We start from the raw sequence: 106,833 nt of genomic DNA on the forward strand, positions 1-106,833 counted from the left end.
GACCGCCCGCTGCACGTCGACTTCCTGCGCATCGGCGAGCATGAGACCGTCACCGTCGCCGTTCCGGTCGTCTTCACCGACGAAGAAGAGAGCCGTGGCATCAAGCAGGGCGGTGTCCTGAACATCACCCGTCACGAGATCGAGATCGTCGTCGACGCCGCCGACATCCCCGCCGAGATCACCATCTCGCTCAAGGGTCTGGAAGTCGGCGACTCGATCCACATCTCGGACGTGAAGCTGCCCAAGGGTGCGACTCCGGCGATCGACGACCGCGACTTCGCGATCGCGACCATCGTTCCGCCGACGGTCCCGACCGCTGCGGACGACGCCGATGCGGCTGCCGAAGGTTCGGAAGAGGCCTGATCCGGCCTCCCTTTCCCCTTCGGGCAAGCGAACGAAAATCAGGGCAGGCGGCGGTGACGCCCCTGCCCTTTTTCATGTCTGTCGCATTTTCTCACCGCTCGATTGGCACGAGAGGATCGCGGGCTGGCGATGGTGAGCGCCCCATCACTTCCCTTTCCTTTGTTCGATGGGGAGCATGAGAAAGGGGCCGCCGGACCCCAAGATCCGACGGCCCCGCTCATCCCCGCTCGGGGAATAGGTCGGAACGGAGGGGAGGTTCCGATCTGGCTTCAGCCCTGACCCTGGCTCAGAAAGCCGGTCAGTTCGGTCTTGGACACGGTCTTGCTCTTGTCCGTATCGGCCTGGGCAAAGGCGGTGCCGACCCACTTCTTGGTCGCGGGCGCATCGGCCTTGGTCGACGGATCTGTCTGCGACTTCAGCGCGACCATCCACTGGGCGAACTCGGCCTTGCTCAACTGGCCGTTCCCGTCCTTGTCATAGGTCGGGAACTGGGTGTCCACGACCTGCGCGATCTGACTGCCGGTCGCCTGGACCTGCCCCTGTGCCGGAGTCGCCGCGGCCGGATCGGTAACGGGCTGCGTGGCCTGTGCCGGGTCCGTCGTGGTTGCGGTCGCATCCTGTGCGGGTGCCGGTGAGGTTTGACCTGGCGCCGTCATGGTCTGTGCAAGCACCGGAGCGGACGCCATCATCACGGCGCCAAGAATAGCATATTTCATCATCTCGTCTCTCCCTTACTCTGGTCGATCGATGATTACGAAGATTGGAAAAGCATCTTCATCGTTAGAGATACGTTCCCAAACTCCATTTTGCCATATGGGAATGACGTCATCGGATTTGAAGGCTCGGCTCGTCCCTGCTAACGGCACGGCACACCGTGATTCCGAGAGGGAGTGCACGGTAAGCCGTGCCGTTTCCACGACCTGAGGTACCCCGATGATTCCGCGCTATTCCCGTGCCCCCATGACCCGGATCTGGGATCCGCAGACCCGTTTCCGCATCTGGTTCGAGATCGAGGCACATGCCACCGACGCACTGGCCGAACTGGGCGTGGTGCCCAAGGAAGCCGCCGCGCGCATCTGGGAAGCCGACAAGGCGGCGGGCGATTTCGACATCGACCGGATCGATTCGATCGAGGCGGAGACCAAGCACGACGTCATCGCCTTCCTCACCCATGTCGCCGAGCGGACCGGGCCGGAGGCACGCTTCCTGCATCAGGGCATGACCTCGTCCGACGTGCTGGACACCTGCCTGGCGGTTCAGCTGGCGCGCGCGTCCGACATTCTGCTCGAAGACCTCGACGCGCTGCTCGCGGTCATCAAGCGTCGCGCTTACGAGCATAAGCTGACCCCGACCATCGGCCGCAGCCATGGCATCCATGCCGAGCCGGTCACCTTCGGCTTGAAGCTCGCCCAGGCCTATGCCGAATTCGATCGCAACCGTGCCCGTCTGGTTGCAGCGCGCGCCGACATCGCCACCTGCGCGATTTCGGGCGCGGTCGGCACCTTTGCGAACATCGACCCGAGCGTCGAAGCCCATGTCGCCGAGAAGATGGGCCTGACCGTCGAGCCCGTCTCGACCCAGGTCATTCCGCGCGATCGCCATGCGATGTTCTTCGCGACGCTGGGCGTCATCGCCAGCTCGATCGAGCGGCTGGCCACCGAAATCCGTCACCTCCAGCGCACTGAGGTTCTGGAAGCCGAGGAATATTTCTCGCCCGGCCAGAAGGGCTCGTCGGCGATGCCGCACAAGCGCAACCCGGTGCTGACCGAGAATCTGACCGGCTTGGCCCGCATGGTGCGCGGCTATGTCACCCCGGCGCTGGAGAATGTCGCTTTGTGGCATGAGCGCGACATCAGCCATAGCTCGGTCGAGCGTTATATCGGCCCGGACGCGACCATCACCCTCGACTTCGCGCTCGCCCGCCTGACCGGCGTCATCGACAAGCTGGTCGTCTATCCGGCGCGGATGGAGAAGAACCTCAACAAGATGGGTGGCCTGGTCCATTCGCAGCGCGTGCTGCTGGCGCTGACCCAGGCGGGCGTGAGCCGCGAGGACAGCTATCGCCTCGTCCAGCGCAACGCGATGAAGGTGTGGGAGTCCGACGGCGAATTGTCGCTGATGGAGCTGCTCAAGGCCGATGCGGACGTCACGGCGGCGCTGTCGCCCGAGGAGATCGAGGCGCGCTTCGACCTCGATTATCATTACAAGAATGTCGACACGATTTTCGCGCGCGTGTTCGGCGAGGCGTAACGGCTTTGGGGGGGAGTGCGCCATGCCCTCCCCCCTTCGTCATCGCAGAAAGCCCCCAGCCCAGGCTGGGGCAACGTTCAGGAGCTTAGGCGACCCAACCCGCCAGCCAGTCGGCCAGCGCCTGCGGCGTCATCGAGCGCGCATCCGCCAGGGCCGTCTCGCGGCCCGCATTGACCAGCTTGTTGGTCTTCGGGTCCACGATCAGCACGGCGGGCACTCCCGCCAGCCGCCCCTTGATCCCGTAGGACGCGGGAATATCCATATTCTGGTCGAACCGACCGACATCGACCGTCACCACCTCGAAATGCTTGGAAACGAAGGAGCGGAATTGCGGCAACTCCATCGTGCCCGCCAGCAAGCGGCAGTCGAGGCACCAGTTCCCACCCAGATCAATCAACACCCGCTTATGCGCCTTCACCGCCCGCGCACGCGCCGCGGCGATCTCCGCCTTGGCATCACCAGCATGGTAAGGCAGCGGCAGAGGCTTGGGCAGCGCTTCGAAGCTGGCGACGCCCACGCGGGGAGCGGTTACCGGCCCGGCGGCGGCCAGAAGCGCGCAGGCTGCAATCAGAGGCAAAGCAGCTTTCAACGGCGACATGACGATCTCCATCCTTGTTCCCCACCATTGGAGCGCGCCCCTCTCCGCAATGCAATATGGGTTTGCTTGGGCGATGGGTAGAACTGCCCCTACGTGCTCTGCTGGGGGATGAGCGAGGGAAGGTTACGCGCCGCTAGGATCCAGCGGTAAAACGCCTCGATCAGGTGGATACGCATCGTTGTCGGTTCGATTGTAACTCTCTTCAGGCCCTTCAGACATTCGGGCGCGTTGACGATCATGATTTGCTCAAGCCCCCGCACGAGATCACCGCCCTGTTCCGCGCGGAACAGTCGTGTGGCAAGCTCGGGCTGTGTTTGGACGAGGCAGGCTGATAGGGAAAATGCCGCCAAAGATGGTCCGAGGCGGTAACGATTGTGCGCGGCCTCGGTCTTGATGAACCGTGCCCGAACCTCCGGATCAAAGGTTTGTGACCGATCGAGGGCGGCGTCAGGCGCATAGGCCCGTAACGTCCTTTCGATCAAAACGCCCCGGTCGATAGCACTATTCGCATAGTCACCGGTATTTGGATCCGCGTCGAGTAAGCGTGGCGGATAGCATCCGGCATTGGCGACAGCGATCATGAATTGGGCGTATCGCGTGCTAGAAAAATTTGGTGGTCCCTCCACCGCTCTACGCAGCCATTTAGGATCACCAATATCCATCGCACAGCGCAGGAACTGGTCGGCGCGTTCATACGCGATACGGGATCCCAACTCACTCCTCGCCGCCCAATGGACATTGATGGGCAGTTTCACGTGCGGGATCTTTAGCGCCTGTACGATGACTTCGTCGGACGAATTGCTCGCCGGAAGCGCGCCCCTGTCCTTCTTCTGCGACGCGGCGCCCCATACCGAAACGGAAGCGCCAAAGATTGCCCCTATGACGATCAGGTATTCATACAAGCGGCGCATAGCAGGGCTCCCCATGATGAAACCCATCCGATCATGGCCTTCATCTGGAAGACGAGTCAACAAACTGGGGAAAATCAGTTCCTCCGGTCATCGCCGCGACACTTTGCAATCGGTGATTGAAAGGGACTACTCCCCCGCGAAGACGCTCTTCAACTTGGCGAAAAACCCCTGACTTTCGGGACATTCGTCGCCTGTCTCGGTCTCGCGGAAAAGTTCGAGCAGTTCGCGCTGGCGGGTGGACAGCCGCGTCGGCGTTTCGACTTCGATCTGGATGACCAGATCGCCGGTGCCGCGTCCCTGCAACACGGGCATGCCCGCGCCGCGCTGGCGGAGTTGTTTGCCCGACTGAATGCCCGCCGGAATCTTGATCTCGTGCGTGCGCCCATCCAGGCCGGGGATCGATAGCGATCCGCCCAGCGCCGCCGTCGTGAAGCTGATCGGCGCGCGCGCGAACAGGGTCGTGCCCTCGCGCTCGAAGATGGCGTGGCGCTTCACATGCAGGAAGATGTAGAGGTCGCCTGCGGGAGCTCCCCGCGCGCCCGCCTCGCCTTCGCCGGTCAGGCGGATGCGGGTGCCTTCGTCGACGCCCGCCGGGATGTTGACGGCCAGCGTCTTGGTCTTCTCGACCCGGCCCTCGCCGCGGCAGTCGGGGCACGGATCGGCGATGATCTGCCCTGCGCCCTGGCAGACCGGGCAGGTCCGCTCGACCACGAAAAAGCCCTGCTGCGCACGCACCTTGCCATGGCCGCCGCATTGCTGGCAGGTCTTGGCGCTGGTCCCCGCCTTGGCGCCGGTGCCGTCGCAGGTGTCGCACGCCGCCGAGACGTCGACGGTGATCTCGGTCGACTTGCCGTGGAACGCCTCTTCGAGCGTGATTTCCATGTCGTAGCGAAGGTCCGCACCGCGCCTGGGGCTCTGTCGCCCGCCGCCGCGCCCGCCGCCCATGAACTCGCCGAAGACACTTTCGAAAATATCGGAGAAGGCGCCGAAATCCTGCCCGCCATGGCCGCCGCCGCCGCCCATGCCCTGCTGGAACGCGGCATGACCATAGCGGTCATAGGCCGCCCGCTTCTGGGGGTCCTTCAGGCAGTCATAGGCTTCGCTGATCGCCTTGAACTTGGCCTCGGAGTCCTTGCAGCCCGCATTGCGGTCCGGATGGTACTGCATCGCCAGCTTGCGGTAGCGCGACTTGATCGTCGCATCGTCCGCGGTGCGCTCGCATTCGAGCAGTTCATAATAGTCGATCGTCGTGCTCATGCCCGGTCTCGCCCCGTCCGCCTGTGCGTGGCCCGCCGACCGACCGTGCCGTCGGGCCGGACGGAGCGGACGCCCAAGCGCTTCGCCATTTCATGCCCCGAAAGGCGGTATTCTCAACAGCAACCGAAGGCCCGGCCCGCCAACCGGCAGACCGGGCCGACAGCCTTACTTGGTCTCGTCGACTTCCGAGAATTCGGCGTCGACCACATCGTCCTGCTTGGCCGCACCGGCATCGGCGGAGGGCGAAGCCTCGGCCTGCTGCTGCTTCTCGTAGATCGCCTGGCCCAGCTTCATCGCGACCTGAGCGAGGGCCTGCGCCTTCTCGTTCATGGTGTCGGGGTTGCCACCCTCGACCGCCGTCTTGGTCTCGGCGATCGCTGCCTCGATTTCCGACTTCAGCGACGCGTCGACCTTGTCGCCATTGTCGGCCAGCTGACGCTCGGTGGTGTGGATGAGCGACTCGGCGTTGTTCTTGGCCTCGGCCTCGGCACGACGCTTCTTGTCCTCTTCCGCGAACTTCTCCGCGTCACGGACCATTTGGTCGATATCGTTGTCCGACAGACCGCCCGAGGCCTGGATGCGGATCTGCTGCTCCTTGCCGGTGCCCTTGTCCTTGGCCGAGACGTTGACGATGCCGTTGGCGTCGATGTCGAACGTGACCTCGATCTGCGGCACGCCGCGCGGTGCAGGCGGGATGCCGACCAGGTCGAACTGACCCAGCAGCTTGTTGTCCTGCGCCATCTCGCGCTCGCCCTGGAAGACCCGGATCGTCACCGCATTCTGGTTGTCGTCGGCGGTCGAATAGACCTGGCTCTTCTTGGTCGGGATCGTCGTGTTGCGGTCGATCATCTTGGTCATGATGCCGCCCAGCGTCTCGATACCCAGCGACAGCGGGGTCACGTCGAGCAGCAGCACGTCCTTGACGTCGCCCTGCAGCACGCCCGCCTGGATCGCCGCACCCATGGCGACGACTTCGTCGGGGTTCACGCCGGTGTGCGGGTCCTTGCCGAAGAAGTTCTTCACGACCTCACGGACGCGCGGCATGCGGGTCATGCCGCCCACCAGCACCACGTCGGCGATCTCGTCGGCCTTCATGCCCGCATCGGCCAGCGCCTTCTTGCAGGGCTCCAGCGTGCGCTGGATCAGGTCTTCGACCAGACGCTCGAGATCGGCGCGAGTGATCGACTTGACGAGGTGCTTCGGGCCGTTCTGGTCGGCGGTGATGAAGGGCAGGTTGACCTCGGTCGACTGGGCCGAGGACAGCTCGATCTTCGCCTTTTCGGCCGCTTCCTTCAGACGCTGGAGCGCCAGCTTGTCCTTGGTGAGGTCGATGCCCTCTTCCTTCTGGAAGCCCGACGCCAGGAAGTCGACGATCTTGTTGTCGAAGTCTTCGCCGCCCAGGAAGGTGTCGCCGTTGGTCGCCTTCACCTCGAACACGCCGTCGCCGATCTCGAGGATCGAGATGTCGAAGGTGCCGCCGCCAAGGTCATAGACCGCGATCGTCTTGCCGTCCTGCTTCTCCAGGCCGTAAGCCAGCGCCGCCGCGGTCGGCTCGTTGATGATGCGCAGCACTTCGAGGCCAGCGATCTGGCCGGCGTCCTTGGTCGCCTGGCGCTGCGCGTCGTTGAAATAGGCGGGAACCGTGATGACCGCCTGGGTCACCGTCTCGCCCAGATAGGATTCGGCGGTTTCCTTCATCTTCTGGAGCGTGAAGGCGCTGATCTGCGACGGGCTGTAATCCTTGCCGCCCGCATTCACCCATGCGTCGCCGTTCGGACCGCGCGCGATGGCGTACGGGACCAACTCGGTGTCCTTGCGGGTGACGGGATCGTCATAGCGGCGGCCGATCAGGCGCTTCACCGCAAAGATGGTGTTGTCGGGATTGGTCACCGCCTGACGCTTGGCCGGCTGGCCGATCAGGCGCTCGCCATCCTTGGCGAAGGCGACGATCGACGGCGTGGTACGCGCGCCTTCCGCATTCTCGATCACCTTGGGCTTGCCGCCCTCCATGACAGCGACGCAGCTGTTGGTGGTGCCGAGGTCGATGCCGATCACTTTTGCCATAAGTCTCTAAATGCCCCTCAAGAACATAGTCTGGAAGTCAAATGCCGGGGTTCGCCGGTCCCGAAAGCGGCGACCGAAAACCCCGTTCACGAGGCGGATATAGGTGGGCGTTCCGTTGCCGCAAGATTGGATGGAACCTAGGGTCGTGTCAGGATTTGCCGAAACGGGAGGGTTTGCCATGCGTCGCGCCATTTTTCTGGGCCTTTTCGCCGTTGCGGCGACGGCGCTGCCGGGTTGCAGCCAGAAGCCGGAGCTTTATGCCGAGGAGGGCTGGGTCCGCCTTGCCGCCGTGCCCGGACGCCCGGCGGCGGCCTATTTCATCGTTCATGGCGGGCCCAAACCCGTCGACCTCATCTCGGTCAGCAGCGATGTCGCCATCACGTCCGAGATGCACGAAGGCGGAATGGCGATGAAGAAGGTCGACACGGTGCCGATCCCGGCGGGCAGCACCATCGCCTTTCAGCCCGGCGGGCGGCATGTGATGCTGTACGACATGAATCCTGGCGTGAAACCGGGACGCATTCTGTCGTTGCTCCTCACCTTCTCGGACGGGACCCGGCTGCGCCAGGGCGCGCGGGTGATCGGCGCGGCCGATCCGGCTCCGCAAGGGTCGTGACGAAACGCCCCCTCACCCCCGCCGAGGAAGCCCTGGCCCGCAACGTCTTCGGCGATGCGATCGATTATGCGCGGGTGCGGCTGTCGCCGACCAAATGGGCGTTCTTCCAGCCGCGCAATACGGTGATGGCTCCGACCGGCTGCATTCATTTCCATCCGAAGGGCGGGCTGTGGCGCGAGGATTTCGGCACCTGCCCGCTCCATGAGCAGGGGCTGTTCGTGCATGAGATGGTGCATATCTGGCAGCATCAGCGCGGCATCTTCCTGCCGCTCAAGCGCCACCCCTTCTGCCGCTACGACTATGCGCTGAAGCCGGGACAGGCCTTTGCCCGCTATGGGATCGAGCAGCAGGCGGAGATCGTGCGCCATGCCTTTTTGCTGAAACGCGGGGCCGTGGTGGCCGGCGCTCCGCCACTGGCGCAATATGCCACGCTGGTCCCGTTTCGGGGTCAGTAGCGCGCATTGGTCGGCGGGGGCGGCAGATGCGCTCCCCCCCCAACGGAAAAGGGCGGACCAATCGGCCCGCCCCCTTCGTCATTCCATCGTTAAAGGCTTAGTCGGGCTTTTTGGCCACGCCGACCAGAGCCGGGCGCAGCAGACGGTCCTTGATCATATAGCCCGCCTGCATTTCCTGCACGATCGTCCCCGGCTCCTGATCGGAGGGGAGTTCGAGCATCGCCTGATGCTTGTTGGGGTCCAGCGCCTGGCCCATCGCCTCGATCTTGGTGATGCCGTGACGGCCCAGCACGCTTTCCATCTCGCGGCCGGTGGCGTCGAGGCCGGTCACCAGCCCCTTCCACTTGTCGTCCTGGCGCAGTTCGGCAGGGATGGTCGCCAGTGCCCGCTGAAGATTGTCGGCCACCGACAGAATATCGCGCGCGAAGGAAGTCGCGGCATAATTCCGCGCGTCGGCCGATTCCTTTTCGGCGCGACGGCGGACATTCTGAATCTCCGCCTGGGCATAAAGATATTGCTGCTTGGCATCGGCAAGCTGGTTTTCCAGCTCGGCCAGACGGTCCTGCCCCGCCACTTCGGGCGCGGCCTCGGCCGTTTCCTCGCGAAGATCGGTCTGGGGTTCGTTCGTCGTATTGTCGCTCATCATAATCCCTGTTCAGCCCATCATCCGGGCAAGCGTTGCCGCCGTGAAATCCACCATGGGCACGACGCGGGCATAGTTCAACCGGGTGGGGCCGATTACGCCGACCACACCAACCACTTGGCCGTCCAGTCCACGAAACGGCCGGGCGATCACCGACGATCCGGACAATGCGAACAACTTGTTCTCCGCGCCGATGAAGATCCGGGTCGAATCCCCCGCCCGCGCCGAATCGAGCAGGCTGGCAATCTCCTGCTTGCCCTCCAGATCGTCGAGCAGGTCGCGGACCCGCTCCAGATCGGCGGCAGCGGCGGCATCTATCAGCCGTCCCTGCCCCCGCACGATCAGGATCGGGCGGCGATCGCCGTCCTCGCTCCACACCGCCAGCCCCTGCTCGACCAGCGCGCGCGCCGCACCGTCCAGCGCCGCGCGTCCCGCCGCCAGTTCGCGCTCCAGCCGCTCGCGCGCCTGGCCCAGCGTCAGCCCGGCCAGCGTGGCGGACAGGTAATTGCCCGCCTCGATCAACGCCGAGGGCGTCATGCCCGGCGGTAGCTCCAGCACCCGATTCTCGACCGCGCCGTCCTCGGCGACCAGCACCGCCAGCGCCTGGGTCGGCGACAACGGCACGAAGCCGATCGAGCGCAGCTTCATCTCGCGCTTTGGCACCATCACCAGCCCCGCACAGGCCGACAGGCCCGACAGCACCGCCGTCGTCGCCGCCAGCGCCTCCTCGACGGGACCGGAGCGCGCGGCGCGCGCCTCGATCGCGGCGCGCTCCTCGATACTCGGCTCCATCGCGTGCATCATGCCGTCGACGAACAGCCGCAGCCCGATATCGGTCGGCATCCGCCCCGCGCTGGTATGCGGCGCGGCCAGCAGCCCGCGCTCCTCCAGTTCCTGGAGCACGTTGCGGATCGAGGCGGGCGACAGGTTGATCCCCGACAGCGCGATGGTCTTCGACCCCACCGGCTGGCCGCTGGTGAGATAGCTGTCGACCACCACGCGAAAGATATCGCGCGCCCGGTCGGTCAGCTCGGTGATCGGTGGGGTGACCATGCCGGAAATGTAGGCATTCCCCGCACGCCGCTCAACCGCGATCGGGAGACCTTCCTTCTTCTCCGCGCTCTCTGCGCCTCTGCGCGCAAAAAAGAGATTGTTCACGCGAAGCCGCGAAGGCGCGAAGATTGCCAGCCCCCTCTTCGCGGCTTCGCGCCTTCGCGCCTTCGCGTGAACCATTTTGTCGCGCAGAGGCGCAGAGGACGCAGAGAGAAGAGGAGTGTCTTCCGATCGCCACCGTCCGCTCTGGCGCTACCGGCGGGGGCCGGTTAGGGCTGGGGTCAAGGAACAAGGAGAAGACTATGCGCCCGTCCGGCCGGATGCCCGACCAGATGCGTCCCATCACGATCGAGCCGAATTTCACCCGCCACGCCGAAGGTTCGGTGCTGATCGGGTTCGGCGATACCAAGGTACTCGTCACCGCCAGCGTCGAGGAGCGCGTGCCCCCCTTCCTGCGCGGCAAGGGCGAAGGCTGGGTCACGGCCGAATATGGCATGCTCCCCCGTGCCACCCATACGCGCGGCAGCCGCGAGGCGGCCAAGGGCAAGCAGTCGGGCCGCACCCAGGAGATCCAGCGGCTGATCGGCCGCTCCCTGCGCGCCGTCTGCGACCTGAAGGCGCTGGGCGAGCGGCAGATCACCATCGACTGCGACGTGATCCAGGCCGATGGCGGCACCCGCACCGCCGCCATCTCGGGCGCATGGGTCGCGCTGCGCATGGCGGTCAACAAGCTGATGGCCGAGGGCAAGCTGACCAGCGATCCGATCCGCAACAAGGTCGCCGCCGTGTCGTGCGGCATCCACAAGGGGACGCCGGTCCTGGACCTCGACTATATCGAGGATTCGAATGCCGATGCCGATGCGAATTTCGTGCTGATCGAAAACGGCCATATCGCCGAGGTCCAGGCGACCGCCGAGCACGCCACCTATGACGAGGAGGCGCTGCTGCGCCTGCTGCGTCTGGCGCGCATGGGCTGCACCGAGATCTTCGCCGCGCAGGACCGGGCGATCCGCGCATGAGCGGCGAAGGAAACGGCCGCCAGGCGATCCGCAAGCTCGAACCCGGCAAGCTGGTCCTCGCCAGCCACAACAAGGGCAAGATCGTCGAATTCCGCGAACTGCTCGCGCCTTACGGCGTCGAGGTGATTGCGGCCGCCGACCTGGACCTGCCCGAGCCCGAGGAAACCGGCACCACCTTCGTCGCCAATGCCGAGCTGAAGGCGCTGGCGGCGGCGGACCTGTCGGGGCTTCCCGCCCTGTCCGATGATAGCGGCCTGTGCGTCGAGGCTCTCGGCGGCGATCCGGGGCTGTTCTCGGCACGCTGGGCGGGGCCGGACAAGGACTTCGCCATGGCGATGCGCGCGGTCGAGGATCGGCTGAACGAAGAGCCGGACATGAGCCGGACCGCGCATTTCGTCTGCGCGCTGGCGGTCGGCTGGCCCGACGGGCATGTCGAGTGGTTCGAGGGCCGCGTCGACGGCACGATCGTCTGGCCACCCCGTGGGGACCAGGGCCATGGCTATGACCCGATCTTCCAGCCGATCGGCTATACCGAGACGTTCGCCGAGATGGACCAGAACGAAAAGAACCGCATCAGCCACCGCGCCGACGCGTTCGGCCAGTTGGTGAAGGCGGTGTTCTGACCCTTCTAACCCTCCCCTGAAAAGGGGAGGTGGCAGGCCGCAGGCCTGACGGAGGGGTGTCGCGCTATCGAGAGAGTGACACCCCTCCACCATGCTGCGCATGGTCCCACTCCCCTTGCAGGGGCGGAAATTTGTTACCCCTTGGCTAGCCGCTTCTGGTTCGCCGTCACCGCCTTGTGAACCGGCGTCATCGCCTGCAGCGGCATCGACGCGCCGATCAGCATCGCGCGGGCCATCGATTCCCACGCGTCGAGCATCCCGCCGCGCGGATCGTGCCGCGACAGCCGGGACAGGGCCGCCTGATCACGGTTCCAGGACTTTGCCGACTGATCGAAGGCCTTCACCTTCTCGCTGACCATCAACGTCATCTCGGTCACCGAGGACGTACCGGTCGCCATCGCGCCCATGCGGGTGGCGATCACGCTCTGCGCGCTTACCATCGCCTCGCCCGCCATCACGGCGAACCGTGCGGGCGCGGTCCAGAAGGCCATCCACGCCATAGGATCATAGGGATTCGCCATCGCGTCTTACCTTCCCGTCACTCTGTCCGACCGGGTCAGAATGCCCGCTCGCCGACGACGTTGCCCGTCGGGCTATAGCGGCAAACGAGGAAGTCGTCGCGTGTGTTGCTGGCCATCGCGCATCCGACTGCCGTGGATCGTGCCCAGACGATCTGAGTATAATGCGCAACATCGCCAAATCGGCCGGTGCGGCTGGCTTGCGGAATGGGCAGGTTCACGAAGTCGCGCTTCTCGGCGACCCAATGCCCCATCATCTCGTCATAGCTGTACGCGCCGCGCGTGCCGGTCCACAGATTTTCCCCTTGCCGGGTCGGCCCCTGCGGTTGTTCGGCATGCTGGAAGCGCCCCGTCCGCGCCATCTCCTGCGCATAGGACAGCGCGCTCGCCGCCAGACCGTCGTCCCAGGTCAACGGCGGCAAGCCGATCTCGGCCCGTGCCGCGCGATGCCCTTGCACCATGGCTTGACGCAACAATCCGGCGCCACGCGCGGCGGGCGTGTCAGATGCGCGCTCCTCGACCACCCGTGCGGGCGGCCGTTCGCTGGAGCCGCCCTGTGCCGAGACCATGGGACCGCATCCCGCCAGCAGTGCGGCAAGGACGGGCAGCGATAAGAGATGGCGAAGTGCGACCATCGCCGCCATATCGGCACGCATCATGTCCTCCGCAATATCGCCGCCATCGCCGACGCCCGCCCCGCTCGCGCTCTATGTCCACTGGCCCTTCTGCGTCTCCAAATGCCCCTATTGCGACTTCAACAGCCATGTGCGCGAATCGGTCGACCAGGCGGCCTGGCAAAAGGCGCTGCTCGCCGATCTGGCGTATGAGGCGGCGGCGTTGCCGGGGCGGCGGCTGACCTCGATCTTCTTCGGTGGCGGCACGCCTTCGCTGATGCCGCCCGCGACGGTCGCCGCGATCCTCGACGCGGCCGAGCGGCATTGGGGCTTTGCCGACGGGATCGAGATCACGCTCGAGGCCAATCCCTCCTCGGTCGAGGCGGCGCGCTTTGCCGACCTTGCCGCCGCCGGGGTCAATCGCGCCTCGCTGGGCGTGCAGGCGCTGGACGATGAGGCGCTGCGCTTTCTCGGCCGCGCGCATGGGGTGGACGAGGCGCTGCGCGCCCTACAGACCGCACAGGGCCTGTTCGGCCGGGTCAGCTTCGACCTGATCTATGCCCGCCCCGGACAGCCGCTTCCCGATTGGGAAGCGGAACTGAACCGCGCGATCGGTTACGGCACCGAGCATCTGTCGCTCTATCAACTGACGATCGAGCCCGGCACGCGCTTCCATACCGAGGCGGCGGCCGGACGGCTGGTCATTCCGGACGGCGACGCGGCCGCCGACCTGTTCGAGACGACCCGTGCGATCACCGCCTCAGCCGGGCTTCCGGCCTATGAGACCTCCAACCACGCCCGGATCGGCGCGGAGAGCCGCCATAACCTCACCTATTGGCGCTATGGCGATTATGCCGGGATCGGCCCCGGCGCGCATGGCCGCCGTCAGGGGGCGGCCACGGTCCGCCGCAAGAAGCCCGAAAACTGGATGGCGGCGGTGGAGCGCAACGGCCACGGCATCGAGGCCGAGGAAACCCTCCCCTCCGTCACCCGCGCGACCGAGGCTTTGGTCATGGGCCTGCGCCTGACCGAGGGGGTGGACCTGTCCCGCGTGACCGCGCTGGCCGGGGGACGCGATATGGTGAACCAGGCCGCCCTTGCCACACTTTCGAGACAGGGCCTGACCCGCGTCGAGGGCGATCGATTGATCGTCACCGAGGAAGGTGCATTGCTGCTGGATGCGATCCTGCGCGAAGTGGTGATGACCGAGGACCAGATCCCCGCATAGGCCGTCGCTATTCGCTACCGGGAGCGGTCTGGCGCACCGCCTCGCGCAGCCATTCCAGATAAGGGGGCGATGCCTCGACGATCGGCACGGCGACGATCTCGGGCACGTCATAGCTGTGCAGCGCTGCGATCGCCTCGCACAGCGCGGGAAAGCATGTCCGCATCGTCTTGATGTGCAGCATGACCTCGGGATCATGCTGCACCGCGCCGTTCCAGCGGTACCAGCTTTCGATCGGCATCGTCTGGACACAGGCCGCCAGCCGCCGTTCGACTAGTGCCTTCGCTATGGCGACAGCCTCGTCGCGAGAGGCCGCCGCGCACATGACGACGATCGCCTCGTCGCTCAATCCGAGAAACCGGTCGGCGCGGGGGATACGGTGACGGCGGCACCGTCGCGAATCTCCTGCACTTCCAGCGCGCGCTCCGCCACGCCGTCACGGCCGAAGCGGAAGGCCCCGTCGATCCCCGCGAAACCATCGTCCGCGCGCAGCCGCGCCTCGGGGAAGGCCGCGTTCATCTTCCAGTCGCGCGCGATGCGGACGGTCAGCAACACCGCGTCATAACCCAGGCTGGACAGGCGATAGGGCGCCGCGCGGAAGCGCGCACGGTATTTGGTCGCATATTGGCGGTAGAGAGCGTTCGACACGCTGGCGAACCAGGCCCCGTTGAGCGAGGTGCGCGTGGCGATGCCCGATTCGGAATTCCACAATTCGGTGCCCAGCAGCCGCGTCGTCGCGCCCGATCCGCGCTTCAGGACCGGTGCCGCCGCAGCCGCAGCCGCGCCGCCATCGGCGATCAGCACCGCGTCATAGGGGGCCTTGGCGCTCAGCCGCTGCGCCGCTCCGGCGATGCCGCCCGCGACCCGGCCATAAGGCTGGAGCGAGACGACCTGCCCCCCCGCCCCTTCGACCGCGCGAAGGAAAGCGGTGGACGCACGCTCGCCATAGAGACCGTTGGGGACCAGACCGGCAAAGGTCGTCACCCCGCGCCCGCGCGCATAGCCGACGACGCGTTCGATCGACTGGGCCGGGGTATAGCCCATCAGATAGGTGCCGTTCCCCGCCACGCCCGTGTCGTTGGAAAAGCTGATCACCGGCACCTTCGCCGCGCGGGCGATCGGTGCGACGGCGCGAACATCCTCCGACAATAACGGCCCCAGGATCAGCTGAGCGCCTTCGGCGATCGCCTTTTGCGCCGCCGCCGCCGCGCCCGGCGTAGTGTCGTAATTGGTGATTCGGATCGTGTCCGCCTGCGCATCGAGCAGCGCCATCATCGTCGCATTGGCGATCGACTGCCCCACGCCGGCGTTGCTGCCCGACAGCGGCACCAGCAACGCGATGCGATGGCGCGCGGCGTCGTGGGGCAGGCCCGGCTCGACCTCGGTCGAGGGGCGCGGGCTGGTGGGCGCGGGCCGCGCCGGTACCTGTTCAACCGGCCCGCGCGGCACGATCGTCTGACACGCCGCCAGGACCAGCGTCATGGCCAGCGCCACCGCCCGGCCCAGCCGCCCTACCCCGATATTGGGGGCTTTCCGAATGACGGCCCCCGGTTGTGCGAACAGCCCTGCCTCTGTCATGACAATCCCCGTGACCCAATCCGAACATACTCTCGAACCCGGGCTGTACATCGTCGCGACCCCGATCGGCAATCTCGGCGATCTGTCTCCGCGTGCCGCCAACATATTGGCATTGGCCGATGTCATCGCCGTGGAGGACAGCCGCGTGACCGCCGGACTGCTCCGGCATATCGGCGTGAAACGGCCCATGCAGCCCTATCACGACCATAATGCCGAACATGTCCGCCCCGGCCTGATCGCGAAAATGGCGACGCAGGCGGTGGCGCTGGTGTCCGATGCCGGGACGCCGCTGATTTCCGATCCGGGCTATAAGCTGGTCCGCGATGCGCGGGCGGCGGGCCATGCGGTGGTGACGATCCCCGGCCCGTGCGCCGCGATCGCCGCGCTGACGCTGGCGGGGTTGCCGACCGACCGCTTCCTGTTCCTGGGCTTCCTGCCGCCGAAGGAAAAGGCGCGCGCCGATGCCATTGCCGAAATCGCGGCGATCCGCGCCACGCTCGTCCTCTACGAATCGGGTCCGCGCCTCGCCGCGACGCTGAGCGCGCTGGCACAAGGCTTGGGCGACCGGGAGGCGGCGGTGACGCGCGAGATCACCAAGAAGTTCGAGGAAGCGGTGACCGGCACCCTCTCCACCCTCGCCGCCCGTTATGCCGAGGGGGGCCCTAAGGGTGAGATCGCGATCGTCGTGGCCCCGCCCGGCGAAGCGCCGCCCGCCACCGAACAGGATGCCGATACCGCACTGGCCGAGGCGCTGACCCGCCTGCCGGTGGGACGCGCCGCCAGCGAGGTGGCCAAGGCGCTGGGGCTGGATCGCAAGGCGCTCTACACTCGCGCGCTGGCGATGAAGGGAATGGTTTCAGGGGATTAGCAGGTCGCGTTAGCAATTCGGCAAGGGTCGGGAGCGCAAGGACGGTCGGGGGGCCTGGACCATGTACACTATCGATTTCCGTCACGAACTGAACCTGCTGGACATTCGCTGGACGGGCCTGTTCACGCCCGACATCGCGCGCCGCTATGCCCGCGAACTGGTGGATGCCTTTCTACGGAGCGGTTTCCGCCCCGGCTATCGCCTGCGGATCGACATGAGCGCGATCACCGTCCAGCCGCGCGAGGCGGTGATGACGGTGCATGAGGAACTGCGCGACTTCCCCCGTGCCAGCCGCATCGCGATGGTCACGGGCAGCGCGATCGGGCGGCAGCAGATCCGCCGATTGATGAGCCAGCCTTATATGCGGGTCTTCGCCGATTCGGAGGAGAGCCTGGCCTGGCTGACCGCACCGGAGGATGTGCTCGCCTGACCTGTCGCGATGGGCTATCCCCCGGCCCCATGTCGCTGGTCCCCTCCCGCCCCCGTCGCGACCGTCGCGCCGCCGAAGAAGCGGGCCGCCGTGGCGAGCGCCTTGCCGCATGGTGGCTCCGTCTGAAAGGGTGGAGCATCCTCGACCGCCGCGTCCGCACGCCCGCGGGCGAGGTCGACCTGATCGCGCGACGCGGGTCGCTGGTCGCCTTCGTCGAGGTGAAGACGCGCAAGACCGCCGCCGAACTCGACTTCGCGATCGACGCGCGGCGGCTGGCGCGGGTGGCGGCGGCGGCGGAAATCCTGATGCCGAGCTATGCCGGGCCGGGCGACGATATCCGAGTCGACGTGATCCTGCTCGCCCCCGGCACCCGGCCGCGTCACATCGAAAATGCCTGGTGTGGGTGACAGGCGGGCGGTCAGCGATTACGTCCCGGTCGCAATAGCCGCCCAAGGAAGGAAAGCCCCATGTCCCAGTCGCTGACCGTCGCCGTCCAGATGGACCCGATGGACCAGATCAACATCGCGGGCGATTCCAGCTTCGCGCTGATGCTGTCGGCCCAGGCCCGCGGCCACCGGCTCTTCCATTATGACGCAGGCGACCTCAACTGGTCCGATGGGCGGCTCTGGACCAGGGCGCACCCCGTCACGGTGCAGCGGGTCGCGGGCGACCATTACCGCTTCGGCGAGCCGGTGAAGCTGGACCTGGGCGAAGAGGCCGATGTCGTACTGATGCGCCAGGACCCGCCCTTCGATCTGGGCTATATCACCGCCACCCATCTTCTGGAGCGGATCGGCGAGAAGACGCTGGTCGTCAACAATCCGCGCAGCGTGCGCAACGCGCCGGAAAAGGTCTTCGTCCTCGATTATCCGCAATTCATGCCGCCGACGCTGGTCACCCGTTCGCTCGACGAAGCACGCGCATTCCTGGCACAGCATGGCGAGATCGTCGTCAAGCCGCTGCACGGCAATGGCGGCAAGGCGATCTTCAAGGTCGGGCGCGATGGCGCGAACCTGTCGGCGCTGATCGAGGTGTTCAACACCGCCTATCGCGAGCCGCATATGGTGCAGGCCTTCCTTCCGGCCGTGGCCAAGGGCGACAAGCGGATCGTCCTGATCGACGGCGAGGTCGCGGGTGCGATCAACCGCCTGCCGGGCGAGGGCGAGATCCGCTCCAACCTGGCGGTCGGCGGATCGGCGGAGAAGACCGAACTGACGGCCCGCGAACGCGAGATCTGCGACGTGCTGGGGCCCGAACTCAAGCGGCGCGGGCTGCTGTTCGTCGGGATCGACGTGATCGGCGGCGAGTGGCTGACCGAGATCAACGTCACCTCACCCACCGGCATCGTCGCGATCGAGAAATTCGACGGCACCGATGTCGCCGCGATGATCTGGAACGCGATTGAGGCCAGGGTCGCCGCCAAGGGGTGACGCCATTCCTCTCCGCCAGGAAGAGGAAGAACCGACACACGGAACCCTTGCCCCTCCCCATGCTTTCCTGCTCCGAGCAACACAGGGGATGAGCATGGGTGCAACGACGTTGGGAGCGCTGGTCGGCTCCGCGATTGATGGAATGTCCGGCGACGATGGCGTCGCCGATGGCGCGATCATCGGAGCGGTCACCGCCAATGTCCTGAAGGTCGTGCTGCCGATCGCCATCACCTATGCGGTGGGCTGGGCCGTGCTTCGCGGCGCGGGCGAGCTCAAGGATCGGGTTTTCGGAGAAGTGCAATGATCGGACGTATCATCGGCGCGCTGGTTGGGCGCGAAGTCAGCCGTCGTGACGGCAATAGCGGCCTGAAGGGCGCGGCGCTGGGCGCGCTGGCGGTGGGCGGCATGCGGCGTCTGGGCCCGCTGGGCCTGGTCCTTGGCGGCGGCTATGCGGCCAAGAAGGCTTATGACCGTCACAAGGCAAGCAAGGTGACGGGCAACCGTTACTGATCGCACCTTTGGACGGCATCGCATACCGCAGCGCGGCAAGCATGTCTTGACGCGCTGCGATTGCGTGCGTCAAAGGCGGACATGCCCAACTCCCCCGCCAACCCCGACGATCCCCACAAGCTGAAGCGCCGCGGCATGTTGTTCGTTCTGTCCTCGCCTTCGGGTGCGGGCAAATCGACGATCGCGCGCAAGCTGCTGGCGGATGATGACGGTCTCCAGATGTCGGTTTCCGCGACGACGCGCGGCGCGCGGCCGGGCGAGGTCGATGGCAAGGACTATCACTTCGTCGATCTCGAGGAATTTCGCCGCATGGTGGCGAACGACGAATTCCTGGAATGGGCGCATGTCTTCAACAATCGCTACGGCACGCCGCGCGCGCAGGTCGAGGCGATGCTGGCGGCGGGCAAGGATGTGCTGTTCGATATCGACTGGCAGGGCGCACAGCAGCTGTTCCAGATCGCGGGCGGCGATGTGGTTCGGGTGTTCATCTTCCCCCCGTCGATGGAGGAACTGCGCCAGCGGCTGGAGCGCCGCGCGACCGATTCGGTCGAGGTGATCGACGCCCGCATGGCCCGCGCCGCGAACGAGGTCAGCCACTGGGACGGTTACGACTATGTCCTGGTGAACGACGATGTGGAGCAGTGCTTCCAGGGGGTGAAGACCATCCTGCAGGCCGAACGCCTGAAGCGCTCGCGCCAGACCGGGCTGATCGGGTTCATCCGGAAACTTACGACGAGGTAACGGCGGCAAGGCGTTCGGGCTGAACGCCGACGGGTCGCGTGCGCTTGGATCGCGCGCCGCAAATCACCCCAGCGCCGTCAGGAACCGCACCACCGCATCATATTCCCGCCGCTTCGCCTCACGCGCTTCGAGGGCGAGATAGTCCTCGCCCCATTGTTCGGCCTGAAAATCCTCGTCGACATGCGCCGCGATCCAAATAGCGTCGGCATCCGCCGCCCCTTCCAGCAGCGCGAGCGCCAGGATCAGCGAGCCGGTGATCGTCACCACCGGTGACAGGGCCGCCAGACGAAACGGCTCCAACGCCGCCACCGCCTGCCCCAGCCGCGCCACCGTCGCGTCGGGCTGGGGCTGGTGCATGATCCCCGTCACCAGCGTGAAGTGCACGTCGTAACGATCACGCGCCCAATCGAGCAGCGGGTTCCACACCGCGTCCTGCCGCGCCACCAGATCGGGCGGCGAATCGGCGCGGTAATAGAGCAGATCGCTTTCGGCATAGCGCGCCAACCCCATGGCGAAGGGCTCCGGGTCGGCGGCGATCCGGTCGATCGCGGCATTGGCCAGCCCGGTCAGCGGCATGGCGCGCGGATCGACGGCCTCCCCGACCGAGCGCCATTCCTCGGCCACCGCCTCGGCCAAGGCGGGCGTCGGCAGCGCCAGCGGGGTGCGCCCCGGCGTTCGCACCGGGCGATCGTCCAGCCGCACGACACGGTCGGAATCGACGGCGACAACGTGCCAGAAGCGCTTCATTCCCCGCCACTCCGCCAGCGATGCGCCAGCCCGGCGGGCACGATCGCGATCATCGCCAGCGCCGCCACGACGATCGCCGCCCCCAGCGCCTTGTGCGGCCAGGCCACCCCGCGCGAAGCCAGCACCACGCCGAACACGGCCCCCGCCACGCCGATCAGCCGGACCAGCACGATAACGAACCAGCGCCGCCGCGCGCGTGCGACATCCTCAGTCATGGCCGCGCCAGCAGGGCTGGCAGATCCGCGACCTGCTCGGCGACGACCTGCGCGCCCGCTTTCACCAGTTCGTGCACGTCATGATACCCCCAGGCGACACCGACCGCATAGGCGCCCGCCGCCTTGCCCATCGCCATGTCGAAGCTCGTATCGCCGATCATCGCCACGTCCTGCGCCGCGACGCCCGTCTCCGCCATCGCGGCCAGCACCATCGAAGGGTCCGGCTTGGATGGGTGGCGGTCGGCGGTCTGGAGCGTGACGAAATGATCGGTCAGCCCATGTTCGGCCAGCACCCGCGCCAGCCCGCGATCGGACTTGCCCGTCGCCACGCCCATCAACCAACCCTGTTCGGCGAGATGATCGAGCAAGGCGGGAATCCCCTCGAACAGGGGTTCGGGCTGCATCGCGCCTGCGGTGCGCAGCCGGAAGAACGCGGCCTTATAGTCGGCGGCAAGCCGGTGATGCGCCTCCTCCGACTGGTCGGGCGCCAACACGCGCATCGCCTCGACCAGGCTCAGGCCGACGATCCGGCGGATCGCGGGCGCCGGGGGTGGGGTCAGGCCGGACAGGGCAAAGGCCTCGACCGCCGCGAGGCAGATATTGGCTTGGCTATCGACAAGGGTGCCGTCGCAATCGAACAGGGCAAGGCGCGGTGGCGTCATCCCCGCTCTCCTATCCGCACAGGCCGCGCGGGGGAAGCATGACGTTTCTCATGAACGACAGCTAACAAGCGCATTCAGCATCGGAACATCGCGAATCGGGCAGAAGAGGATCAACGACGACGGGACCGTCCCGCCGCCGCCGGTTTGAAGATCAAGGGAGATGAAGATGTTCAAGAAGCTCTCGCTCGCTGCCGCCGCCCTTGCTGTCGGCGCGACGGCCATGGTTCCCACCGCCGCTTCGGCGCAGCGCTATTATGACCGCTATGATCGCGGTGCCTATGGCGACGCCTATGCCGATGGTTACAATCGCGGGCCCCGCTACGACCGTGGCTATTATGACCGTCGCGGCTATGATCGCGGCTATTACAATCGTGGTCCGCAGCGGTGCAATAACGGCACCACGGGCACCATCGTCGGTGCGATCGCAGGTGGCCTGCTGGGCCGCACGATCGACACGCGGGGTGATCGTACCCTCGGCACGATCCTGGGCGGCGGCGCCGGTGCGCTGGCCGGTCATGCGATCGAAAAGTCGAATAACCCCGGCTATTGCCGCTAAGCTTCGGGCGAGAGGGGACCTCCCCTCCCCCGATCGAAACGAAACCCCGTCGGCCCTGCGGCCGGCGGGGTTCGTCATGTTGCGGGTGATGCATCCTTCACCAATGCACGACTTGGCTTTCAACCGAGTTCGTCATAACCATTATCCTTGTATAGCAAGGTATACTGCATTATAGAATTTCCCCATGGATATTGCAGGATGGCAATCGCAGTTACGCAAGGGAGCGGCCGAACTCGTGCTGCTATCCGTGCTCGCGCGGGGTGAGGCTTACGGGGTGGAAATCCTGGCCCGCATCCGCGAGGGCGGCGATCTGGTCAGCGAGGGGACGCTATACCCGTTGCTCAGCCGGCTGGAGAAATCGGGCCGCATCGCCTCTCGCTGGGAATTGCCGGTCGAGGGCGGCAATCCGCGGAAATATTATCGCCTGACCAAAGAGGGCGCCGCTCTGGCCACCGCGATGCGCGCCGCCTGGATCGAGTTTCGCACCACCATCACAACCCTAGTGGAGGATCAGCCATGACCGACTCTGCCCGCATCATCGCCGATTATGTACGCCGTCTCCGCTGGTCGTTGCAGGCGATCCCCACCGAGGATCGGGCCGGTATCGTGCGAGAGATAGAAAGCCACCTGACCGACAGCCTCGCCGCGGGATCCGACCGGCTCGACACCAGCCTGTCCGCGCTCGGATCGCCGCATGCGCTGGCGGCGCGGTTCGTTCAGGAATATCGGCTGGCGGGCGCATTGGGCGAGGATCGGTCAGCCCCCTTGCTGCGTGCGATGATGATCCGCTCGGGGCGGAGCGCGGCGGCTTTCGGATCGGTCCTGATCGCGATGCTGTTTTATCTGATCGCCCTGAGCCTCGTCGGCATGGCCGCGCTCAAGCCGCTCTTTCCGGGCCATGTCGGTCTATGGTCGCTGCCCCAGGGGCCGGCATTCGGCATTCTTGCCGATCCACCCGCCGCGCCGGAGCAGATGGGGCTGTGGATCCTGCCGATCGCGATCGCCGGGGCGCTGGCCTGCTATGTGCTGGCGACGCTGGTGTTGCGCAGCACGGGGCGGCATCTGCTGCGCCATGGTTCGGTGATGTGACGGTACCAGGCCGCTGACGAAGCGGGTCCGCCGCGTGAGGTCTAGCTCGCGGTGCCCCCTCCCCGCATTGGGGAGGGGAACCCGATATCAACGAGCGCCCCGGCCGCGCCGCTCGCCGCGCCGTTCCTTGCGATACTGCTTGGCGTGCGCCTTGGCCCGCTGCTTGAGCACGTCCTTGGGCGGCGGACCGCGATCCTCGTCCTGGGGCAGGACATCGCCACGAATCTCGTCGAAGCCGAGCTGGTTCATGCTCTCGGCGAAGTGGCTGGGCAGCTCGGCGGTCTGGTCGATGCGGCCGCCATCGGGATGATCGACACGGATCCGACGCGCATGGAGGTGCATCTTACGGCTGATCCCGCCGGTCAGGAACGCCGCCGCGCCGCCATATTTGCCGTCGCCGACGATGGGATGACCGATCGCCGCCATGTGCACGCGAAGCTGATGGGTGCGGCCGGTGAAAGGCTGCAACTCGACCCAGCAGCAGCGATTGCCCGCCCGCTCGATCACCCGGTAACGCGAGCGCGCGGCCTGGCCGTTTTCCTCATCGACATGCATCTTCTCACCGCCGGTGCCCGGCTGCTTGGCGATGGGCAGTTCGATCGTGCCGTCCTCGATCGAGGGCACGCCGACGACCAGCGCCCAATAAATCTTCTTGGCGGTGCGCCCCGAAAAAGCCTTGGCAAAGAACGCCGCCGCACGCGCATTGCGCGCAACCAGCAGCGCGCCGGACGTATCCTTGTCGAGCCGGTGGACGAGCTTGGGCCGCCCCTCCGCCTCGAACTGCAGCGCGTCGAGCAGACCGTCGACATGGGTGGTCGTCTTGGTCCCCCCCTGAGTCGCCAGACCAGGCGGCTTGTTGAGGACCAGCGCGTCACGATCCTTGTGGATCACCATCTCGCGCGCAAACGCCTCTTCATCTTCGGACAGGATGTTGCGCGGCCGCATCGTCGGCTTGCTGTTCTCGACTAGGGCGGGCTCGGCCGGGGGCACGCGCAGCACCTGGCCCGCTATGATGCGGTCGCCCGGAGTCGCGCGCGCGCCGTCGACGCGCAACTGCCCGGTGCGGGCCCATTTGGCGACGGTCGTAAAGCTGGTTTCGGGCAGGTGCCGCTTGAACCAGCGATCCAGCCGGATGCCGTCATCGTCATAGCCGACCGTGAATTGGCGGACAGAGTCCGTCATGCGAAAATCCTCGTCAACGAAAGTCCGGCCCACAAAGCGGCCAGCGAACCCAATACAGACAGCGCGACGTAAGCGAGCGCCACCGCCCCCTGCCCCCGCTCGATCAGCGTGATGGTGTCCAGCGAGAAGGCGGAGAAGGTCGTATAGCCCCCCAGCAATCCGACACCGATGAACAGCCGCCACCCCTCATGCCCACCGATCCGCGCCAGCGTGCCGGCAAGCACGCCCATGGCGAGACAGCCGAGCCAGTTGACCGCCAGCGTGCCGAACGGAAAGCCGGAGTCGAGTGCCTCGGTCAGCACACGCCCCGTCAGATACCGTCCCCCCGAGCCCAGCGCGCCGCCCAGCATCACGAGTAGAAGCGGTGACATAATCCTGTCCCCCTAGCGCAACCCGGCGTTCCGCGCAAAGGAACAAGCATGGCGGCGGCTTGGCCTATCCGGCCTTGACCACCAGATCGACATCGCTCCCGCCTCCGGCGCGCGCGGTGGCATAGATCATATAGGCTGCGCCCCCCCGCGTCCCGCCCAATACATGCTGCGCGCCGTCCATCTTGTGCTCGGCGGAATAGCCCGCCGCGGCGGCGCGGGTGTAGTAATAATCGATGACCTTGGCGGCGGGTGCCGATGTCCGGATGCTGACGATGCGCAGCGCGCAACCGCCTGCGTCATTGCCGGCCGCCTCCGCCACCTGGCTCGCCGGATAGACGGCCAGTGCGGCGGGCAACCGCCCCGCCCAGGCCGCCGAATAGCGCAGACCCGACAGGCAGGCCGCGTTGCCCGGCTGCTGTCCGGCCTTCGCCGCCAGCGTGAATGCCCCGGCGGAGGCCCGGCATTCAGGGCAATCCCGCGCGGCAAGCGGCGCGGATTTCAGCGTCTTCGGATCGACCGGATCGGCCGGCAACGGCAGGGACGGCACCATGTCGCTGGCGGCCTGGTTGGGGGGACGCACCGCATTGGCGTTGGAGCTTTGGGTCAAGCCGGGATCGACCATGATCTGTCCGGCCAAGGCCTCGCGCAGCTGCGGATCGCGCGTCGGACTGCCGTCGTTCATTGCGGTCAGTTCCTTGTCGAGCGCATTGAGTTGCGCATCATCGTCCTGTCCGCCCGCGCAGGCGGCCAGCATGAGGCACGCCAGGGGAAGGAGATTTCGTCGCGACATGAACATCATGCGGCATTCCTAGCATGAGGAAGCCTCATGATCCTTAACGACATGCTCCTCCCCCTCGGCGATCGTCCCGGTGCGGGATCGTCGGCAGGCCGCTTGTGCATCGGCAGGGGCAGGGCCATGTTCCGCCTATGCTGAACCTGTTCTCGATCCTCATCGGCTTTGTCGCGCTTCTGCTCGGCATCGTGCCGTTCCTGCCCTTCTTCGCCTGGGGCTATTGGTTCGTCATCCCGATCGCGATCGTCGGCGCGGCGGTAGGTGCGCTGTCGTCGCGCAACAGCGGGCGGAATCTCAACCTGATCCTCATTCTGATCTTCGGCTTGCGCCTGATGCTGGGCGGCGGCCTGATCTGAACGACGAACGGCCCGGCGAGTCTCCCAGCCGGGCCGTCCCAATCCTCCGGCCTACCGGATCAGCGGCAGCGGACCTGACCGCGGTCGATCTGCTGCCCCAGCAGCGCACCGCCGCCCGCGCCGATCACCGTGCCCAGCAGGCGCGAACCGCCGCCCGCGATGATGTTGCCCAGCGTGCCGCCGGCCAGGCCACCGATCACCAGACCGGTGGTGCCGTCGTTGCGGCGGCAATAATAACGCCCGTTCATGCCGCGATAGATGCGGTCGTTCCGCCCCAGCGAGCGGGTCTGGTAATAGCGGCCATCGCGATAATAGCGCTCGGGATAATAACCGCGCTGACCCGGCTCGAACCGGTTATAGTCGTAATTGCGCCAGCGGACGTTTCGCATGTCCCGGCGATAGTCCTTGCGGGCGTCGCGAACGTCTTCGCGATATTCCCGGCGCGCCTCGCGAACATCACGGCGCGAATCGGCATCGCGAACGTCACGGCGATAGTCGCGACGGGCATCGCGGATATCCTCGCGATATTCCTGACGCGCCTCCCAACCATTGCGCTGCGCCGCGGCGGGCATGGCGGCAAAGGCGGTGGCGGCGATCGTGGCCGACAACAGAGCGATACGCATTACTCTACTCCCGATTGTGATGATGGCTGAACGATCGTCTTGGCCGCGCTGTTGCGTGAACCGAAAACTACTTCCCGTTCACCGACGGGACAGAATAAGTCATTGCCATTCAAACGAAAAAGGCGCCACCCGAAGGTGACGCCTATTGGGTATAGCCCCGGCGGACCGGGCCGCCCGTGCCTTAGCGGCAGCGACGGTTGCTCGTGCTGCGCTCCACCTCGCGGCCCGCCAGCGCACCGACGGCAGCACCGCCCAGCGTGCCCAGCGTACGGTCGCCGCGCGTATCGATCGTGCGGCCCAGCAGCGCACCCGCGACACCGCCGACCACCAGACCGGTCGTGCCGTCGGGCTTGCGGCAACGGACACGGCCGCGATCGTCGCGCCATTCGCGATACTTGTAGCGGCGCTGCGCATCGGCGGCGGTGACGGGAACCAGCAGCGAGGGGACGACCATCGCGGTGCATCCCAAAGCGAGCATTAATTTCCGCATGACATTGTTCCTTTCGAAATGATCTGATGCCGTAACGTCCATATTCTACTGTCCGTTGCATGAACGCGAGATAACGCCACGTTCATCTGCGGGACGGCCTTTCCGGCGCGGGCCCGGCGCTCTAGGGTCGATGGTGATGTTGCCCGAACCGACCGCCATGCTGCCCGCCGCGATGCCGTGGCTCGACCTTGCCGGGCTGGCGGTGTTCGCCGTCTCGGGCGCGTTGGTCGCGGCCAAGCATCGCCAGACGATGGTGACGCTCGTGTTCTTCGCGCTCATCACCGGGGTCGGCGGCGGGACGGTGCGCGACTTGCTGATCGATGCGCCGGTGTTCTGGGTGCATGATGCGCGCGTGCCGGCGGTTTGCCTGGCCGCCGCCGTCGCGGTCTGGGCGACGCCCGAGCGCTGGTGGCGCGGCAGTGCGCTCGACTGGTTCGACGCGGTGGGGCTGGCCGCCTATGCCGTGTATGGCGCAGCCAAGGCCAGCGGCTATGGCATCCCGCCTATCGCCGCCGCGATGCTCGGCGTTGTGTCGGCCTGTGTCGGCGGCATCATCCGCGACGTGATCGCGGGCGAGCCGTCGATCCTGATGCGGCCCGAACTCTACGTCACCGCCGCCGCCCTCGCCTCGACCAGCTATGTCATCCTGACGCAACTGGGCGTACCCATGGCGGGACCGATCGCCGCGTTGGCGGGGTTCGTGCTGCGCGGGGCGGCGATTCGCTACAGGCTCGCTCTGCCCGCCTATCCGGCTGAGGAGTCGACGGATCGGGGATGATCCCTTGGGCTTCGACTCACCGACCCAGCATCAACTCCGGCCGCACCACCCGGTCGAAAGTCGCTTCATCGACCAGTCCCAGTTCCAGCCCGGCTTCCTTCAGCGTCTGTCCCCTGTGATGCGCGTGCTTGGCGATCTTGGCGGCATTGTCATAGCCGATCTCCGGGGCCAGCGCGGTCACCAGCATCAGCGAACGGTCGAGCAGTTCGGTGATCCGGTCGCGATTGACGGTCATGCCCTCAACGGTGCGCTCGGCAAAACTTTCCATGCCGACCGACAGCAAATGGATCGAACGCAGCACATTCGCACCGATCAGCGGCTTGAACACATTGAGTTCGAGATGACCCTGTAGCCCGCCGACCGTGACGGCGGCATTGTTGCCGATCACCTGCGCCGCGACCATGGTTAGCATCTCGTTCTGGGTCGGGTTGACCTTGCCCGGCATGATCGAGCTGCCCGGTTCGTTGGCCGGAAGCTCAAGCTCGCCCAGCCCCGAGCGCGGGCCCGAACCCAGCAGGCGGATGTCATTGGCAATCTTGGTCAGCGCCACGGCGAGGACATTCAAGGTGCCGTGCAGGTCGACCAGCCCGTCATTGCTCGCCAGCGCTTCGAACTTGTTGGGCGCGGTGACGAAGTCGAGCCCGGTCGCCTCGGCGATCTCGGCGGCGATCGCCTCGGCAAAGCCATGGGGGGCGTTCAGCCCCGTGCCGACCGCCGTACCGCCCTGCGCCAGCGGCAGGATATTGCGGTGGAGCGTCCCCTCGATCCGATCGCGGGCATTGGCGAGTTGCTGCACATAGCCGGAGAATTCCTGGCCCAGCGTCAGCGGGGTCGCGTCCTGCAAATGGGTGCGGCCAATCTTGACGATCGAGTCCCATTCCTTCGCCTTGGCATCCAGCGCAGCGTGCAGCCGGTCGAGCGCGGGATAAAGCTGCCGCGTCACCGCCAGCGCCGCCGCCACATGAAGCGCGGTCGGGAAGGTGTCGTTGGACGACTGGCCGCGATTCACATCGTCATTGGGATGCACGGGTGATTTGCCGCCGCGCGTGCCGGTCAGGATTTCATTGGCGCGGCCCGCAATCACCTCATTGGCGTTCATGTTGGACTGCGTGCCCGAGCCGGTCTGCCAGATGACCAAAGGGAACTGGTCGTCATGCCGTCCGTCGATGACCTCCTGCGCCGCCGATTCGATGGCATCGGCCTTTTCCGCCGTCAGCCCGTGCCCGCGATTGATTCGCGCGGCGGCCTTTTTGACGATGGCGAGCGCATGGACGATGCCGATCGGCATCTGCTCGCGCACGCCAAAGGGGAAGTTCTCGAGGCTCCGCTCGGTCTGCGCGCCCCAATAGGCGTGGGCGGGAACTTCGATCGGGCCGATCGAATCGGTTTCGGTGCGGGTAGCGGTGGGGGTCTGGGTCATGGACTAGGGACTCACCGGATAGGGAATGGGTTCCCGGTGAATATCAAGCCCTCTCCCCTCCGGGGAGAGGGTTGGGTGAGGGGTTGGGGCTGGCGAGACGGCGGAGTGCAGGCCCGGCTCCAGCCCCTCACCCCCGGCCCTCTCCCCGAGGGGGAGAGGGAGAAGGGTCTTGCCCTCCTCCGCTTCCGTTTTACTTCTTCCGCTTGAAGTCCACCGCAACGACGTTGCTGCCGTCCTCGACCGGCTTGGCGACCGGCTCGTCATTCTCGGCCGAATCATGCGGATCGGGATCGCCCTGGGGGTCGTCGGCGACATGGAAGCCCAGCTCGAACTGCACTTCCGGGTCATGGAAGCGGGTGATCGCCGAATAGGGAATCACCAGCTTCGACGGCACCTGGTTGAAGCTGAGGCCGACCGAGAAGCGATTCTCGTCTACCGTCAGGTCCCAGAAGCGATTCTGCAGGACGATGGTCATTTCGTCCGGGAATCGCTCGACCAGCCGCTGCGGGATGTCGACGCCCGGCGCCTGGGTCTTGAAAGTGATGTAGAAATGGTGGGTGCCGGGCAGATGCCCCGTCTCCGCCACCGGGCCGAGTACACGCCCCACCACGGCGCGCAGGGCCTCCTGCACGATGTCGTCATAGGGGATGAGGCTGTCGGGCAATCCTTCGGTCATATCCCTTGGACTAGCGGCCTTTGATCGCGGGTCAAGATTGCATGGGACGGATAGGTGTTTATGGGAAGGCCATGCGCACCGCCACCGTCCACCGCGCCACCGCGGAAACCGTCATCGACGTCACCGTCAATCTCGACGGCACCGGCGTCTATCAGAACGCCACCGGCATCGGGTTTCTCGACCATATGCTCGACCAGCTGTCGCGGCACTCGCTGATCGACCTGTCGGTCAAGGTCGAGGGCGACCTGCATATCGACGGGCATCACACGACCGAGGATAGCGCGCTGGCGATCGGCCAGGCCCTTGCCAAGGCGCTGGGCGACAAGCGCGGCATCTATCGGTACGGCGAGGCGCTGTCGCCGATGGACGAGGTGCTGACCCGCACCGCGCTCGACATTTCGGGCCGCCCCTGGCTGGTGTGGAAGGTGCCGTTCACCAACCCGATGCTGGGCACGCTCCAGACCGAGATGATCGAGCACTGGTTCCACAGCTTCGCACAGGAGGCGGGCATCACGCTCCACGTCGAGCTGCTGCACGGCCACAACAACCACCATATCGCCGAGAGTGTCTTCAAGGGCCTGGCCCGTGCGCTGCGGATGGCGGTCGAGATCGACCCGCGCAAGGCCGACGCCATCCCCTCGACCAAGGGCATGTTGTGACGCTGGCGCTGATCGACATCGAGTCGGGCAATCTCCACTCGGTCGACAATGCCCTGCGCGCGGCGGGGGCGAGCGATGTCGTCATCACCGCCGACCCGGATGTGATCGCCAAGGCTGACCGGATCGTGTTGCCGGGCGTCGGCGCGTTCGGGGCGTGCGCGGCGAATCTGCGCGCCGTCGACGGGCTGGAAGAGGCGCTGCGCGAGGCCGCCCTCAACCGTGCCCGCCCGTTCCTGGGCATTTGCGTGGGCATGCAGCTGCTCGCCGACACGGGCGAGGAGATGGGTGAGCATCGCGGCCTGGGCTGGATTCCCGGCCGGGTCGCGCGACTCACCCCCTCCGACCCGGCGGCGAAGGTTCCGCATATGGGCTGGAACGATGTCCGCCCATTGCGCGACCACCCGCTGATCGTGCCGGGCGAGGCCTATTTCCTCCACAGTTTTGCCTTTACCGGCGAGCATGTGCTGGCGACCACCGACCACGCAGGTCCCGTCACCGCCGCGATCGGTCGCGACACGGTGGTCGGCGCGCAATTCCACCCCGAGAAGAGCCAGCGTTATGGCCTCTCCTTCCTCACCCGTTTCCTGGAGTGGCATCCGTGAGCCTGATCGTCTTCCCCGCCATCGACCTGAAGGGCGGCCAAGTGGTGCGTCTGGCCGAGGGCGATATGGACCGCGCGACCGTCTATGGCGACGATCCCACCCATCAGGCGATGCTGTTCGCCGAGGCGGGCGCGCAGCATCTGCACGTCGTCGATCTCGACGGCGCCTTTGCGGGCGAGTCGGTCAATGGCGAGGCGGTGCAGGCCATCGTCAAAGCCTTTCCCGGTCATGTCCAGCTGGGCGGCGGCATCCGTAATCCTCAGAATGTCGAGCGCTGGTTCGACCTGGGCGTCTCGCGCGTGGTGATCGGCACCGCAGCGCTGGAGAATCCCGACTTCGTGCGCGACATGGCCAGGGCCTACCCGGGCGGCATCGTCGTCGCGGTCGATGCCAAGGACGGCATGGTCGCCACGCGCGGCTGGGCGGACGTGTCGGACGTGTCGGTCGAGGATCTGGCGCGGCGGTTCGAGGATGCGGGCGTCGCGTCGCTGCTGTTTACCGATGTGGGCCGCGACGGGCTGCTCAAGGGCTGCAACGTGCCCGCGACCGTCGACCTGGCCCGCGCGGTGCGCATCCCGGTGATCGCCAGCGGCGGCGTGGCGGGGATAGGCGACATCCATATGCTGGCGCTCCATCATCAGGACGGGGTCGAGGGCGTCATCACCGGCCGCGCGCTCTATGACGGGCGGCTCGACCTGGCGGCGGCGTTGTCCGTGGCGGCGGCCGCATGACCGTCCGGGCGCGCGTCATCCCCTGCCTCGACGTCGCCAATGGGCGCGTGGTCAAGGGCGTCAACTTCGTCGACCTGATCGATGCGGGCGATCCCGTCGAGCAGGCACGCGCCTATGACGCGGCGGGCGCGGACGAGCTGTGCTTCCTCGACATCACCGCCAGCCATGAGGCGCGCGGGACCATCCTGGACGTGGTGCGGCGGACGGCGGCGGTGTGCTTCATGCCGTTGACCGTCGGCGGCGGGGTGCGCACGGCGGAGGATGCGCGCGCGCTGCTGCTGGCAGGCGCAGACAAGGTGGCCGTCAATTCCGCCGCGGTCAGCCGCCCGGAAGTCGTCTCCGACATCGCCGAGCGATTCGGCAGCCAGTGCTGCGTCGCCAGCGTCGATGCGCGGCGGACGGCGGATGGCTGGGAGGTGTTCACCCATGGCGGGCGGCGCGCGACCGGCATCGATGCGGTGGAGCACGCGCTGCGGCTGGCGGAACTGGGCGCAGGCGAGTTGCTGGTCACCTCGATGGACCGGGACGGGACGCGAGGTGGCTACGACCTCGACCTGATCCGCACCATCGCCGACCGGACCAGCGTGCCGGTCGTGGCGTCGGGCGGCGTCGGCGGGCTGGACGATCTGGTCGCGGGCGTGCGCGACGGCCATGCCTCGGCAGTGCTGGCGGCGTCGATCTTCCACTTCGGCGATGCCTCGATCGCGGATGCCCACCGGGCGCTGGCGGCGGCGGGGGTGCCGGTTCGGGCGCATTGAGGTTCGCGCGACGACGCGGAGGGTTTGGTTTCCGGGCGGTCGGCTTGGCGCCCCTTCGACCGATCCCATCTCCCGTTCGTGCTGAGCGAAGTCGAAGCGCACGCCCTGCCCTTTACCGCGTAGGATTCCCGTGGCCTTCGACTTCGCTCAGGCTGAACGGAGGTGGGGTTGTGGCGCCATCGCTTTCGATCGGGAGACCTTCCAGCATTCGAACCGCGGGCCAGCGCCCGCCCCAAATCGAAATCCTCCGCGCCTCCGCGCGAACCGAAAAACCTTCGCGGCTTCGCGTGGAAATCTCCCCCCGATGACCGCCGCCGAGCAGGCTGCTAAACATCCCCCATGCCACTCGTCATCATGACCTCGGCCAATGGCCATAGCGGCGTCGTCCGCCCGCGCAGCCATCCCGAGTTGTCGGACATCGCGCTGTTCGTCTTCGCGATCGGCGCGATCTGGTTTTTGCGGCGTGCGCTGCGTCGCCGGAACCGCAAGGATTGACGCCGCCCGCCGCCTGCGCCACCCACCGCCCATGGACATGCTCGACCGCCTCGAAGCCACGATCCGCGCGCGCCGGGACGATGGCGACGCCGCCACCTCCTATGCCGCCAGCCTGTTCGCCAAGGGCCGCCCGAAGATCGCGCAGAAACTCGGGGAAGAAGCGGTGGAAACCGTCATCGCCGCCATGGCACAGCCCGACAAGCTCGTGTCCGAAGCCGCCGACCTGATGTTCCACCTGATCGTTCTGCTGACCGAGGCAGGCCATTCGCTGGACGATGTCCGTGCCGAGCTGGCGCGCCGGGAAGGCGTGTCGGGGCATGACGAAAAGGCCGCCCGCCTTCCTTGATGGGCCTCGCTGATCCCACGGAGAGTTTCGATGCCGATCGACGCCACCCTTCCCTATGACGACCAGAATATCTTTGCGAAGATCCTGCGCGACGAGATCCCGTCGCGCCGGGTCTATGAAGACGAATGGGCGGTTGCCTTTCACGACATCGCGCCGCACGCCCCGACCCATATCCTGGTGATCCCACGCGGCCCCTATGTGTCGTGGGACGATTTTTCGGACCGTGCGAGCGAGGCGGAGATTGCAGGCTTTGTCCGCGCAGTGGGCCATGTCGCGCGCGAAGCGGGCGCGGTCGAACCCGGCTATCGCCTGCTCGCCAATATCGGCATCGATGCGGGGCAGGAAGTGGCGCACCTGCATGTGCATATCCTGGCGGGCAGGCCGTTGGGCCCGATGCTCGCGCGCTGATCGCCGGGCCGGGTTCCGGCGGAAGGCTTCTCCCTTCGGCGCATTCCACGCGTCTTTGGGATTGCACGTAATAAAATTGCAGCTAACCTTCCTAATCATTCACCGAACGCCGGGCGTGCCCCATGTCGGGGGCGCCCTTCCCTTGGGGGGATTGGACATTCATGATTTTCGGGCGCGTTAAGCCTCTGGACGCCATATTGGCGACCGCTGAGAAGAAGGGGCTGCAACGATCGCTAGGCGCGTTCCAGCTTACCATGCTGGGTATCGGCGCCGTTATCGGCACGGGCATCTTCGTTCTCACCTCCGAAGCCGCGCAAAAGGCGGGGCCGGGGATGATGCTGTCGTTCGTGCTGGCGGGTTTCGTCTGCGCGGTGGCGGCGCTCTGCTATTCCGAGCTGGCCTCGATGGTCCCGGTCGCGGGGTCGGCCTATACCTATACCTATGCGGTCATGGGCGAATTGCTCGCCTGGATGGTCGGTTGGGCGTTGATCCTCGAATACGCGGTCGGCGCGTCGGCCGTCGCGGTCGGCTGGTCGGGCTATGTCGTCGGGCAGCTGCGCAATCTGCTGGGCATCGACATACCGATGGAGTGGGTCAACGGCCCCTCCTCGGGCGGTTATATCAACCTCCCCGCCGTCATCATCTCGCTGCTGGTCACCTGGCTGCTCGTCATCGGCACGACCGAGAGCGCGCGCGTCAACGCGATCCTCGTCGCGATCAAGGTCGCCGCGCTGACCCTGTTCATCGCATTGTCGGTGCCGGTCATGAACGGTGCGCATTTCGAACCCTTCATGCCCACGGGTCTGACCGGCGTGGCGGGGGCGGCCGCGTCGATCTTCTTCGCCTATGTCGGCTTCGACGCGGTGTCGACCGCCGCCGAGGAAACCAAGAATCCGCAGCGCAACGTCCCGATCGGCCTGATCGCGTCGCTGCTGTTCTGTACCGTCTTCTATCTGCTGGTCTCCGCCGGCGCGATCGGCTCGCCTTTGGGTGCGCAGCCGGTGCGCGATGCGGCGGGCACGGTGCTGTCGCCGGGCACGTCCGAACTGGCCGCGCAGTGCAAGGCGATCGTCGCGAGCGGCGTGGCCGAGCCGCTGTCCTGCTCGCGCGAGGCGCTGGCGCATGTCCTGCGTACCATCGGGTGGGAAAAGATCGGCAACCTGATCGGTCTCGCCGCCACGCTGGCGCTGCCCTCGGTCGTTCTCATGATGATGTTCGGCCAGACCCGCGTGTTCTTCACCATGGCGCGCGACGGCCTGCTGCCCGAAAAGCTGGCCTCGGTGCATCCGCGCTATCGCACGCCGCACGTCGTGACGATCGTGACGGGCATCGCCGCGACCCTGGCTTCGGCCTTCCTGCCGGTCGGCAAGCTGGCGGACTATTCCAACTCGGGCACGCTGTTCGCCTTCTTCATGGTGGCGCTGTCGGTGATGGTGCTGCGCAAGACCGATCCGACCCGCAAGCGGCCGTTCCGCACGCCCGCCGTGTTCATCGTCGCGCCCGCCGCGATGATCGGTTGCGCGTATCTGTACTTCTCGCTGCCGCTGGTCGCCATCCTGGTCCTGCCGGGTTGGGGCGCGGTGGGTCTGGCGATCTACTTCCTCTACAGCCGCAAGCGCAGCCATGTCGGGCGCGGCATCGTAGATGTGGTCGAGGATCCGGCGATGCAGCCGGAAATCGCCCGGCCGATCAATCGCTGATCGGCTGACGCGAGACACGAAAAAGGCCCGGAGGAGCGATCCTCCGGGCCTTTTCATTTGGCCTTTGCCATCGAGCCTTACAGGCTGGCGGCCAGTGCCTTCAGGTCGACCTGCGGACGCGCGCCGAAATGGCTGATGATCTCGGCGGCACAGGCCGCACCCAGCGTCAGCGAAGCCTTCAGGTCCTGACCATGCGTCTGACCATAGAGGAAGCCCGAGGCGAAAAGATCGCCCGCGCCGGTCGTGTCGACCACCTTGTCGACCGGATGGGCGGGCACCGTCACCCGCTCATCCCCACGCACCGCCAGTGCGCCCTTCTCGGCGAGCGTGACGACCAGCGTCCCGACCTTGTCCTTCAGCGCGGCGATCGCCGCCTCGACATCCGCCGTCTCGGTCAGCGCGACGATTTCGGTTTCGTTGGCGAAGATCACGTCGATCAGGCCACCGTCGATCAGCGCATGGAAATCGGCGCGGTGACGGTCGATCACGAATTCGGCCGAGGCGGTGAAGGCGATCTTGCGCCCCGCCTCACGCGCCACATCGATCGCGGCGCGCATCGCGGCACGCGGCTCTTCGGGATCCCAAAGATAGCCTTCGATATAGAGATAGGCGGCATCGGCGATCAGCGTGCGGTCGAGCGCATCGGCGGGCAGATAATGCGACGCACCCAGGAAGGTGTTCATCGTCCGCTGCCCGTCGGGGCTGACGAAGATCATGCAGCGGCCCGTCGTCGGCTGCCCGGCGCGTTCCGGCGTGTCGTAGCGGACGCCCGCCGCGCGGATGTCGTGCGCGAAGACCTCGCCCAGCTGGTCGTCGGCGACCTGGCCGATGAACGCGGTCTTGCCGCCGAGCGCCGCGATCCCCGCCAGCGTGTTCGCCGCCGAACCGCCCGAAATCTCACGACCCGGACCCATTTTGGCATAAAGCGCATCGGCCTCTTCGGGCGAGAAGACGAGCTGCATCGCACCCTTGGTCATGCCGTTCTCGGCAATGAAATCATCCTCGGCCGAAGCGAGAATGTCGACGATGGCATTGCCGATCGCCACCACGTCATAAGTGGGGTTGGTCAAAAAACGGACTCCGGGAAATCAGATGGATGCCGCCGCCCTAGTCAGCGGGCCATGGCGACGCAAGAGAGGCCCCACCCCCTTCTACCGCATTGACTTGCAGGGCTGCGTCACGCCATCCCCGGTCCATGATCCGTGCCTTTTTCCTGTCGCTGGCCCAGTTGGGCGATCCGGCGGTCCGCCGGGTGCTGATCCGGTCGCTGGCGGTCACCTTCGCGCTGTTCGCGGCGGCGGGCGTGGCGCTGTGGTGGGGCGTCCGCGCGGCCCTGACCGGATGGCTGGGCGCGCAGGCCGGCGGCTGGTCGGCGGCGCTCACCCTGGTGATCGAAATGCTGGCGCTCTGGCTCGCCTTTCGCGCGGTCGCAATCGGGGTGGTCGGTATCTTCGCCGACGACATCGTCGCGGCGGTGGAGGCCAGGCATTACCCACAGGCGCTGGCCGGCGCACGGCCCATGCCGCTGACGCGGGGCGTGGCGATGGGGCTGGGATCGGCGCTTCGCGTGATCGCGATCAACCTGTTGCTCCTGCCGGTCTACATCGTCCTGCTGGCGACCGGCGTGGGTACCGCTGTGGCCTTTCTGCTCGTCAATGCCTGGCTGCTGTCGCGCGACCTGGGGGACATGGTCGCGGCGCGGCACATGGACGGCCCCGCCATGCGTCGCTGGCGCAAGGCGACCGGACCCGCCCGCTTCCTGTTGGGGCTTGCCGCCGCCGCCCTGTTCGTGGTTCCGGGACTGAACCTGCTGGCCCCCGTCCTCGGGGCGAGCATGGCGACCCATTTCTTCCATATGAGACGACAGGCATGACCCGCCATTTCGCGTTGCCGCTGCTGAGCCTGATCCTGTTGGCGGGCTGTACCGTCTCCCAAAACGCGGCACCGGTCCGTGGCGGCGGCATGGCCCCGGTCGCGGTGCCCTATACCAGTGTCGGGCTCGAGCGTGTGATCGGGCAGGACGCCGCCGGGCTGGTCAAGCTGTTCGGCAATGCCGATGCCGATGTCCGCGAGGGCGCCGCACGCAAATTGCAGTTTCAGGGGAGCTTCTGCGTCCTCGACGCCTATCTCTATCCGAAGGACGGGGCCGAGCCGCGGGTCACCTATCTGGACGCGCGCGAGCCCGATGGCAGTTCGATCGACCGTGCCAGCTGCGTCGCGGCGCTGACCCGGCGCGACGGCGGGCGCTGATACGGCCCCGGCATCGCCATTTACCCTGCTGCGCGGCAACCATGTCGCCATTTATTACAACTGATATAGTTAACGAAAATTCGTCATTTGAAATTGTTCCAAGCAATTGCGGAAATTTGATGCACTGCGGGAACAAATTTACAGATCGACGCGTATGCGCTATCGGGACGTAGAACACCACCGCGTCTTGGCGGTAGTTCGCCATGGGAGATTACGTATGATGAAGTTCCTGTCTGCTGTTGCCGCCACCGCTCTGGTCGCTGCTCCGGTCGCTGCTGCTCCGACGAACCCGGCTGCCAGCCTGTCGGTTTCGAAGTCGGTCCGCGCGTCGGCTCCGACCGCCAAGAGCAACAAGCTGGCCGGCGGCGGCATCCTGGCCGCGATCATTGCCGCTGGCGTCGTTGCCATCGGTGTCGTCGCGATCGTCAAGGACGACGACGCGGACAGCAACTGATTTTCGCGGGCGGGGGAAACTCCGCCCCGATGATTGCCACATGACGAACCATGTGGGGGAAGGGAGCCGATTTCGGCTCCCTTTTCTTTTGCATGGCGTCCTATCAGGCGCCCCATTCCGGACCGTCGGGATCGGGATAGAAGCCGTCGTCCGACGCCGAGGCTTCCGGCTCTGGCCGCTTGCGCTCAGGCGGCAGGACGGGTGCGCCACCGCCGAAGCGGATGCGAATATAGGCGACCGAGCCCTTCAGCCCCTGATAGATCGCCGCCACCTCTTCGCCGCGCCGCATTCGCGCACCGACAAGGGGGGCGCGCTCGGCCGACAGATATCCCAATTGCACGTCGCGCTGGCTGAAGACCGCCACCGCATGGGGATCGTGCCGATTGCGCGGTTCGGGCCGCAGGGTCACCGGCTCGCCGATCGCGGAGGCCATCGCCTCGAAACGCCGATTGCTTCGTGCCTTGTCCTCATTGGGAAAGTCGATCCCGACCACCGCCAGCGTCATTTCATCCATGCATCCTAGCTGGTGAGCCCATGCCCGTCCGTCCAGAGCCCTAACATTTCGGCGCGATCCGGCTATGGTACAATCATCCTGTCCCATTCGGAGTGCCCATGTCCGTTGCCGCCCTGGCGATGCTGCTCGCCGCCCAATCCCCCGCCAACGCCCCCGTCGTCGCGCCCATACTCGCCAGCGCCGATGCGCGCGATGTGCACAGCTTCGCCCGGCCGCTGGAGGCGCGGGTCACCCATGTCTCGCTCAATCTCTATGCCGATTTCGACACGCATGTGATGCGCGGCATCGCGACCCTGTCGGTCGATGCCAAGCCGGATGCCAGGCAATTGGTGGTCGATGACAACGGCCTGCGGATCGTCGCCGTCACCGATGCACAGAACCGCCCCCTACCCTACACCATCGGCCAGGGGGATGCGGTGCATGGTGCGCCGCTGACCATTACGCTGAACGGCCAGCGGACGGTGCGGATCGCCTATGCCTCCGCGCCGGGGGCCAAGGCGCTGCAATGGCTTTCCCCCGAGCAGACGGCCGGCAAGAAGCATCCCTATCTGTTCAGCCAGGGCGAGGCGATCCTCAACCGCAGCTGGATTCCCACGCAGGATTCGCCCGGCATCCGCCAGACCTGGGACGCCACCGTCAACGCGCCGTGCGACCTGACCGTGGTGATGAGTGGCGAACGCGTCGCCAAGTCGCCCTGCGAGAATGGCCGCCACACCGCCAGCTATCGCATGGACAAGCCGGTCGCCCCCTATCTGATCGCATTGGCGATCGGGGACCTGCAGTTCCGCCCGCTGAGCCGCAACACCGGCATCTGGACCGAGCCCGCGATGCTCGACAAATCGGCATGGGAATTCGCCGGGCTCGACAAATTCGTGACCGCTGCCGAGGGGCTGTACGGCCCCTATCGCTGGGGTCGGTACGACGTCCTGGTCCTGCCGCCCAGCTTTCCGTTCGGCGGGATGGAAAACCCGATGCTGACCTTTGCCACGCCGACCGTGCTGGCGGGCGACCGCAGCCTGGTCAGCCTGATCGCGCACGAACTGGCGCATAGCTGGTCGGGCAATCTGGTCACCAACGCGACCTGGGACGATTTCTGGCTGAACGAAGGCTTCACCAGCTATTTCGAGAACCGGATCATGGAGTCGATGTATGGCAAGCGCCGTGCCGACATGGAAGCCGACCTGGCATGGACCGACATGCAGAATGCGGTGAAGGAAGCGGGTGGGGCCCAGTCCGCCGACACCAAGCTGCATCTCGACCTAGATGCGAAACGCGATCCCGACGACGGCATGACCCAGATCGCCTATGACAAGGGTGCGACCTTCCTACGTACGATCGAGTCCGTCGTCGGTCGGGCACGCTGGGATGCGTATCTGCGCCGCTATTTCGACCGCCATGCCTTCCAGCCGCAGACGAGCGCAGGTTTCCTCGCCGACCTGAAGGCGAATTTGCTCAAGCCCGGCGAGGCAGACAAGATCGGCGTCGACCAATGGGTCTATCAGCCGGGCATTCCCGCCAACGCCGTCCACATCCGCTCCGACGCCTTCCCCGCGATCGATGCGGCGGCCAAGGCGTTCGCGGCGGGCGGCCCGGTGTCGGCCGTCCCTGGCAAGGTCACGACGCAGGAATATGTCCGCTTCCTCGACCAACTGCCGCGTCAGCTTTCCGCCGAACGGCTGGCCGCGCTCGACGGGCGGTTTCACTGGAACGACACGGGCAATAGCGAAATCCGTTTCGCCTGGCTTCGCCTCGCGCTCGCCAATCGCTATCCGCCGGCCGAAGCGTCGGCCGAGCAGTTCCTGACCTCGCAGGGGCGCCGAAAATTCGTCGCGCCCTTGTTCCAGCAGCTTCAGGGGCAAGACGAGTGGGGCAAGGCGCTGGCCAAGCGAATCTATGAGAAAGCGCGTCCCGGTTATCATTCGGTAACCCAGGTCACGGTTGATCGTCTGCTGGGTCGATAGAACGAGCCTAATCGGCGGCGAAACGAGGAACCAAATGATCGTTTCGCCGCCCCGTTTTCAGGTCACCGCCGCCGTAACACCGTTCACCGGATATGGTTCCGGCAGTGCTTTTCAACGCGTTTAGCCCCGGTTAATCGACACTCACACCGACATTCCGACCGGGGGGTCCAGTGAAGTTCAAGGCATTTGCAGTGCGATTCGCGCTGATGGCATCGTGCGGCCTGATGATGGCCACCCCTGCTGCCGCGCAGTTCTGGCAGTGTGCACCCTATGCCCGCGAAATCTCGGGCATTGATCTTCACGGCAACGCCAACACCTGGTGGGGTCAGGCCGAAGGCCGCTACCAGCGCGGCCACACGCCGCAAGAGGGTTCGGTCCTCGCCTTCGACGCCACCCGCCGCATGCGCGTCGGCCATGTCGCGATGGTCAGCAAGGTCGTCAGCGACCGCGAAGTCCTGCTCACCCATGCCAACTGGTCGCGCCGCGGTGGTATCGAACGCGACGTCCGCGCGGTCGATGTCTCGCCCAACAACGACTGGTCGATGGTCAAGGTGTGGTACGGCCCCAATGGCGATCTCGGCACCTCGGCCTATCCTACCAAGGGCTTCATCTATTCGGGCCACAAGAGCAACGTTGCCGAACTGCCCGCCACCCAGATCGCCTCGCGCAGCGATGGTCGCGTCGCCGGCATCCTGACCTTCGCGGCGCCGATTCAGTAATTCTCGAATTTTGTCCGGCTCGACGTAAGCGGCCGTGGTGGAACACCCCGCCTCTCCCGCGCGCAGCCCAACTACCAAGACCCCGTTCCGCCTGAACGTCGTCGAAGGCCAAGGAGAACCCTCACCAGCGTGAGGGATCAGCCATCACCCCGCCCGGAACGTCATCGCCACGCCGTTCATGCAATAGCGCTTGCCCGTCGGCTTGGGCCCGTCATCGAAGACATGGCCGAGATGCCCGCCACAGCGGCTGCAATGGACCTCGACCCGCTCCATCATCAGCGACCGATCGCTCCGCGTCGCCACCGCCCGCGGCAGCGGTGCCCAGAAGCTCGGCCAGCCGGTACCGCTTTCGAACTTGGTCTTGGACGAGAATAGCGGCTGCGCGCATCCCTTGCATGCGAATACGCCGTTGCGATGCTCACCGTTGAGCGGGCTGGAATAAGGGCGCTCGGTGCCTTCCTGGCGTAAGACATTATAGGCCGCCGGGCCCAGCTTCTGCCGCCACGCCGCATCGCTCATCGCGACGGGAAAGCGCTCCGCCGCCGTCGCCTCGCGCCCGCAGGCGGACAGCCCCACGCCCAATGCGCCCAGCCCGACAAGCGACAGAAAAGCGCGGCGATCAGAAGACGATGCGATCATGGATCCAAGATAGGAATGCCGTGCGCAGGGGGAAAGGATGGACGCAAAATGATCCGACCGGGTCGCGCCCTTCCCCCCTAGCGGCGGCGCCCTCCCCAAGACGAGTCACGGGGAGGATCAGGGATCACGCCCCCTTGCGCCGCCAGAAGGGCCGCGTGCTGCCTGACTGCAGGACGCCCCGCCGGAACAGCCGTGCGCCCATCGTGACGAAGATCGCCACCCACAGCGCCTGCCACGCCAGCGCCACCGCATGCGGCCAGAGCGAGTCGCTGGCCGCCGCCATCCCCGCCATGGCGAAGGGCGAGGATAGCGGAAACACCTCGGCGATCACCGCCAGCCAGCTATCCGGCTTGGACAGGCCGCTCAGCGTCAAGGTGAACATGCCCACCTGGACGATGGTGATGGGCAGCGACAGCATCTGGATTTCCCGCATGGTCGAGGCCTGCGCCCCGATCGTCAGGAACACCGACCCCAGCAGCAGATAGGCCATGGTGAAATAGGTGACGAACAGGAGCGTGAACATCGGCAGGCCCACCGCCGGGGATAGTTCGCCCACCATGCCGCTGAACGCCGGGGGCAGGACGCTGGTAACCTGCCCCAGCACCGTGCCCCAAAAACCGATGAACAACACCGCCACCCCGAACATGCCCAGCAGCTTGCCCAGGAACACCGCCTCCAGAGGAACGGCAGCGGCCAGCACCTCGATCACCTTGTTCGACCGTTCCTCGGCCATGGTGCCGACGACCTGTCCCGCCAGGAACAGGGTCAGGAAGAAGACGCCGAACACGGCGAGGAACGCCGTCTGGTTCTGGCCGCCCAGTGTCGCCCGCTGACGGGTGAAGGCGATCTTGGTCGGTTCGACCTTGGGCAGGTTGCCGCCGAGCCGCTCGGCCGAGAGCGCGCCGCTCGCCAGCACCGCCAGATAATCCGCCGCCCGCGCGCCACGCGCGCCATAGAGGATCGTCGGCCGGTCGAGCGGGCCGTAAAGCACCGCCGTCGCGTCAAACTCCTGGGCCTCGAACGCCTTGCGCGCCTGCGCGGCGGGATCGCCCGAGGGGCTGAGCGTCGCCAGCGCCGGCGGCTCCTCGTCGCGGCGGAAGATGGTGCGCGACCGGCGATCCGCCTCGACAAAGGCGCCCGCCACCGCGTCGGGGATGATCGCAACGATGCGGACGCGGTCGGCACCGTGATCCGCCGCCTGCGCCGCGCCCATCGCGCCGATGGTGCTGAACGCCACCATGATCAGCGGGGCGAAGAGGAACAGCAGGAAAATAGGGGTGAAGACGGTCGCGATGAAGTCACGACGCGCGATCGTCATGGTCTGGCGGATCAGTCGACGCGTCGGGCTCATGCCGCCTTCTCCTCTCCCGGCTCGCCGACGATGCGGACAAAGGCCTCATGCAGGCTGGGGCGTTCGATCGACAGGTTCATGATGCCCGCCCCCGCCGCGAGCAGCCCCCCCAGGATCGGCTCGATCCCCTCTTCGGGCAGGATGAAGCGCCAATCCCCTCCCTCCCGCACCGCGTCGCCGGGCAACAGGGCGGGCGAAACCCGCTCAGGGTCGCGGGGGCGGTAGCGGACATGCGAGCGCAGCGTGCCGCGCGCATCGTCCACCGTCCCTTCGAAACGGCGCTGTCCCCCTGCGATAATGGCGAGGCGATCGCACAACCGCTCGGCATGGGCCATGACATGGGTGGAGAACAGGATGGTCGCCCCCCGATCCCGCTCGCCCAGGATCAGCGCCTCCAACCGTTCCTGATTGACCGGATCGAGCCCCGAAAAAGGCTCGTCCAGCACCAGCAGCCTGGGCCGGTGGACGACCGAGCCCAGCAACTGGACCAACTGCGCCATACCCTTGGACAGCTTGCGGATCTTGGTGTCGGCGGCATGGCCCAGCCCGGCCTGGTCGAGCAGTTCGACCGCCCGCGTCCGCCCGGTCGCCCAGTCGAGCCCGCGTAGCGCCCCCATGAAGGCGATCGCCTCGCGTGCCTTCATCGCGGGATAAAGCCCGCGCTCTTCGGGCAGATAGCCGACCAGATCGCTGGCCTCGCGGGGGTGACGATGGCCCAGTAGCGTGCGCTGGCCCTCATCGGGTTCGATGATACCGAGCAGCATTCGCAGCGTCGTCGTCTTGCCCGCACCATTGGGACCCAGAACGCCGTAAACCGCACCGGTTGGAACCGCGATGTCGACGCCATCGACCACACGCCTGTCGCCAAATCGCTTGGCGAGGCCCGAGGCGGTGACCGCCCACTGATTATCCACGCAACTGTTCCTCCCAGAGTGGCTGTGGTAGCGGGCTGATGTGGCGCAAGACAAGCTCGAAACCCGGATCAAGGCGAAGGCGGCCGAACTGGGCTTTGCCGCGATCGGTATCACCCATGCCGATGCCGCGCCAAGAACGGTCGAGCGGCTTCACCAATGGCTGGCCGAGGGGCGCCACGGGTCGATGATCTGGATGGCCGACCGCGCGCACCAGCGGCAAAGCCCCGCCAGCCTGTGGCCGGACGTGAAGAGCATCATCTCGCTGGGGGTCAGCTATGCCCCGGCCCAGGATCCGATGCGGCTGGCCGATCACGGACGGATCGGGCGCATCTCGGTCTATGCGCAAGGGGCCGATTATCACGACGTGGTGAAACGCCAGTTGAAGGCGCTGGGCCGTTGGCTGGCGCAGGAGGCCGGGTGCGACCTGAAGGTCTTCGTCGACACCGCGCCAGTGATGGAAAAGCCGCTGGCCGAAGCCGCCGGGCTCGGCTGGCAGGGCAAGCACACCAATCTGGTCAGCCGCGAGCATGGAAGCTGGCTGTTCCTGGGCGCGATCTATACGACGCTGGCGCTGGAGCCCGACGCGGTGGCGCGCGACACGTGCGGGCGATGCGACGCGTGCCAGCGGGCCTGCCCGACCGATGCGTTTCCGGCACCCTATCAACTCGATGCGCGGCGGTGCATATCCTACCTCACCATCGAACATGCCGGGCCGATCCCGGAGGAATTCCGGGCCGCGATCGGCAACCGCATTTATGGCTGCGACGATTGTCTGGCGGTGTGTCCGTGGAATAAGTTCGCCGCGGCGGCGCAGGCCAATATGGCGTTCCACCCGCGCGCCGAACTGACCGCGCCGGAACTTGGGGACTTGCTGTCGCTGGACGATGCCGCGTTCCGGCAGGTGTTTTCCGGTTCTCCGATCAAGCGGATCGGCCGCAACCGGATGGTCCGCAATGCAGCGATCGCAGCGGGGAATAGCGGGGCGATGGAACTGGCGCCGGTGCTGCAGAGGTTGCGGGACGATCCCGATCCCGTCGTGGCGGAAGCGGCGAGCTGGGCCTTGCGACGGATCCAGGGGCACACCGGCTGACCCCGTCATTCCTGGGCGAGTTGGCCCCTTATCCACCGAAGGCCCCAGCCTTCGCTGGGGCCACGGCTCGGGAACCGCTTAATCCACCCAATCGAGCCCGATGTCCCGGTAGACGCCGCGATCCTCGTCCCAGCCGGGCTTGACCTTCACGTGTAGATAGAGATGCACCTTGTGCCCCAGCATGCGCGCCAGTTCCTCGCGCGCCTTGGCGCCGATCTCCTTGATCCGCACCCCGTTCTTGCCCAGCACGATGGCGCGCTGGGTGGGGCGTTCGACCAGGATCTGCTGGTGGATCTCGACCGATCCGTCCTCGCGTTCCTTATACGCCTCGGTCTCGACCGCGCTGGCATAGGGGAGTTCGGCGTGAAGTTGCAGATAGAGCTGCTCGCGCGTCACCTCGGCCGCCAGCGCGCGTTCGGTCGCGTCGGACACCTGATCCTCGGGATAGTGCCATGGTCCCTCGGGCATCAGCCGGGCGAAATGCGCCTTGAGTTCGGGCAGGCCATCGCCGGTCTGTGCGGAGACGAACCAGATTTCATCGAACTTCACGACCTCGTTCAGCTTTTCAGCATGGCCCAGCAGCCGCGCCTTGTCGGCGATGTCGACCTTGTTGAGGATTAGATGCTTGGGCTCGGGCCGATGGGCGATCGCCTGGGCGATGGCGGTGACCTTCGGCCCTACTCCGCCCTTGCCGTCGACCACCAGCGCCAGGATGTCCGCACCCTCCGCGCCTTCCCAGGCGGCGGCGACCATCGCGCGGTCAAGCCGGCGCTTGGGCTCGAAGATGCCGGGGGTGTCGACCAGCAGGATCTGCGCCTCCCCCTCGATCGCGACGCCCAGCAGCTTGGCGCGGGTCGTCTGCGCCTTGGGGCTGACGATGGCGACCTTCTGGCCGACCAGCGCGTTGACGAGAGTGGATTTGCCGGCATTGGGCGCGCCGACGACGGCGACAAGGCCGCAACGTTGTTCAATCATCCCCCAGCGGTACAGGCGAAGCGCCCTGTCCGGCAAGGGAAAGCCCGCATGGAAGGAATGTAATACCCCCATCACGCGGCGGCCACGGTGCCGGCCCTAGGTTCGACGGCGGTATCAAGCAGGAGAGTTGGTATGAAGTCCCTGATCACCGCCCTGTCCGCCGCTGCGCTGCTCACCGTCGCGGGGCCGGCTTCGGCCAAGGGTTGCCTGAAGGGGGCCGCAGTCGGCGCGGTCGGCGGCCATTTCGTCGGCAAGGGCCATGCCGTGCTGGGCGCGGCGGCGGGCTGCGCGATCGGCCATCACCGTGCGAAGGTCCAGGCCAGGAAGGAAGCGGCGGCGGCCAGGACGCGCTGATCGAAGGAGCGACCGGCCTGAACGGCAAGACTTCCCTTGGCCTTCGACCTCGCTCAGGCTGGGCGAAGTCGAAGGCCATGGCCAAGCCCCCGCCTGGCTACCCCTTCAACTTCGCCAGAAGGGCCTTCGCGGCCGCCGTCTCGGCCTCCTGTTTATTGGCCCCCGTCGCGCTTGCCTCGCCCGACCGGTTGATCCGCACCGTCACGGTGAAGCGCGGCGCGTGATGCGGGCCCGATCGGTCGGTGACCACATATTCGGGCGCCTTGCGGTTGTGCGCGGCAGCCCATTCCTGAAGCGCCGATTTGGGATGCTGCGGCGCTTTTCCCTGCGAATGCACCCGGTCGCCCCAGGCCTTGCGTACGAAGGCGCGCGCCGCTTCCAGTCCCGCCTCGCGATACCAGGCGCCGATCAGCGCCTCCATCACATCGCCCAGCACATTGTCGCTGTCCGACGCGCCATCGTCGCGCGCTTGCTTGCCCAGCCGGAGATGATCGCGCACCCCCAGATCGCGCGCGACATCGGCACAGACCGCCCCCGTCACCAGGGTGTTCAGTCGCCGCGAAAGCTGCCCCTCCGGCTCTTCGGGGAACTGCTCCCACAGCCATTCGGCCATGACGAGGCCCAGCACCCGGTCGCCCAGAAATTCCAGCCGCTCGTAATTCTCCGCCGCCTGGCTGCCATGGGTCAGCGCGCGCCGAAAGGGGGCGGTATCGGCGGGTGCGCGGCCGAATATCCCGGCCAGCCAATCCTCAACCGCGCTCAAAATCCTTCTCCGATCCGGTTCCACCGTGCCGCCGTCACCCAGGTCCACGGCTTGATCCATTCCGCCGATCCGTCGGTCGAGAAGAAGGTCACCGCCGCGCGCCCCTCCAGCCGGTTCATCGGGATATAGCCCATGCCCATGGGGGGAGCGAAGCGGCTATCTGCTGAGTCGTCCCGGTTGTCGCCCATCAGGAACACGTTGCCGGCGGGCACGGTATAGACGACCGTATCATCGCGATCGGGGAAATCGCCCTGGTCGAGCACGTCATAGCTCTTGCCGTTGGGAAGCGTCTCGCGGAACCGCGCATAGCGGCACACCGGCTTTCCCTGCACAGTGTCGAGATGTGCCGGGCCGCATTGGTCCGGCCCGAAATTGGGGGTCAGCGGCAGGACGAAGTCGGCCACGCGCTGCTTGGGAACCGGGCGACCGTTCAGGATGACCTGGCCGTTCGTCACCTGGATCGTATCGCCGGGCAGGCCGATCACCCGCTTGATGACGTCATGATCGTCGGGCCCCGGCGAGCGGAACACCACCACATCGCCCCGCGCCGGATCGCGGCCCAGAATACGACCGGGCAACAGCGGCACGCCAAAGGGCAGCGACCAGCGCGAATAGCCGTAATTCCACTTGGTGACGAACAGATAGTCGCCGATCAATAGACGCGGCAGCATCGATTCCGATGGAATGACGAACGACGTCACGATGAAGCTGCGCAGGATGAAGACGAACAACGCCAGCTTCAGGAAGAAGCGCAGCGTTTCCTTCGTCTCCGATTTCCGGGATGTGTCGGCCATGTCTGGCGGGTTCGCGCAACGGGCCCGCGTCGTCAAGCCGCTTCCCCCTTTCCACCTTCTGGACAGCGCGATAGGGGAACCGCCCCTCCCCTCATCGGTACATTCCTTCACGCATGACCGATTTCATCCTCAACCTGATCGCCTGGGGCGGCTATTTCGGCATCTTCCTGTTGATGGCGCTGGAAAATATCGTGCCGCCCATCCCGTCTGAGGTCATCATGGGCCTGGGCGGCATGGCGGTGGCGCGCGGCCAGATGGAGATGATCCCGCTGATCCTCTGGGGTACGGCGGGGACGACGGCGGGCAATTATGCCTGGTATGCCGTTGGCCGCTATATCGGTTACGAGCGATTCCGCCCGTTGATCGACCGGCATGGCCGGTGGCTGACCATGGAATGGCGCGATGTCGAGCGGCTGCACCTGTTCTTCGTGCGGCATGGCGGATGGGTGGTATTCGTCTTCCGCTTCATGCCCGCCTTTCGCACGATGATCTCGCTGCCCGCGGGGATCACGCGGATGCCGCTGGGCAGGTTCCTGCTCTGGACCTTTGCGGGCAGCACGATCTGGAATGCCATCCTCGCCTATGCGGGGCTGTGGCTGGGCGCGAATTTCGAGGCGATCAATCGCTATGTCGGCCCGGCGGCCATTGCGATGACGGTGGCGATCGTCATCGGCTATCTCTGGCGGGTCGTGACCTGGAAGCCTTCCGGCCGGCCCTGACGGTCAAGCCCGTGGATGGGCGGTCCGGTAAACGTCCAGCAGATGCGCGGCATCGACCGCCGTGTAGATCTGGGTTGAACTTAGGCTGGCATGACCGAGCAGTTCCTGAAGCTGCCGCAGATCGGCCCCGCGCCCCAGCAGATGCGTCGCGAAACTGTGCCGCAACGCGTGCGGCGTGGTACGCGCCCCCAATCCGAGCCGATCACGCGCCGCCTGGACCGATCGGCGGATGATGGCGGGAGACAGCGGACCGCCCTTTGCCCCACGAAACAGGGGCTCCTCCGGTTCGAGCCCGAAGGGCACCTGCGCCGCATAACGATCGATCGCATCACGCAATTCGGGCAGCAGCGGCACGATCCGCGTCTTGCCGCGCTTTCCGGTCACGCGGATCGTCTCGCCCAGCGGCAGGATCGCGGCGGGCAACGCCATGGCCTCCCCGATACGCAGCCCCGCGCCATAGAGCAGCAGCAGCACCGCCCAGTCGCGGGCGGCGATCCATGGCTCGGCGGCGTTGTCCGCCACGTCCTGGCTCAGGGCCATGATGTCGGCGGGTGCCTGCGGGCGGGGAATGCTCCGCTTGCGCCGTGGACCTTTCAGCGCGGGTGGCTCGACACCCGCCCAGTGAAGATAGGTCCGCACCGCCGACAATTCCCGCGCGGTCGAGGCGGCGGTCAACCCCTCCCCCCGGCGCGCAGCGAGATAGGCGCGCATATCGGCGGCGGTGATCGCGGCCAGCGCCTTCGTATCGACCGCCTGCCCCCAATGCGCACTCAGAAAGGCCATGAATCGCTGCGCCGTCGTGACATAAGCGCGCACCGTATGGTCGGACCGTCGCAGGTCCACGGTCAGATGGCGAAAATAATCGGCGATGGAGGCGGTCATGTCCCCGGTTCGATGACAGGCAAGGGCCGGGCGTCAACACCGAATCGATAAGGATTTCGGTGAAGCGGCCGTCATATAGTGCATGATCGCGTCCATTTCCCCCACCGCCCCGATCCGATTCGCTGCCCCGTCGAACATGCAGGGTAGCACGCCGACCGGCTCGATTTTCGACAAGCCGAGGACCCCGACGACCATCGCCATTTCGCGCGACGCGGTGAAGGCGTTGGAGCAGGGCTATGTCGCGCCCGTCCAGGACCCGCTGACCTATGACACTCAGGTCAAGGCCCTGCTCGCCGCGCGGCAGGACGTGGTCGCACGCGGCGGGGGCATCGACCTTGGCGATACCGGCAACCCGCTGATCACCAATCCCTATACCTCCCCCTATGCCGCAGATGTCGCGCCGCTTTACGGAATGCTGAAGGACGGATCGGACGCCGCCCATACGCTGACCGCCGCGCTGACCAGCATCCTTCCGCAGGCGGGCCAGCGCAGCGACACCACTTATGCCGCCGAATTCGCCCTGAAGCATATGAAGATGACTGCGATCGCCGACCGTCTGATCGCCCCCGAGCATAAGGAGGAAGCCACCGCGATTCTCGGCCGGGTATTCGACATGCTGGCCGACGCCACCCCGATTCGGGCGGACCTTGCCGCATCCACCCTCTCTATCGCTCGCAGCGGCGAGGATGCGGACAAACGCGCCTCGCAGATTGTCGCGCTGGTGAACAACGCACTGGACGCCGGTCCTCAGAATCCGCTGACCGACCGGCAACGCTCCGAACTGACCGAGATGACGGCATCGTGGCAGGACTTCCAAAAGCTGCTGCCGCGTGACGCCGGCGCTGACGTCACGGCATAAACCCGTATAACGAAAAAAAGGGGCCGCTCCCGATCGGAAGCGGCCCCTTTGCCATCGCGTTACGCTAGGTCAGCGATCGAGGATCGCGTCGATTTCCGCCCCTACGGCGTCCATCGCGGCCATGCCGTCGACCCGCGTCACGATGCCACGCGCTTCGTAGATCGGCAGGATCGGCGCGGTCTTGGCGCGATATTCGGCCATGCGGGTGCGCACCGTCTCGGCATTGTCGTCGGGACGCCGCTTGAACTCGGTCGAGCCGCAGACATCGCAGACGCCCTCGACCTCGGTCGGCTTGAAGCTGTCATGATAGCCAGCCCCGCATGACGCGCAGGTGAAACGGCCGGTGATCCGCTCGACCAGCGCATCCTCGTCGACGGCCAGTTCGATCACATGATCCAGCGTCTTGCCTCGTTCCGCCAGCAGCACGTCCAGCGCCTCGGCCTGCGCTCCGGTCCGGGGATAGCCGTCGAAGATCGCGCCGCTTTCCGCCTCGGCGCCATCCAGTCGCTCGCCGATCAACGCTGAGACGATCGCGTCCGACACCAGCTCGCCCGCATCCATCACCGCCTTGGCCTGAAGCCCGACGGGGGTGCCCGCCTTGACCGCCGCGCGCAGCATGTCGCCGGTCGACAATTGCACCATGCCGCGATTGGCCACCAGCCGCTGTGCCTGGGTCCCCTTGCCCGCGCCCGGCGGACCCAGCAGGATGATGTTCACGCCCACGTCACTCTCCCCTGTTTTCCCTGCATCCCACCGGCGCCGATCAGCGCAGGCGGCCGCCCTTCAGCTTCGCCTTCTTGATCAGATCGCCATATTGATGCGCGAGCAAGTGGCTTTGAATCTGCGTCACCGTGTCCATCGTCACGTTGACCACGATGAGCAGGCTGGTGCCGCCCAGATAGAAGGGAATCTGGAGCGCCGAAACGAGATACTCCGGCAGCAGACAGATGATGGTCAGATAGGCCGCGCCGATCACCGTGATGCGGGTCAGCACATAATCGAGATAGGTCTCGGTGTTCTTGCCCGGACGAATGCCGGGAATGAAGCCGCCATAGCGCTTCAGATTGTCCGCCGTCTCCTCGGGGTTGAAGACGACCGCGGTGTAGAAGAACGAGAAGAAGATGATGCCCGCACCGTAAAGCAGCATATAGACCGGCGAACCGTGCTGTAGATACTGGTTGAGGCTGATGATAAAGTCGCCCCAGCGGCTCTCGCCCGCGACGCGCTGGCCCGCGAACTGCGAGATGGTCAGCGGCATCAGCAGCAGCGACGAAGCGAAGATCGGAGGGATCACGCCCGCGGTGTTGATCTTCAGCGGCAGGTGGCTGCGATCGGCCTGCATGCCCCGCTGGGTCGCGCGCTTCGGGTACTGGATCAGGATGCGGCGCTGGGCGCGCTCCATGAAGCAGATGAACAGGATGAGGACGACGACCGCGACGATGATGCCGATCAGGCGGACCGGATCGATGCTGCCGGTACGGCCGCCTTCGAGCAGGTTGACCAACGTCGTCGGCAGATGCGCGACGATGCCCGCCATGATGATCAGCGACACGCCGTTGCCGATACCGCGGCTGGTGATCTGCTCACCCAGCCACATCAGGAACATGGTACCGCCGATCAGCGAGATGACCGCCGCGATGCGGAACGTCATGCCCGGCTCGATCACCGCCTGGATGCCCTGGCTGGCGCCCAGCGTCTCGAGGCCGACGGCGATGAAATAGCCCTGGATCGCGGTCAGCAGCACCGTGCCGTAGCGGGTATACTGGTTCAGCTTCTTGCGGCCGCTCTCGCCTTCCTTCTTGATGGCGGCAAGCTGCGGGCTCAGCGAGGTCGCGAGCTGCACGACGATCGACGCCGTGATGTACGGCATCACGCCCAGCGCGATCAGCGACATACGGCTGAGCGAACCGCCCGAGAAGGTGTTGAAGAAATCGAGCACGCCGCCCGTGGTCTTCTGGCTCAGCAGGCCCAGCGCGGTCGGGTCGACGCCCGGCAGCGGGACATAGCTGAGCAGGCGGAAGACGATCAGCGCGCCGATCGTGAACCACAGCCGCTTCTTGAGGTCGGTGGCCTTGGCGAATTTCGCCAGGCTGATGCTTTGCGCCATCTGGTCGGCTGCGGATGCCATAGCTGTTGCGTTATCCTGGAAACGAAAAACGGCGGGATGCGTTTTGAACCGCCCCGCCGCTCATATAGGCGCGAAGACGCGCTTGTCTAACCCGGATGAAAAATCCGCCGCTGTCGGTGTGGCTTTTCAACCAGCCGACAGCGACGGACCTATCCGATTCAGGCCTTGGCGGCGAGCTTCGCGGCGCGGGTCTGACCCTTCTTCGCAGCGGCCTTCTCGGCGGCCGGCACGATGTGCGGCACGTCGACCGAACCACCGGCCTTTTCGACGGCTTCACGTGCCGAGGCCGACACGCCCTGCACAACGAACGACAGCTTGGCGGTCAGTTCGCCCTTGCCGAGCAGACGGACGCCGTCCTTGCCGCCACGGGCCAGGCCAGCGGCCTTCAGCGCGGCGTGATCGATCGTGCCGTCGGTGGCCAGCTTGCCCGAGTCGACCGCCTTCTGGATCGCGCCCAGGTTCACCTCGGCATAATCCTTGGCGAAGATGTTGTTGAAGCCGCGCTTCGGCAGACGCATGTGGAGCGGCATCTGACCGCCCTCGAAGCCCGCGATGGACACGCCCTCACGGCTCTTCTGGCCCTTGACGCCGCGACCGCCGGTCTTGCCCTTGCCCGAACCGATACCGCGACCGACGCGGATCTTGGACTTGCGGGCACCCTGGTTGTCGTAAAGTTCGTTCAGCTTCATGATATGCACTCGCTTTCGCTTGCTACGCGCGTGATGGAAAGCGTGGCCCGTAGTGCGTCAGGCGGTGTTTGTCACCCCCGAATCCGCAGGGGCACGCCCCGGCGATCGCGCATGGCGCCCCAACCATCGGCTCGACCAGCGTATCAGCGGAACCTCGACGATCCGATGCACCATTACCCCGGTCACGACCGATCCCAGTACCAATAGCCCGCCCTGCACCACCGCGATTGGCGGCAGACGCCGCACCAGGGGATCGAGCAGGGGTAACACTGCGGTATGCGCCAGATAGATGGAATAGGACGCGTCACCCACGAGAAGCGGCAGCGTCCACCGGTGAAAGCCGATCACCGGTTCCAACTGGACCAGCCCCAGGATGATGAGAGTCGCGGGGATGCCCCAATAGACGGCGCGCCATGGCGTATAATGAAGGTCGGCCGGGCCCATGCCGATCGCGATCACCGCAACCCCGATCGTCAGCATCGACAGCCAGGCTGGCCAGCGCCGCCCCTCGACCAAGCGCCGCGCGATCCACAAGCCCGCGACGAATTCCAAGCACAACGGACTCAAGAGGCTCGACAAGGGAAGGTCGGCCACCGAAATCCGGCTATGAACAAGGCCCCCGATCGACACCGTGACGACCATGTAGAGCGTCAACCCGATCGCGAACCGCCGGGCCGGTAGAAGGCCGAGCATCACGGCGGCGACCAGATAAAAATACATCTCGAAATTCAGCGTCCATCCCGCCCCGATCAGGGGATAGACGCTGCGCAACGGCAGGAAGAGATAGGAGCCGAGGATATAGAGGGGATCGTTCGCCATTCCCGTCGGGTCGTGGCCCGTTGCGAGAATGAGACCCAGTTTGGCCGTCAGGAACAGCCAGTATAACGGCACGATCCGCGCAAGGCGCCGCGCCAGAAACGCCAGCCAAGGTCGTCCCTGTGCCGTCCAATAAATGACGAACCCGCTGATGACGAAGAAGATATCGACGCCGACACCGCCACGGTCGAGAATCCCGCCGAGGTGCCGGGCACTGAGCGTCAGCGAACTGTGGAACAGCACGACCAATAGAGCGGCGACGCCCCGCGCCACCTGCATGCCGTAGAAGATGCCGGGATGAGCCGCCCCTGCCCCGGCCCGTTGACCTTCTGTCACTGTCGATCCCTCGCCGTTCCAAGTCATGCAGGGCGGCCAGCGGGACGTCAACGATCCGACCACGACATGAAAAAGGCGCGCTTCCCATTCCGGGAAACGCGCCTCTTTCGGCTCAGCCAGATGGGAAGGGCTTAGCCCTCGACCACCTGAACCATGTGCTGCACCTTGCGGATCATGCCGCGGACTTCAGGGCTGTCCTGAAGCTCGGAGACCTTGTGCATCTTGTTGAGGCCCAGGCCGACCAGGGTCGCGCGCTGGTCCTTGGTGCGGCGGATCGGCGAACCGGTCTGCTTGATCTTGATGGTAGCCATGGTCGCTTACTCCACGACGGCCGCGGCTTCCGCCTCGGCAGTCTGCTGGGTGGCACCGTGACCGCGACCCAGCAGGTCGGCGATCTTCTTGCCACGACGCTGCGCCACCGCCTTCGGCGAAGTCTGGTCGCCCAGCGCTTCGAAGGTGGCACGGATCATGTTGTACGGGTTCGACGTACCGACCGACTTCGTCACCACGTCGGCAACGCCGAGCGATTCGAAGATGGCGCGCATCGGACCACCGGCGATGATGCCGGTACCCTGCGGGGCCGAACGCACCGTCACGCGGCCCGCACCGAAATGGCCGTTGCCATCATGATGCAGCGTGCGACCGTCCTTCAACGGAACGCGGACCATCGCCTTCTTGGCGGCAGCCGTCGCCTTCGAGATGGCTTCCGGCACTTCGCGCGCCTTGCCATGACCGAAGCCCGCACGTCCCTTGCCGTCGCCGACCACGACGAGCGCGGCAAAGCCGAAGCGCTTACCGCCCTTCACGGTCTTCGAGACGCGGTTGATGTGGACGAGCTTTTCGATCAGCTCTTCGCCCTGCTCCTCGGCGCCACCGCGACGGTCGTCGCGACGACCACGGTTGCCGTCACGGCCGCCACGGCCGCGATCGCCGCCCGGACCACGGCCACGGCCGCCCCGGGGACCGCGACCCTGGGTCGCGTCCTGCGCGGCGCCTTCGGCACCGGCAACGGCCACGTTGTTCTCGTCAGCCATATTAGAACTCCAATCCCGCTTCGCGTGCCGCCTCGGCCAGCGCCTTGACGCGGCCGTGGAACAGGAAGCCGCCACGGTCGAAAACGACCTGCGTGACGCCGGCGGCCTTGGCCTTCTCGGCCACGCGCTTGCCGACTTCGCTCGCCGCTGCAACGTTCGCGCCCGACTGGCCGCGTGCGTCCTTTTCCAGCGTCGAAGCCGAAGCCACGGTACGACCCGCCTCGTCGTCGATCACCTGGGCATAGATATGCTTGCCCGAGCGATGCACCGACAGGCGCGGACGGGTGCCCGCACGCGCACGCAGCGCGGTACGGTTGCGCCGACGGCGCTTCTCGAAAAGAGAGAGACCCTTGGTCATTACTTCTTCTTCCCTTCCTTGCGGAAGATGAACTCGCCGTCGTACTTGATGCCCTTGCCCTTATACGGCTCGGGCTTGCGCCAGCGGCGGATCTCGGCGGCCAGCTGGCCGACCTTCTGCTTGTCCGCACCGCTGATCTCGACGGTGGTGGCGTCCGGCGTCTTCACCTCGAGGCCTTCCGGCACATCGATGTTGACGTCGTGGCTGTAGCCGAGCTGCAGCTTCAGGGTCTTGCCCTGCGCGGCGGCGCGGTAGCCGACGCCGGTGATGACCAGCTTCTTCGAGAAGCCAGCGGTCACGCCGGTGACGAGGTTCTGCACCATGGTGCGCTGCATGCCCCAGAACGCGCGAGCGCGCTTCGTGGCGTTGGCAGGCTGCACCGCAATGGCGTCCGCCTGGACGTCATAGCTGATCTCGTCGGCCAGCGGCATGGAGAGGGTGCCCTTGGGCCCCTTCACGCTCAGCACCTTGTCGGCGATGGTCGCGGTGACGCCGGCCGGAACCGGGACCGCCTTCTTACCGATGCGGCTCATCAGAACACCTCCGCCAGGACTTCGCCACCGACATTCTGCTCACGCGCTTCGGCGTCCGACAGAACGCCACGCGGCGTCGACACGATGGTGATGCCCAGGCCGTTGCGAACGCGCGGAAGCTCCTGCGCGCCCGAATAGATACGGCGGCCGGGCTTCGACACGCGCGCGACATGCTTGATCGCGGGCTGGCCTTCGAAATACTTCAGCTCGATGCGGATGCCGGCCGCGGGGCCCATCTGCTCTTCGCTGTAGCCACGGATATAGCCCTCGCGCTGGAGCACGTCGAGCACGCGGGCGCGCAGCTTCGACGCAGGCGTCAGGACGGAGTCCTTGCGCGCGCGCTGGCCGTTGCGGATGCGGGTGAGCAAGTCACCCAGGGGATCGGTCACTGCCATCTCAAATGGTCCTTACCAGCTCGACTTGGTGACGCCGGGGATCTGGCCCTTGTTGGCCAGTTCACGCAGCATGACGCGAGCGAGACGGAACTTGCGGTAATACGCACGCGGACGACCGGTGATCTCGCAGCGATTGCGGATACGGGTCGGGTTGCCGTTACGGGGGATCTCGGCCATCTTCAGGCGCGCGATCAGACGCTCGGTCTCATCGAGGCTCTGGTCGTTCGCGATCGCCTTGAGCTTCGCGTACTTGCCCGCATACTTCTTGACGAGAGCGCGACGCTTCTCGTTCTTATTGATTGAACTCAGTTTCGCCATGGACTTAAGCTCTTTCTGTAAGGACCCCCTCCCCGGCGTGGAGAGGGGGCAGTCCGGTTACGCTGCCTTCTTCTCGTCGGCAGCGTCTTCCTTGGGGAACGGGAAGCCGAACAGACGGAGCAGCTCGCGCGCTTCGTCGTCGGTCTTCGCCGAGGTGGTCACGATCACATCCATGCCGCGCACCTTGTCGATGCGGTCATAGTTGATTTCGGGGAAGATGATCTGTTCCTTGATGCCGCAGGCATAGTTGCCGCGACCGTCGAAGGACTTCGGATTCAGGCCGCGGAAGTCGCGAACGCGCGGCAGCGCGATCGTGATGAAGCGGTCCAGGAATTCGTACATGCGCTCGCGACGCAGCGTGACCTTCACACCGATCGGCATGCCTTCACGCAGCTTGAACTGCGCGATCGACTTCTTCGCCTTGGTGATGACGGGCTTCTGACCCGCGATCAGCTCCATCTCGGAAGCGGCCTGGTCGACGCGCTTCTTGTCCTGCGTCGCTTCGCCCACGCCCATGTTGAGCACGATCTTTTCGATCCGGGGGATCTCGTTGACGTTCTTGTAACCGAACTTGTCGGTCATCGCCTTGACGATGCTATCATCATAGATAGCCTTCATGCGGGGCTTGTAATCAGCCATCGATCTTCTCCCCGGTCTTGACGGCGACACGGACCTTCTTGCCATCCTGCGTCTCGAAACGGACGCGGGTCGGCTTGCCATCGGCGGTCACGTGCGCGACCTTCGAGATGTGCAGCGGCGCAGCGGTGCGCTCCAGGCCACCCTGCGGGTTCGCCTGGGTGGGCTTGCGGTGACGGGTGGCGATGTTGACGCCGTCCACGACGACCTTGCCGTCCTTCGGCATCGCCAGCGACACGGTGCCGGTCTTGCCCTTGTCCTTGCCGGACAGGACGATGACGCGATCGCCCTTCTTGATCTTGGCGGCGGCCATTACAGCACCTCCGGAGCCAGCGAGATGATCTTCATGTGCTTCTTACCGCGAAGCTCACGCACGACCGGGCCAAAGATACGGGTGCCGATCGGCTCCTCGTTCTTGTTGACCAGAACGGCGGCGTTACCGTCGAAACGGATCACCGAACCGTCGGCGCGACGGATGTCCTTGGCGGTACGCACGATCACCGCGCGGTGAACGTCGCCCTTCTTCACGCGGCCACGCGGCTGCGCTTCCTTGACGCTGACGACGATGATGTCGCCGACCGATGCGGTACGGCGCTTCGAGCCGCCCAGCACCTTGATGCACTGCACCCGCTTCGCGCCGCTGTTGTCCGCGACGTCGAGATTGGACTGCATCTGGATCATGGATCCGCTTCCTTCTCTCTTCTGGGGGTGGATACCGACCCAACCCCGCCTTAAAAAACGACCCCCGGCGCGGGCTACCGCACCAGGGGGAGAGGCCCCTTAGCCACTCCTGGTCCGAAAGGCAAGCGAGTCGCTTAGCCTCCTTGACCAATCCGCTCATCGCCCCGAAGGGCGGCCTTCATTCCGAACCCGCCCCTCCCTGACGGAGAAGCGGGGCACGAAATCAAAGACTTTAGCCTTCGGCCGAAGCCCGCTCCGGCGTCGAGTGGGTGTTGACCCGCTCGATCACCTTCCAGGTCTTCAGCTTCGAGATCGGCGCGGTCTCTTCGATCCGCACCGTCTCACCGGCCTTGAACTCATTGCTCTCGTCGTGAGCATGATACTTCTTCGACCGACGGATGATCTTGCCGTAGAGGGGGTGCTTAACCTTCCGCTCCACATTGACGACGACCGTCTTGTCGGTCTTGTCCGAGACAATCACCCCGGTCAGCACGCGCTTCGGCATGTGTCTCGGTCCTTACTTGGCAGCCGCAGCGGTGCGCTGCGCCTGGATGGTCTTGATCCGCGCGATGTCGCGACGGACTTCCTTGACCCGGCTGGGCTTTTCGAGCTGGCTCGTGGCCGCCTGGAAGCGCAGGTTGAACTGCTCGCGCTTCAGGTTGCCCAGCGCCTCGACGAGCTGGTCGTCGCTCTGGCCGGTATATTCAGTCTTGGCCATTACTCGCCTCCGAGGTGCGAGGTGTCGCCCAGGCGGGCAACGACCTTGGTCTTGATGGGCAGCTTCATCGCGGCGCGCTCGAACGCTTCGGCGGCCAGCGGGCCATCGACACCGTCGAGTTCGAACAGGATGCGACCCGGCTTCACGCGGGCGGCCCAGAATTCCGGCGAACCCTTACCCGAGCCCATGCGGACTTCGGCAGGCTTCGACGAGACGGGGACGTCCGGGAAGATGCGGATCCAGAGACGACCCTGGCGCTTGATGTGACGCGTGATCGCGCGGCGAGCCGCCTCGATCTGGCGAGCGGTGATCCGCTCCGGCTCCATGGCCTTCAGGCCATAGGAACCGAAGTTCAGGCTCGTGCCGCCCTTCGCATCGCCGTGGATGCGGCCCTTGAAGGCCTTGCGGAACTTGGTGCGCTTTGGTTGCAGCATGTTCTTTGATCCTTAGCGGCGATGATCGTCGCGCGCCGGGCGCACGCCGGAGGTCTGAGCCTCCATCATCAGCCGGTCCTGCGCCATGGGATCATGGCCCAGGATCTCGCCCTTGAAGATCCACACCTTCACGCCGCACACGCCATAAGCGGTGTGCGCCTGCGCTTCGGCATAGTCGACGTTCGCGCGCAGCGTGTGCAGCGGAACGCGGCCTTCACGATACCATTCGGTACGCGCGATTTCCGCGCCGCCCAGACGGCCGCCGCAGGTGATACGGATACCTTCGGCGCCCAGACGGAGCGCCGACTGCACCGCACGCTTCATGGCGCGACGGAAAGCGATACGACGCTCGAGCTGGTCGGCGACGCCCTGTGCGACGAGCTTGGCGTCGATCTCGGGCTTGCGGATCTCGACGATGTTCAGCGACACGTCGGACGAGGTCATCGAACCCAGCTTCTTGCGAAGCTTTTCGATGTCGGCGCCCTTCTTGCCGATGATCACGCCCGGACGCGCCGCGAAGATCGAGATGCGGCACAGCTTGGCCGGACGCTCGATGACGACCTTCGAGATCGCAGCCTGGGGCAGCGTCTTCATGATGTACTGGCGGATCTTCAGATCCTCCAGCAGCAGACGGCCATAGTCATGGCCTTCGGCGAACCAGCGGCTGTCCCAGGTACGGTTGATCTGGAGACGCAGGCCGATCGGATTGCTCTTCTGACCCATTATGCTTCTTCCTGCTCGCGGACGACGATGCGGAGCCGCGAAAACGGCTTCAGGATGCGCGTCGACTTGCCGCGACCGCGCGTCGCGAAACGCTTCATGGTGATCGACTTGCCGACCGACGCCTCGGCGACGACGAGCGCGTCGACGTCGAGGTTGTGGTTGTTCTCGGCATTGGCGATCGCGGAGGCGAGCACCTTGCGCGCGTCGACAGCCATCGCCTTCGTCGAGAAGGCCAGGATGTTCATCGCGTCGCCGGCCTTCTTGCCGCGGATCAGGCCTGCGACCAGGTTCAGCTTCTGCGCCGAACCACGGATCTGCGTGCCGACCGACAGCGCTTCCTTGTCACCAACCTTGCGGGGGGATGCTGGCTTCGACATCAGCGCTTACCCTTCTTGTCGGCAGCGTGGCCGGGGAAATAGCGCGTGGGCGCGAATTCACCGAGCTTCATGCCGACCATGTCCTCGTTCACCGAGACGGGAACGAACTTGCGACCATTGTAGACGTTGAAGGTCAGGCCGACGAACGACGGCAGGATGGTCGAGCGACGCGACCAGGTCTTGATCGGACCTGCGCGGTTGCCAGCATCCTGAGCCACTTCGGCCTTCTTCAGGAGATGGAGGTCCACGAAAGGACCCTTCCAAACGGAACGAGCCATTGCGTGTTAGCCCTTCTTCTTGGCGTGACGGCTACGGATGATCATCTTGTCCGTCGCCTTGTTGTGACGAGTGCGCGCACCCTTGGTCGGCTTGCCCCACGGGGTGACCGGATGACGGCCGCCCGAGGTCCGGCCTTCACCACCGCCGTGCGGGTGGTCGACCGGGTTCTTAGCAACACCGCGGGTCAGCGGGCGATGGCCCTTCCAACGGTTGCGACCAGCCTTCGCCAGGTTGGTGTTGCCGTTGTCGGGGTTCGACACCGCGCCGACGGTCGCCATGCAGTTGGCATGGATGTAGCGCTGCTCACCCGAGTTCAGGCGAACGATGACCATGCCCTTGTCGCGACCCACGACCTGCACATAGGTGCCGGCCGAACGTGCGATCTGACCGCCCTTGCCGGGCTTCATCTCGACGTTGTGGACGATGGTGCCGACCGGCATCTGGCCCAGTTCCATCGCGTTGCCCGGCTTCACGTCGGTCTTCTTGCCGGCGATGACCTTGTCACCAACGGCCAGACGCTGCGGCGCGATGATATAGGCAACGTTGTCCTTGCCCTCGGCATCGGCGCCGTAGTTGATCAGCGCGATGAAGGCGGTGCGGTTGGGATCATATTCGATCCGCTCCACGGTGCCCTCGACGTCCCACTGACGACGCTTGAAATCGATGAAGCGGTAACGCTGCTTGTGGCCGCCCGCGATACCGCGGCTGGTCACATGGCCCTTGTTGTTGCGGCCGCCGGTCTTGCGCTTGCCTTCGGTGAGCGCCTTGACGGGCGCGCCCTTCCACAGCGCCGAGCGGTCGACGAGGATCAGACCGCGGCGGGCCGGGCTCGTCGGATTATAATGCTTGAGTGCCATCGGCTCAGATCCCCGTCGTCACGTCAATGGACTGACCGTCCTTGAGGGTGACGATCGCCTTCTTCATGTCCGAGCGCTGGTACGGAGCGCCCTTCCACTTCTTGGTCTTGCCCTTCTGGACGATGGTGTTCACGCCGGTGACGGTCACGTCGAACAGCGCTTCCACCGCCGCCTTGATCTCGGGCTTGGAAGCACCGGGGGCGACCTTGAACACCACGGCGTTGTGCTCGCTCAGGAGCGTCGCCTTCTCGGTGATGTGCGGCGCAACGATCACGTCGTAATGACGCGGATCGACCGCCTTCTGCTGCTTAGCCATGGAAACGGGCCTCCAGCTTTTCGACAGCCGAGCGCGTCAGCACCAGGGTGTCATGCTTCAGAATGTCGTAGACATTGGCACCGGCGGCCGGAAGGATGTTGATTTCCTTCAGGTTGCCCGCGGCCAGCGCGAACGACGTTTCGACGGCGTCGCCATCGATGACCAGCGCGGTCTTGCCGAAGCCCAGCTTCGCCAGATCGCCCTTCAGCGTCTTCGTCTTGTTACCTTCGACGGACAGATCGTTCATCACGATCAGCGAACCCGCCTTGGCGTGGCTCGACAGCGCCATCTTCAGGCCCAGAGCGCGAACCTTCTTGTTCAGACCCGGGTTGAAGTCGCGGACGCGGGCGCCGTGCGCCTTACCACCGCCGATGAAGACGGGGGCCCGACGATCGCCGTGACGAGCGACACCGCCGCCCTTCTGGCGACCGAGCTTCTTGCCCGAGCGGGCGACATCGGCGCGCTCACGGGTGCCGCGCGCAGTGGCGCGACGCTTTTCCAGCTGCCAGGTCACAACGCGGTGCAGGATGTCGGCGCGCGGATCGAGGCCGAAGACCTCGTCGTTGAGCTCGATGTCCGCGGCGTCGGTGCCGGCGAAGGATTGAACCTTGACCTTCACGACTTAGCCCTCCTGGCTCTCGGTGGCTTCCGGAGCAGGCTCGGCAGAAGCGTTATTGTTGGCGGCCGCCTTGATGCTGGCGGGGAACGGGGCGTCCGCGTGGCGCGAAACCTTGACCGCGTCCTTGACGATCAGCCAGCCACCCTTCGAGCCGGGCACCGAGCCCTTGACGAAGATCAGACCGCGCTCGACGTCGGTCGACACGATTTCGAGGTTCTGCTGCGTGCGGTTCTTGTCGCCCATGTGGCCGGCCATCTTCTTGTTCTTGAAGACGCGGCCCGGATCCTGACGGTTACCGGTCGAACCATGCGAACGGTGCGAAACCGAGACGCCGTGGGTCGCGCGCAGACCACCGAAGTTCCAGCGCTTCATCGCACCGGCAAAGCCCTTACCCTGGGTACGACCCTGGATATCGACATACTGGCCGGGGACGAAATGGTCGGCGGAGATCTCCGCGCCGACGTCCAGCAGGCCGTCTTCGTTCACGCGGAACTCGACCAGCACCTGCTTAGGCTCGACTTCGGCCTTGCCGAAGTGGCCACGCTGCGGCTTGGCAACATTCTTGGTCTTGGCGACACCTGCACCAAGCTGGACGGCGGTGTAGCCGTCACGATCCATCTCGCGGCGAGCGACGACCTGTACGCCTTCAAGCGCCAGGACGGTGACCGGCACGTGCCGACCATCGTCCTGGAACAGGCGGGTCATCCCCAGCTTCTTCGCGATCACGCCGGTACGCATGATCCTGTTCCTTCCTCGACAGAGGCCCCCAAGAACCATTCAAGGGGGGCATATCCAGCCCGATTAAAGCGAAACGAGCCCCCGTCCCGGGCTGGCGACCGGCAAGCCGGTCAGACGGGGGACGCTGCCCCGGCACCATCTCGCTTGCGCGAAACCACCGGGCGGTATCCCTTAAGAGTGCCGGATCACGGGAGCGACCTCGGCGCGTTTTCCGGTAGCTTTAGGCCGGAGAAACGCCAAAATCCCGTGGGACGGAATCGTCGACCACGGGAATGCCGGCCCTCTTACGCCAGCTTGATCTCGACATCAACACCTGCGGCGAGGTCGAGCTTCATCAGCGCATCGACGGTCTGCGGGGTCGGCTGCACGATGTCCAGCATCCGCTTGTAGGTGCGGACCTCGAACTGCTCGCGCGACTTCTTGTCGATGTGCGGACCACGGTTGACCGTGAACTTCTCGATGCGCGTCGGAAGCGGGATCGGACCGCGGATAAGAGCGCCGGTGCGGCGCGCGGTGTCGGCGATGTCGCCGGTCGCCTGATCGAGCACGCGATGGTCGAACGCCTTCAGACGAATGCGGATATTGCTGTCCATGATCCCTACCGATGCGAAAGAGCGGGCCTTCGGGTTTTCCCCACCATGGATACCAAGTGCGATCGGCTGTCCGACCGGGCACTCGACCATCCACCGTGAAGGCGACCTTGGGCCGAAACAAACTCTGGGTTGCGACAGAGGCGAAAACCGACCCTGCCCTCACTAAAAGCAAACGGCCGACTCCGGTATTCCCGGTGCCAGCCGATTCCCTCAAGGCACGTGCCTATACGCATATGGCGGGGGTGCCGCAAGGGGCGGATGCGGGTTTTTGTTCGGACGGGTGGAACCAGTGCCCACCAACAGAAACACCGACCCTCGTTCGGCCTGAGCGAAGTCGAACGCCGCGCGAAAGCGGAGACCGCCGGGCGGGCGCTTCGACTGTGCTCAGTACGAACGGAGGCCCCTTCCAGGTAGTCCCAGCGGAGGCTGGGATCTCTCATCTGGCGCGCCCCGCCGAGACAGGCCCCAGTCTCCGCTGGGGCGACGGCCTCACACGAAAAAGGCCGACCCCGTCGCCGGGGCCGGCCCTTTCCCGATAAGTTTCAGGCTTTCGCCCGAGGCTTACTTGTCGATCGCGCTGACGACACCGGCGCCGACGGTACGGCCGCCTTCACGGATCGTAAAGCGCTGACCGATGTCCATGGCGATCGGAGCGATCAGCTTCACGCCCAGAGCGACGTTGTCGCCCGGCATGACCATCTCGGTGCCCTCAGGCAGCTCGACGGTGCCGGTGACGTCGGTCGTGCGGAAGTAGAACTGCGGACGATAGTTCGCGAAGAACGGGGTGTGACGGCCGCCTTCTTCCTTCGACAGGACGTACACTTCCGACTTGAAGTCGGTGTGCGGCTTGATCGAACCCGGCTTGCAGAGAACCTGGCCACGCTCGACCTGGTCGCGCGCAACGCCACGGATCAGCGCACCGATGTTGTCGCCGGCTTCACCCGAGTCGAGCAGCTTGCGGAACATTTCGACGCCCGTGACGGTGGTCTTGCGGGTGTCGTTGATGCCGACGATCTCGACTTCTTCGCCAACCTTGACGATGCCGGTCTCGACGCGGCCGGTGACGACCGTACCACGACCCGAGATCGAGAACACGTCTTCGATCGGCATCATGAACGGCTTGTCGAGCGGACGCTCGGGCTGCGGGATGTAGTCGTCAACGGCCTTCATCAGCTCGAGGACGGCTTCCTTGCCGAACTTGTCGTTCGAACCCGACAGGGCGCAGGTCGCCGAACCCTTGATGACGGGGATGTCGTCGCCCGGGAATTCGTACGAGCTCAGCAGCTCGCGGATTTCCAGCTCGACCAGCTCGAGGATTTCCTCGTCGTCGACCAGGTCGACCTTGTTCATGAACACGACCATCGCGGGCACGCCGACCTGGCGGGCCAGCAGGATGTGCTCGCGGGTCTGCGGCATCGGGCCGTCGGTCGACGACACGACCAGGATCGCGCCGTCCATCTGCGCCGCGCCGGTGATCATGTTCTTCACATAGTCGGCGTGGCCGGGGCAGTCGACGTGCGCATAGTGGCGGTTCGTCGTCTCATACTCGACGTGCGCGGTCGAGATGGTGATGCCGCGCTCGCGCTCTTCCGGAGCCTTGTCGATGTTCGCGAAGTCGACGGCAGTACCGCCGGTCGTCTCGGCCAGAACCTTGGTGATTGCGGCGGTCAGCGAGGTCTTGCCATGGTCGACGTGACCGATGGTGCCGATGTTGAGGTGCGGCTTGTTCCGCTCGAATTTTGCCTTTGCCATTTTCCTACCTTCTGAATCGAATTCGGTGCCGCATCCGAGGCCACGCGAACGCGGCCCCATAGCGGGTGTTTCAAGTGATTGCCAGCCCCTAGCGTGCTCGCACCCCCAGGTCGCCCCGGGGGCACGATATACGCCTTAGGCCATCTTCGCCTTGACTTCGTCCGCCACGTTCTGCGGCACTTCGTCATAGTGCGAGAACTGCATCGAGTACTGCGCACGACCCTGGGTGAACGAGCGGAGCGCGTTCACATAGCCGAACATGTTGGCCAGCGGGACCATCGCCTCGACCGTCTGCGCGTTGCCGCGCGTGTCGGTGCCCTGGATCTGGCCGCGACGGCTGTTCATGTCGCCGATGACGTCGCCCAGATAGTCTTCCGGGGTCACGACTTCGACCTTCATGACCGGCTCGAGCAGCGTGATGCCCGACTTCTGGGCCGCTTCGCGCATCGCGCCGCGGGCACAGATTTCGAACGCCAGCGCCGACGAGTCGACGTCGTGATACGCGCCGTCATACAGCAGGACTTCGAAGTCGATGATCGGGAAGCCGACCAGCGAACCGGTTTCCGCGGTTTCACGGAAGCCCTTCTCGATCGCGGGGATATATTCCTTCGGAATGTTACCGCCCTTGATCTCGTCCTTGAAGACGAAGCCCGAACCACGCTCGCCCGGGGTCAGCTTGACCTTGACGCGGCCGAACTGGCCGGTGCCGCCCGACTGCTTCTTGTGCGTGTAGTCGATGTCGACCGGCTTCTTGAGGTATTCGCGATACGCCACCTGCGGCGCACCGACGTTGGCCTCGACCTTGAACTCGCGCTTCATGCGGTCGACCAGGATCTCGAGATGGAGCTCGCCCATGCCCTTGATGATGGTCTGGCCCGACTCGGCGTCCGAGGTCACACGGAACGAGGGGTCCTCGCGAGCGAGACGATTGAGCGCGACGCCCATCTTCTCCTGGTCAGCCTTGGTCTTCGGCTCCACCGACAGCTCGATCACGGGCTCGGGGAACTCCATCCGCTCGAGGATGATCGGTGCGTTCTGCGCGCAGAGCGTGTCACCGGTTGTGGTATCCTTGAGGCCCGCCAGAGCGACGATGTCGCCCGCATAGGCTTCCTGGATGTCCTCACGGCTGTTCGCATGCATGAGCAGCATGCGGCCGATCTTTTCCTTCTTGTCCTTGACCGAGTTCAGGACCTGCGACGAGGTCTCGAGCTTGCCCGAATAGATGCGGGCGAAGGTCAGCGAACCGACGAACGGGTCGTTCATGATCTTGAACGCCAGCGCCGAGAAGGGCTCGGTGTCCGACGAAGGACGCTCGTCCGGCGTCTCGCCGTCGAGCTTCACGCCCTTGATGGCCGGAACGTCGAGCGGCGAAGGCAGATAGTCGATGACCGCGTCGAGCAGGGGCTGCACGCCCTTGTTTTTGAACGCCGAGCCGCAGACCACGGGGACGAACGCCATTTCCAGCGTGCCCTTGCGGATCAGCTTCTTCAGCTCTTCGACCGACGGCTCGTTGCCTTCCAGGTACGATTCCATCGCGGCATCGTCCTGCTCGACGGCCATTTCGATCAGGTCGCTGCGATACTTGGCGGCCTTTTCCTTCAGGTCATCGGGGATGTCCTGATATTCGAACTTGGCGCCCAGCGACTCTTCGAGCCAGATGATCGCGCGGTTCTCGACCAGGTCGACGAGACCCTTGAAGCCGCCCTCGATGCCGATCGGCAGATACAGGACCGCCGGACGCGCGCCGAGGCGCTCGATGATCGAGTTGACGCAGAAATAGAAGTCGGCGCCGGTGCGGTCGAGCTTGTTGACGAAGCACATGCGCGGCACGCCGTACTTGTCGGCCTGACGCCACACGGTTTCCGACTGCGGCTCAACACCCGCCACGCCGTCGAAGCAGGCGACCGCGCCGTCGAGCACGCGGAGCGAACGCTCCACTTCGATGGTGAAGTCGACGTGCCCGGGGGTGTCGATGATGTTGATGCGGTTGTCGTTCCAGAAACAGGTCGTCGCGGCCGACGTGATGGTGATGCCGCGCTCCTGCTCCTGCTCCATCCAGTCCATGGTGGCGGTGCCTTCGTGCACTTCGCCGATCTTGTAGGACTTGCCGGTGTAATAAAGAATGCGCTCGGTCGTGGTCGTCTTGCCGGCATCGATGTGCGCCATGATGCCGATGTTGCGATACTTCTCGAGCGGATGGCTGCGGGCCATGATCGATCTTCCTCAAGCGTAGGGGGGAGCCGGTTGGCCCGGCTCCCCCTTATATAGGCTGTTTGCGTGACCAGCGGAAGACCGCCGGCACCGCACCCTGAAAAGGTTGCGGCAGAACGGAAATTATCCCGGTCCGCCGCAAGGCCCTTACCAGCGGTAGTGCGAGAAGGCGCGATTCGCTTCCGCCATGCGGTGCGTATCTTCGCGCTTCTTGACCGCGTTGCCACGGTTGTTCGCGGCATCCATCAGCTCACCCGACAGACGCGCGGCCATCGTGTTCTCCGAACGGGCGCGCGACGCGCCGATCAGCCAACGGATGGCCAGAGCCTGGGCACGCTCCGGACGGACTTCGACCGGAACCTGATAGGTCGCACCACCGACGCGGCGCGAACGGACTTCGATGCCCGGCTTGATGTTGTTCAGCGCATCGTGGAACACGCCGATCGGATCGCGCTTGGCGCGCGTCTCGACGGTTTCCAGAGCACCGTAGACGATGGCTTCGGCCACGGACTTCTTACCGTCCAGCATGACCGAATTCATGAACTTCGACAGGACCACATCTCCGAACTTGGGGTCCGGCAGGATTTCCCGCTTTTCGGGACGACGACGACGAGCCATTCTCGTATTTCCTTACAAAACTTCAGCCTTTTATGGTCGAGGAGCCTGAAGACAGGCCCGACCGGCTTACTTCGGACGCTTGGCGCCGTACTTCGAGCGGGACTGCTTGCGATCCTTCACGCCCTGCGTGTCGAGAACGCCGCGCAGCACGTGGTAGCGCACGCCGGGAAGGTCGCGCACACGGCCGCCGCGGATGAGCACCACCGAGTGCTCCTGCAGGTTGTGGCCTTCGCCCGGGATGTACGAGATGACTTCGCGGCTGTTGGTCAGACGGACCTTGGCCACCTTGCGAAGTGCCGAGTTCGGCTTCTTCGGGGTCGTCGTGTAGACACGGGTGCAAACGCCGCGCTTCTGCGGGTTCTGCTCCATTGCAGGGACCTTGGACTTGGCCTTCTGCAGTTCGCGGCCCTTGCGGACCAGCTGGTTGATCGTCGGCATTGAAGCCTTCACCTTTCCATGAGGTTACTTTGCTGGAGCCATCACAGCACTTAGGAATACAAAAAGGGGCCATCGCAGCTTTCGCCCGGCCCATATTCGCATCCAGCAATGTTCAAGCTTGCCCGACGGACATGTCCCGATTCCCGAGAAATCCCCTTCGTGCAGCGGCGGCCTATACGCGCGAAGGCATGTGTGGTCAACGTCACCTCGAAACACGGGAAACCGGGCACCACGAACAAAGTTACGATTTTCGTCACACAGGCGCTTGCCCTGCCCGTTCAGTCGGGCTAATGGCGGCCGCCTCGCAGGAGTGTAGCTCAGTTGGTAGAGCATCGGTCTCCAAAACCGAGGGCCCACGGTTCGAGTCCGTGCACTCCTGCCACTTTTCATGACATCGCTGGACCGCCCCCACATCGTTCGCGGTGAGGGTGGTCTCGCGCACTTCTCCCCCGCAAAGTCAGGGGAGCTGGTGTAGGGGCTTACCCCCTATCGGGAGCGCGACACGCCTTTGTCAGGCCCTCGCCTGCCCCCTGCCGTTGCAGGCGAGGAATAGCGGATCAGTTTACGGGGCGTACCCCCACACCCGGCGGCGTAGCCGGGTCGACTTCATCGATCTCGTCACCGCGATGGCCGCCACCGGCCCCTGCCCCACTGCCATGCACTTCACCCGTCTCCGGGTCGATCGAGGGGCGGCGGCCATTATCGGTGGGCAGGCTCGTCTCTGCATTCCCCTCACCCTTGGCAGGTGGCGTGGTCGTCACGCGGCCCGACGGCTCCGCCCGGCCCATCGCGGCCTCCTCGTCGCGGTGATAGTCCTGCCCCGAATAGCCGTTGTCGCGATCGAAAGGCTGGGGTGGCCGCTTGTCATTGTCGGACATGAATAATCTCCTCCGCCGTTCAACGGGATAAGAGAGCCCCCGTTCCCCCTGACGCAAAAGGGCGCCCGCCATGTCGACGGACGCCCCTTCACGATTGCGGGCAAATGCCCGAGCGATCAGCTGCGGAACAGCGAGTGCGGGTCGATCACGTCGTCGCCATGGCCATGCCCGATCGAATCAATGTCACGGCTCTGCTGCTCGCGCTCGGCACGCAGCGAGGCGAGCAGCGCTTCGCGGTCGCCCTCCAGGCGGGTGTCGGTCGGCTGCGCATCGGCGTTGCCCCCGGTCGACTTCGCCGCCTTGGCCACCGCCGAGTCGAGCTCGCGCTGCGTGGTCAGGCCCAGCGTCACCGGATCCTTCGGCGTGATGTTGGCGATGTTCCAGTGGCTGCGGTCGCGGATCGCGGCAATCGTCGTGCGCGTGGTGCCGATCAGGTTGGAGATGGCGCCATCCGAGATTTCCGGATGGTTGCGGATGATCCAGGCGATGCCGTCCGGCTTGTCCTGCCGCTTGCTGACCGGCGTGTAGCGCGGGCCCTTGGTACGGCGGACCTGCTCGGGGCCCTTGGTCATCTTCATGCGATAATCGGGATTGGCCTGCGCCTTCTCGATCTCGCTCTGGGTCAGTTCGTGCGCGCGGACAGGATCGCGGCCAGTCAGCTTGGTGGCGGCCGTGTCGTCGGCGATCGCCTGCACTTCGAGGATGTGGAGGCCGCAGAAATCCGCGATCTGCTCGAACGAGAGCGACGTGTTGTCGACCAGCCAGGAAGCGGTCGCATGGGGCATGAGCGGCTGGGCCACGGGGATCACTCCAGTCGGAAAATAAAAGGGCCGCCCCTCACCGGAGCGGCCGTAGCTGCGACAAATCTAGAGAAAAGCGCCCCGAAGAGCAAGGTGCGCCGCCACAAACTGCCCGCGACGATCCGGCATGGCGAAGCCGCCGCGTGCATCAGCCCCGGTGAGGCGGCTCAATCATCGTCGAATCGGCCGAAGGGAAGGAGCTGCGACGCGAGCCTGCGCGCGGTCTGCGCGTCCCCGGCCCGAAGCGGAACCAGCACCTGTGCCGCGCCGCGCTGAAGGATGCGATCGAGCGCGGTGGGCGCCTCGGCACGCATCGCCTGTTCGGCCAGCGCGCGACCGCGCGGATCGCGGGGGTCCAGCTCCAGCCGCAGCAGCGCGGCCAGTCCCGGAAATAAGGCGCGGTCGCCACCCAGCGCCACGGCGCGCTCCAGCGCGGACATCCCGATCGATCGCTGCGCTCCCAAAGCGGCGCGGCCAACAATGGCGCCCAGCTTCTTCACCGCGCCGATATGCCACGCCCCCAGCGCCGCCTGCGCTTCCGCGTCGCGCGGGTTCTGGGTGAACAGCGCCTCGAACTGGCGTCGCGCGGCCACGGCGTCGCCACGGTTGCCGGTCAGCTTCGCCCGATAGCCGAGCGCGGTGGCACGCATCAGCAACGCCTCCCGGTCATCGGGCTCACGGCGGAGCGCATTGCCCGCCGCAGCATAGGCGTTGCCCACCCGGCGAAGGGCGCTGGCCTCATCCGCATCGCCGAACGATGCCTGGGTCAGGATGTCGCGCGCGGACTGCGCATGGGCAGGAGCCAATGGCACAGCCCCCACCGCAGCGATGGTGATGACGAACCCGGCCCCACCCCATTGCTGCGCCATCATCATCCCCCCGAATCTCTCTTATCGATACCGGGAAACCGCCGGACCGGATACAGTATCCGTCGCAATCTTTGCAGCGGCGATCAAGCCGTCATCGCCGCGTCAGCGGTTCAGGGTCAGGACGATCTTGCCCAGATGATCGCCCGCCTCCATCCGGCGATGCGCCTCGGCGGCTTCGGCCAGCGGGAAGCTGCGATCGATCAGGGGACGAAGACGCCCTTCCTCGACATGCGGCCAGACGATGCGCGCGATCTCGTCGGCCACCATCGCCTTGAACTCGCGATCCCGTCCGCGCAGCGTCGACCCGGTCAGCGTCAGTCGGCGGCGCATGACCTCCCAGATCGGAATCTCGGCCTTGGCCCCGCGCTGGACCGCGATCGAGACGTGCCGCCCATCCTCGGCCAGGCATTTCAGGTTGCGGGGCAGATAATCGCCGCCGACCATGTCCAGCACGATGTCGACGCCGCGCCCGTCGGTGAAATCCTTCACCGCTTCGACGAAATCGACCGATTTATAGTTGATCGCCCTGGCCGCGCCGAGCTTTTGCGCGGCGGCGCATTTGTCATCGGACCCGGCGGTGACGATGACCGTCAACCCGAACAGCTTGCCCAGCGCGATCGCCATCGTGCCGATGCCGCTGGTGCCGCCATGCACCAACAGCGTCTCGCCATCGCGGGCATAGGCGCGTTCGAAGACATTGGTCCACACGGTGAACAAAGTTTCAGGCAGCGCGGCCGCCTGCTCCATCGACACGCCGTGCGGCACGGACAGGCAATGTTCGGCGACCGCGACCGCATATTCGGCATAGCCACCGCCGCCGATCAGTGCGCAGACCGGCTGGCCCAGCATCTCGAACCCGACGCCCGGCCCGACCGCGACGATGTCGCCCGCGATCTCAAGTCCCGGGATGGACGGCGCGCCGGGCGGCGGCGGGTAGAGCCCCTGGCGCTGCATCACATCGGGCCGATTGACCCCGGCGGCGGCGACGCGGATCAGCACCTCCCCCTCACCAGGGGTCGGGGTAGGCCGCTGCGTCGGAACCAACACCTCGGGTCCGCCCGCCGCCTCGGGGTCGATGGCGGTCATCATTTCGGGAATGTCGACGATTCCCATCACATCGCTATCCGCGCGCACCGATCACCGCCCCCTATTGGCCCATATTGGGAACCCGTTATTGACATCGGCGGCCACCGGGTCAACGCTGCATCCCGAGATGGAACAGGATGATTCCCCCTTCCGCACGCCGGACAGCCTGACGGCGCTGGTCCAGGCCGACCTCGATCCGCTCTCGCTCGCCGAGCTGGAAGCGCGGATCGCGGTGCTGGAAGCGGAGATCGACCGGACCCGACGCCATATGGAGCGCGCCTCGCTCCACCGCGCCAGCGCCGACGCGTTGTTCAAGCGGTGACGACACGGGGATCGGCCGGGCGACCCTACGCCTTTCGCCGGTCTTCGGGCTCGTCGCCATCCGCACGACACGCTTTGTTGAAGCCCCGTGCGTTACCCCCGCTTGATGCCGGGGCCATCCATCCCGACATTGTTCGAAACGGAACGCATGTCCCATGCGCTCCGCCAGGAGTATCGTAGATGCCATCTTTCGCCCCCGCGCTCGAGACCACGCTTCACAAGGCGCTGGAAGCCGCGACCGTGCGGCGCCATGAATATGCCACGCTGGAGCACCTCCTGCTCGCGCTGATCGACGACGAACATGCCTCCAAGGTGATGGAGGCATGCCATGTCGACCTGGGCGAGCTGAAGGCCACGGTCGCCCAGTATCTGGACGCCGAGCTCGACGCCCTGAAGGTCGACGCGGCGACCGACCCCTCCCCCACCAGCGGGTTCCAGCGCGTCGTCCAGCGCGCGATCCTGCATGTCCAGTCGTCGGGCCGCGACGAGGTGACCGGCGCGAACGTGCTGGTCGCCCTGTTTTCCGAACGCGAATCCTACGCCGTCTATTTCCTGCAGCAGCAGGATATGAGCCGCCTGGATGCCGTCAGCTTCATCAGCCACGGCGTCGGCAAGGGTGGCGCGACCAGCGAAGCCACCCCGCCCAAGGGCGCCGAGGAGGAGAAGCCCGCCAAGCCCGCCGAAAAGGGCAAGGGCGAGAGCGCTCTCAAGCAGTTCACCGTCGACCTCAACGAAAAGGCCAAGGCGGGCAAGGTCGATCCGCTGATCGGGCGCGGGCCCGAGGTGGACCGCACCGTCCAGATCCTGTGCCGCCGGTCGAAGAACAACCCGCTCTATGTGGGCGATCCCGGCGTCGGCAAGACCGCCATCGCCGAGGGCCTGGCGCGCAAGATCATCGAGGGCAATGTGCCCGAGGTGCTGCTGAACGCCGTCATCTATTCGCTCGACATGGGCGCGCTGCTGGCGGGCACCCGCTATCGCGGCGACTTCGAGGAGCGGCTGAAGGCGGTCGTCAACGAGTTGGAGAAGCTACCCCACGCGGTGCTCTTCATCGACGAGATCCACACCGTCATCGGTGCCGGCGCGACCAGCGGCGGGGCGATGGATGCGTCGAACCTGCTCAAGCCCGCTCTGTCGGGCGGAACGATCCGCTGCATTGGCTCGACCACCTACAAGGAGTTCCGCAACCACTTCGAAAAGGACCGCGCGCTGCTGCGCCGGTTCCAGAAGATCGACGTGAACGAGCCGACGATCGAGGACACGATCAAGATCCTCGCCGGTCTCCGCTCGGCGTTCGAGGATCACCATCAGGTCAAGTATACCCCCGATGCGATCAAGTCCGCGGTCGAGCTGTCGGCGCGCTACATCAACGACCGCAAGCTGCCCGACAAGGCGATCGACGTGATCGACGAGGTCGGCGCGATGCAGATGCTGGTGCCGGTCAGCAAGCGCAAGAAGACGATCACGCCCAAGGAGATTGAGGCCGTGATCGCTACCATGGCGCGCATCCCGCCGAAGAGCGTGTCTACCGACGACCGCCAGCAGCTGGAAACGCTGGAGACCGATCTGAAGCGCGTGGTGTTCGGCCAGAATGCCGCGATCGAGAATCTGTCCTCGGCGATCAAGCTCAGCCGGGCGGGTCTGCGCGATCCCGACAAGCCGATCGGCAACTATCTGTTCACCGGCCCCACCGGGGTCGGCAAGACCGAGGTTGCGCGCCAGCTGGCGACGATCCTGGGCATTCCGCTCCAGCGGTTCGACATGTCCGAATATATGGAGCGTCACTCGGTCAGCCGTCTGATCGGTGCTCCTCCGGGCTATGTCGGATATGACCAGGGCGGCCTGCTGACCGATGCGGTCGACCAGAATCCGCATTCGGTGCTGCTGCTCGACGAGATCGAGAAGGCGCATCCCGATCTGTTCAACATCCTGTTGCAGGTGATGGACAATGGGAAGCTGACCGATCACCACGGCAAGACGGTCGATTTCCGCAACACGATCATCATCATGACGACCAATGCGGGCGCCGCCGACATGGCGCGCGAGACGGTCGGGTTCGGCAATCTCACCCGCGAGGGCGAGGATGAGCAGGCCGTGCAGAAGATGTTTACGCCGGAATTCCGCAACCGCCTCGATGCGATCGTGCCCTTCGGCTATCTGCCGCCGGAAGTCGTGGCGCGGGTGGTGGACAAGTTCATCCTCCAGCTCGAACTCCAGCTGGCCGATCGTCACGTCCATATCAGCCTGGACGAGGCGGCGAAGAGCTGGCTCACCGAAAAGGGCTATGACCGCCTGTACGGGGCGCGTCCGATGGGCCGCCTGATCCAGGAGAAGATCAAGCAGCCGCTGGCCGAGGAATTGTTGTTCGGCAAGCTGGTCCATGGCGGCGAGGTGACGGTGAAGATGAAGGACGGCGCATTGTCCTTCGCAATCGAACCCGCCGCGCCCAAAAAGCCGCGCAAGAAGGGTGGCAAGCCCGCATCGGTCGACGCCGAATAAGCGCAACAACATCCAGATCGGACAAAGGCCGGGTAGCAATACCCGGCCTTTTCTATGTCGCATCGAAGCGCGATGCGATAAAGGATCGCCTGAAATCTCGGCCTCAACCCTGGCCTTAACCGATTTTTCGTCGTTTTGCAGACACATCATTGGTTATGAACGGAACGGTTCCGATCAGGAAACTTGCATTGGCGATCGCAATGCTGATGGTCTTCTGGCCATTTGCGGTTGCGCGTGCCGATGTCGGGCTGCCGATCCGGACCTGCATCCTGCCGATGGCATCCGGCCAGACGCCGTCGCCCCTGTTCGCGGCGCCACAGCGTTTCGACTGCACGCGCGATCCGTCATCCTACGGTGCTGGCGACTTCTGGGTGATGTCGCAGCCCCTGCCCATCGTTCCCGGCGATCCCCGCGACCAGCTGAGCGTCAGCTTCGCGAGCGCCTGGCAGGATGCGACCACGCTCTACTTCCTTTATGCCGATGGCAGCATTCGGCGCGTTTCCTACACCAGCGCCACCACCTCGCCCTATCTGCGACTGGGTGCGATGATCGCGGTACCGATCCCCCGCGAGGAGTCGCGCCCGGTACGCGTTTTGTGGGAGGTGCATGGCGCGGCCAACATGCGTGGCGTGGTGCGCGGTGCGAAGATCGAACATTATAGCCAGGCCCGAGCCGCCGAGGCGTCGCTGGGACTGGTCTATGGCATCATCATGGGGCTGGTCGTCGGTCTGGGCGTCTATAATCTGGCGCTTTGGCCCGCGCTGCGCCAGCCGCTGCAACCCATTTACTGCCTGCTGCTGTTCTTCATCACCGGCTATACGCTGTCCTCATCGGGGCTGATCGGCCAATGGCTGCCCGGGCTCGACAACAACGAACGTCATCGGTTGAACGCGATCATGCTGGGCGGCGTCGCGCTGACCCTGGTCGTGTTCGCGCGCCACTTTTTCGAGCGCAAGGTCTTCGAGAAGTGGCTGGATCAATGGGCCATCGTCACCTTCGTCCTGGTCGCCCTGCCCAATATCGCCTTTGCCTTGCTCGCCCCGCATTGGATCCGCACGCTCGACATGGCGGTGGTCATGGGCTTCCTGATCCTGCTGGTCTTCCTGATCGCCGTGCTGGTGAACGCCTGGCGCCATCGCAGCAACTTCCTATGGGCCTTCGCCATCGCCTGGGGCACGCCGATCGTCCTGGCGATGTTCCGCGTCCTCCATGCGCTTCACCTGATCGAATGGCGGCCATGGATCGACCAATCGACGGTCCTGTCGATGGGAGCGGAGGCCGTAATCGCCAGTCTCGGCGTCGCCTATCGCATCTATCTGCTCAGTCGAGAGCGCGATCTAGCGCGCGAGGACGAGCGCGTCGCGCGACGACTGGCCGATACCGATCCGCTGACCGGCCTGTTCAATCGCCGCGCCTTTCTCGATCAGGCGATCGGTCGCAGCGGCCCGCAGACGCTGATCCTGGCCGATATCGATCACTTCAAGCGGATCAACGATCTGCTGGGCCATGACGGCGGCGACGATGTGCTGCGCGTCTTTGCCAAGACGTTGGCCGGTGCGTTGGGTCCCGACATGCTGGTGGCGCGAATCGGGGGTGAGGAGTTCGCGCTGCTGGCCGATACCGCCCGCGCGCCCGATGCCGACACGCTGCTCGCGCACCTGCGGGCCGCCACCTATCCCACGGGGGCGAAGGTCACCGCCAGCCTGGGCCTGTGCACCGGCCCGATGCGCAATGAGGAGGATTGGCGCCTGGTCTATCGCGAGGCCGACCAGGCGCTGTTCGCCGCCAAGAATGGCGGGCGCGACCGTGCCTGCTGGGGCGTCACGGTGCCGGGCGGCAAGGGCCCGGCCGCCGATAGCGCCTACCCCGCCCCCCTCTTGCCCGCCGCCCGCACCCGGCGTAAGTATCGGCGAGGGGAGAAGGGCGTGTGCGCGAACGGCGGATCCTGATGGCCATGACGGCGCTGGCGCTGCTGGCGCTGGCCTATCGTCACCCGACCGCGGATATTCGCCTGATCACCCATGACCTGACCGACAGATCCCCGCGCCGCGTACAGGCCGCGATCGATCTGGGCGTGTTCGGCGTCTCGTTTCTCTACACCTGGACGGTCCGCCGCCTCCGATAAGCATCTATTTGGCTTGCAACGATTGCGCGAGCATCCTTGCGCCCGTGCGACACGTGCCGCATAGCGACGTCATGGATACGCCCATCGAAGAACTGACGTTCGAGGACGCCCTCAAGGAATTGGAGAGGATCGTCGGCCGACTGGAAAGCGGCGAAGCGACGCTCGACGAATCGATCCGCCTCTATGAGCGCGGCGACCGTCTGCGCCAGCGTTGCGCCGAGCGGCTCGACGCTGCACAGGCCCGGATCGAGGCGATCCGCCTGGATGCCGAGGGCAAGGCCGCCGGCACCCGCCCGTTCCAGGCAGGCTGACCGCGTGACGCTGAACGCCGCAACGCTGTCCGACGCACTGATCGAAGTCGCCGAGGATATCGACCAGCGCTTTGCCACGCTGCTCGCCGATCCGGGCGATCCGCGCTCCTCGCTCTACGCCGCGATGCGCCATGCCGCGATCGGCGGGGGCAAGCGGCTTCGTCCCCTGCTCGTCTTCGCCACCGCGCATCTGTTCGACGTGGACCGCGACTGCGCGGGCTGGGTCGCGACCGCGCTGGAGGCGATCCATGTCTATTCGCTGATCCATGACGATCTGCCCGCGATGGACGACGACGACATGCGTCGTGGCAAGCCGACCGTCCACAAGGCGTTCGACGAGGCCACCGCGATCCTGGCGGGCGACTGCCTCCACGCGCTGGCCTTCGAGATTCTGGCCGATCCGGCGACCCATGCCGATCCCTTCGTCCGGTCCGAGTTGATCCTCGACCTCGCACGTGCCTCCGGCCCCAGCGGCATGGCAGGCGGGCAGCAGATGGATCTGGAGGCCGAGCGCCAGACCTTCGACCTCGCCACCGTCACCCGGCTTCAGCAGATGAAGACCGGCGCGCTGATCTGCGCGGCGGTGGAAGCGGGCGCGATACTGGGCCGCGTTTCCCCCGAGGGCCGCACCCATTTGCGCGGCTATGCCCATGATCTGGGCCTCGCTTTTCAGATTGCCGACGATCTGCTCGATGCCGAGGGCGACGAGGCGGTGGCGGGCAAGAAGCTGCGCAAGGACGAGGATGCCGGCAAGGCGACCTTCCTCAGCCTGCTGGGCGTCGAGCGCGCGCGCGAGCAGTGCCGGATGCTGGTCGCCCAGGCGATCGAGCATTTGCGGGATTACGGCTCTGAGGCCGACCTGCTGCGCGCCATCGCCGCCTATGTCGTGGAGCGCGACCGGTGACCCGGATCGGCGTCTATCCGGGGACCTTCGATCCCGTCACGTTGGGCCATATGGACATCATCCGGCGCGGTGCGAAGCTGGTCGACCGGCTGGTCATCGGGGTGACGACCAACCCTTCCAAGTCGCCCATGTTCACCCTCGATGAGCGCATGGAGATGGTCCGCCGCGAAGTTGCGGAGGTGGCCGGCGAGATTCACGTCGTCGCCTTCGATTCGCTGCTGATGGACTTCGCCGAGCGCGAGGGGGCGAAGGTGATCGTCCGGGGCCTGCGCGCCGTCGCCGACTTCGAATATGAGTACCAGATGGCGGGCATGAACCAGCAGATCAATCCGCGGGTCGAAACCGTCTTCCTGATGGCCGATGTCGCGCTGCAACCCATCGCCAGCCGCTTGGTCAAGGAAATCGCCATCTATGGCGGCAACATCGCCAAATTCGTGACCCCCGCCGTCCGCGAGGACGTGGTCCGGCGCGTCGAACTGGTCGGACGCAAGGGATCCTGACCCGCAAAGCGAAGGAATCTGGCGCGAAGGTTCAGATTGGCGCAAGGGGCGATTTGCTCTACAGCCACCCCATTCCTTTCCTTGTCGTAGAGATGTGATGCGCGTTCTCGCCGCTCTTGCCATGATGATGGCCAGCCTGATCGCCGTTCCGGCACAGGCCCAATCCCAGTCCCAGCCCAAATTCACCACCCCCGCCAAGGCGGCACAGGTGCTGGAGGTCAACGTCGCCGGCCGTCCGACGCCGCCGCCGGTGACCGACAAGGAGAATCTGTGGTTGCTCGACCTGTCCACGGGTGGCCGGGTCACCATCTGGCTGCGCCCCGATGTCGCGCCCAAGATGGTCGAGCGGATCAAGACGCTGACCCGTCGCCATTTCTATGACGGCCTGACCTTCCACCGCGTGATTGACGGGTTCATGGCGCAGGGCGGCGATCCCAAGGGCGATGGCACCGGCGGTTCGGACCTGCCCAACATCCCGGCCGAGTTCAACTATCTGCCGCATGTGCGCGGATCGGTGGCGGCGGCGCGGGCGGACGACCCCAACAGCGCCAACAGCCAGTTCTACATCGTCTTCCAGCCGCGCTTCGCGCTCGACAAGAAGTACACGGTGTTCGGCCGGGTGATCGACGGCATGCAGTATGTCGACGGAATCGAACGCGGCGAGCCGCCTGCGAACCCGAGCAAGATCGTCCACGCCTATATCGCCGCCGACAATCCCCCCGCCTATGTCCCGATGGCCCCCGCCGCCGCCCCGAATCTGGGCGCGCCGGTGACGCTGCCGGGCGCCGCCCCTGCCAAGCCGGCGGCGGCGGTTCGCCGTCCCGCGACCAAGGCGGCTCCGGCCAAGAAGGCGGCAACGGCGACCAAGTGAACGTAGATTATTTCGACTTCGCGCTGCCGCCCGAGCGGATCGCGCTCTATCCGGCATCCCCGCGCGATTCGGCGCGAATGCTGGTCCTGGACGGCGACGTCACCCGTGACGAGCGGGTGAGTGACCTGCCCGCCTGCCTTCGCGCGGGCGATCTGCTGGTGTTCAACGACACCCGCGTCATCCCCGCGCAGTTGCAGGGGACACGCGGTGACGCGAAGATCGGCGCGACGCTGCACAAGCGCGAGGGCACGCGTCGCTGGCGTGCCTTCATCCGCAACGCCAAGCGATTGCACGAGGGCGATGCGATCGACTTCGGCGCAGGCGTTACTGCCATCGCTCGCGACCGGGCCGAGGATGGCAGCTTCGCGCTGGACTTTGCCGGGGACGAGCCGGTCGAGCTTCTGCTGGAGCGCGCGGGCACCATGCCCCTGCCCCCCTATATCGCGCAGAAGCGTGGGCTGACCGAGAAGGACGCCGAAGACTATCAGACGATGTTCGCCAACGAGCCCGGCGCGGTCGCCGCGCCCACGGCGGCGCTGCACTTCACCCCCGGCCTGCTGGACTCGCTGGCGGCGGCGGGTATCGAGCATGCGACACTGACCCTGCATGTCGGCGCGGGCACTTTCCTGCCGGTCAAGGCGGACGATACCGTCGATCATAAGATGCACGCCGAATGGGGCCGCATCGATGCGACGACCGCCGACCGGCTCAACGCCGTCCGGCGGCGGGGCGGCCGGGTGATCGCGGTGGGCACCACCTCGCTGCGCCTGATCGAAAGCGCGGCGGGCGAGGACGGCGTGATCCGCCCGTTCGAAGGGGATACCGCGATCTTCATCACCCCGGGCTATCGCTTTCGCGGGATCGACGGGTTGATGACCAATTTCCACCTGCCGCGCTCGACCCTGTTCATGCTGGTCTCCGCGCTGATGGGGCTGGACCAGATGCAGGCGGCCTATGCCCATGCGATCGCGCAGGGGTATCGCTTCTACAGCTATGGCGACGCCTCGCTGTTGCTGCCCGAGCGCACGGCATGATGGTGCTGGCGCTGCTGCTCCAGGCGGCGACGCCGGGGGCGAACGAGACGGTCACCGTCACCGCACGCCCCGCCCCCTTCGCCCAGACGCCCGCGACCATGGTCGTCGAGCCGGTAGCGATGATGATCGCCGCGTTCGATTCCGATGCTGACGGGCGGACCACGCGTGAGGAGATGGAAGCAGGGGTCAAGCGATCCTATGACCTGATCGACACCGGGCATCAGGGATCGATCGGCTATCTCCAATTCGCCGATTGGGCGGAGCGCTGGCTGGGCGACCGCAATGCGCTGCCCAGCCCGTTCGACGTCGATAAGAACAGCGACAACCGCATCACCCTGCCCGAATTGCAGGCGCATTTCTCGCGCCTCTTCTCCCGCTTCGATCGCGACCATGACGGCGCGATCAGCCGGGCCGAGGCGCTGACCATCCGCACCATTCCCGCCGACGCCAATGGCCCGACCGGCCCGCTCGCGCCCCGAGACAGAAGAAAATGACCGCCCGCTTCTCCTTCGCCATCCACGCCACCGACGGCCGCGCCCGCACCGGCACCATCACCATGAAGCGCGGCGAGATCCGTACCCCCGCCTTCATGCCCGTCGGCACCGCCGCCACCGTCAAGGCGATGAAGCCGGGCGATGTGCGCGCGAGTGGTGCGGACATCATCCTGGGCAACACCTATCACCTGATGCTGCGCCCTGGCGCCGAGCGGGTCGACCGGCTGGGCGGCCTGCACGGCTTCATGGGCTGGGACCGGCCGATCCTGACTGATTCGGGCGGCTATCAGGTCATGAGCCTCGCCGAGCTGACCAAGCGGTCCGAGGACGGTGTGGCGTTCAAGAGCCATCTCGACGGCACCCGCCATCTGCTCAGCCCCGAACGCTCGATCGAGATTCAGCGGCTGCTGGGCAGCAATATCGTCATGGCCTTCGACGAACTGGTCCCGACCACCTCGACCCGCGAGGTGCAGGCCAGCGCGATGGAACGCTCGATGCGTTGGGCGAAGCGCAGCCGCGACGCCTTCGACGCGGGCGGCCAGCATGCCGAGGACAATGCGATCTTCGGTATCCAGCAGGGTGCGCTGGACGAAGGATTCCGCAAATCGTCGGCGGATGCGCTGATCGATATTGGGTTCGACGGTTACGCGATCGGCGGCCTGGCGGTCGGCGAGGGACAGGAGGCGATGTTCGGCTGCCTTGATTTCGCGCCGGGCCAGCTTCCCGCCAGCAAGCCGCGCTACCTGATGGGCGTGGGCAAGCCGACCGACATTGTGGGGGCCGTCGAGCGCGGGGTCGATATGTTCGACTGCGTGCTGCCGACACGTTCCGGGCGGACGGGGCAGGCCTTTACCCGCTCCGGCCCGATCAACATCCGCAACGCACGCTTCGCCGAGGATCAGGGGCCGCTCGACCCCGCCTGTGGCTGCCCGGTCTGTGCGACCTGGAGCCGTGCCTATCTCCATCATCTGGTCCGCGCCGGGGAAATTCTGGGCGCGATGCTGATGACCGAGCATAATATCTGGTTCTACCAGCAAATGATGGCCGACCTGCGCGCCGCCATCGGTGAAGGCCGCCTTACAGCCTTTGCGGACGACTTCCGGGCGCGCTACGCTGCCAAGGAATAAGCTGGTCGAGTAGGAGAGTAACCATGACCGATCGTACCGAAGACGCGCCCAACGAAATCCTCGCCGCCGCCAAAGAGGCCAAGGAGCATGCCGTCGCGGCCGCCGAAGCCACAGCGGATTCAGTGAAGGAACAGACGCGCAACTGGCCGCTGGGCAAGATCGGGCTGGGCGTCGGAATCGGCTCGGCCGCGATCGCCGCGGCGGTGCTGTACGGCACCCGCAACAAGTCCAAGTAACCCGCACTCCATCAAGAGGGTCTTCATGCGCCTTTTCCGTGCCGCGCTCCTGCTCGGCGTCGCCGCCCTTCCCTCGCTGGCGGGGGCACAGATCGCCGCTGCCCAAGGTGAACAGGGGGGGCGCACGGAAAGCGTGAAGCCCATCGATTTCACGACGCGCACCCTGCCCAATGGGCTGCGCGTCTATGCCATTCGCGATACGACGACGCCCAACGTCTCGGTCCAGGTCTGGTATGACGTCGGGTCGAAGGATGACCCCAAGGGCCGCTCGGGCTTTGCGCATATGTTCGAGCATCTGATGTTCAAGGCGACGCGCAACCTGGTCCCCGAACAGATGGATCGCCTGACCGAGGATGTCGGCGGCTATAACAACGCCTCCACCGCCGATGATTACACCAATTATTTCGAGGTGGTTCCCGCCAACCATCTGCAACGCCTGCTCTTCGCCGAGGCGGACCGCATGGCTGCGCTGGTGGTCGAGCCCAAGAGCTTTGCCAGCGAACGCGACGTGGTGAAGGAGGAACTGCGCCAGCGCACGCTTGCCCAGCCTTATGGCAAGCTGTTCTCCATCTATTATCCCAAGCTGGCCTATAGCGTGCATCCCTATGCGCGGCCGGGCATCGGCAGCCTTGAGGAACTGGAGTCGGCTGGGATCGACGATGTCCGGGCCTTCCACGCCACCTATTACCGGCCCGACAATGCGGTGCTGGTGGTGTCGGGCAATTTCGATCCGGCGCAGTTGAACCGCTGGGTCGACCAATATTTCGCGGGCATCCAGCGTCCCGCTAATCCGATCCCGCGCGTGACGGTGCAAGAACCGGAGCGGACCCAGGCCGTATCCCGCACGGTCTATGAGACCAACACGCCGCTGCCCGCCATACTCATCAGCTATCACATCCCGCCCGAGCGGAGCGCCGACACGCCCGCGCTGATGGTACTGAACGCGATCCTGTCGGCAGGCGAAAGCTCGCGGCTGTACGAGGATCTGGTCTATCGCGACCAGTTGGCGCAATCGGCCTCGACCTTCCTCGACACCAAGCAATCGACCGGCAATCTCGTCGCCTATGCGATGATGGCCAGCGGCAAGCCGGTGGCCGAGGGCGAGGCCGCGCTGAAGAAGGAAATCGCCCGGCTGCGCGATACGCCCGTCTCCGCCACTGAACTCGCCGAGGCGAAGAACGAACTGCTTACCTCCGCGCTGAAGCAGCGCGAGACCGCCGAGGGTAAGGCCAGCCTGATCGCCAACAGCGTCATCATCGACGGCGATCCCAGCGCCGCCGATCGCCAGATCGCCGCGGTGCAGAAGGTCACCGCCGCCGACATCCAACGCGTCGCCCGCGCCTATCTGAACGACCGGCAGAGCGCGACCATCCGCTATCTGCCCGATAGCGATCGCCCGGCGAATGTCCGTGAAATGCCGATCGAGATCGCACCCAGCGTGCAGGTCGCCGCGCTGACCCCGCCCGCCAATATCCCGGTTGTCACACCCGCCCCCGAGGGCGAGCGCATCCTGCCCCCCGCCCCCGGCCAGGCGATCGCTCCCACCCTGCCCCAGCCCGTCACCGTCACCCTGCCCAACGGCCTGCGCGTCGTGACGGTCGAGCGGCACGACCTGCCCCTGGTCACCGCCTCGCTGGTCGCGCTGGGCGGGGCCGCGACCGATCCGGCGGGCAAGGCGGGCGCGAGCAGCCTGTCCGCCGAATTGATGACCAAGGGAACGCAGTCCCGTTCCGCCACGGAGATCGCCCGCGCGGTCGAAAGCCTGGGCGGTTCAATCGCCAGCAGCGCGACCGATGACGGCGCGAGCATCGACCTGACCGTCCCCTCGGCCCAGGCGGATACGGCGATGACGATCCTGGCCGATGTCGCCACCCATCCCGCCTTTGCCCAAGAAGAAATCGACCGGGCACGAACCCAGTTGATCGACAGCCTGAACGTCGCGATGAAGAATCCGGCGCAACTCTCGGCGATGGTCGCGGACCGGGCGGTCTATGGCGCCAGGGCCTATGGCCAACCGCTCTCGGGCACGCCGAATTCGCTCAAGGCGCTGACCCGCGCCGACCTGACCGCCGCCTATGCGCGAAGCTGGAAGCCGGGACAGGCGACCCTGTTGCTGGTCGGGGACGTCACGCCCGCCCAGGCCCGCACGCTGGCCGAACGCCATCTGGGCGGTTGGCGCGTCGCGGGGGTCGCCACCGCCGCGACCAGACCCGCCGAACCCGCCTTCCCTGCGCCGCGCGTCATCGTGGTCGACATGCCCGATGCCGGACAAGCAGGCGTGGTCGTCGCGCGTTCGGGTATTCGCCGCGCCGACGACCGCTATTACCCATTGGCTGTTGCCAATACGGTGCTGGGCGGCGGCTTCTCGTCGCGGCTCAATCAGGAAATCCGTATCAAACGCGGCCTTGCTTATGGCGCGGGCAGTTCGGTAGCGACCGGTCGCGACATCGGCCTGATCTCCGCCCGGACCCAGACCAAAAATCCATCCGCGGCCGAAGTGGTCGGCCTGATCGATGCCGAGATGCGCCGGCTGGGCAGCGCCCCCGTCTCGCAGGATGAATTGTCGACGCGGCAGGCGGTGCTGGTCGGCGGCTTCGGCCGGACGATCGAGACCACCGACGGCATTGCCGACATCCTTGCCAGCTACACCCTTCAAGGTGTGCCGCTGGAGGAACTGAGCCGGTACATTCCGCGCGTTCAGGCGGTCGACTCGACGGCGGTCCAGTCTGTCTCCGCGGCGCTGCTCGATCCCCAGGTGGCGAGCATCGTCGTGGTGGGTGACGCCAAGCAGTTCCTGCCCGCATTGCGTCAAGCCCATCCGCAGGTCGAGGTGATCCCGGCGGAATCGATCGACCTCGATTCCCCCAAGCTGCGCTGACACCGATCCCTCCCCAGGCGCGGCTTGGGGAGGGGGACCGCCCGAAACTCGGTGGGGGGCCGGGCCCGGCACGACGCAAAATCCTTAACCCTCTCGGGTATAGCCACAAACCGGATATGCCATAGCGGGAGGAGTCCCCATTTTGCGGGTGGCGAGGCAGACGGTAAGACGGATGGTACAGGTCTGGCTGGCGCTGGTCGGCCTGATGCTGACGTTCGGCCTGATGCTGGCGGCGCAGGGAGCCCGGCGACACTCGGAGCAACAGGCGGTGGCCCCGTCTTTGCCTCCACCAGCTACCCCGCCCATAGCGGCCGGTGGACTGCCCGCCCTTGATGGCAGCACGGGGACGGTCGCCCTGCCCGCGCTACCCATCCCGCCGAGCGTGAGTCCCGCGGATCAGGGCATGGTCGCCGCCCGCCCCTTTCGCTGGGGATCGGCCACCGCGATCGATCGGGCCCGCGCGATGCAGTGCCTGACCGCCGCCATCTATTATGAAGCCAGCGGCGAGAGCATCGACGGCCAGCGCGCCGTGGCGCAGGTGGTCCTGAACCGGGCGCGCCATCCGGCCTTTCCCGGCACGGTGTGCGGCGTCGTCTATCAGGGGATGGAGCGGGCGCATTGCCAGTTCAGCTTCGTCTGCGATGGCGCGCTGGCTCGTAGGCCCGCGGTGGACGGTTGGGCGCGGGCGGCCCGCATCGCCGCCTCGGCCTTGTCGGGCAACGTGTTCGCTGCGGTCGGGCTTGCCACCCATTACCATACATTCGCGGTCGCCCCGTCCTGGAACCGGGCGATGGTGATGACCGACATGGTCGGCGCGCATCTGTTCCATCGTTGGAAGGGATATTGGGGCACCGCCGCGGCGATGAGCCGGGCCTATCGCGGCGGGGAAGTCCTACCCGTGCCGCCAGCCACCGACAGCAAGGCGGCGACGGCAAGTGACGCGCCTTCACCCGATCCAAAGGCACTGGCCGTTCCCCCGACGACCGCGATAAGCGCCAGCGTCGCCGCTCCGCCCGCCCCGCACGGCAGGACAGATGCGACCAGTGGTACGGTCATCAGTGACCGGCTGGCCCGGTCCGGCGAGATACTCGACAAGTGGAAGGATAGCGGCCGCCCGATCGAGCGGCCGGACGGACCGCGCCCGAGCTTGGCGGGCGCGGTCCCCGTCACCGATCAACGGCGGTGATGACGGTCGAAGCGGTCATGCTTTTCGAAGCGGACCTGACGGCTGAGCACCGCATAGCGGCGGTCGAGATCGTTGCGCTCCGATGCGCTCAGCCCGCCACCCGAACGGCGATAGCGATATTCGAGCTGGCTGAGATCGCGCAATTGCGAACGCAGGCGGACCGCCTCACGCCGGTCCAGCGCGCCCGAGCGAATGCCCTGATCGATCCGCGTCTGGAGCTGGCCCTGGCGCTGGGCGATCGGGGTCCAGCGCTGCGCATCGGCGACCGACGGAACGGCGATGGTGGCGAACCCCAAGCCTGCGAGAATCATGGCCTTCATGACGTTACTCCCATTACAAAGCGGGCGATTACTGGCCCGAACGCAAAAATGGGGGGCGGTGATCGCAGAGCTGTCCCAATCACTTAACGAAAGTGTCACCAAGTGTCGCAAGTGCGCGAGCTTCGTTCATCTTCACTCGGCAGGCAGCGCGCCACAGTTGCAAGCCTATCCGATCAACGGACACGCTGGTCGGCTTGCCGTGCCTATGGACTGGATCGCCGCACCCCATAAAAAGGGGCCGGTCCGTCGCGTCCGAATGGAGGCGACAAACCGACCCGTTTCCTCATACGCCGACCGGCTCAGCGGCAGCGCACATTATTCCGCTCGATCGCACGTCCGGCCAGTGCGCCACCAGCGGCACCCAGCAGCGTACCGAGCGTCTGCGAGCCACCCGAGGTGATCGCAGCGCCCAGCGCACCACCCGCGATCCCGCCGACGATCAGGCCGGTGGTGCCGTCGTTGCGGCGGCAATAATAACGGCCGTCCTGCCCGACATAGACACGGTCGTTGCGCCCCAGGCGCCGCTCGCGATAGCGCTGATTATCGACATAGTAGCGGTCGGCATAATAGCCGCCATAAGCGGGATCGGGGCGGTTATAGTCATAGGCGTAACGCGGTCCGCCGAAGTCGCCGCCGCCATAGGTCGAACATCCGGAAACCAGCGTCGCGGCCGCAACCAGGCCGAGTGTCATTGCACGCATTGCATCCTCCCTCATGGGTCGTGCGGGGAGAATCGCTCGGTCGCGCGAAAAGTTGCGATACGTTAAATATGGCGTGCGCATCGTCCCGAAGGGCCTGGGATTCGCTTCGCTCAGGCGGAGTGACCGTGGCGTTGGGACTGCCGGTCCGAGCCACCCTTCACCCCAGCCGTCTTCGGCCCAAGCGAAGGCGAAGGCCATGAGACCACCGGTCCCATGGCCCCGAAACGCTATTCGGCCGCCTGCGCCTGTCCCTTATCGAGCAACGGCTTGAGATACTTGCCCGTAAAGCTGCGCGGTTCGGCCGCGACGACTTCAGGGGTGCCGACCGCGACGATCTCGCCGCCCTTGACGCCACCTTCGGGGCCCAGATCGACGATCCAATCGGCGGTCTTGATGACATCGAGATTATGCTCGATCACCACCACCGTATTGCCTTGCTCGACCAGCGCATGCAGCACTTCGAGCAGCTTGCGCACATCCTCGAAGTGAAGCCCCGTGGTCGGCTCGTCGAGGATGTAGAGCGTGTTGCCCGTCGCTCGGCGCGAGAGTTCCTTGGCAAGCTTCACCCGCTGCGCCTCGCCGCCCGACAGGGTGGTCGCCTGCTGGCCGACCTTGACGTAACCCAGCCCCACCTCGACCAGCATCGCCATCTTGTCGCGGATCGGCGGCACCGCCTGGAAGAATTCGGCGGCGTCCTCGACCGTCATGTCGAGCACATCGGCGATCGAGTGGCCCTTGAACTTCACCTCCAGCGTCTCGCGATTGTAGCGCGCGCCGTGGCAGACGTCACAGGTGACATAGACGTCGGGCAGGAAGTGCATCTCGATCTTAAGGACGCCATCGCCCTGGCACGCCTCGCACCGGCCGCCCTTGACGTTGAAGCTGAACCGGCCGGGCTTGTACCCGCGCGCCTGCGCCTCGGGCAGCCCCGCGAACCAGTCGCGAATCTGGGTGAAGGCGCCGGTATAGGTGGCCGGGTTCGACCGGGGCGTGCGGCCGATCGGCGACTGGTCGATGTCGATCACCTTGTCGAGATGTTCGAGCCCGCTGATCTTTTCATGCTTGCCCGCCAGGATGCGCGCGCCGTTGAGCGTCCGCGCGGCGGCGGCATAGAGGGTGTCGATGGTGAAGCTCGACTTGCCCGACCCCGACACGCCCGTGATGCAGGTGAAGGTGCCGAGCGGAATGCTCGCGGTCACGCCTTGCAGGTTGTTGGCGGTCGCCTTGTGCACGGTCAGCTTCTTGCCCGATCCCTTGCGGCGCTTGGCGGGCACCGCGATCTCGCGCGTACCGTTGAGGTAATCGGCGGTGATGCTGGTCTTGGACTTGAGCAACTGCTTGAGCGTGCCGTGCGCGACGATCTGGCCGCCATGCACGCCCGCCCCCGGCCCCATGTCGATGACATAATCGGCGGTGCGGATCGCATCCTCGTCATGCTCGACCACCAGCACGGTGTTGCCCAGGTCGCGCAACCGCCGCAGCGTCGCCAGCAACATGTCGTTGTCGCGCTGGTGAAGCCCGATCGACGGCTCGTCCAGCACGTACAGTACGCCCGACAGGCCCGAACCGATCTGCGACGCCAAGCGAATCCGCTGGCTCTCGCCACCCGACAGCGTGCCGCTGGTCCGGTCGAGATTCAGGTAATCCAACCCGACATTGTTGAGGAAGCCCAGCCGCTCGATGATCTCCTTCAGGATCGGCTGCGCGATGGCACGCTGCTGGTCGGTCAGATGCTCAGGGAGTCCGGTGAAGAAGGACAGCGCATCGACCACCGACAGCCGCGTCGCGTGGCTGATGTCCTGCATCGCGATCTTGACCGCCCGCGCCTCGGGCTTCAGCCGTGCGCCGTGGCAGACTTCGCAGGGCTGCGACGACTGATAGTTGGACAATTCCTCGCGCATCCAGGCGCTCTCGGTCTGGAGCATCCGGCGGTTGAGATTGCCGATCACGCCCTCGAACGGCTTCTTGACGTCATAAGACTTCTTGCCGTCGATGAAGGTCAGCGTGACCGCCTTGCCCTTAGTGCCGTGCAGGATCACCTCCTGCACCTTGGGGTCGAGGTCCTTCCACGGCGTCTCCAGCGAAAAGCCGAACTCGCGCGCCAGGCTGCCCAGCACCTGCATATAATAGGGGCTGGGCGGATTGGACCTGGCCCAGGGCACGACCGCGCCCTTCTTGATCGACAGTTCGTGATTGGGGACGACCAGATCCTCGTCGAAGATCAGCTTCTCGCCCAGGCCGTCACAGGCCGGGCACGCCCCCTGCGGCGCGTTGAACGAGAAGAGGCGCGGCTCGATCTCGGAGATGGTGAAGCCGGAGATCGGGCAGGCGAATTTCTCCGAGAACACGATGCGGCCATCGGGCGCATTGTCACCCAGCACCGCCGATTTGGGCGTGTGCGGCTCGACCGGATCGGCGGGATCGACATAGGCAAGCCCGTCGGCCAGCTTCAGCGCGGTCTCGAAACTGTCGGCAAGGCGCGTGGCGATATCCTCGCGCACTACCAGGCGATCGACCACCACCTCGATGTCGTGCTTGAACTTCTTGTCGAGCGCCGGCGCCTCGTCGATCTCGTAGAGCTGGCCGTCGATGCGGACACGGGTGAAGCCCGCCTTCTGCCACTCGGCCATTTCCTTACGATACTCGCCCTTGCGCCCGCGCACCACGGGGGCGAGCAGATAGAGGCGCGTACCCTCGGGCAGCGTCATCACCCGGTCGACCATCTGGCTGACCGTCTGCGCCGCGATCGGTTCGCCGGTGGCGGGGCTGTAGGGAATGCCGACGCGCGCCCAGAGCAGGCGCATATAGTCGTAAATCTCGGTGACCGTCGCCACGGTCGAGCGCGGATTGCGGCTGGTCGTCTTCTGCTCGATCGAGATGGCGGGCGACAGCCCCTCGATATGGTCGACGTCCGGCTTCTGCATCATCTCCAGGAACTGGCGCGCATAGGCCGACAGCGACTCGACATAGCGGCGCTGCCCTTCGGCATAGATGGTGTCGAACGCGAGCGAAGACTTGCCCGACCCCGACAGGCCGGTGATCACCGTCAGCGTGTCACGGGGAATGTCGATATCGACATCCTTGAGATTGTGCTCGCGCGCGCCGCGGACGGAAATCTTGGTCAGCATAGGGCGGGTTCTACTTCTGTTCCGGGATAAATGCCAGAGGCGAGATAGGAAGCGAGGCTCTCACTTTCGAGAGCCGAGACTTGCGGTAACGTACGGCAATCGCCCATGATCCCGGCCGGGGCATGGGGATTGCACTTCTCGATGGCTCCATGTGATATAGTATCACATCCTGTTTGTGGAGACCTTCCATCTTGTCGAAGACCCTGCATCTGTCCGCGCTGTTGCTGCTCGCCGCCGGTACGACCCCGGCATTCGCGCAAAAGGCGGAGAAGACTGAAACCAAGACGACGACCACCGAGAAGAAGGACGACGAGGCCAAGCGCCCGCCCCTTCCCGACGACAAGACGATCACCCAGACCGCGCGGATCGGCGGCAGGGTCGTCAGCTACAAGGCGACCATCGGCAAGATCCCGGTGCGCGACGACAAGGGCAAGGAGATCGGGCAGGTCGTCTACACCGCCTATACCGTGCCCGGCGGCGATGTGCGGCGGCCGGTGACCTTCGCATTCAATGGCGGGCCGGGTGCGTCCTCGGTCTATCTCAACATGGGCGCGGTGGGGCCGAAGCGGGTGCCGTTCGGCGCACAGGGCGATGCGCCGTCCGACGCGCCGATCACCACCGACAATCCCAATAGCTGGCTGGACTTCACCGATCTGGTCTTCATCGATCCCATCGGCACAGGCTTCAGCCGCAGCCTGGTCGACGAGGCGGAGACGAAGAAGGCCTTCTACGCCAACGATCCCGACATCAAATATCTGTCCAAGGTCGTCTATGACTGGCTCGTCAAGGAAGGGCGCTTGCGCTCGCCCAAATATGTGATGGGCGAAAGCTATGGCGGGTATCGCGCGCCGCGCATCGCCTATGAGCTCCAGTCGCAGATCGGCGTCGGGGTCAACGGGCTGGTGATGGTGTCGCCCTATCTCGATCCGGCTTCGGGCGACGATGCGACGGCGCTGTCGCCCCTGCCGTGGATGATCGACCTGCCCTCTATGGCGGCCGCGCAGCTGGAACGGCAAGGCAAGCTCAATGCCGAGTCCATGGCCGGCGTCGAGGCCTATGCGCGCGGCGATTACCTCCGCGATCTGATGCGCGGGCGGTCGGATACGCAGGCGGTCGACCGTCTGGTCACGCGGGTGGCGGAACTGACCGGGCTCGACCCGGCGCTGGTGCGCAAGCTGGGCGGGCGGGTCGATACGCGCACCTATCTGCGGGAAATCCACCGCAACGATTCTACGATCGGCAGCATCTACGACTCGAACGTCACCGCCTTCGACCCCTTCCCCTGGTCGTCGCAGCAGCGCTCGAACGACCCGTTGCTCGACTCGCTGATCGCCCCGACGACCAGCGCGATGGTCGATTTCGTGACGCGCGAAGTGGGTTGGAAGACCGACGCCCGCTATCATGCGCTGTCCTATGAGGTGAACAGCGCCTGGGATCGCGGAAAGCCCGACGACACACCCGTCACCGACCTGCGCAAGGCGATCGCCAACGATCCCAAGATGAAGGTGATGATCGTCCATGGCTGGGACGACCTGTCCTGCCCCTATTTCGCGTCTCGACTGATCGTCGATCAGATGCCCAGCTATGGCGTGGCGCAGCGTGTGCACCTGAACGTCTATCCGGGCGGGCACATGTTCTACAGCCGCTCGGACAGCGGCGCGGCATTCCGGCGCGATGCGATGGCGATGTACGGGGGGTGAGTCTCCCACCCCTGCGGAGACCTATCCCGCCGCCGTTCACGCTGAGCGCGGTCGAAGCCCACGCCCCGTCTGGCGCCTCAGGCCAACCCGCGCTAACACGCCGACCGTATACGAAACGGAGCGAATAGCATGGCAGGAATGATCGGGGGATCGACGGCGGAGCGCGAACTGGCGAGCCTGTCGCTTTGGGCGAACCCCGCTCCGGTCATCACGTCGGAGGAGCGTGCACAGAGGCTGGCCCGCGCGCGCGAATTGATGGGGCAGATGGGGGCCGATGCGCTGCTGATCGGTGCGGGTGCCAGCTTGCGCTACTTCACCGGTGTCGCCTGGGGCCCCACCGAACGGCTGGTGGCGATGCTGTTGCCGATCGCGGGCGATCCGGTCTTCATCTGCCCGGCCTTCGAACTCGGGTCTTTCGAGGCGAGCCTGGCCATCCCCGCGACCGACATCCGGCTGTGGGAAGAGGATGAAAGCCCCTCCGCGCTGGTCGCCGATGCCTTGACGGCGGCGGGCGCGAAGACATTGGCGATCGACCCGGCCATGGCGTTCCTGTTCGTCGAGCGTATCCGCGCCGCCGCGCCGGGCGTGGCGCTGGTCGATGCCGGACCGGTGGTCGATGGCTGTCGCATGATCAAGTCGGCGGCCGAAATCGCGCTGATGAAACAGGCCATGGCAATGACGCTGGAGGTCCACCGCAGCGCCGCGCGCATCCTGCACGAGGGCATTCGCGCGTCCGAGGTGATCCGCTTCATCGACGCGGCGCACCGGGCGCTGGGAGCGTCGACGGGCAATTATTTCTGCGCGGTACAGTTCGGCCGCTCGACCGCCTTTCCGCATGGCTTGCCGCAGGACGATGTGCTGCGCGACGGCGATGTGGTGCTGGTCGATACCGGTACGCTGATCGACGGCTATCATAGCGACATCACCCGCACCTATGCGTTCGGCGATGTCGGCGACGAGGTCCGCCGCATCTGGGATATCGAGAAGGAAGCGCAGGCCGCCGCCTTCGCCGCCGTCCGGCCGGGCGTGCCGTGCGAGGCGGTCGATTACGCCGCGCGGGCGGTTTTGGAGCGCGCCGGGCTCGGTCCCGATTACCGTCTGCCCGGCCTGCCGCACCGCACCGGGCACGGCATCGGCCTGTCGATCCACGAGCCCGCCTATCTGGTGCGCGGCGACCGGACGCCGCTGACGCCGGGCATGTGCTTTTCCAACGAGCCGATGATCGTCGTACCGGAGCGTTTCGGCGTACGGCTGGAGGATCACTTCTACGTCACCGAGACGGGCGCGGCGTGGTTTACCGAGCCGCAGCCCGCGATCGACGATCTCGGGTAAGGCGTGACCCCGGCTGAGGCCGGGATTGGTTCACGCGAAGACGCGATGCCGCGAAGGATTTTGTTCGCGCCCTCGCGCCTTCGCGCGACGATCGCCTCAGACGACGGTGAACCCGGCCCAGAACGGGTCCTCGCGATCGATCCAGATCGTGTTGAACCCGGTCGCGATCGCCGAGCCCTGGATCGACGGCACGATCGCGGCCTGACCGCCCAGTTCGGTCGCTTCCTCGACCCGGCCGATGAAGCGGCTGCGGATATAGCTTTCGTGGACGAAGCGGTCGCCGACGCGCAAGCGCCCCTTGGCCGCCAGATGCGCGAGGCGCGCCGAGGTGCCGGTGCCGCACGGGCTGCGGTCGATCGCGCGTTCACCATAGAAGACCGCGTTGCGCCCATCGGCATCCTCGGCCGAGGGCTTGTCCGCCCAGAGCACATGGCTGACCCCCCGGATCGAGGGTTCGAGCGGATGCACCGGCTCGAACTTCTCGCGCACCAGTTCGCGGATCGTGCGGCTGAGTTCGACCAGCTTCGACGCGCCCAGATCGTCCAGCCCGGTATAGGCCCCCTGCGGCTCGACAATGGCGTAGTAGTTGCCGCCATAGGCGACATCCAGCGTCAGCGGGCCGAAGCCCGGCACGTCGATCTCGATTCCCTCGGCCGCCAGATAGGCGGGGACGTTGCGGATACGGACCGCCGTGACCTTGGCGCCTTCCTTCTCATATTCGATATGGATGGTGCCGGCGGGCACTTCGACCTTCAGCTTGCCGGGTTCGCGCGGGGTGATGAGCCCATGTTCCAGGCCGAAGGTGATCATGCCGATCGTGCCATGCCCGCACATGGGCAGGCAGCCGCTCGTCTCGATGAACAGGATCGCGGCGTCGCTGTCGGGCTCGCAGGGCGGATAGAGGAAGCCGCCCGACATCATGTCATGCCCGCGCGGCTCGAAGCACAGGCCGGTGCGGATCCAGTCGAACCGCTCCAGAAAATCCAGCCGCCGCTCGGCCATGGTCGATCCGCGCAGCAGCGGTGCGCCGCCCGCCACCAGCCGGACGGGATTGCCCGCGGTGTGGCCATCGATGCAGAAAAAGGTATGGCGGATCGTAGGTGACGTCATCGGGATTCCCTTGCTGTAAATTCCGTATACGATATGACCCACCCCATGCCCAAGTCCGAAAATCACGCTAGTCCCTCGGATCGTCGCAGCGCCATCGTCGTGGGCGGCGGCGTCATCGGAACCACCACCGCGCTGGCCCTGCAACGCGCCGGTTGGGCGGTGACGCTGATCGAGGCGGAGGACAGCCCGCGCGCCGCCTCCTGGGGCAATGCCGGCCATATCGCGACCGAGCAGGCGGAGCCTATCGCCTCGCCCGCCATGGTGCGCGGTTTCGCCAAACGGCTGTTCTTTCGCGGCGGCGCGCTCGCCCTGCCGCCGCGCGAGATCGCGACTTGGCTGCCCTTCTCGCTGCGCCTCCTGAAAGCGGCCCGGCCCGCCCGGTACGAGCGGGCGCACGAAGCGCTGGCGGGGCTGCTCGCCCAGGCCATGCCCGCATGGCAGCGTCATGTCGCCGCGCTCGGTGCGCCGGATCTGCTGCGTCCTGACGGCCATGTCGTGCTCTGGGAAACGCCGGAGAGCGCCGCGCGCGGCTTGGCGAACTGGCAAGCGGCCGACACCGGCACCGCGCGCTTCCGCTCGCTGACCGAAGCGGAGTTGGGCGACTGGCGGACCCGAGTCCGTGCGCCCATCGCGGGCGGCATCCGCTTCGAGGGCAGCGGCCAGATCGCGGACCCGGCCCGCCTCGCCGAAATCGCGACCGCCCGCTTCCTGGCGGACGGCGGCACCCGCATCGTCGCCCGCGTCGAGACGATCGATGACGGCGAGGTCCGCATGACCGACGGCCGCGGCCTATCGGCCGACCAGATCGTCGTGACGGCGGGCGTGGCGAGCGCTGCCCTGCTCCGTCCCTTCGGCTTGAGGGCCCCGATCATCGCAGAGCGGGGCTATCACCTTCAGACCGGCCCGGACGTCGACTGGCCCGCCGACCTGCCTCCGGTGGTGTTCGAGGACCGCTCGATGATCGTCACCCGCTTCGCCGGGGGCTTACGCGCCGCGAGCATCGTCGAATTCGCCCGCGCCGAGGCCAAGCCCGACCCCGCCAAGTGGAATCGCCTACGCCACCACATCGCGGCGCTTGGCCTGCCGATCGGCGAGGACGCCAAACCCTGGATGGGCGCACGGCCGACCCTGCCGGATTACCTGCCCGCGATCGGGCGCGTACCGGGGACTAGGGGTGTGTCCTATGCCTTCGGGCACAATCACTTGGGGCTGACGCTCGCGCCGATTACCGGCGAGTTGGTGACGGCGATGCTGGATGGGGCCACGCCGTCCATGCCTCTGAACGCTTTTGACCTGGCGAGATTTGTCTGAACCCGCGCGACCAACGCGGCATGCTCTTTTTTAAAGAAGCAATCGTGATCCTAGCTTACCAGCGTTTCCCAGATAGCGCGTAAGATGACAAAAAGCAGAATTGCCATGCCAACCACCCCTGCGGTCACGTAAAGACCGACACTCCACCAAAACAAGAAGGGCCGACCATATCTTGTGATCGGCTTGAACGGTCGCCTCGTAGGGAATTCGTCATTCAGCCACGCCGGGATGAGGTGAAAAGCACTTACAAATAGCAGCCCGCCAGCTGCCAAAATATCTTGTCGCATTCATCCGCCCCTTCTCCCCTCTTATACTACCAAAGGCTGCGAACGTCAGCGTAGGATGACGCCAACTCGATACCCCGCCCCCCTCGACATCCCGCCCCCATCCGCTATCGGTTAACCACAGCGCATCGGGGGAGCGGCGACCGGGTCCGTGCAGATCAAGCGGCTTCGCATTTCGGGTTTCAAGAGCTTCGTCGATCCGGCCGATCTGGTCATCGAACCGGGGCTGACCGGTGTTGTCGGGCCCAATGGCTGCGGCAAGTCGAACCTGCTCGAAGCGCTGCGCTGGACGATGGGCGAGAATAGCGCGCGGTCGATGCGCGGCGCGGGCATGGAAGACGTGATCTTCGCGGGCACCGCGACCCGCCCGCCGCGCGACTTTGCCGAGGTCACCATCCTGGCCGAACGCGACGGCGACGAGACCGAGATCGTCCGCCGGATCGAACGGGGCGCGGGATCCGCCTATCGCATCGACGGGCGCGACGTGCGGGCCAAGGACGTGGCGCTGCTCTTCGCCGATGCCGCGACCGGCGCCCATTCGCCCGCGCTGGTCAGCCAGAACCGGATCGGCGCGGTCATCGCCGCCAAGCCCGCCGAGCGCCGCGCCATGCTGGAGGAGGCGGCCGGTATTGCGGGCCTGCACGTCCGCCGCCGCGATGCCGAGTCGAAGCTGCGCGCGACCGAGACGAACCTGACCCGGCTGGACGAGGCGATCGCCGACCAGGACGCGCGCATCGCGACGCTGCGGCGACAAGCGCGGGCGGCGGAGCGCTATCGCCTGCTCTCCGACCAGATCCGCGTGGCCGAGGCGCGGATGATCTTCGCCCGCTGGCGCGACGCGGCCGAAGCGGCGAGCACCGCCAAGACCGAGGCCGAGGCCGCCGAACGACAGGTGGCCGAAACCACCGCCGCCGAACGCGCCGCCGCCAAAGCGCAGGAGCAGGCGGTCGCGCAGGCGGCCAGGGCGCGCGCCGCGTCGCTGGCCGCGCGGGATGGCTTGAGCGAGGTCGGCCATGCCTTGTCCCGTGCGCGCGACCGGCGTCATGGCCTGCAACGCCGGATCGAGGAACTGGCAGGCGCGCGGACCCGGATCGGCGAGGATCGCGCGCGCGAGGATGCGCTGGCGCATGACGCCGCCGCCGCCATCCAAAGGCTAAACGAGGAATGCGAGGATCTGGAGGCGCGCATCGCCCATGCGGTGCAGGCCATGCCCCGGCTCGACGCGCTGCTGGCCGAGGCGGAGACGAAGAACCGCGATGCCGAGGTCGCGCTGGCCCGAGCACTGTCCGCCCAAGCCGCCGAAGCGGCCGAGCGCCGGATCGCGGAGGCCGCCCTCGCCGCCGCCCGCGCCCGCCATGCCCGGGCCGAGCGCGACGCCCGATCCGTCGCCTCCGCCATCGATGCGCTGCCCGACATGGCCGAGCAGGACGCGGCGCGCGAGGCGGCGATCGCGACCCAGCTTGCCGCGCGGATCGACGCCGACAAGGCGCGCGCCGCCCTGGGCTGGGCCGAGGAAAGCGAACGCACCGCCGCGAGCGAACGCGATGCGGCGGAGACCGCCCGGGCGCAGGCCATCGCCGCGCTGGCCGCGTTGCAGGCCGAGATGACGGCGCTGACCCGCGCGACCGAGCGCAAGGGCGGCGACCGCCTGCTCGACGAAGTGCAGGCCGAACCGGGCTTCGAACGCGCGCTGGCGGCGGCGCTGGGGGACGAACTGGATACGCCGCTGGCCGACTGGCACGGATCGCCCATTGCGGCGGATGATCCTCCCGCGCCGGTCGGGACGCTGCGGCTGGGCGAGCGGATCGCGGCGCCCCCGGCGCTCGCCCGGCGGCTGTCGCAAATCTTCCTGGTCGAGGCGGATTCGGGTCAGGCGCTGGCGGTCGGACAGCGGCTGGTCACGCGCGAGGGGCGGCTGCGGCGCTGGGACGGCTATGTCGGCGAAGGCGGCGGCGCGGCGGCGGCCGAGCGGATGGAGCGGCGCAACCGCCTGACCGCGCTGGAAGCCGAACGCCCGGCGGCGGAGGCGGCGGTGCAGGCCGCGACCGAGACCAGGACCACCATCGACGACCGGATCGCCCGAGCCCGCGCCGCCGCCGCCAGTGCGCGGACGCTTCATGCCCAGGCCGACGCCGCCCTGCGCGACGCCCAGCGTGCCGAGGACCGGGCGCAGGCGGTGATCGAGCGGCTGTCCGCGCAACGTGCCGACCTGGCTATGCGAGCCGAGCGGATCAGTGCCGAAATGGACGAGGCCCAGGCCGAATGCGTCCGCGCGGAGGCCGCGCTGACCGCACTTCCCGATGGCTCCGCCAGCGCGGCGGAGACGACGCGGCTTCAGGGCGAGACGCAACTGGCCCGCTCGGCGGTCGCGCTCGCCCGATCGGAGCGGACCACGCTGGAGCGCAGCCTTGCCCAGACCCGTGACCGTCTGGCGGCGGCGCGGGCGGAGGCGGAAAGCTGGAACCAGCGTGCCGGGCAGGCGGCGGGGCGGATCACGGAAATGGACACGCGCGCCGCGACGCTGGAGCGGGATGCGGCCGCGCTGGCCGACCGCCCGGCGCAACTGGCCGAGGAGATCGCCAGCCTTGCCGCCGCGCATGACGCGGCCAAGCAGGAGGCGGAGCGGACCCAGGCCGAGGAGGCCGAGACCGAACGTACCCAGCGCGGCGCGGAGGCCGCCCATGCCCAGGCCAACGCGCTTCTGTCGACCGCGCGCGAGGCGCGGGCCGGGGCGCTGGCGCGGGTGGAGAATCACGAACTGCGCCGCGTCGAACTGGGCCGGGTGTCGGGCGAGCGCTTCGCCTGCCCCGCGCCGGTGCTGCCCGAAAAGCTGAACTTCGACAGTGCCAGCGTCGGGTCTCCGCAGGTCGAGGCGGCGGCGCATGACAAGCTGTCCGCCGATCGCGAGCGGATCGGGCCGGTCAACCTCGTCGCCGAACAGGAACTGGCCGAACTGGAGGCCAGCGGCGCGGCCAGTGCCGCCGAACGCGAGGATCTGGTACAGGCCGTGGCGCGGCTTCGCGGCTCGATCGGGCTGCTCAACCGCGAGGGGCGGCAAAGGCTGCTGGCGGCATTCGAGGCGGTGAACGGACATTTCCAGACGCTGTTCGCGACGCTGTTCGACGGCGGCTCGGCGCATCTGGCGCTGATCGATTCGGACGATCCGCTGGAGGCGGGGCTGGAGATCATGGCGCAGCCGCCGGGCAAGCGGCTCCAGTCGCTGACCCTGTTGTCGGGGGGCGAACAGGCACTGACGGCGGTGGCGCTGATCTTCGGGCTGTTCCTGACCAACCCCGCCCCGATCTGCGTGCTGGACGAGGTCGATGCGCCGCTGGACGATGCCAATATCGATCGCTTCTGCGGGCTGCTCGACCGCATGACGCGCGAGACGGACACGCGCTATCTGATCGTGACGCACAATGCGGTGACGATGAGCCGGATGCATCGATTGTTCGGCGTGACGATGATCGAACGCGGGGTCAGCCGGCTGGTCTCGGTGGATTTGCAGGCGGCGGAGACTTTGCTGGCGGCGGAGTGAGGACGCGTTTCAAAACGCCAACCTCGCGAATCCATGGCCGCTCCCCGGCGAAGGCCGGGGTCCAATTGCGATGCGCTATCGCAGGCGCGGAGCATTTGCCTCCCCCGCATTGAATAGCGCGCCACCGATTTGGCGGACCCTGGGCCCCGGCCTTCGCCGGGGTAGGGCTGCATCTTCAAAACCTCCGTTCAGCCTGAGCGAAATCGAAGGCCTCGCCAAACCTTTACGGCAGCAGGAACGTCCCCTCGATCACCGTGACGCACCCGCCGCCCAGCACCACCCGGTCGCCCACCAGTCGACAGGTCAAACGCCCGCCACGCGCGCTCGCCTGCTCCGCCACGAACGACTCGCGCCCCAGCTTTTCCGTCCAGTACGGCGTGATCACCGCATGCGCCGAACCCGTCACCGGATCCTCATCGATGGCGAAGGCGGGCACGAAGACCCGGCTGACGACATCCGCCTCCCCCTCGCCGCCACGCGCGGTCAGGATGACGACATAACGGCCCGCATCGGCCAGTGCGGCAAAGTCCGGCGTACAAGCCCGAACCCTCTCCGCATCGTCCACGACGATAACGGCATAGCCCGCCGGATGGCGCAACGTCTCCACGACGCCGTGCACGCCCAAAGCCTCGACCACACCGGGCAGCGCCTCGGGCAGCGGCGCACGCTCGGGCAGCGACAGGCTATAGCCCAGCCCGTCACGCGCCACCTCCAACACCCCCGCATGGCGCGTCGCAAACCGCACCCGCTCACGCACGGTATCGGACGACAGCACGACATGGCCGCTCGCCAGCGTGGCGTGGCCGCACATTTCCACCTCGTCGCCCGGCGTGAACCATCGAAGTTCGAAATCCGCCTCGCCGCCGTCTGCCGGGACCAGAAAAGCGGTTTCCGACAGATTATTCTCCTGCGCGATCGCCAGCAACAAGCCATCGTCCGGCCAGCCGGAAAGCATCATCACCGCCGCCGGATTGCCGCCGAACGCGGCCGAGGCGAAAGCGTCGACCTGCGCGAACGGAATGCGCATCAATAGACCCGCTTGCCGAACCAGTGCGGCGTCACATCCGCCTCGACCAATGGATTGTCGGTGTCGACATGGCCTTCGGGATCGAGGTGGATCAGCACCTCCACCTTGGGGAAGGCGCGGCGGAGTGCGCGTTCCACGCCCTCGACAATGTCATGCGCGGCGGCGACGGTCAGCTCGCGCTCCACCTCCATATGGAATTGCGCGAAGTCGTGACTCCCCGAGCGGCGGGTGCGGAAGTCGTGAATGCCCTTCAGCCCCGGCTGGCGTGCGGCGACATCAAGGAATGCGGCGCGCTGGTCGTCGGACCATTCCTTGTCCATCAACTGGTCGATCGCGGTCGAGGACGCCTGGAACGCGCCCCAGGCCAGCCACAACGCGATGGCGATGCCGAAGACCGGGTCCGCGCCGTGCCAGCCGAAATACTGGTCCAGCACCATCGCGACGATCACCGATCCGTTGAGCAGCACGTCCGACTGGTAGTGGACATTGTCGGCCAGGATCGCGACCGACCCGGTGCGGCGGATCACGCTGCGCTGATAGGCGAGCAGCACCATCGTCGCCAGGATCGCGACCACCGACACGCCGATGCCGAATTCTGCATCGCTGGTCGGATTGTCCGCGCCCAGCGCCATCACCGCGCGCCACGCGATGCCCGCCGCCGAGGCGGTGATCAGCGCCACCTGGAACAACGCCGCCAGTGCCTCCGCCTTGCCATGGCCGAAGCGATGGTCATGGTCGGCGGGCGTCGCCGCCAGCCGGACGCCGTACAGGGTCACGAGGCTGGCGAGCAGGTCGAGCGCGGTGTCGGCGAGCGACCCCAGCATCGCGACCGATCCGGTCCGCCACGCCGCAAAGCTCTTGAGCGCCAGCAGGAACAGCGCCATCGCGACGCTGGCCAGCGCCGCCCTGGTGGCGAGCGGAATGACCTTCTTGCGTTCGTCCTGGGTCACGGGAACAACAACCCTTCCTCCCAGCCGTCCTCGCCGGTGCGGGCGAAGACGCGGCGCTCATGCAGGCGATGTTCGCGGTCGAGCCAGAATTCGATCCGCTGCGGGGTGACGCGATAGCCCCCCCAATGCGGCGGGCGCGGCACGTCGCCACCCTCGAACCGAGCGCGCATCTCTTCGAACCGCGCCTCGAACGTGGCGCGATCGGCCAGCGGGCGCGATTGCTCCGACGCCCAGGCGCCAAGCTGCGAGTCCCGGCTCCGGCTCGCGAAATAGGCATCGGATTCGGCGTCGGTCACGCGGCTCACCGGCCCCTCGATCCGAATCTGGCGGCGCAGCGATTTCCAGTGGAACAGCAAGGCGGCCTTGCTCCCCTCGCCCAGTTCCTGCGCCTTGCGGCTTTCGCGATTGGTATAGAAGACGAAACCCTGTGGGCCATGGCCCTTGAGCAGCACCATCCGCACCGAAGGCTGGCCGGCCGCATCGACCGTCGCCAATGCCATCGCGTTGGAGTCGTTGGGTTCGCTGCTCCGCGCTTCGGCGTACCAGAGATCGAACAGGGCAAAGGGATCGTCGGCCATGCGCGCGTCCATACGCCCGTGACGGCCGAAAACCAATGTCGCGAACGGAAACGCTGAATCGCCTATGCGCCACCGCGGGCAACCATGATTTTATGGCACCTTCGTCATGTTTTCCCAATCATCTGTTGCAACCTGGGGCCGATGCGGCGATTTTCCGCCCCCCATGGACTTCAGCGTCACGCCCTCCGAGGATAGCCCTGCGCAAGCCGCCGCCTGGATCGCGGCCTATCGCGACACCGCGGCCGGTGCGGACGTGCTGGCGGGATCGGGCGATCCGGCCTGGACGGCGATGCTGGAGGAACTGGCCGCCGTCGCCAGCAACCTGGCCCATGCCCGCGAGCGCGTACAACGGCACGCGGCGGACATCGGCACCGGCTTTCGCATCATCGGCGAGACGGACGAACGCCCCTGGCCGGTCTCCCCGGTTCCCCTGTTGATCGACATCGGCGAATGGACGGGGATCGAGGCAGGGGTCAAGCAACGCGCCACGCTGCTGGAGACGATCCTGGCCGATCTCTACGGCCCCGGCGACCTGGTGGAACGAGGCCATATTCCCGCCGCGCTGGCGACCGGCAGTCCCTATTTCCTACGCCCCATGGTCGGCGTGATGCCGCCGGGCGGCCATCATCTGAGCTTCGTCGCCTTCGACCTGGCGCGCGGCCCCGATGGCGAGTGGCGGGTGCTGGCCGATCATCTGCGCAATCCGGCGGGGGCGGGCTATGCGCTGGAGAACCGGCTGGCGGTCAGCCGCACCCTGGGCGGCCTGCAAAACCGGCTGAACGTGCAGCGGCACGCGCCCTTCTTCGCCGCCTTTCGCGCCGGGCTCGCCGCGCAGTGCCGCCGGGCCGACCCGCGTATCGGGCTGCTGACGCCGGGGCGTTTCAACCCCAGCTATCCCGAACAGGCGCATCTGGCGCGCTATCTGGGCCTGTTGCTGGTCGAAGGGGCCGATCTCGCCGCGATCGAGGGACAGGTCTATGTCCGCACCGTCGCCGGGCTGAAGCGGATCGATGCGCTGTGGCGGCGGCTCGATCCCCGGATGCTCGATCCGCTGGCGTTCGACAGCCATTCGCAGATCGGCGTGCCCGGCCTGATCGACGCCTATGTCGAAGGGCAGGTGGTGATCGCCAACGCACCGGGGGCGGGCGTGCTGGAGAGCCCGGCCTTCTCGGCCTTTCTACCGGTACTGGCGCAGGAGATACTGGGTGAGCCGCTCAAGCTGCCGACCATCGCGACCTGGTGGTGCGGCGGCTCGGCGCAGGCGGCGCATGTCACCGCGAATCTCGACCGGATGCTGATCGCGCCTGCCTTCGGGCCGCGGCCGCTCGGACTGCCCGACGGTGCCCGGGCGGGAGCCGGCCTGTCCGCCGAGGCGCGGGCCACGCTCCTTGCCGATATGGCCAAGCGCCCACAGGATTATGTGGGGCAGGAGATGGTGCACCTGTCCACCATGCCCGTCGTCATCGACGACCGGCTGGAACCGCGCCCCTTCACGCTGCGGGTGTTCGCGGCGCGCGATGCCGAGGGGCAATGGGTGGTCCTGCCCGGCGGTTTCGGGCGGATCGGCGACCATCCCGAGGCGACCGCCGCGATGATCGGCGAAGGCCTATGGTCCGCCGATGTCTGTATCCACGGGCCGGAGCCGGTGGCGCCGATGTCGCTGCTCGCCGCCCCCGATTCGCTGCATGTCCGGCGCAATCCGGGGACGTTGCCCAGCCGGGTGGCGGACAATTTCTATTGGCTGGGACGCTATCTGGAACGCGGCGAGGCGTTGCTTGCGGCGATCCGGGTGATGCTGGGCAATTCGATCGATGTGGACGGCGGCGCGGCACTCGACACGCGTACGGTCGGGCGGCTGGTCGGCCTGATCACCGGCGCGGGCGCGGCACCGCATCCCGACAGCCTGCACCGCGCCGCCCTGACCCAGTTCGCGCGGACCGCGATGGAGGATGAAGGCTGGCACTCGGTCGCCCGCATCAACCGGCTGGCGCGCGGGATCAGCGAGGGTTCGCGCGATCGCCTGTCCGCCGACATGGTGCGATTGCTGGAAGCCCCCTTCCCCAGCCATGCCGGGATGCTCGACCGGGCGGGCTCGCTGCAACGCCGCTATGCCGCGATCGCCGGTCTGTCCGCCGAGCATATGGTGCGGACGACCGCGTGGCGGTTCCATGACCTGGGCCGCCGGGTCGAACGCGCGATCGCCGTCGCCCGCGCGACGCGGCTGTTCGGCATGGCGGGAGCATCGGCGGACGATCTGTCCACCCTGCTCGACCTCGCCAACAGCCAGATCAGCTATCGCCAGCGTTATCCGACCGGTCTGGCGCGCATCGCGGTGGTCGATCTGGTCGCGCTCGATCCCAACAATCCCCGTGCGCTCGCCTATCAGACCGCGCGCATCGCCGACTGCCTGTCGCGCCTGCCGGTCCTGTCCGACGACGACATGGCCGAGCCGCAGCAGGCGCAGGCCATCGCCATCCGCGCCGCCGTGGAGACGGCGGACGCCCGCACGCTCGACGCCGACATGCTGGGCGATGTCGAGCGGCGGCTGGGCCTCTTGTCGGAGGCGATCGCGCGCCGCTATTTCCTGCAAGGGGCGGAGCCGTTGCGCGCCGGGGGACTTACCCTCGCATGATCTACGACATCCGCCACATCACCCGCTTCGATTACGGTGCGCAGGTCAAATATGCGCGGTGCAATCTGCGCCTCAAACCCATCGACTGGCCCGGCCAGACGCTGGAAAGCTATGACCTGATCGTCGAGCCGGTCGGTCGCACCCGTTCCGCCCGCGCCGAGGCGGGACTGGCGCATGTCACCCGGCTGGTGGTAGATCGCCCGGTGCGCAGCCTGACGATCGAGAGCCGGGCGCGGATGCTGGTCGATCGCCCCGTCCCGATCCCTTCGTCCGACGATCCCACGCTGGCGGAGGTATCCGCGCTGGCGCGGTCCAGCCGCGACCTGTCGCCGGCGGGCCCGGCCAATTACATCTTCCCATCGCCGTTGATCCCGCTCGACCCCGCCATCGCCGAATGGTGCTCCGCCGACCTATCACCGGAACGGGGTGCGCTGGAGGCGGGCTTCGCGCTGGCGAACCGCATCCAGCGCGAATTCGCCTTCGATCCCGCCGCGACGCTGGTGGACACGCCCCCAGCCGACGCGTTCCACCAGCGTCGCGGGGTGTGCCAGGACTTCGCGCAGATCATGATCACGGGCCTGCGCGCGGCGGGCATCCCGGCGGCCTATGCCTCGGGCTATATCCGCACTTTGCCGCCCCCGGGTCAGGCGCGGCTGGTCGGTGCGGACGCGACCCATGCCTGGGTGCTGATCTGGGGCGGGCCGGCCCATGGCTGGGTCGGGGTCGATCCCACCAACGGCATCTGGATGGCAGGCGACCACATCATCGTCGCGGTCGGCCGCGACTATGCCGAGATCGCGCCGGTCGACGGCGTCGTGCTAGGCTCCGGCGCCCAGAAGATGGAC

At 66.2% G+C, this 106,833-nt stretch carries 125 protein-coding genes and 1 tRNA gene (2 of these 126 running past the window's edge); 57 read left to right on the plus strand and 69 right to left on the minus strand.

The features are described from left to right. On the plus strand, positions 1-363 hold the 3' portion of the coding sequence (locus NZL82_RS07755) for a 50S ribosomal protein L25/general stress protein Ctc (RefSeq protein ID WP_261269202.1). 246 nt of this gene lie to the left of the window's left edge; the window shows 363 of its 609 coding nt (coding positions 247-609); its start codon lies off the left edge, out of view; it ends in the stop codon at positions 361-363. A 269-nt stretch (positions 364-632) separates the two neighbouring features. On the opposite strand, the gene NZL82_RS07760 is transcribed toward NZL82_RS07755, so the two are convergent. Then, the gene (locus NZL82_RS07760) at positions 633-1,019 is read right to left on the minus strand and encodes an EF-hand domain-containing protein (RefSeq protein WP_261269203.1); all 387 of its coding nucleotides are present in this window, start codon (positions 1,017-1,019) and stop codon (positions 633-635) included. Positions 1,020-1,296: 277 nt separating this feature from the next. On the opposite strand from NZL82_RS07760, the gene purB reads away from it, so the two are divergent. Next, the gene (gene purB, locus NZL82_RS07765) at positions 1,297-2,613 is read left to right on the plus strand and encodes an adenylosuccinate lyase (protein ID WP_261269204.1); all 1,317 of its coding nucleotides are present in this window, start codon (positions 1,297-1,299) and stop codon (positions 2,611-2,613) included. Positions 2,614-2,698: 85 nt separating this feature from the next. On the opposite strand, the gene NZL82_RS07770 is transcribed toward purB, so the two are convergent. From NZL82_RS07770 to dnaK, 4 genes are all read right to left on the minus strand, one after another. After that, entirely contained in the window at positions 2,699-3,211 is a 513-nt protein-coding gene (locus NZL82_RS07770) for a thioredoxin family protein (RefSeq protein WP_261269205.1), read from the minus strand. 89 nt (positions 3,212-3,300) lie between these two features. After that, positions 3,301-4,122 (minus strand): hypothetical protein, encoded by an 822-nt coding sequence (locus NZL82_RS07775; protein ID WP_261269206.1) that lies wholly within the window; start codon positions 4,120-4,122, stop codon positions 3,301-3,303. A gap of 126 nt (positions 4,123-4,248) precedes the next feature. Beyond that, positions 4,249-5,379, minus strand: coding sequence for a molecular chaperone DnaJ (gene dnaJ, locus NZL82_RS07780; RefSeq protein ID WP_261269207.1), 1,131 nt, complete (start codon positions 5,377-5,379; stop codon positions 4,249-4,251). Between the two features lie 165 nt (positions 5,380-5,544). Then, positions 5,545-7,443: a molecular chaperone DnaK gene (gene dnaK / locus NZL82_RS07785; protein WP_261269208.1), complete on the minus strand. Its 1,899-nt coding sequence runs from the start codon at positions 7,441-7,443 to the stop codon at positions 5,545-5,547. A 178-nt stretch (positions 7,444-7,621) separates the two neighbouring features. Here dnaK and NZL82_RS07790 point away from each other — a divergent pair, with 178 nt between their 5' ends. Next, on the plus strand, positions 7,622-8,059 hold the full coding sequence (locus NZL82_RS07790) for a copper chaperone PCu(A)C (RefSeq protein ID WP_261269209.1): 438 nt from the start codon (positions 7,622-7,624) through the stop codon (positions 8,057-8,059). Beyond that, a complete protein-coding gene (locus tag NZL82_RS07795; RefSeq protein ID WP_261269210.1) occupies positions 8,056-8,514 on the plus strand; it encodes a vgr related protein in 459 nt (152 codons plus the stop codon). Before NZL82_RS07790 ends, NZL82_RS07795 begins: the two co-directional genes overlap by 4 nt. A 97-nt stretch (positions 8,515-8,611) precedes the next feature. On the opposite strand, the gene grpE is transcribed toward NZL82_RS07795, so the two are convergent. Together grpE and hrcA are read right to left on the minus strand one after the other, a co-directional pair. After that, positions 8,612-9,157 (minus strand): nucleotide exchange factor GrpE, encoded by a 546-nt coding sequence (gene grpE / locus NZL82_RS07800; protein ID WP_261269211.1) that lies wholly within the window; start codon positions 9,155-9,157, stop codon positions 8,612-8,614. A gap of 12 nt (positions 9,158-9,169) precedes the next feature. Continuing rightward, on the minus strand, positions 9,170-10,210 hold the full coding sequence (gene hrcA / locus NZL82_RS07805; RefSeq protein ID WP_261269212.1) for a heat-inducible transcriptional repressor HrcA: 1,041 nt from the start codon (positions 10,208-10,210) through the stop codon (positions 9,170-9,172). Positions 10,211-10,512: 302 nt separating this feature from the next. Here hrcA and rph point away from each other — a divergent pair, with 302 nt between their 5' ends. Further along, positions 10,513-11,229 carry a ribonuclease PH gene (gene rph, locus NZL82_RS07810; RefSeq protein ID WP_261269213.1) on the plus strand — a complete coding sequence of 239 codons (717 nt, stop codon included), beginning with the start codon at positions 10,513-10,515 and terminating at the stop codon, positions 11,227-11,229. Then, entirely contained in the window at positions 11,226-11,852 is a 627-nt protein-coding gene (gene rdgB, locus NZL82_RS07815; RefSeq protein ID WP_261269214.1) for an RdgB/HAM1 family non-canonical purine NTP pyrophosphatase, read from the plus strand. Before rph ends, rdgB begins: the two co-directional genes overlap by 4 nt. A 134-nt stretch (positions 11,853-11,986) precedes the next feature. On the opposite strand, the gene NZL82_RS07820 is transcribed toward rdgB, so the two are convergent. Next, positions 11,987-12,352, minus strand: coding sequence for a hypothetical protein (locus NZL82_RS07820; RefSeq protein ID WP_261269215.1), 366 nt, complete (start codon positions 12,350-12,352; stop codon positions 11,987-11,989). 56 nt (positions 12,353-12,408) lie between these two features. Beyond that, a complete protein-coding gene (locus NZL82_RS07825) occupies positions 12,409-13,026 on the minus strand; it encodes a CAP domain-containing protein (RefSeq protein WP_314732877.1) in 618 nt (205 codons plus the stop codon). A 1-nt stretch (position 13,027) separates the two neighbouring features. On the opposite strand from NZL82_RS07825, the gene hemW reads away from it, so the two are divergent. Beyond that, positions 13,028-14,212, plus strand: a complete 1,185-nt coding sequence (gene hemW / locus NZL82_RS07830) for a radical SAM family heme chaperone HemW (protein WP_261269216.1) — start codon at positions 13,028-13,030, stop codon at positions 14,210-14,212. A 7-nt stretch (positions 14,213-14,219) separates the two neighbouring features. Here hemW and cutA read toward each other — a convergent pair whose 3' ends face one another. Then, a complete protein-coding gene (gene cutA / locus NZL82_RS07835; protein ID WP_261269217.1) occupies positions 14,220-14,558 on the minus strand; it encodes a divalent-cation tolerance protein CutA in 339 nt (112 codons plus the stop codon). Then, entirely contained in the window at positions 14,555-15,691 is a 1,137-nt protein-coding gene (locus NZL82_RS07840; protein WP_261269359.1) for a penicillin-binding protein activator, read from the minus strand. The genes cutA and NZL82_RS07840 overlap by 4 nt, the downstream gene beginning before the upstream one ends. A gap of 94 nt (positions 15,692-15,785) precedes the next feature. Here NZL82_RS07840 and rsmI point away from each other — a divergent pair, with 94 nt between their 5' ends. The 7 genes from rsmI to gmk all read left to right on the plus strand — a co-directional run bounded on the left by rsmI (position 15,786) and on the right by gmk (position 19,766). Beyond that, positions 15,786-16,655 carry a 16S rRNA (cytidine(1402)-2'-O)-methyltransferase gene (rsmI, locus tag NZL82_RS07845; protein ID WP_261269218.1) on the plus strand — a complete coding sequence of 290 codons (870 nt, stop codon included), beginning with the start codon at positions 15,786-15,788 and terminating at the stop codon, positions 16,653-16,655. A 61-nt stretch (positions 16,656-16,716) separates the two neighbouring features. After that, complete coding sequence (locus tag NZL82_RS07850; RefSeq protein WP_261269219.1) at positions 16,717-17,085, plus strand: STAS/SEC14 domain-containing protein; 369 nt, start codon at positions 16,717-16,719, stop codon at positions 17,083-17,085. A gap of 29 nt (positions 17,086-17,114) precedes the next feature. After that, entirely contained in the window at positions 17,115-17,492 is a 378-nt protein-coding gene (locus NZL82_RS07855) for a YraN family protein (protein ID WP_261269220.1), read from the plus strand. A gap of 60 nt (positions 17,493-17,552) precedes the next feature. Next, complete coding sequence (gene gshB / locus NZL82_RS07860) at positions 17,553-18,515, plus strand: glutathione synthase (RefSeq protein ID WP_261269221.1); 963 nt, start codon at positions 17,553-17,555, stop codon at positions 18,513-18,515. Positions 18,516-18,609: 94 nt separating this feature from the next. Further along, positions 18,610-18,819 (plus strand): hypothetical protein, encoded by a 210-nt coding sequence (locus tag NZL82_RS07865; protein WP_261269222.1) that lies wholly within the window; start codon positions 18,610-18,612, stop codon positions 18,817-18,819. After that, complete coding sequence (locus NZL82_RS07870; protein ID WP_261269223.1) at positions 18,816-19,025, plus strand: hypothetical protein; 210 nt, start codon at positions 18,816-18,818, stop codon at positions 19,023-19,025. Before NZL82_RS07865 ends, NZL82_RS07870 begins: the two co-directional genes overlap by 4 nt. Positions 19,026-19,106: 81 nt before the next feature. Further along, positions 19,107-19,766 (plus strand): guanylate kinase, encoded by a 660-nt coding sequence (gene gmk / locus NZL82_RS07875; RefSeq protein ID WP_261269224.1) that lies wholly within the window; start codon positions 19,107-19,109, stop codon positions 19,764-19,766. A 63-nt stretch (positions 19,767-19,829) separates the two neighbouring features. Here gmk and NZL82_RS07880 read toward each other — a convergent pair whose 3' ends face one another. Genes NZL82_RS07880 through NZL82_RS07890 form a run of 3 tightly spaced genes read right to left on the minus strand, consistent with a single transcriptional unit; the run spans position 19,830 to position 21,390 of the window. Beyond that, the gene (locus tag NZL82_RS07880; RefSeq protein ID WP_261269225.1) at positions 19,830-20,513 is read right to left on the minus strand and encodes an ATP12 family chaperone protein; all 684 of its coding nucleotides are present in this window, start codon (positions 20,511-20,513) and stop codon (positions 19,830-19,832) included. Further along, complete coding sequence (locus NZL82_RS07885; protein WP_261269226.1) at positions 20,510-20,728, minus strand: hypothetical protein; 219 nt, start codon at positions 20,726-20,728, stop codon at positions 20,510-20,512. The genes NZL82_RS07880 and NZL82_RS07885 overlap by 4 nt, the downstream gene beginning before the upstream one ends. Further along, positions 20,725-21,390, minus strand: coding sequence for an HAD-IA family hydrolase (locus tag NZL82_RS07890; RefSeq protein WP_261269227.1), 666 nt, complete (start codon positions 21,388-21,390; stop codon positions 20,725-20,727). The genes NZL82_RS07885 and NZL82_RS07890 overlap by 4 nt, the downstream gene beginning before the upstream one ends. Before the next feature lie 166 nt (positions 21,391-21,556). On the opposite strand from NZL82_RS07890, the gene NZL82_RS07895 reads away from it, so the two are divergent. The 3 genes from NZL82_RS07895 to NZL82_RS07905 all read left to right on the plus strand — a co-directional run bounded on the left by NZL82_RS07895 (position 21,557) and on the right by NZL82_RS07905 (position 23,035). After that, on the plus strand, positions 21,557-21,946 hold the full coding sequence (locus tag NZL82_RS07895; RefSeq protein WP_261269228.1) for a glycine zipper 2TM domain-containing protein: 390 nt from the start codon (positions 21,557-21,559) through the stop codon (positions 21,944-21,946). Between the two features lie 184 nt (positions 21,947-22,130). Beyond that, the gene (locus NZL82_RS07900; RefSeq protein ID WP_261269229.1) at positions 22,131-22,466 is read left to right on the plus strand and encodes a PadR family transcriptional regulator; all 336 of its coding nucleotides are present in this window, start codon (positions 22,131-22,133) and stop codon (positions 22,464-22,466) included. Beyond that, positions 22,463-23,035, plus strand: coding sequence for an HAAS signaling domain-containing protein (locus NZL82_RS07905; RefSeq protein ID WP_261269230.1), 573 nt, complete (start codon positions 22,463-22,465; stop codon positions 23,033-23,035). Before NZL82_RS07900 ends, NZL82_RS07905 begins: the two co-directional genes overlap by 4 nt. 87 nt (positions 23,036-23,122) lie before the next feature. On the opposite strand, the gene NZL82_RS07910 is transcribed toward NZL82_RS07905, so the two are convergent. The 3 genes from NZL82_RS07910 to NZL82_RS07920 all read right to left on the minus strand — a co-directional run bounded on the left by NZL82_RS07910 (position 23,123) and on the right by NZL82_RS07920 (position 25,387). Next, on the minus strand, positions 23,123-24,217 hold the full coding sequence (locus NZL82_RS07910; RefSeq protein ID WP_261269231.1) for an RluA family pseudouridine synthase: 1,095 nt from the start codon (positions 24,215-24,217) through the stop codon (positions 23,123-23,125). Further along, positions 24,214-24,588, minus strand: a complete 375-nt coding sequence (crcB, locus tag NZL82_RS07915; RefSeq protein WP_261269232.1) for a fluoride efflux transporter CrcB — start codon at positions 24,586-24,588, stop codon at positions 24,214-24,216. Before crcB ends, NZL82_RS07910 begins: the two co-directional genes overlap by 4 nt. A 64-nt stretch (positions 24,589-24,652) precedes the next feature. Beyond that, the gene (locus NZL82_RS07920) at positions 24,653-25,387 is read right to left on the minus strand and encodes a hypothetical protein (protein ID WP_261269233.1); all 735 of its coding nucleotides are present in this window, start codon (positions 25,385-25,387) and stop codon (positions 24,653-24,655) included. A 128-nt stretch (positions 25,388-25,515) separates the two neighbouring features. Between NZL82_RS07920 and NZL82_RS07925 the strand changes: the two genes are divergently transcribed. After that, positions 25,516-25,737 carry a hypothetical protein gene (locus tag NZL82_RS07925; protein WP_261269234.1) on the plus strand — a complete coding sequence of 74 codons (222 nt, stop codon included), beginning with the start codon at positions 25,516-25,518 and terminating at the stop codon, positions 25,735-25,737. Positions 25,738-25,796: 59 nt separating this feature from the next. Here NZL82_RS07925 and NZL82_RS07930 read toward each other — a convergent pair whose 3' ends face one another. Both NZL82_RS07930 and NZL82_RS07935 read right to left on the minus strand, forming a co-directional pair. Beyond that, the gene (locus tag NZL82_RS07930; protein ID WP_261269235.1) at positions 25,797-26,360 is read right to left on the minus strand and encodes a glycine zipper 2TM domain-containing protein; all 564 of its coding nucleotides are present in this window, start codon (positions 26,358-26,360) and stop codon (positions 25,797-25,799) included. A gap of 181 nt (positions 26,361-26,541) precedes the next feature. Next, positions 26,542-26,850: a glycine zipper 2TM domain-containing protein gene (locus NZL82_RS07935; protein WP_261269236.1), complete on the minus strand. Its 309-nt coding sequence runs from the start codon at positions 26,848-26,850 to the stop codon at positions 26,542-26,544. 136 nt (positions 26,851-26,986) lie between these two features. On the opposite strand from NZL82_RS07935, the gene NZL82_RS07940 reads away from it, so the two are divergent. Further along, positions 26,987-27,628, plus strand: a complete 642-nt coding sequence (locus NZL82_RS07940; protein WP_261269360.1) for a trimeric intracellular cation channel family protein — start codon at positions 26,987-26,989, stop codon at positions 27,626-27,628. A 16-nt stretch (positions 27,629-27,644) separates the two neighbouring features. Here the strand turns inward: NZL82_RS07940 and fumC are convergent, their stop codons facing one another. Beyond that, on the minus strand, positions 27,645-29,048 hold the full coding sequence (fumC, locus tag NZL82_RS07945; RefSeq protein WP_261269237.1) for a class II fumarate hydratase: 1,404 nt from the start codon (positions 29,046-29,048) through the stop codon (positions 27,645-27,647). A 190-nt stretch (positions 29,049-29,238) separates the two neighbouring features. Beyond that, positions 29,239-29,724: an SspB family protein gene (locus NZL82_RS07950; RefSeq protein ID WP_261269238.1), complete on the minus strand. Its 486-nt coding sequence runs from the start codon at positions 29,722-29,724 to the stop codon at positions 29,239-29,241. A 71-nt stretch (positions 29,725-29,795) separates the two neighbouring features. Between NZL82_RS07950 and hisB the strand changes: the two genes are divergently transcribed. From hisB to NZL82_RS07990, 8 genes are all read left to right on the plus strand, one after another. Beyond that, positions 29,796-30,383: an imidazoleglycerol-phosphate dehydratase HisB gene (gene hisB / locus NZL82_RS07955; RefSeq protein WP_261269239.1), complete on the plus strand. Its 588-nt coding sequence runs from the start codon at positions 29,796-29,798 to the stop codon at positions 30,381-30,383. Continuing rightward, the gene (gene hisH / locus NZL82_RS07960; RefSeq protein ID WP_261269240.1) at positions 30,380-30,985 is read left to right on the plus strand and encodes an imidazole glycerol phosphate synthase subunit HisH; all 606 of its coding nucleotides are present in this window, start codon (positions 30,380-30,382) and stop codon (positions 30,983-30,985) included. Before hisB ends, hisH begins: the two co-directional genes overlap by 4 nt. Then, positions 30,982-31,716, plus strand: coding sequence for a 1-(5-phosphoribosyl)-5-[(5-phosphoribosylamino)methylideneamino]imidazole-4-carboxamide isomerase (hisA, locus tag NZL82_RS07965; protein WP_261269241.1), 735 nt, complete (start codon positions 30,982-30,984; stop codon positions 31,714-31,716). The genes hisH and hisA overlap by 4 nt, the downstream gene beginning before the upstream one ends. Then, entirely contained in the window at positions 31,713-32,474 is a 762-nt protein-coding gene (gene hisF, locus NZL82_RS07970) for an imidazole glycerol phosphate synthase subunit HisF (protein WP_175313885.1), read from the plus strand. The genes hisA and hisF overlap by 4 nt, the downstream gene beginning before the upstream one ends. A gap of 339 nt (positions 32,475-32,813) precedes the next feature. Next, positions 32,814-32,969 carry a hypothetical protein gene (locus tag NZL82_RS07975; RefSeq protein WP_261269242.1) on the plus strand — a complete coding sequence of 52 codons (156 nt, stop codon included), beginning with the start codon at positions 32,814-32,816 and terminating at the stop codon, positions 32,967-32,969. 31 nt (positions 32,970-33,000) lie between these two features. Further along, on the plus strand, positions 33,001-33,315 hold the full coding sequence (locus NZL82_RS07980; protein WP_261269243.1) for a phosphoribosyl-ATP diphosphatase: 315 nt from the start codon (positions 33,001-33,003) through the stop codon (positions 33,313-33,315). Between the two features lie 30 nt (positions 33,316-33,345). After that, positions 33,346-33,723 (plus strand): histidine triad nucleotide-binding protein, encoded by a 378-nt coding sequence (locus NZL82_RS07985; RefSeq protein ID WP_261269244.1) that lies wholly within the window; start codon positions 33,346-33,348, stop codon positions 33,721-33,723. 161 nt (positions 33,724-33,884) lie between these two features. Beyond that, entirely contained in the window at positions 33,885-35,423 is a 1,539-nt protein-coding gene (locus NZL82_RS07990; RefSeq protein ID WP_261269245.1) for an amino acid permease, read from the plus strand. A 77-nt stretch (positions 35,424-35,500) separates the two neighbouring features. Here NZL82_RS07990 and NZL82_RS07995 read toward each other — a convergent pair whose 3' ends face one another. After that, positions 35,501-36,493, minus strand: a complete 993-nt coding sequence (locus NZL82_RS07995) for an adenosine kinase (protein WP_261269246.1) — start codon at positions 36,491-36,493, stop codon at positions 35,501-35,503. Between the two features lie 125 nt (positions 36,494-36,618). Here NZL82_RS07995 and NZL82_RS08000 point away from each other — a divergent pair, with 125 nt between their 5' ends. The 3 genes from NZL82_RS08000 (at position 36,619) to NZL82_RS08010 (ending at position 38,127) form a co-directional block, all read left to right on the plus strand. Continuing rightward, positions 36,619-37,296 carry an EI24 domain-containing protein gene (locus tag NZL82_RS08000; protein WP_261269247.1) on the plus strand — a complete coding sequence of 226 codons (678 nt, stop codon included), beginning with the start codon at positions 36,619-36,621 and terminating at the stop codon, positions 37,294-37,296. After that, positions 37,293-37,673: a hypothetical protein gene (locus NZL82_RS08005; RefSeq protein WP_261269248.1), complete on the plus strand. Its 381-nt coding sequence runs from the start codon at positions 37,293-37,295 to the stop codon at positions 37,671-37,673. The genes NZL82_RS08000 and NZL82_RS08005 overlap by 4 nt, the downstream gene beginning before the upstream one ends. A 217-nt stretch (positions 37,674-37,890) precedes the next feature. Then, positions 37,891-38,127, plus strand: coding sequence for a hypothetical protein (locus NZL82_RS08010; protein ID WP_261269249.1), 237 nt, complete (start codon positions 37,891-37,893; stop codon positions 38,125-38,127). Positions 38,128-38,230: 103 nt separating this feature from the next. On the opposite strand, the gene NZL82_RS08015 is transcribed toward NZL82_RS08010, so the two are convergent. After that, positions 38,231-38,641, minus strand: a complete 411-nt coding sequence (locus NZL82_RS08015) for an HIRAN domain-containing protein (RefSeq protein ID WP_261269250.1) — start codon at positions 38,639-38,641, stop codon at positions 38,231-38,233. 98 nt (positions 38,642-38,739) lie between these two features. Here NZL82_RS08015 and NZL82_RS08020 point away from each other — a divergent pair, with 98 nt between their 5' ends. Together NZL82_RS08020 and NZL82_RS08025 are read left to right on the plus strand one after the other, a co-directional pair. After that, on the plus strand, positions 38,740-40,602 hold the full coding sequence (locus tag NZL82_RS08020; protein ID WP_261269251.1) for a M1 family metallopeptidase: 1,863 nt from the start codon (positions 38,740-38,742) through the stop codon (positions 40,600-40,602). A gap of 206 nt (positions 40,603-40,808) precedes the next feature. Beyond that, positions 40,809-41,321, plus strand: a complete 513-nt coding sequence (locus NZL82_RS08025; protein ID WP_261269361.1) for a CHAP domain-containing protein — start codon at positions 40,809-40,811, stop codon at positions 41,319-41,321. Positions 41,322-41,465: 144 nt separating this feature from the next. Here the strand turns inward: NZL82_RS08025 and msrB are convergent, their stop codons facing one another. The 3 genes from msrB to NZL82_RS08040 all read right to left on the minus strand — a co-directional run bounded on the left by msrB (position 41,466) and on the right by NZL82_RS08040 (position 44,225). Then, on the minus strand, positions 41,466-41,960 hold the full coding sequence (msrB, locus tag NZL82_RS08030) for a peptide-methionine (R)-S-oxide reductase MsrB (RefSeq protein ID WP_261269252.1): 495 nt from the start codon (positions 41,958-41,960) through the stop codon (positions 41,466-41,468). Positions 41,961-42,084: 124 nt separating this feature from the next. After that, a complete protein-coding gene (locus tag NZL82_RS08035; protein WP_261269253.1) occupies positions 42,085-43,311 on the minus strand; it encodes an ABC transporter permease in 1,227 nt (408 codons plus the stop codon). Further along, complete coding sequence (locus NZL82_RS08040) at positions 43,308-44,225, minus strand: ABC transporter ATP-binding protein (RefSeq protein ID WP_261269254.1); 918 nt, start codon at positions 44,223-44,225, stop codon at positions 43,308-43,310. The genes NZL82_RS08035 and NZL82_RS08040 overlap by 4 nt, the downstream gene beginning before the upstream one ends. Before the next feature lie 40 nt (positions 44,226-44,265). Between NZL82_RS08040 and queG the strand changes: the two genes are divergently transcribed. Beyond that, entirely contained in the window at positions 44,266-45,315 is a 1,050-nt protein-coding gene (queG, locus tag NZL82_RS08045; RefSeq protein WP_261269255.1) for a tRNA epoxyqueuosine(34) reductase QueG, read from the plus strand. Positions 45,316-45,393: 78 nt separating this feature from the next. Here queG and era read toward each other — a convergent pair whose 3' ends face one another. Beyond that, complete coding sequence (era, locus tag NZL82_RS08050) at positions 45,394-46,290, minus strand: GTPase Era (RefSeq protein WP_261269256.1); 897 nt, start codon at positions 46,288-46,290, stop codon at positions 45,394-45,396. Between the two features lie 132 nt (positions 46,291-46,422). On the opposite strand from era, the gene NZL82_RS08055 reads away from it, so the two are divergent. Further along, positions 46,423-46,644, plus strand: a complete 222-nt coding sequence (locus tag NZL82_RS08055) for a hypothetical protein (protein ID WP_261269257.1) — start codon at positions 46,423-46,425, stop codon at positions 46,642-46,644. Between the two features lie 97 nt (positions 46,645-46,741). On the opposite strand, the gene rnc is transcribed toward NZL82_RS08055, so the two are convergent. Both rnc and lepB read right to left on the minus strand, forming a co-directional pair. Then, positions 46,742-47,410, minus strand: a complete 669-nt coding sequence (gene rnc, locus NZL82_RS08060; protein WP_261269362.1) for a ribonuclease III — start codon at positions 47,408-47,410, stop codon at positions 46,742-46,744. Next, positions 47,404-48,201 (minus strand): signal peptidase I, encoded by a 798-nt coding sequence (gene lepB / locus NZL82_RS08065; protein WP_261269258.1) that lies wholly within the window; start codon positions 48,199-48,201, stop codon positions 47,404-47,406. Before lepB ends, rnc begins: the two co-directional genes overlap by 7 nt. 113 nt (positions 48,202-48,314) lie before the next feature. Here lepB and NZL82_RS08070 point away from each other — a divergent pair, with 113 nt between their 5' ends. Next, complete coding sequence (locus tag NZL82_RS08070; RefSeq protein WP_261269259.1) at positions 48,315-48,920, plus strand: DedA family protein; 606 nt, start codon at positions 48,315-48,317, stop codon at positions 48,918-48,920. A 3-nt stretch (positions 48,921-48,923) separates the two neighbouring features. Here NZL82_RS08070 and NZL82_RS08075 read toward each other — a convergent pair whose 3' ends face one another. Continuing rightward, on the minus strand, positions 48,924-49,802 hold the full coding sequence (locus NZL82_RS08075) for a tyrosine recombinase XerC (protein WP_261269260.1): 879 nt from the start codon (positions 49,800-49,802) through the stop codon (positions 48,924-48,926). A 136-nt stretch (positions 49,803-49,938) separates the two neighbouring features. Between NZL82_RS08075 and NZL82_RS08080 the strand changes: the two genes are divergently transcribed. Further along, positions 49,939-50,661: a hypothetical protein gene (locus NZL82_RS08080; protein WP_261269261.1), complete on the plus strand. Its 723-nt coding sequence runs from the start codon at positions 49,939-49,941 to the stop codon at positions 50,659-50,661. Between the two features lie 69 nt (positions 50,662-50,730). Here NZL82_RS08080 and NZL82_RS08085 read toward each other — a convergent pair whose 3' ends face one another. The 28 genes from NZL82_RS08085 to rpsL form a co-directional block, all read right to left on the minus strand. Next, positions 50,731-51,378: an adenylate kinase gene (locus NZL82_RS08085; RefSeq protein WP_261269363.1), complete on the minus strand. Its 648-nt coding sequence runs from the start codon at positions 51,376-51,378 to the stop codon at positions 50,731-50,733. A gap of 46 nt (positions 51,379-51,424) precedes the next feature. Continuing rightward, on the minus strand, positions 51,425-52,789 hold the full coding sequence (gene secY, locus NZL82_RS08090; protein ID WP_183950457.1) for a preprotein translocase subunit SecY: 1,365 nt from the start codon (positions 52,787-52,789) through the stop codon (positions 51,425-51,427). A 158-nt stretch (positions 52,790-52,947) separates the two neighbouring features. Continuing rightward, positions 52,948-53,478 carry a 50S ribosomal protein L15 gene (rplO, locus tag NZL82_RS08095; RefSeq protein ID WP_261269262.1) on the minus strand — a complete coding sequence of 177 codons (531 nt, stop codon included), beginning with the start codon at positions 53,476-53,478 and terminating at the stop codon, positions 52,948-52,950. A 57-nt stretch (positions 53,479-53,535) separates the two neighbouring features. Then, the gene (locus tag NZL82_RS08100; RefSeq protein ID WP_261269263.1) at positions 53,536-54,630 is read right to left on the minus strand and encodes an acyltransferase; all 1,095 of its coding nucleotides are present in this window, start codon (positions 54,628-54,630) and stop codon (positions 53,536-53,538) included. Between the two features lie 131 nt (positions 54,631-54,761). After that, positions 54,762-54,941, minus strand: coding sequence for a 50S ribosomal protein L30 (gene rpmD / locus NZL82_RS08105; protein WP_261269264.1), 180 nt, complete (start codon positions 54,939-54,941; stop codon positions 54,762-54,764). A 6-nt stretch (positions 54,942-54,947) separates the two neighbouring features. Next, a complete protein-coding gene (gene rpsE / locus NZL82_RS08110; RefSeq protein ID WP_007406126.1) occupies positions 54,948-55,664 on the minus strand; it encodes a 30S ribosomal protein S5 in 717 nt (238 codons plus the stop codon). A 1-nt stretch (position 55,665) separates the two neighbouring features. Then, positions 55,666-56,022 carry a 50S ribosomal protein L18 gene (rplR, locus tag NZL82_RS08115; protein WP_007406066.1) on the minus strand — a complete coding sequence of 119 codons (357 nt, stop codon included), beginning with the start codon at positions 56,020-56,022 and terminating at the stop codon, positions 55,666-55,668. Then, positions 56,022-56,555: a 50S ribosomal protein L6 gene (gene rplF / locus NZL82_RS08120; RefSeq protein ID WP_261269265.1), complete on the minus strand. Its 534-nt coding sequence runs from the start codon at positions 56,553-56,555 to the stop codon at positions 56,022-56,024. Before rplF ends, rplR begins: the two co-directional genes overlap by 1 nt. Further along, a complete protein-coding gene (gene rpsH / locus NZL82_RS08125; RefSeq protein WP_037569377.1) occupies positions 56,555-56,950 on the minus strand; it encodes a 30S ribosomal protein S8 in 396 nt (131 codons plus the stop codon). Before rpsH ends, rplF begins: the two co-directional genes overlap by 1 nt. 12 nt (positions 56,951-56,962) lie before the next feature. Next, positions 56,963-57,268: a 30S ribosomal protein S14 gene (gene rpsN / locus NZL82_RS08130; protein WP_042491166.1), complete on the minus strand. Its 306-nt coding sequence runs from the start codon at positions 57,266-57,268 to the stop codon at positions 56,963-56,965. 57 nt (positions 57,269-57,325) lie between these two features. Next, positions 57,326-57,907, minus strand: coding sequence for a 50S ribosomal protein L5 (gene rplE, locus NZL82_RS08135; RefSeq protein WP_042491169.1), 582 nt, complete (start codon positions 57,905-57,907; stop codon positions 57,326-57,328). Beyond that, entirely contained in the window at positions 57,900-58,217 is a 318-nt protein-coding gene (gene rplX, locus NZL82_RS08140; protein ID WP_261269266.1) for a 50S ribosomal protein L24, read from the minus strand. The genes rplE and rplX overlap by 8 nt, the downstream gene beginning before the upstream one ends. Next, positions 58,217-58,585, minus strand: a complete 369-nt coding sequence (rplN, locus tag NZL82_RS08145; RefSeq protein WP_007406105.1) for a 50S ribosomal protein L14 — start codon at positions 58,583-58,585, stop codon at positions 58,217-58,219. Before rplN ends, rplX begins: the two co-directional genes overlap by 1 nt. A gap of 232 nt (positions 58,586-58,817) precedes the next feature. Further along, positions 58,818-59,090 (minus strand): 30S ribosomal protein S17, encoded by a 273-nt coding sequence (gene rpsQ, locus NZL82_RS08150; RefSeq protein ID WP_183950452.1) that lies wholly within the window; start codon positions 59,088-59,090, stop codon positions 58,818-58,820. 12 nt (positions 59,091-59,102) lie between these two features. Continuing rightward, positions 59,103-59,303 (minus strand): 50S ribosomal protein L29, encoded by a 201-nt coding sequence (gene rpmC / locus NZL82_RS08155; protein WP_007406063.1) that lies wholly within the window; start codon positions 59,301-59,303, stop codon positions 59,103-59,105. Continuing rightward, positions 59,303-59,737 carry a 50S ribosomal protein L16 gene (gene rplP / locus NZL82_RS08160; protein ID WP_007406071.1) on the minus strand — a complete coding sequence of 145 codons (435 nt, stop codon included), beginning with the start codon at positions 59,735-59,737 and terminating at the stop codon, positions 59,303-59,305. Before rplP ends, rpmC begins: the two co-directional genes overlap by 1 nt. A gap of 12 nt (positions 59,738-59,749) precedes the next feature. Then, positions 59,750-60,460 (minus strand): 30S ribosomal protein S3, encoded by a 711-nt coding sequence (gene rpsC, locus NZL82_RS08165; protein ID WP_007406047.1) that lies wholly within the window; start codon positions 60,458-60,460, stop codon positions 59,750-59,752. Then, positions 60,460-60,837, minus strand: coding sequence for a 50S ribosomal protein L22 (gene rplV, locus NZL82_RS08170; RefSeq protein WP_175313828.1), 378 nt, complete (start codon positions 60,835-60,837; stop codon positions 60,460-60,462). The genes rpsC and rplV overlap by 1 nt, the downstream gene beginning before the upstream one ends. Continuing rightward, positions 60,837-61,115, minus strand: a complete 279-nt coding sequence (gene rpsS / locus NZL82_RS08175) for a 30S ribosomal protein S19 (protein ID WP_037569384.1) — start codon at positions 61,113-61,115, stop codon at positions 60,837-60,839. Before rpsS ends, rplV begins: the two co-directional genes overlap by 1 nt. A gap of 6 nt (positions 61,116-61,121) precedes the next feature. After that, complete coding sequence (gene rplB / locus NZL82_RS08180; RefSeq protein WP_261269267.1) at positions 61,122-61,973, minus strand: 50S ribosomal protein L2; 852 nt, start codon at positions 61,971-61,973, stop codon at positions 61,122-61,124. A 4-nt stretch (positions 61,974-61,977) separates the two neighbouring features. Further along, positions 61,978-62,289 carry a 50S ribosomal protein L23 gene (locus NZL82_RS08185; RefSeq protein ID WP_261269268.1) on the minus strand — a complete coding sequence of 104 codons (312 nt, stop codon included), beginning with the start codon at positions 62,287-62,289 and terminating at the stop codon, positions 61,978-61,980. Beyond that, the gene (gene rplD, locus NZL82_RS08190) at positions 62,282-62,908 is read right to left on the minus strand and encodes a 50S ribosomal protein L4 (RefSeq protein ID WP_261269269.1); all 627 of its coding nucleotides are present in this window, start codon (positions 62,906-62,908) and stop codon (positions 62,282-62,284) included. The genes NZL82_RS08185 and rplD overlap by 8 nt, the downstream gene beginning before the upstream one ends. A gap of 3 nt (positions 62,909-62,911) precedes the next feature. After that, positions 62,912-63,646: a 50S ribosomal protein L3 gene (gene rplC, locus NZL82_RS08195; RefSeq protein WP_056430750.1), complete on the minus strand. Its 735-nt coding sequence runs from the start codon at positions 63,644-63,646 to the stop codon at positions 62,912-62,914. A gap of 284 nt (positions 63,647-63,930) precedes the next feature. Continuing rightward, positions 63,931-64,239, minus strand: a complete 309-nt coding sequence (rpsJ, locus tag NZL82_RS08200) for a 30S ribosomal protein S10 (protein WP_007406109.1) — start codon at positions 64,237-64,239, stop codon at positions 63,931-63,933. A gap of 561 nt (positions 64,240-64,800) precedes the next feature. Then, positions 64,801-65,991: an elongation factor Tu gene (gene tuf, locus NZL82_RS08205; protein ID WP_230481231.1), complete on the minus strand. Its 1,191-nt coding sequence runs from the start codon at positions 65,989-65,991 to the stop codon at positions 64,801-64,803. Between the two features lie 135 nt (positions 65,992-66,126). Further along, a complete protein-coding gene (fusA, locus tag NZL82_RS08210; RefSeq protein ID WP_042491194.1) occupies positions 66,127-68,202 on the minus strand; it encodes an elongation factor G in 2,076 nt (691 codons plus the stop codon). A 147-nt stretch (positions 68,203-68,349) separates the two neighbouring features. After that, positions 68,350-68,820, minus strand: coding sequence for a 30S ribosomal protein S7 (rpsG, locus tag NZL82_RS08215; RefSeq protein ID WP_007406077.1), 471 nt, complete (start codon positions 68,818-68,820; stop codon positions 68,350-68,352). A gap of 66 nt (positions 68,821-68,886) precedes the next feature. Further along, on the minus strand, positions 68,887-69,258 hold the full coding sequence (gene rpsL / locus NZL82_RS08220; protein WP_007406072.1) for a 30S ribosomal protein S12: 372 nt from the start codon (positions 69,256-69,258) through the stop codon (positions 68,887-68,889). Positions 69,259-69,564: 306 nt separating this feature from the next. On the opposite strand from rpsL, the gene NZL82_RS08225 reads away from it, so the two are divergent. Next, positions 69,565-69,640, plus strand: a tRNA-Trp gene (locus NZL82_RS08225). A gap of 175 nt (positions 69,641-69,815) precedes the next feature. Here the strand turns inward: NZL82_RS08225 and NZL82_RS08230 are convergent. From NZL82_RS08230 to NZL82_RS08245, 4 genes are all read right to left on the minus strand, one after another. Next, on the minus strand, positions 69,816-70,136 hold the full coding sequence (locus NZL82_RS08230) for a hypothetical protein (RefSeq protein WP_261269270.1): 321 nt from the start codon (positions 70,134-70,136) through the stop codon (positions 69,816-69,818). 116 nt (positions 70,137-70,252) lie between these two features. Further along, positions 70,253-70,936 carry a DUF1013 domain-containing protein gene (locus NZL82_RS08235; protein ID WP_261269271.1) on the minus strand — a complete coding sequence of 228 codons (684 nt, stop codon included), beginning with the start codon at positions 70,934-70,936 and terminating at the stop codon, positions 70,253-70,255. Between the two features lie 167 nt (positions 70,937-71,103). Next, the gene (locus NZL82_RS08240) at positions 71,104-71,805 is read right to left on the minus strand and encodes a hypothetical protein (RefSeq protein WP_261269272.1); all 702 of its coding nucleotides are present in this window, start codon (positions 71,803-71,805) and stop codon (positions 71,104-71,106) included. Positions 71,806-71,907: 102 nt separating this feature from the next. Then, positions 71,908-72,891 carry an NAD(P)H-quinone oxidoreductase gene (locus NZL82_RS08245; protein ID WP_261269364.1) on the minus strand — a complete coding sequence of 328 codons (984 nt, stop codon included), beginning with the start codon at positions 72,889-72,891 and terminating at the stop codon, positions 71,908-71,910. A gap of 127 nt (positions 72,892-73,018) precedes the next feature. Here NZL82_RS08245 and NZL82_RS08250 point away from each other — a divergent pair, with 127 nt between their 5' ends. The 14 genes from NZL82_RS08250 to NZL82_RS08315 all read left to right on the plus strand — a co-directional run bounded on the left by NZL82_RS08250 (position 73,019) and on the right by NZL82_RS08315 (position 87,377). Further along, the gene (locus NZL82_RS08250; protein ID WP_261269365.1) at positions 73,019-73,213 is read left to right on the plus strand and encodes a DUF1192 domain-containing protein; all 195 of its coding nucleotides are present in this window, start codon (positions 73,019-73,021) and stop codon (positions 73,211-73,213) included. 179 nt (positions 73,214-73,392) lie between these two features. Beyond that, the gene (gene clpA, locus NZL82_RS08255) at positions 73,393-75,711 is read left to right on the plus strand and encodes an ATP-dependent Clp protease ATP-binding subunit ClpA (RefSeq protein ID WP_261269273.1); all 2,319 of its coding nucleotides are present in this window, start codon (positions 73,393-73,395) and stop codon (positions 75,709-75,711) included. Between the two features lie 188 nt (positions 75,712-75,899). Next, entirely contained in the window at positions 75,900-77,660 is a 1,761-nt protein-coding gene (locus NZL82_RS08260; RefSeq protein WP_261269274.1) for a diguanylate cyclase, read from the plus strand. Beyond that, positions 77,660-77,836 (plus strand): hypothetical protein, encoded by a 177-nt coding sequence (locus tag NZL82_RS08265; RefSeq protein WP_261269275.1) that lies wholly within the window; start codon positions 77,660-77,662, stop codon positions 77,834-77,836. The genes NZL82_RS08260 and NZL82_RS08265 overlap by 1 nt, the downstream gene beginning before the upstream one ends. Before the next feature lie 71 nt (positions 77,837-77,907). Beyond that, a complete protein-coding gene (locus NZL82_RS08270) occupies positions 77,908-78,147 on the plus strand; it encodes an exodeoxyribonuclease VII small subunit (RefSeq protein WP_007406073.1) in 240 nt (79 codons plus the stop codon). 4 nt (positions 78,148-78,151) lie between these two features. After that, entirely contained in the window at positions 78,152-79,051 is a 900-nt protein-coding gene (locus NZL82_RS08275; RefSeq protein WP_261269276.1) for a polyprenyl synthetase family protein, read from the plus strand. Further along, positions 79,048-79,551 (plus strand): pantetheine-phosphate adenylyltransferase, encoded by a 504-nt coding sequence (gene coaD, locus NZL82_RS08280; protein WP_261269277.1) that lies wholly within the window; start codon positions 79,048-79,050, stop codon positions 79,549-79,551. The genes NZL82_RS08275 and coaD overlap by 4 nt, the downstream gene beginning before the upstream one ends. Positions 79,552-79,648: 97 nt before the next feature. Further along, entirely contained in the window at positions 79,649-80,422 is a 774-nt protein-coding gene (locus tag NZL82_RS08285) for a peptidylprolyl isomerase (RefSeq protein WP_261269278.1), read from the plus strand. Further along, positions 80,419-81,456, plus strand: coding sequence for a tRNA preQ1(34) S-adenosylmethionine ribosyltransferase-isomerase QueA (gene queA / locus NZL82_RS08290; RefSeq protein ID WP_261269279.1), 1,038 nt, complete (start codon positions 80,419-80,421; stop codon positions 81,454-81,456). The genes NZL82_RS08285 and queA overlap by 4 nt, the downstream gene beginning before the upstream one ends. Further along, positions 81,453-81,950 (plus strand): EF-hand domain-containing protein, encoded by a 498-nt coding sequence (locus tag NZL82_RS08295; RefSeq protein WP_261269280.1) that lies wholly within the window; start codon positions 81,453-81,455, stop codon positions 81,948-81,950. Before queA ends, NZL82_RS08295 begins: the two co-directional genes overlap by 4 nt. Further along, on the plus strand, positions 81,947-83,077 hold the full coding sequence (gene tgt, locus NZL82_RS08300; protein WP_261269281.1) for a tRNA guanosine(34) transglycosylase Tgt: 1,131 nt from the start codon (positions 81,947-81,949) through the stop codon (positions 83,075-83,077). The genes NZL82_RS08295 and tgt overlap by 4 nt, the downstream gene beginning before the upstream one ends. 23 nt (positions 83,078-83,100) lie before the next feature. Further along, positions 83,101-83,313, plus strand: coding sequence for a hypothetical protein (locus NZL82_RS08305; RefSeq protein ID WP_261269282.1), 213 nt, complete (start codon positions 83,101-83,103; stop codon positions 83,311-83,313). Between the two features lie 25 nt (positions 83,314-83,338). Then, positions 83,339-86,191, plus strand: a complete 2,853-nt coding sequence (locus NZL82_RS08310; protein ID WP_261269283.1) for a pitrilysin family protein — start codon at positions 83,339-83,341, stop codon at positions 86,189-86,191. Positions 86,192-86,363: 172 nt separating this feature from the next. Then, positions 86,364-87,377, plus strand: a complete 1,014-nt coding sequence (locus NZL82_RS08315) for a cell wall hydrolase (RefSeq protein WP_261269284.1) — start codon at positions 86,364-86,366, stop codon at positions 87,375-87,377. On the opposite strand, the gene NZL82_RS08320 is transcribed toward NZL82_RS08315, so the two are convergent. The 3 genes from NZL82_RS08320 to uvrA all read right to left on the minus strand — a co-directional run bounded on the left by NZL82_RS08320 (position 87,365) and on the right by uvrA (position 91,526). Then, a complete protein-coding gene (locus NZL82_RS08320; protein WP_261269285.1) occupies positions 87,365-87,697 on the minus strand; it encodes a hypothetical protein in 333 nt (110 codons plus the stop codon). The genes NZL82_RS08315 and NZL82_RS08320 overlap by 13 nt on opposite strands. 299 nt (positions 87,698-87,996) lie before the next feature. Next, complete coding sequence (locus NZL82_RS08325; RefSeq protein WP_261269286.1) at positions 87,997-88,398, minus strand: glycine zipper 2TM domain-containing protein; 402 nt, start codon at positions 88,396-88,398, stop codon at positions 87,997-87,999. A gap of 227 nt (positions 88,399-88,625) precedes the next feature. Continuing rightward, the gene (uvrA, locus tag NZL82_RS08330) at positions 88,626-91,526 is read right to left on the minus strand and encodes an excinuclease ABC subunit UvrA (protein WP_261269287.1); all 2,901 of its coding nucleotides are present in this window, start codon (positions 91,524-91,526) and stop codon (positions 88,626-88,628) included. A 191-nt stretch (positions 91,527-91,717) separates the two neighbouring features. Here uvrA and NZL82_RS08335 point away from each other — a divergent pair, with 191 nt between their 5' ends. Continuing rightward, on the plus strand, positions 91,718-93,226 hold the full coding sequence (locus NZL82_RS08335; RefSeq protein WP_261269288.1) for a S10 family peptidase: 1,509 nt from the start codon (positions 91,718-91,720) through the stop codon (positions 93,224-93,226). 129 nt (positions 93,227-93,355) lie between these two features. After that, positions 93,356-94,558 (plus strand): Xaa-Pro peptidase family protein, encoded by a 1,203-nt coding sequence (locus NZL82_RS08340; RefSeq protein WP_261269289.1) that lies wholly within the window; start codon positions 93,356-93,358, stop codon positions 94,556-94,558. A 96-nt stretch (positions 94,559-94,654) separates the two neighbouring features. Here NZL82_RS08340 and NZL82_RS08345 read toward each other — a convergent pair whose 3' ends face one another. After that, the gene (locus NZL82_RS08345) at positions 94,655-95,668 is read right to left on the minus strand and encodes a 4-hydroxyproline epimerase (RefSeq protein ID WP_261269290.1); all 1,014 of its coding nucleotides are present in this window, start codon (positions 95,666-95,668) and stop codon (positions 94,655-94,657) included. A gap of 45 nt (positions 95,669-95,713) precedes the next feature. On the opposite strand from NZL82_RS08345, the gene NZL82_RS08350 reads away from it, so the two are divergent. Both NZL82_RS08350 and NZL82_RS08355 read left to right on the plus strand, forming a co-directional pair. Then, the gene (locus NZL82_RS08350; RefSeq protein WP_261269291.1) at positions 95,714-96,979 is read left to right on the plus strand and encodes an FAD-binding oxidoreductase; all 1,266 of its coding nucleotides are present in this window, start codon (positions 95,714-95,716) and stop codon (positions 96,977-96,979) included. A 435-nt stretch (positions 96,980-97,414) separates the two neighbouring features. Further along, positions 97,415-100,801 carry a chromosome segregation SMC family protein gene (locus NZL82_RS08355; RefSeq protein WP_261269292.1) on the plus strand — a complete coding sequence of 1,129 codons (3,387 nt, stop codon included), beginning with the start codon at positions 97,415-97,417 and terminating at the stop codon, positions 100,799-100,801. A gap of 223 nt (positions 100,802-101,024) precedes the next feature. On the opposite strand, the gene NZL82_RS08360 is transcribed toward NZL82_RS08355, so the two are convergent. The 3 genes from NZL82_RS08360 to pdxH are packed head-to-tail and all read right to left on the minus strand — an operon-like array spanning position 101,025 to position 103,356. Next, complete coding sequence (locus tag NZL82_RS08360) at positions 101,025-101,828, minus strand: PhzF family phenazine biosynthesis protein (protein WP_261269293.1); 804 nt, start codon at positions 101,826-101,828, stop codon at positions 101,025-101,027. Continuing rightward, positions 101,828-102,778 (minus strand): cation diffusion facilitator family transporter, encoded by a 951-nt coding sequence (locus tag NZL82_RS08365; RefSeq protein WP_261269294.1) that lies wholly within the window; start codon positions 102,776-102,778, stop codon positions 101,828-101,830. The genes NZL82_RS08360 and NZL82_RS08365 overlap by 1 nt, the downstream gene beginning before the upstream one ends. Then, entirely contained in the window at positions 102,775-103,356 is a 582-nt protein-coding gene (gene pdxH, locus NZL82_RS08370; RefSeq protein ID WP_261269295.1) for a pyridoxamine 5'-phosphate oxidase, read from the minus strand. The genes NZL82_RS08365 and pdxH overlap by 4 nt, the downstream gene beginning before the upstream one ends. 163 nt (positions 103,357-103,519) lie before the next feature. Here pdxH and NZL82_RS08375 point away from each other — a divergent pair, with 163 nt between their 5' ends. Then, the gene (locus NZL82_RS08375) at positions 103,520-105,988 is read left to right on the plus strand and encodes a circularly permuted type 2 ATP-grasp protein (protein WP_261269296.1); all 2,469 of its coding nucleotides are present in this window, start codon (positions 103,520-103,522) and stop codon (positions 105,986-105,988) included. Next, positions 105,985-106,833, plus strand: partial view of a transglutaminase family protein gene (locus tag NZL82_RS08380; protein ID WP_261269297.1) — the 5' portion only. Its footprint extends 45 nt past the window's final position; the window shows 849 of its 894 coding nt (coding positions 1-849); its start codon is at positions 105,985-105,987; its stop codon lies beyond the right edge, outside the window. Before NZL82_RS08375 ends, NZL82_RS08380 begins: the two co-directional genes overlap by 4 nt.

The sequence above is a fragment of the Sphingomonas sp. LC-1 genome (assembly GCF_025371035.1).
Taxonomy (GTDB): Bacteria; Pseudomonadota; Alphaproteobacteria; order Sphingomonadales; family Sphingomonadaceae; genus Sphingomonas; species Sphingomonas sanguinis_E.

What these genes read in the sequence shown, in the direction of transcription:
- NZL82_RS07760 (WP_261269203.1), bottom strand. Translation starts at nt 1,019, where the DNA reads ATGACGGCGCCAGGTCAAACCTCACCGGCACCCGCACAGGATGCGACC.
- purB (WP_261269204.1), top strand. Translation starts at nt 1,297, where the DNA reads ATGATTCCGCGCTATTCCCGTGCCCCCATGACCCGGATCTGGGATCCG.
- NZL82_RS07770 (WP_261269205.1), bottom strand. Translation starts at nt 3,211, where the DNA reads ATGTCGCCGTTGAAAGCTGCTTTGCCTCTGATTGCAGCCTGCGCGCTT.
- NZL82_RS07775 (WP_261269206.1), bottom strand. Translation starts at nt 4,122, where the DNA reads ATGCGCCGCTTGTATGAATACCTGATCGTCATAGGGGCAATCTTTGGC.
- dnaJ (WP_261269207.1), bottom strand. Translation starts at nt 5,379, where the DNA reads ATGAGCACGACGATCGACTATTATGAACTGCTCGAATGCGAGCGCACC.
- dnaK (WP_261269208.1), bottom strand. Translation starts at nt 7,443, where the DNA reads ATGGCAAAAGTGATCGGCATCGACCTCGGCACCACCAACAGCTGCGTC.
- NZL82_RS07790 (WP_261269209.1), top strand. Translation starts at nt 7,622, where the DNA reads ATGCGTCGCGCCATTTTTCTGGGCCTTTTCGCCGTTGCGGCGACGGCG.
- grpE (WP_261269211.1), bottom strand. Translation starts at nt 9,157, where the DNA reads ATGAGCGACAATACGACGAACGAACCCCAGACCGATCTTCGCGAGGAA.
- hrcA (WP_261269212.1), bottom strand. Translation starts at nt 10,210, where the DNA reads ATGGTCACCCCACCGATCACCGAGCTGACCGACCGGGCGCGCGATATC.
- rph (WP_261269213.1), top strand. Translation starts at nt 10,513, where the DNA reads ATGCGCCCGTCCGGCCGGATGCCCGACCAGATGCGTCCCATCACGATC.
- rdgB (WP_261269214.1), top strand. Translation starts at nt 11,226, where the DNA reads ATGAGCGGCGAAGGAAACGGCCGCCAGGCGATCCGCAAGCTCGAACCC.
- NZL82_RS07820 (WP_261269215.1), bottom strand. Translation starts at nt 12,352, where the DNA reads ATGGCGTGGATGGCCTTCTGGACCGCGCCCGCACGGTTCGCCGTGATG.
- NZL82_RS07825 (WP_314732877.1), bottom strand. Translation starts at nt 13,026, where the DNA reads ATGCGTGCCGATATGGCGGCGATGGTCGCACTTCGCCATCTCTTATCG.
- hemW (WP_261269216.1), top strand. Translation starts at nt 13,028, where the DNA reads ATGTCCTCCGCAATATCGCCGCCATCGCCGACGCCCGCCCCGCTCGCG.
- NZL82_RS07840 (WP_261269359.1), bottom strand. Translation starts at nt 15,691, where the DNA reads ATGACGCTGGTCCTGGCGGCGTGTCAGACGATCGTGCCGCGCGGGCCG.
- rsmI (WP_261269218.1), top strand. Translation starts at nt 15,786, where the DNA reads ATGACAATCCCCGTGACCCAATCCGAACATACTCTCGAACCCGGGCTG.
- NZL82_RS07850 (WP_261269219.1), top strand. Translation starts at nt 16,717, where the DNA reads ATGTACACTATCGATTTCCGTCACGAACTGAACCTGCTGGACATTCGC.
- NZL82_RS07855 (WP_261269220.1), top strand. Translation starts at nt 17,115, where the DNA reads ATGTCGCTGGTCCCCTCCCGCCCCCGTCGCGACCGTCGCGCCGCCGAA.
- gshB (WP_261269221.1), top strand. Translation starts at nt 17,553, where the DNA reads ATGTCCCAGTCGCTGACCGTCGCCGTCCAGATGGACCCGATGGACCAG.
- NZL82_RS07865 (WP_261269222.1), top strand. Translation starts at nt 18,610, where the DNA reads ATGGGTGCAACGACGTTGGGAGCGCTGGTCGGCTCCGCGATTGATGGA.
- NZL82_RS07870 (WP_261269223.1), top strand. Translation starts at nt 18,816, where the DNA reads ATGATCGGACGTATCATCGGCGCGCTGGTTGGGCGCGAAGTCAGCCGT.
- gmk (WP_261269224.1), top strand. Translation starts at nt 19,107, where the DNA reads ATGCCCAACTCCCCCGCCAACCCCGACGATCCCCACAAGCTGAAGCGC.
- NZL82_RS07880 (WP_261269225.1), bottom strand. Translation starts at nt 20,513, where the DNA reads ATGAAGCGCTTCTGGCACGTTGTCGCCGTCGATTCCGACCGTGTCGTG.
- NZL82_RS07885 (WP_261269226.1), bottom strand. Translation starts at nt 20,728, where the DNA reads ATGACTGAGGATGTCGCACGCGCGCGGCGGCGCTGGTTCGTTATCGTG.
- NZL82_RS07890 (WP_261269227.1), bottom strand. Translation starts at nt 21,390, where the DNA reads ATGACGCCACCGCGCCTTGCCCTGTTCGATTGCGACGGCACCCTTGTC.
- NZL82_RS07895 (WP_261269228.1), top strand. Translation starts at nt 21,557, where the DNA reads ATGTTCAAGAAGCTCTCGCTCGCTGCCGCCGCCCTTGCTGTCGGCGCG.
- NZL82_RS07900 (WP_261269229.1), top strand. Translation starts at nt 22,131, where the DNA reads ATGGATATTGCAGGATGGCAATCGCAGTTACGCAAGGGAGCGGCCGAA.
- NZL82_RS07905 (WP_261269230.1), top strand. Translation starts at nt 22,463, where the DNA reads ATGACCGACTCTGCCCGCATCATCGCCGATTATGTACGCCGTCTCCGC.
- NZL82_RS07910 (WP_261269231.1), bottom strand. Translation starts at nt 24,217, where the DNA reads ATGACGGACTCTGTCCGCCAATTCACGGTCGGCTATGACGATGACGGC.
- crcB (WP_261269232.1), bottom strand. Translation starts at nt 24,588, where the DNA reads ATGTCACCGCTTCTACTCGTGATGCTGGGCGGCGCGCTGGGCTCGGGG.
- NZL82_RS07920 (WP_261269233.1), bottom strand. Translation starts at nt 25,387, where the DNA reads ATGATGTTCATGTCGCGACGAAATCTCCTTCCCCTGGCGTGCCTCATG.
- NZL82_RS07925 (WP_261269234.1), top strand. Translation starts at nt 25,516, where the DNA reads ATGCTGAACCTGTTCTCGATCCTCATCGGCTTTGTCGCGCTTCTGCTC.
- NZL82_RS07930 (WP_261269235.1), bottom strand. Translation starts at nt 26,360, where the DNA reads ATGCGTATCGCTCTGTTGTCGGCCACGATCGCCGCCACCGCCTTTGCC.
- NZL82_RS07935 (WP_261269236.1), bottom strand. Translation starts at nt 26,850, where the DNA reads ATGCGGAAATTAATGCTCGCTTTGGGATGCACCGCGATGGTCGTCCCC.
- NZL82_RS07940 (WP_261269360.1), top strand. Translation starts at nt 26,987, where the DNA reads ATGTTGCCCGAACCGACCGCCATGCTGCCCGCCGCGATGCCGTGGCTC.
- fumC (WP_261269237.1), bottom strand. Translation starts at nt 29,048, where the DNA reads ATGACCCAGACCCCCACCGCTACCCGCACCGAAACCGATTCGATCGGC.
- NZL82_RS07950 (WP_261269238.1), bottom strand. Translation starts at nt 29,724, where the DNA reads ATGACCGAAGGATTGCCCGACAGCCTCATCCCCTATGACGACATCGTG.
- hisB (WP_261269239.1), top strand. Translation starts at nt 29,796, where the DNA reads ATGCGCACCGCCACCGTCCACCGCGCCACCGCGGAAACCGTCATCGAC.
- hisF (WP_175313885.1), top strand. Translation starts at nt 31,713, where the DNA reads ATGACCGTCCGGGCGCGCGTCATCCCCTGCCTCGACGTCGCCAATGGG.
- NZL82_RS07975 (WP_261269242.1), top strand. Translation starts at nt 32,814, where the DNA reads ATGCCACTCGTCATCATGACCTCGGCCAATGGCCATAGCGGCGTCGTC.
- NZL82_RS07980 (WP_261269243.1), top strand. Translation starts at nt 33,001, where the DNA reads ATGGACATGCTCGACCGCCTCGAAGCCACGATCCGCGCGCGCCGGGAC.
- NZL82_RS07985 (WP_261269244.1), top strand. Translation starts at nt 33,346, where the DNA reads ATGCCGATCGACGCCACCCTTCCCTATGACGACCAGAATATCTTTGCG.
- NZL82_RS07990 (WP_261269245.1), top strand. Translation starts at nt 33,885, where the DNA reads ATGATTTTCGGGCGCGTTAAGCCTCTGGACGCCATATTGGCGACCGCT.
- NZL82_RS08000 (WP_261269247.1), top strand. Translation starts at nt 36,619, where the DNA reads ATGATCCGTGCCTTTTTCCTGTCGCTGGCCCAGTTGGGCGATCCGGCG.
- NZL82_RS08005 (WP_261269248.1), top strand. Translation starts at nt 37,293, where the DNA reads ATGACCCGCCATTTCGCGTTGCCGCTGCTGAGCCTGATCCTGTTGGCG.
- NZL82_RS08010 (WP_261269249.1), top strand. Translation starts at nt 37,891, where the DNA reads ATGATGAAGTTCCTGTCTGCTGTTGCCGCCACCGCTCTGGTCGCTGCT.
- NZL82_RS08015 (WP_261269250.1), bottom strand. Translation starts at nt 38,641, where the DNA reads ATGGATGAAATGACGCTGGCGGTGGTCGGGATCGACTTTCCCAATGAG.
- NZL82_RS08020 (WP_261269251.1), top strand. Translation starts at nt 38,740, where the DNA reads ATGTCCGTTGCCGCCCTGGCGATGCTGCTCGCCGCCCAATCCCCCGCC.
- NZL82_RS08025 (WP_261269361.1), top strand. Translation starts at nt 40,809, where the DNA reads ATGGCATCGTGCGGCCTGATGATGGCCACCCCTGCTGCCGCGCAGTTC.
- msrB (WP_261269252.1), bottom strand. Translation starts at nt 41,960, where the DNA reads ATGATCGCATCGTCTTCTGATCGCCGCGCTTTTCTGTCGCTTGTCGGG.
- NZL82_RS08035 (WP_261269253.1), bottom strand. Translation starts at nt 43,311, where the DNA reads ATGAGCCCGACGCGTCGACTGATCCGCCAGACCATGACGATCGCGCGT.
- era (WP_261269256.1), bottom strand. Translation starts at nt 46,290, where the DNA reads ATGATTGAACAACGTTGCGGCCTTGTCGCCGTCGTCGGCGCGCCCAAT.
- NZL82_RS08055 (WP_261269257.1), top strand. Translation starts at nt 46,423, where the DNA reads ATGAAGTCCCTGATCACCGCCCTGTCCGCCGCTGCGCTGCTCACCGTC.
- lepB (WP_261269258.1), bottom strand. Translation starts at nt 48,201, where the DNA reads ATGGCCGACACATCCCGGAAATCGGAGACGAAGGAAACGCTGCGCTTC.
- NZL82_RS08070 (WP_261269259.1), top strand. Translation starts at nt 48,315, where the DNA reads ATGACCGATTTCATCCTCAACCTGATCGCCTGGGGCGGCTATTTCGGC.
- NZL82_RS08075 (WP_261269260.1), bottom strand. Translation starts at nt 49,802, where the DNA reads ATGACCGCCTCCATCGCCGATTATTTTCGCCATCTGACCGTGGACCTG.
- NZL82_RS08080 (WP_261269261.1), top strand. Translation starts at nt 49,939, where the DNA reads ATGCAGGGTAGCACGCCGACCGGCTCGATTTTCGACAAGCCGAGGACC.
- secY (WP_183950457.1), bottom strand. Translation starts at nt 52,789, where the DNA reads ATGGCATCCGCAGCCGACCAGATGGCGCAAAGCATCAGCCTGGCGAAA.
- rplO (WP_261269262.1), bottom strand. Translation starts at nt 53,478, where the DNA reads ATGAAGCTGAACGAACTTTACGACAACCAGGGTGCCCGCAAGTCCAAG.
- rpmD (WP_261269264.1), bottom strand. Translation starts at nt 54,941, where the DNA reads ATGGCTACCATCAAGATCAAGCAGACCGGTTCGCCGATCCGCCGCACC.
- rpsE (WP_007406126.1), bottom strand. Translation starts at nt 55,664, where the DNA reads ATGGCTGACGAGAACAACGTGGCCGTTGCCGGTGCCGAAGGCGCCGCG.
- rplR (WP_007406066.1), bottom strand. Translation starts at nt 56,022, where the DNA reads ATGACCAAGGGTCTCTCTCTTTTCGAGAAGCGCCGTCGGCGCAACCGT.
- rplF (WP_261269265.1), bottom strand. Translation starts at nt 56,555, where the DNA reads ATGAGCCGCATCGGTAAGAAGGCGGTCCCGGTTCCGGCCGGCGTCACC.
- rpsH (WP_037569377.1), bottom strand. Translation starts at nt 56,950, where the DNA reads ATGGCAGTGACCGATCCCCTGGGTGACTTGCTCACCCGCATCCGCAAC.
- rpsN (WP_042491166.1), bottom strand. Translation starts at nt 57,268, where the DNA reads ATGGCGAAACTGAGTTCAATCAATAAGAACGAGAAGCGTCGCGCTCTC.
- rplE (WP_042491169.1), bottom strand. Translation starts at nt 57,907, where the DNA reads ATGGCTGATTACAAGCCCCGCATGAAGGCTATCTATGATGATAGCATC.
- rplX (WP_261269266.1), bottom strand. Translation starts at nt 58,217, where the DNA reads ATGGCCGCCGCCAAGATCAAGAAGGGCGATCGCGTCATCGTCCTGTCC.
- rplN (WP_007406105.1), bottom strand. Translation starts at nt 58,585, where the DNA reads ATGATCCAGATGCAGTCCAATCTCGACGTCGCGGACAACAGCGGCGCG.
- rpsQ (WP_183950452.1), bottom strand. Translation starts at nt 59,090, where the DNA reads ATGCCGAAGCGCGTGCTGACCGGGGTGATTGTCTCGGACAAGACCGAC.
- rpmC (WP_007406063.1), bottom strand. Translation starts at nt 59,303, where the DNA reads ATGGCCAAGACTGAATATACCGGCCAGAGCGACGACCAGCTCGTCGAG.
- rplP (WP_007406071.1), bottom strand. Translation starts at nt 59,737, where the DNA reads ATGCTGCAACCAAAGCGCACCAAGTTCCGCAAGGCCTTCAAGGGCCGC.
- rpsC (WP_007406047.1), bottom strand. Translation starts at nt 60,460, where the DNA reads ATGGGTCAGAAGAGCAATCCGATCGGCCTGCGTCTCCAGATCAACCGT.
- rplV (WP_175313828.1), bottom strand. Translation starts at nt 60,837, where the DNA reads ATGTCGAAGCCAGCATCCCCCCGCAAGGTTGGTGACAAGGAAGCGCTG.
- rpsS (WP_037569384.1), bottom strand. Translation starts at nt 61,115, where the DNA reads ATGGCTCGTTCCGTTTGGAAGGGTCCTTTCGTGGACCTCCATCTCCTG.
- rplB (WP_261269267.1), bottom strand. Translation starts at nt 61,973, where the DNA reads ATGGCACTCAAGCATTATAATCCGACGAGCCCGGCCCGCCGCGGTCTG.
- NZL82_RS08185 (WP_261269268.1), bottom strand. Translation starts at nt 62,289, where the DNA reads ATGGCTAAGCAGCAGAAGGCGGTCGATCCGCGTCATTACGACGTGATC.
- rplC (WP_056430750.1), bottom strand. Translation starts at nt 63,646, where the DNA reads ATGCGTACCGGCGTGATCGCGAAGAAGCTGGGGATGACCCGCCTGTTC.
- rpsJ (WP_007406109.1), bottom strand. Translation starts at nt 64,239, where the DNA reads ATGGACAGCAATATCCGCATTCGTCTGAAGGCGTTCGACCATCGCGTG.
- tuf (WP_230481231.1), bottom strand. Translation starts at nt 65,991, where the DNA reads ATGGCAAAGGCAAAATTCGAGCGGAACAAGCCGCACCTCAACATCGGC.
- fusA (WP_042491194.1), bottom strand. Translation starts at nt 68,202, where the DNA reads ATGGCCCGCAGCCATCCGCTCGAGAAGTATCGCAACATCGGCATCATG.
- rpsG (WP_007406077.1), bottom strand. Translation starts at nt 68,820, where the DNA reads ATGGCTCGTCGTCGTCGTCCCGAAAAGCGGGAAATCCTGCCGGACCCC.
- rpsL (WP_007406072.1), bottom strand. Translation starts at nt 69,258, where the DNA reads ATGCCGACGATCAACCAGCTGGTCCGCAAGGGCCGCGAACTGCAGAAG.
- NZL82_RS08230 (WP_261269270.1), bottom strand. Translation starts at nt 70,136, where the DNA reads ATGTCCGACAATGACAAGCGGCCACCCCAGCCTTTCGATCGCGACAAC.
- NZL82_RS08240 (WP_261269272.1), bottom strand. Translation starts at nt 71,805, where the DNA reads ATGGCGCAGCAATGGGGTGGGGCCGGGTTCGTCATCACCATCGCTGCG.
- NZL82_RS08245 (WP_261269364.1), bottom strand. Translation starts at nt 72,891, where the DNA reads ATGACCGCCATCGACCCCGAGGCGGCGGGCGGACCCGAGGTGTTGGTT.
- NZL82_RS08250 (WP_261269365.1), top strand. Translation starts at nt 73,019, where the DNA reads ATGGAACAGGATGATTCCCCCTTCCGCACGCCGGACAGCCTGACGGCG.
- clpA (WP_261269273.1), top strand. Translation starts at nt 73,393, where the DNA reads ATGCCATCTTTCGCCCCCGCGCTCGAGACCACGCTTCACAAGGCGCTG.
- NZL82_RS08265 (WP_261269275.1), top strand. Translation starts at nt 77,660, where the DNA reads ATGGCCATGACGGCGCTGGCGCTGCTGGCGCTGGCCTATCGTCACCCG.
- NZL82_RS08270 (WP_007406073.1), top strand. Translation starts at nt 77,908, where the DNA reads ATGGATACGCCCATCGAAGAACTGACGTTCGAGGACGCCCTCAAGGAA.
- NZL82_RS08285 (WP_261269278.1), top strand. Translation starts at nt 79,649, where the DNA reads ATGCGCGTTCTCGCCGCTCTTGCCATGATGATGGCCAGCCTGATCGCC.
- NZL82_RS08295 (WP_261269280.1), top strand. Translation starts at nt 81,453, where the DNA reads ATGATGGTGCTGGCGCTGCTGCTCCAGGCGGCGACGCCGGGGGCGAAC.
- tgt (WP_261269281.1), top strand. Translation starts at nt 81,947, where the DNA reads ATGACCGCCCGCTTCTCCTTCGCCATCCACGCCACCGACGGCCGCGCC.
- NZL82_RS08305 (WP_261269282.1), top strand. Translation starts at nt 83,101, where the DNA reads ATGACCGATCGTACCGAAGACGCGCCCAACGAAATCCTCGCCGCCGCC.
- NZL82_RS08310 (WP_261269283.1), top strand. Translation starts at nt 83,339, where the DNA reads ATGCGCCTTTTCCGTGCCGCGCTCCTGCTCGGCGTCGCCGCCCTTCCC.
- NZL82_RS08315 (WP_261269284.1), top strand. Translation starts at nt 86,364, where the DNA reads ATGGTACAGGTCTGGCTGGCGCTGGTCGGCCTGATGCTGACGTTCGGC.
- NZL82_RS08320 (WP_261269285.1), bottom strand. Translation starts at nt 87,697, where the DNA reads ATGAAGGCCATGATTCTCGCAGGCTTGGGGTTCGCCACCATCGCCGTT.
- NZL82_RS08325 (WP_261269286.1), bottom strand. Translation starts at nt 88,398, where the DNA reads ATGCGTGCAATGACACTCGGCCTGGTTGCGGCCGCGACGCTGGTTTCC.
- uvrA (WP_261269287.1), bottom strand. Translation starts at nt 91,526, where the DNA reads ATGCTGACCAAGATTTCCGTCCGCGGCGCGCGCGAGCACAATCTCAAG.
- NZL82_RS08340 (WP_261269289.1), top strand. Translation starts at nt 93,356, where the DNA reads ATGGCAGGAATGATCGGGGGATCGACGGCGGAGCGCGAACTGGCGAGC.
- NZL82_RS08345 (WP_261269290.1), bottom strand. Translation starts at nt 95,668, where the DNA reads ATGACGTCACCTACGATCCGCCATACCTTTTTCTGCATCGATGGCCAC.
- NZL82_RS08350 (WP_261269291.1), top strand. Translation starts at nt 95,714, where the DNA reads ATGCCCAAGTCCGAAAATCACGCTAGTCCCTCGGATCGTCGCAGCGCC.
- NZL82_RS08360 (WP_261269293.1), bottom strand. Translation starts at nt 101,828, where the DNA reads ATGCGCATTCCGTTCGCGCAGGTCGACGCTTTCGCCTCGGCCGCGTTC.
- pdxH (WP_261269295.1), bottom strand. Translation starts at nt 103,356, where the DNA reads ATGGCCGACGATCCCTTTGCCCTGTTCGATCTCTGGTACGCCGAAGCG.
- NZL82_RS08375 (WP_261269296.1), top strand. Translation starts at nt 103,520, where the DNA reads ATGGACTTCAGCGTCACGCCCTCCGAGGATAGCCCTGCGCAAGCCGCC.